This is a genomic window from Streptomyces sp. NPDC058457, assembly GCF_042720695.1.
GTDB lineage: Bacteria > Actinomycetota > Actinomycetes > Streptomycetales > Streptomycetaceae > Streptomyces.
This window is the reverse complement of record NZ_JBHXLU010000005.1, coordinates 1-112,961: the sequence shown is the minus strand read 5'-3', so window position 1 is coordinate 112,961 and position 112,961 is coordinate 1. Positions and strand designations below refer to the sequence as shown.

Sequence of the window (112,961 nt, the reverse complement as noted above, 5' to 3'; positions counted from 1 at the left end):
ATAGGCGGCGAGCGGCTGGCCCGCGGCGGCATACAGGTGCGCGGTGCCACCGGCCTGCCGAAGAAGATCACCGCCCGCGCCTGGCTGCTCGCCGACTGTGACAGTGGCGAGGTGCTCGCCTCGTACCACGCGCACCGGCGGCTGGCGCCCGCCTCCACCCTGAAGATGCTGTTCGCCGACACCGTGCTGAAGAAGTTCGAGCGGACCGGGCGCTACAAGGTGAAGGACTCCGACATCTCCGACGTCCCGGCCGGCTCCAGCCTGGTCGGCATCAAGCCCGGCCTCACCTACACCGTCGAGCAGCTGTGGCAGGGCGTCTTCCTGCGCTCCGGCAACGACGCCGTGCACGTGCTCTCCCACATGAACGGCGGGATCGCGAAGACCGTCGCCGAGATGCAGGCCAAGGCGGCCGACCTGCAGGCCCTCGACACCCATGTGGTCAGCCCCGACGGCTTCGACCACCCGGGCCAGCTCTCGTCGGCCTACGACCTCACCCTCTTCGCCCGGCACGGGCTGAAGGACGACGACTTCCGCGGCTACTGCGGCACGCGGACCGCGAACTTCCCGGCCGGCGGCAAGAAGACCTTCCAGATCCAGAACACCGACCGCCTGCTCACGGGAGCCTGGGGACTCGATGTCTACAAGGGCCTGTTCGGTGTGAAGAACGGCTACACCAGTCACGCCGGCAACACCTTCACGGGCGGTGCCACCCGGGGCGGCCGCACCCTGCTGGTCACCGTGATGCACCCGGACCCCGGTACCAACGCCGTGTACGAGCAGACCGCCGCGCTGCTCGACTGGGGCTTCGGGAAGGGGGGTTCGGCGCAGTCGGTGGGCACGCTGGTCGATCCGCTCAGCGAGGGCGGGGCGAGCGCGAGTGCGTCGCCGTCGAAGGGCAAGGGGGCCGCGGGGGCGGCCGGGACCGGGGCGGCCGCCGGTTCTGGGTCTTCGGGACCGTCGCCGTGGCGGATCGCGGAGGGCGGGGCGACGACGCTCGCGCTGCTGGGCGCGGGCGCGGGGGCGTGGGCGCTGCGCCGACGGCGGCGGGCGGCCGGTGCCGCGGCTGCCCCCGACTCGGGTGACACCCCGGCGGGTTGACGTCACGCGGCAGCCGCTCCACCCACCGGTGCGTACCCGCGGTCCCGCGCGGGTCCACCCCCACCCCGGTCCGGTGGAACGGCTGCCGCCTCCCCCCTCGGTGTGGTCGACGGTCTGCGGAATGCCAGAGCCCCAACTGTGAAGTTCTGGTGGAGGAAAGTCGAGCATAGGCCCGTTACCGGCCGCAATACTGCGGACGTCTGAATTCCGCTTGTGCAGGTTGTGGATTGTCCGACTGAACGGCGGGTCAGCCCCGGCCCACGTACGGCATCGCCGTCGCCAGCACCGTCGCGAACTGCACGTTCGCCGCCAACGGCAGCCCGGCCATGTGCCGCACGGTCCGCGCCACGTCGGCCACGTCCATCACGGGTTCCGGGGCGATCTCCCCGTTCGCCTGCAGCGCGCCGGTCTGCATTCCGGCCGTCATGTCCGTCGCCGCGTTGCCGATGTCGATCTGCCCGACCGCGATGCCGTACGGCCGCCCGTCGAGGGACAGGGACTTGGTCAGTCCCGTGAGCGCGTGTTTGGTCGCGGTGTAGGCGACGGAGCGCGGGCGGGGCGTGTGCGCCGAGATGGACCCGTTGTTGATGATCCGCCCGCCCTGCGGCTCCTGCGCCTTCATCTGCCGGAACGCCGCCTGCGCGCACAGGAACGCCCCGTTGAGGTTGGTGTCCACGACGTGCCGCCACGCCTCGTACGGCAGGTCCTCCACGGCCACCCCGCCGGGCCCGAACGTCCCCGCGTTGTTGAACAGCAGGTCCACCCGCCCGAACCGGTCCACGGCCGCCGCGAACAGCCCGTCCACGTCCTCGGGCCGCGCCACGTCCGTGCGTACGGCGATCGAGGCGCCCTCGGGCACCAGCGCCGCCGTCTCCTCCAGCCTCGCCGGGCGCCGGCCGGCCAGCGCCACCGACCAGCCGGCCCGCAGCAGTTCCGTGGCCACGGCCCGCCCGATGCCGGAACCGGCGCCGGTGACCACGGCGATCTTTGGTTGCTTGGTGTTCATGGGGTCGCAGCGTAGGCGCTCCGCTGGGAGGGCCGCGTTGCGTCGTCGGTCGGGTGCGGCGCCGTGGGGGCTGGTCGCGCCCACGCGGCGGAGCCGCATATCAGATACAGCCCCGCGCCCCTGACGGGGCGCTTTCACTTCGGGGCGCTGGAAGAGTTCGGGGTGCTTTTACTTGGGGGGCGCTCTTACAGCTCGCCCGGGTAACGCACGCCGATCTGTTCGCGGAGGGTGTCCAGGGTGTGCATTACCGCGAGGGTGCCGTTCAGCGGTACGAGGGGGGATTCGGTCTCGCCGGCCCGCAGTGCGCGCATGACCTCCCGGGCCTCGTGGCGCAGGGTGTTGCGCGGTCCGTCGGCCGGGGCCAGGGCGAACTCCTCCGGGTCGCGGCCGTCGCGGTGCAGCACGAAGCGTTCGGGGTTGAAGAAGCCGTCCGGGACGTCGATGCGGCCGCGCGAACCGGTGACCGAGGCGGTGGTGCCGGTGCCGCCGACGATGGAGCAGTGCACCGACGCGAGAGCGCCGCTCTCCCAGGAGAGCAGTGCACCCGTCTGGAGATCGACGCCCTCGTCCGAGAGCACCGCTCGCGCCGACATCCCGTCCGGCTCGCCGAGCAGCAGGTGCGCGAACGACACCGGGTACACCCCCAGGTCGAGCAGTGCGCCCCCGGCCAGCGCCGGGTCCCGCAGCCGGTGCGCCGGCGGGAACGGGCCCTCCAGGCCGAAGTCCGCCTGCACCGTCCGGACCTCGCCGATCGCCCCGTCCGAGAGCAGCGACTTCAGCCGCCGCACCAGCGGGTTGCAGTACATCCACATCGCCTCCATCAGGAAGCGGTCGTGCTCCTTCGCCAGCGCGACGAGTTCCCCGGCCTCACGGCCGTTGACCGTGAACGCCTTCTCGCACAGCACGTTGCGCCCGGCCTCCAGGCACAGCCCGGCGGCCGCCCGGTGCGCCGAGTGCGGAGTGGCGACGTACACGATGTCGACGTCCTCGTCCCGGGCCAGCGACTCCCAGTCGCCGTACGCCCGCCCGATCCCGAACCGCTCGGCGAAGCCCGCCGCCGACTCCGGGGTCCGCGAGGCCACCGCCACGATCTCCGCATCGGGCAGATCGACCAGGTCCGCCGCGAACGCGGCCGCGATCCCGCCCGTCGCCAGGATCCCCCACCGCACGCTCTGCTCACCCATCCCGGCCGCCCACCCTCACTCGTGTGTTTCCCGGCAGTCTGTACGAGCTGAGAGCATATGCGGGGGCCGTCGGGATCCATCAAGAGCGGACCCGGCCGCGGGACCGACGAAGCGCCCGACGCGGACCGACGAAGGCCGACGAAGCGGCCGACGAAAACCGCGGGACCGACGAGAACCGCGAGGCCCGCGAAGTCCGCGAAGTCCGCGAGACGAAGAGACCTTACGAAGACGGGGGACACATGCCCGAGCAGCCGGCGCCGCCGACACCGGACGCCCAGGACACCGCCGTACCCGCCGCACCGCACCGCCCCGCCGCCTCGGCCGCCTACGCCGTCCCCGCCGCCCGCCGTACCGGCTTCCTGCTGGTCCTGCTCCTCGGCGGGCTCACCGCGACGCCCCCGCTGGCCATGGACATGTACCTCCCCTCCCTGCCGGAGGTCACCCGCTCCCTCGGCGCCCCCGCCGCGACCGTCCAGCTCACCCTCACCGCCTGCCTCGCCGGCATGGCCCTCGGCCAGCTCGTCGTCGGCCCGATGAGCGACCGCTGGGGCCGCCGCCGCCCGCTGCTGACCGGTCTCGCCGTCTACGTCGTCGCCACCGCCCTGTGCGCCGTCGCGCCGGACGTCGAGACCCTGGTCGCCTTCCGCCTCGCCCAGGGACTCGCGGGCGCGGCCGGCATCGTCATCGCGCGAGCCGTCGTACGCGACCTCTACGACGGGGTCGCCATGGCCCGCTTCTTCTCCACCCTGATGCTGGTCTCCGGGGTCGCCCCGGTCGTCGCCCCGCTGATCGGCGGGCAGATCCTGCGGGTGACGGACTGGCGGGGCGTCTTCGTCGTCCTCACGGTCGTCGGAGCGCTGCTCGCCGCGCTGGTCTGGGTGCGGCTCCCGGAGACCCTGCCGCCGGCCGGCCGGCACGCCGGGGGAGCGGCCACCGCCGTCCGCGCCATGCGCACCCTCCTCGCCGACCTCCCCTTCACCGGCTACATGCTCGCCGGCGGCTTCGCCTTCGCCGCGCTGTTCGCGTACATCAGCGCCTCGCCGTTCGTGATCCAGGAGATCTACGGCGCGTCCCCGCAGACCTTCTCCCTCCTCTTCGGCCTCAACTCGGTCGGCCTGGTGATCGTCGGGCAGGTCAACGGGAAGGTGCTGGTCGGCCGGGTCAGCCTGGACAAGGTGCTGGGCGCGGGCCTGGTCGTGACCGTGCTCGCCGCGACCGCCCTGCTCCTGATGTCGGCCGGGGTCTTCGGCCCGGTCGGGCTCGCCCCGGTCGCCGCCGCCCTCTTCGTGCTGATGTCCGCGATGGGCCTCACCCTCCCCAACGCCCAGTCGCTCGCCCTGCTGCGCACCCGGCACGCCGCCGGGTCCGCGTCCGCGCTGCTCGGGACCTCCTCGTTCCTCGTCGGCGCGGTCGCCTCGCCGCTGGTCGGGATCGCCGGGGAGAGAACCGCCGTGCCCATGGCGATCGTCCAACTGGCGGGGGCACTGGTGGCGCTGGCCTGCTTCGTGGGAATGTGCCGTCCCTGGGCAGCACGTGGGAACACCCGTGCGAGGGCGGAGGGAGCGGAGAGCTGAGCGTACCGAGACTGCGCGTCGACACACCGGAACGGGCCGGTCTCGACCCCGCGGAACTCAGACACCTCGTCCGCGAGGTGCGCGGCCTCACCATCGGCGAGCGGCCCTGGGCGGCCGGGGCCGTCGTGGTCGCCGGACGCGGACCCGTGATCGCCGTACAGGAGGCGGTCGGCTGGGCCGTGCGCTGTTCCGCGTACGACCCCGCGACCGACGCCGGTGTCGAACTCCTGCCCGCCGCCCGGGTCCCGGCGACCGTCGGCACCCCCTTCGACCTCGCCTCCCTCACCAAGCTGTTCACCGCGGTCGCCGCCGTACAGCAGCTGGAGCGCGGCACCCTCGGCATCGACGCCCGCGTCGGCGCCTACCTCCCCGACTTCCACGGGGCCGCCGCGCACGGCATCACCGTCCGCCAGCTCCTCACCCACACCTCGGGCCTGCGCCCCGAACTCCCGCTGTACGACTGCCCCGACGACGCGGCCCGTCTCGACCTGCTGCGCGCGGAGGGCCCGAGCAGCGCACCCGGCGCCTACCGCTACTCGGACCTCAACCTGCTCCTCCTCCAGCACGTCCTGGAACGGATCACCGGCCGCCCCCTCGACGTCCTGGTCCGCGACGGCATCACCCGTCCGCTGGGCATGACCGCCACCGACTTCGGCCCCTGCCCCGGGGCGGCGGCCACCGAGGACCAGCGGCGGCCGTGGGCCAAGGCCGACCGGGGGATGCTGCGGGGCGTCGTGCACGACGAGAACGCCTGGGCGCTGGGCGGGGTGGCCGGGCACGCCGGCCTCTTCTCCACCGCCCGGGACCTGGCGATCTTCTGCCGCGCGCTGCTCTCGGGCGGCGCGTACGGCCCCGCACGTATCCTCGGCCCCGACTTCGTGGACCTGCTGCTGGCCCCGCCCGGCCTGGGCTTCCTGGTGGACCAGCCGTGGTTCATGGGCGAACTGGCGGGACACGGCGCGGCGGGCCACACCGGCTTCACCGGGACGAGCCTGGTGCTGGACCGGGCGACGGACACGTTCCTGGTGCTGCTGGCCAACACGGTGCATCCGCGCCGCCGCCCCGGCGACAGCGCGCCCCGGGCCGCCGTGGCGACCCGCCTTGCCCGGGCTGTCCATACAATCGCCGGGTGAGTCACCCCACCCACCCCACCCCGCCGGCCGACCGGCTCCGCGCCGCCCTCTCCGACCTCCTCGACGGTCTGCCCCCGAAGCAGGCCGCCGGAGCCGTCGAGCGGCTGATCGCCAACTACCGCGGGGCCACCCCGACCGACGCGCCGATCCTGCGGGACCGGGCGGACGTGGTGGCGTACGCGGCGTACCGGATGCCGGCGACCTTCGAGGCGGTACGGTCCGCGCTGGCGGCGTTCGCCGACGCGGTGCCGGAGGGATGGGCGCCGGGGAGCCATGTGGACGTCGGCGGCGGGACGGGCGCGGCGACCTGGGCGGTGGCCGACACCTGGGCGGGCGCGCGGCCGGTGACGGTCCTCGACTGGGCCGAGCCGGCGCTGGCCCTCGGCCGGGAGATCGCCGCGGCGAACCCGGCCCTGCGGGAGGCGTCATGGCAGCGCTCTCGGATCGGAGCGGCGCTCACCATCGAGAGCACTGATCTCGTCACGGTGTCGTACGTCCTCAACGAGCTCGACGAGACCGGCCGTGCCGCCCTCGTCGCGGCCGCCGCGGCCGCCGCGCAGGCCGTCGTCCTCGTCGAGGCCGGCACGCCCGCCGGCTACGCCCGGATCATCGAGGCCCGGGACCGCCTGATCGCCGCCGGCTTCCACATCGCCGCGCCCTGCCCGCACAGCGCCGCCTGTCCGATCGTCCCCGGCACGGACTGGTGCCACTTCTCGGCCCGGGTCAGCCGCTCCTCCCTGCACCGCCAGGTCAAGGGCGGATCACTGCCCTACGAGGACGAGAAGTTCAGCTATGTGGCCGCCACCCGCTTCCCGCCCGCCCCGGCACCGGCACGGGTGGTCCGCCGCCCCCAGATCCGCAAGGGCCAGGTCCTGCTCGACCTGTGCGAGACCGACGAACAACTCCGCCGCACGACGGTCACCAAACGCCACGGCGACCTGTACAAGGCGGCCCGGGACGCGGACTGGGGAGATGCCTGGCCGCCGTTCGGCACCCAGGAGTGAACCCCTCTAACGCTCGCAACCTCCTATCGCTTTCGGGGCACATCTAACCTTCGTAATGCCCTCTCACCCTTGTGAGACACTCTCGCCCCTCGTACCCCCCTTCGCCCCCAGTTGGCCCCATAAGGCATCCTGGCCGGACCACAGCGAGGCGAGGCGATAGATGAGCGCGACCTTCGGCGGCCCGAGCGGCCGGCAGAGCAGACTCTCCCGGTGGCTCCGCGGGCGCCGCCCGAAGGAGGCGGCCGCCGCCGGCGACGCAGGCCGTGCGGACCTGTTGCTCGCCGCCGCCGCGAGGGGCCTCCCGCTGGCCCCCGCCGCGCATCCCGCGCCCGGCTACGGCTGCTCCTGCGACCGCGTCGGCTGCCCCACCCCGGCCCGGCACCCGGTGTCGTTCGCGTGGCAGACGCAGTCCACCACCGACCGCGCCCAGATCGAGCGCTGGGCCAGGCACCAGCCGCAGGCCAACTTCATCACCGCGACCGGCATGACCCACGACGTCCTGGACGTGCCCCTGGAGGCCGGCCGGCAGGCACTGGAACGACTGCTCGCGAACGGCGTCGAGGTCGGTCCCGTCGCCGAGAGCGACGACGGCCGCCTGCTCTTCTTCACCCTCACCCGCGGCACCCCCGAGGACGAGGACGAGTGGTGGCCCTGCGAGCTGGACTGCCACCCCGAGACCATGGACGAGCACCCGGGCCTGCGCTGGCACTGCCGGGGCTCCTATGTCCTGGTACCGCCCGCCCGGCTGCCCGGCGACGACGACCGCCGGGTGCACTGGGTACGCGGCCCCGAGCACGCGCTCCCCGACCCGCTGAGCCTGCTGGAGATCCTCACCGACGCGTGCGCCCGGTACGCGGGCGAAGAGGCCGACCAGGTGGGCGCCGCCTGGCCGCTCCGGCGCTGAGCGCTCCGCTGGAAGCGCCGGGTCGGGTTGTGCCGGGTCGTCGGATGTCTGCGGCGGCGTGGGGGCTGGTCGCGCCCACGCGGCGGTAGCCGCATGTCGGATACGGCCCCGCGCCCCTTCGGGGCGCTGTTCAGGAGGGCGCTGTTCAGGAACCCTGTGCCGAGGTCAGGCCCTGGATGCGTCCGAGGATCGAGACCTTCCCGGTGCCCGCCGGGTCCAGCGCGACCTGGTTGGAGACGAACTGCATCGTCAGCGACTGCTTGATCTCACCCTTGGTGAGCGCCGTGACGTCCTGGTTCGGTGTCGGCACGGAGGCGCCGGCGGCCGCGGTCTGCTTGGCGTAGTAGCGGGTGGTGAAGAACACCATCGCCCCGCCGTCGGCGGTCCGCAGCGCGAGCGGCGCGAAGTCGCCGTTGGTCAGCGGCTCGTCGATGTACTGGGTGGCGAGGCCCGGCTTGGTGGACTTCTCGCGGTCCGTGCGCCAGCCGCTGGTGTGCGCGCCGTCCGCGAAGACGGTGCCGCCGCTCTTCAGGTACGTGGCGTAGTCCTGGCTCAGGTCGCCCGGGGAGACGGCGAGTTGGGCGCTGTTCGCCGGGACGGCCTCGGCCCAGCCGTCCTTGTCGGTGGTGAACTTCGGTACGGCGTCCGGCGCGACCAGCGTCAGATACGCCACCTGGAACGGCTCGGAGAGGCTGTTGCGGGTGAAGACCAGCAGCCAGCGTTCGTCGCCGCCCTTGTTGCCGTGCGCGTCCGCGACGAACCAGCGCGGCCAGCCGGCCTTCTTCGGGATGGTGTACGTGACGTCGTCGAACTCCAGTGGCGAGTGGCCGGAGTTGCCGCCCGGGCTGTTGACGTGCCCGGCCTTCAGGCGCGCGGAGTCGATGTCGGCGAGGGCGCCGGTCGTGTAGTCCGCGTCCAGGGAACCGTCGTAGGCCTTGTCGGCCTTGTTGTAGGCGTTCGTGAACTGCTTGAGCGCCTTGGCGGCCTCGGCGCGGGTGGTGGCGGGGAGCACCTCGCGCTCCCCGTGCACCACCACGCAGCCGCTCGCCGTCAGCGACAGGGCGGTCAGTGAGACCGCCATGAGCGCGTTCCGATCACGCCTGCGGAGCCTGCGGCGCCGTAGCGGACCGCGATCCCTGGTCGTCAGGTGCGTCATCAGGTGCCTTCACCTTCCCCTTCCCGGAGCCGAACCCTATCGGGGCGAAGAAGAGGGCGAGCGTCGGGACCAGGTACAGCAGCCACACCGTGACCTGGAGCACGGTCGGGTCCGGCTGGAAGTTGAAGACGCCCTTCAGCAGGGTCCCGTACCAGCTGTCCGGCGGGATGGTGCCGCTGATGTCGAAGGCCTGGTTGGTCAGGCCCGGGATCCAGTCGGCCTCCTGGAGGTCGTGGAAGCCGTAGGCCAGCACGCCCGCCGCGACCACGACCAGCATGCCGCCGGTCCAGGTGAAGAACTTCGCGAGGTTGATCCGCAGGGCACCCCGGTAGAACAGCCAGCCGAGGAACACGGCGCTGGCCAGGCCGAGCGCCACGCCGACCAGGGGGCGCGGGGTGCCGTCGCTGGCCGCGTGCACGGAAGCCCACACGAACAGCGCGGTCTCAAGGCCCTCCCTGCCCACGGCCAGGAAGGCCGTGGCGACCAGCGCGCCCGTGCCCATCGCGAGGGCCGCGTCCAGCTTGCCGTGCAGCTCCGCCTTCAGATGCCGGGCGGTGCGCCGCATCCAGAACACCATCCACGTCACCAGGCCCACCGCGACGATCGACAGCGACCCGCCGAGCGCCTCCTGCGCCTGGAACGTCAGTTCCTGCGAACCGAATTCGAGCGCGCACCCGAAGCCCATGGCGATCAGCACCGCCACCGCGATGCCGATCCAGATCGGCTTCAGGGCGTCCGTGCGCCCGGTCTTGACCAGATAGGCGATGAGGATGCAGACGACGAGCGATGCCTCAAGGCCTTCCCGCAGCCCGATCAGGTAGTTGGAGAACACGGATCACGCCCCCTTGGAGGACTCGGACGACTCGGACGACTCGGAGAACAGCGTCCGGCCCCACCAGTCGTCCTTGTCCCGGACGCCGGGCGGGACCGCGAAGACCGCCGAACCCACGTGCTGGATGTACTCGTTGAGCGCGTCGGACGCCGACAGCCTGCGCTGGAGCGGGATGAACCCCTTGCGGACGTCACGCATGTAGGCCAGGAAGAACAGCCCGGCGTCGAGCCGCCCGAGCCCGTCCGTCCCGTCGGTGAACGAATACCCCCGGCGCAGGATGGTGATCCCGCCGTTGGAGTCCGGGTGCGCGAGCCGCACATGGGCATCGGGCTTCATGGCCTTCAGGAACGGCGCGTCGTGCTCCTTGGCCTTGCCGACCGGGGCGCCCTCGCCCTTGTCCCGCCCGAAGACGTCCTCCTGCTCCTGGAGCGAAGTCCGGTCCCAGGTCTCGATGTTCATCCGGATCCGCCGCGCGACGAGGTACGACCCGCCGCTCATCCACCCCGGCCCGTCCCCGTCCCCGGCCCAGACGAACTTCTTCAGGCGGTCGGTCTCGGTCCCCGCGATGTTGCGGGTGCCGTCCTTGAACCCCATGAGATTGCGGGGCGTCTGCGCGTCCGGGGTCGTCGACGAGGTCTTCCCGAAGCCGAGCTGGGACCACCGGATGGCGACCTTGCCGAAGCCGATCCGGGCGAGGTTGCGGATGGCGTGCACGGCGACCTGCGGATCGTCGGCGCAGGCCTGGATGCAGAGGTCACCGCCGGTGCGGGCCGGGTCGAGGTTGTCGCCGGGGAACCCGGGCAGATCGACGAGCGCGGCCGGCCGCTGCCCGCCGAGCCCGAACTTCTCGAAGAGGGCCGGCCCGAAGCCGATCGTCAGCGTCAGCCGGGACGGCTTGAGCCCGAGGGCCTCACCGGTGTCGTCCGGCGGTGCCTCGGCGAGCCCGCCGTACGCGCCCTCGCCGACGGCCTTGCCCGCGGTCATCCGCCGGGCCGCGGCCGTCCAGTCCTTCAGCAGCTGCACGAGCTCGGCCCGGTCGTCGGTCTTCACGTCGAACGCGGCGAAGTGCAGCCGGTCCTGGACGGGCGTGGCGATCCCGGCCTGGTGGGCGCCGTGGAACGGGACGGCGGCTCCGGTGTCGGCGGCGACCGGGGCGACGTCGTCGCCGGCCTCGGCCATCGCCGCCGCGCCCCCGGCCACGGCGGCCCCGAGCGCGAGCCCGGCCCCGCCCCAGCCGATCAGTGCCCGACGCGAGGGATTGGTGTTCTCACCCATGTCCCGCCCCCTACTTGACCACGGCCGCGGCGAGCTTGGACAGCGGCTCCGCGAGGGCGTTGACCGCGTCCGACAGCTCCTTGCGCTGCGCCTCGGTGACCGTGTCGTACGAGACGAAGCCGTCGGAGGTCTTGTCCGTGCGGTACTTGTCGAGGAGCGCGTCCAGCGCGGCGAACTGCTTGTCGAGTTCGGTGGTGAGGGCCGCGTCGTTCTTCTGGGCGACCGGCTTGAGCAGCTCGTAGGCCTTCTGCGCGCCGTCGACGTTGGCCTTGAAGTCGCTCAGGTCGGTGTGCGAGTAGCGGTCCTCCTCGCCGGTGACCTTGCCGGTGGCGACCTCGTCGAGGAGTTCCTTGGCGCCGTTGGCCATGGAGGTCGGGGTGATCTCGGCCTTGCCGACCCGCTTCTGCCAGTCCTTCAGATCGGTGAGCAGCTCATCGGCGAGGGCCTGCTGCTCGGCACCGGCCTTCTTGTCCACCCACAGCGCCTTCTCCAGCGCGTGCCAGCCGGTCCACTTCTGGCCCTTCTCCAGGTCGTTGACGCGGGTGTCGGTCTTGGGGTCGATGTCCCCGAACGACTCGGCGATCGGCTCGGTGGTCTCCCAGCCGACCCGGGAGGGGGCGTAGGCGTCCTTGGCGGCGTCGATGTCGCCGGCCTTGACGGCGTTGACGAACGTCTCCACCTTCGGGATCGTCGCGTCGGCCTGCTCCTGCGCGTACTCGCGGTAGGCGGCGACGGCCGCGTCCAGCTTCGGGTCGCGCTTGGCGACCGTACCGCCGGTGACGGTCAGCTTCTGCCGTACGCCGTGCCCCTTCATCCCGGGCCGGCAGGCTATTTCGTACGATCCCGCCTTCACCTCGGCGGTCAGCGTGTACTTCGTCCCCGGGCCGATGTTCTCCTTCTCCGACACGATCCGGTCGTCCGGGAAGAGGATCTCGACCTCGGTGGCCTTGGAGCCCGTGTTCTCGATGGCGAGCGTGACGTGCCCCGCCGGAACGGACTTGGTGGACGTCTCGCACTTCGAGTCGGCGGCGGTGACCTGGATCGCGTCGTCGCCCTTGGCGTCGCTCTTCGCCGTGCAGGCCGAGAGGGCGGTCAAGGCGGCCACGGTGGCGGCGGCGGTGACGGTGAGTCGGACGGCACGCATGCAGGCTCCAAGCGGGGATGGTGTGGTGAGGCTGGCCTAACTTACCTGAGGCTTACCTCACTCATACCCGTCCGGGTGGTGATTCACCAGGCACAGAAAGATCACAGACACGGCTTGATATCAACGGCTCAAAACGAACACCAAGGTATGGTAAATGACCGGTCAAGGGATACGCCTCGGCGTGACGACGGCAACTCCCGTCCGCCGGCGCGGGTGTCGTACCGAGGCGTGATTCCCCGCCGGGCGCGGACGGGCGCCCCACCTGGGACGACCCGCCCGCCGCCGTGAATGCTTGAATGCCGGAGTGACTGATTACGACGTGCTGCGTGTCTTCTGCGCGGCGAACGGCGGATACGGCAACGAGCTCGGGGTCGTCCGGGACGGCTCCGTGCTGCCCGCGCGGGAGGACCGGCAGGCGCTGGCGGCGAAGCTCGGGTTCAGCGAGACCGTGTTCGTGGACGACCCCGAGCGCGGGGCCATCGACATCTACACCCCCACCCTGCGGCTGCCGTTCGCCGGCCACCCCTGCGTCGGCACGGCCTGGCTGCTGGACGTGCCCGAACTGGTCACCCCGGCCGGTGTGGTGGGCGCCCGCCTTGACGGGGAGTTCAGCTGGATCGAGGCGCTCCCGGAGTGGGCCCCGCCGCGCACCCTGCGCCGGTACGCCAGGGCCGCCGAGGTCGACGCGCTGCCGGTGCCGCCGCCGGGGGAGTGGGTCTACGCCTGGGCGTGGGAGGACGAGTCGGCCGGGCGGGTCCGCGCCCGCGCCTTCCCCGGCCGGGACGACGGCATCGACGAGGACGAGGCGACCGGCGCGGCTGCGCTGCTGCTCACCGCGGAGCTGGGCCGGGCCCTGAACATCACCCAGGGCAGGGGCTCGCAGATCCTGACCGCACCCCAGCCCTACGGCTGGGTGGAGATCGGCGGACGGGTCCTCCTGGAGGGCGAGGAGAAGCAGCCGCGGGCCGACCGCTGGTGATCAGCCGGTGATCAGCCGGTGACCGACTTCTCCTGCCGGCCGCGCCGCAGGTAGTACCAGGTCATGTTGGACGACAGCCCGGTCAGCAGCACCCAGACGACGCCGATCGCCCAGCTGCCCTGGACGAAGGAGACGACGGCGGCGACGACGGCGAGGACGCAGACGATCAGGGCGTAGAGGGCGAGGCGGGGCATGAGGTCGCTTTCCTGACGAGTGCGGGGACACTGCTGGCGCCCACCAGTGTCCCCCATCCGCTCAGACGTCCGTGACGCGGAGCCCGGCGTGTGCCTTGTAGCGGCGGTTGACCGAGATCAGGTTCGCGACCAGGGACTCCACCTGGTGGGCGTTGCGCAGCCGCCCCGCGAAGACGCCGCGCATCCCGGGGATGCGCCCGGCCAGCGCCTGCACGGGCTCCACGTCGGCCCGCACCTCGCCGAGCACCATCACATCGGTGTCGATCTCCTCGATCTCCGGGTCCTGGAGAAGCACGGCGGAGAGGTGGTGGAAGGCGGCCGTGACCCGGGAGTCCGGCAGCAGCACCGCGGCCTGCTCCGCCGCACTGCCCTCCTCCGGCTTGAGCGCGTAGGCGCCCTTCTTGTCGAAGCCGAGCGGGTTGACACAGTCCACGACCAGCTTGCCGGCCAGTTCCTCGCGCAGTGACTCCAGCGTCTTGCCGTGCCCGTCCCACGGTACGGCGACGATCACGAGGTCGCTGCGGCGCGCGCACTCGGCGTTGTCGGCGCCCTCGACACCGTGACCGAGCTCGTCGGCGGCGGCCTGTGCGCGCTCGGCGGCCCGGGAGCCGATGATCACCTTCTGGCCGGCCCGGGCCAGCCGGTAGGCGAGGCCCTTGCCCTGCGGGCCGGTGCCGCCGAGCACCCCCACGACCAGACCGGAGACGTCGGGCAGGTCCCAGGGATCCTTGGCGGGGGCCTTCTCGGCCGTCGGCTGCTGTGCACTGTCGGTAGAGGTCATGGGCCGACTCTACGTCCGGGCCGGCGGCCGTACCCGGTCAGGTTCGGTCAGGTGAGCCGGTTCACGGGCACCCGGCGGAAGGTGATCGTCGAGTACGCGCTGAAGTCCCCGGTCTCGTACAGGAGACCGACGGTGGCCGCGTCGATCCGGGTCAGGTCGGAGTAGGCGGCGGGCAGTCCGTCCACGGTGTACACGGACCGCCAGGTGGTACCGCCGTCGACGGAGGCGCGGATCGTCATCAGGGCACGGCTCGCCGGATCGCCCGGCCCGGAGTACAGCAGCACGTCCGGGTCGCGGAGTTGGAGGACGCTGGCCTCGCAGACGGGGGCGGTGAGCCCGGCCTGCGGCCGGAAGGGCTTCACGAGCGTGCGCCCGCCGTCCGCCGAGTGGGCGTCGGCCCGGTTGCCGGGGGCCGGCGAGTCGTTGCGCGTGTTGAAGTAGACGCGCCCGTCGGGCAGTTCGGCGGCGGTGGTCTCGTTGGCGTTGATGTACCCGTTGGTGTTCTCGTCGAGGTAGCCGAGGTACCAGGTCTCCCCGTGGTCGTCGCTGAGCAGGCAGTGCCCGCTGTTGTACTTGCCCTCGGTGCCGTTGTCCGTGCCGGTGGGCGGCAGGGTGTGGTTGGCGGCCACGACGACGCGTCCCGAGCGCAGCTGGATGGCGTGCCCGGGCGTGGTGGCGTACCACCGCCACCCGGCCTTCTTCACCGACTTGGTGATCTCCTTCGGCGCGGACCAGGTCACCCCGTCGTCGTCACTGTGCTGCACCCACACCCGGCGCCCGTCGGCGTCCGACACCTGCCCGCGCAGGATGGCGTCCTCGGTGGCGGTGGCTGCGCTGCGGACGTGCACGAGCAGGATGCGGCCGGTGTCGAGGACGACGGGCGCGGGGTTACCGGCGAGATCGGCCCCATTACTGGCGGCGACCTGGAGCGCCCCCCAGGTGCGCCCGCCGTCCCCGGACCTCTTCAGCACCACGTCGATGTGCCCGTAGTCGGCGCCGGAGTTGACTCTCCCCTCGCAGAAGGCGAGCACGGTACCCGCCCGGGAGACCACCACCGCCGGGATCCGGAAACTGGCGTAGCCCTCGTTGCCCGCGCGAAAGGGAATGCTTGCTTCTACGTCGCTCATGGGCCGCCTTCTCCCCGGTTCGGGCGAATTCGGGGTGAACTCCGCGTCACGAGTGTCCGATTGCGGCAGTATGCGGGGGCATGGACGCCGTACGGGTCGCGTTGTTGCGCGAAGTGCTCGCCGGAACCGAGTGGTTGAGCGCCACGCGGAGATTCGCGGGGGCCCTTCGGGGTTCGGTGGTGACCCACGGCGGCGGACTGCTCCTCCTCGGCACCCCGGACTACGAGCCGTGGCATCTCGCCGCGCACCTGGTGGACGAGGCGGCGTGGTCCGGTACGCCGGAACTGGCGCCGACCCTCGTACGGCACGACGCCCGCCCCAGCGACCCGGCACACCTCGCGGTCGGCCCCGGCCGCATCGAGACGGCCCGCCGCGGCGAGACGCTGCTGGTGGTGGCGCCGGGGGACGCGGAAGCGGTGCTGGAGCGGGTCCATACGGCCCGCCGGGCCGGGGTGACGGTCCTGACCCTGTCCACCACCGCCGACGACGCACTCACCGCGATGGCCCACGAGACCCTCACCGTCCCCGAGGCCGCGGAACTGGACCTGGACACGGTCCAGCACCTGGTCAGCGCCGCGGCAGGAGAGAACGGCCCTTCGCCGAAGGGGCGCCGACGCTTCCGCGACCGCCTCGCCGACCTGGCGGAGACGGTGATGGCCCCGCCGCCGACCTCCTGGTGATTTCCCGCCCACCCACCCGACTCGCTCAGTCAACTGCCTTCGGCAGCACCGCGGAATGGCGGGGGCCTCGGCCACGGATGTCGGCTGCGGGCGCGTGGGGGTTGCTCGCGCAGTTCCCCGCGCCCCTGAAGGGGCGCTGCACCGACGCGTCCTGAAGGGGCGCGGGGCTGTATTCGATATGCGGCTCCGCCGCGTGGGCGCGACCAGCCCCCACTGAGCCGCACCCCACTGAGCCGCACCCCACTGAGCGGTACCCCATCGAGCGGCACCCCATTGAGCCGCACCCCACCGAGCCTCCTCCCACCCGGCCCCGCCCCCTTGCCCTTGACTGATCGGTTCGGCCCGCCCCACTGCTCACCTCGCCTCTCCACCAACCGAGTCGGGTGGGTGGGCCGAAAAGCGGTTGAGGCAGCGGGGCCGGCCGTTCAGCATGGGTCGGCGTGAGCCGCCTCCTCCCCGACCTCGCCCCCTGGCACGCCTCCGCCGACTTCCGGCGCCTGTGGGTCTCCGGGCTGGTCAGCAACTTCGGGAGTTTCCTGACGTTCGTCGCGCTCCCGGTGCAGATCAAGGACCTCACCGGTTCCGCGGCCGCCGTGGGAGCCGTCGGTGCCGTCGAGCTGCTCCCGCTCGTTCTGTTCGGCCTCTACGGCGGCGCCCTCGCCGACGCCCTCGACAAGCGCGCGCTGATCGTCCGGACCGAGGCCGGTCAGGGCCTGCTCAGCGCGGGGCTGCTGGTCAACGCCCTGCTGCCGCACCCGGCCGTATGGCCGCTGTACGCCGTCGCCGCGCTCTCCTCCGCACTGGTGTCGGTGCAGCGCCCCGCCCTCGACTCCCTCTGGCCGCGGATCGTCGCCCATGACGACCTCCCGGCCGCGGCGGCCCTCAACTCCTTCCGCTGGACGGCCGGCGGCGTCGCGGGCCCCGCCGTCGCCGGCCTGGTCGTGGCGTACGCGGGCCTCGGCTGGGCGTACGGCGCCGACCTCGTCACCTTCGTCGTCTCCGTCGTGCTCATCCTCCCCATCGCCCCGTCGCCCGCGTCCCACGAGGCTGCCGGGCCCTCCCTCCGCGCCATCGCCGAGGGCGCCCGCTACGCCTGGAGCCGCAAGGAACTCCTCGGCACCTACGCCGTCGACCTCGCGGCGATGTTCCTGGCGATGCCGCTCGCCGTGCTCCCGTTCCTGGCCGACGAGTTGGACGCGGAGTGGTCGCTCGGGCTGATGTACGCCGCCATCCCGGCCGGGTCGCTCCTCGTGAGCCTGGTCAGCGGCTGGAGCGTGCGGGTGCGCCGGCACGGGCGGATGGTGGTGCTGGCGGCCGCGCTGTGGGGCCTGGCGATCGCCGCCGCCGGTGCCGTGGCGAACGTGTGGCTGGTGCTGTTCTTCCTCGCGGTCGCCGGTGGCTGCGACATGGTCAGCGGGATCTTCCGGTCCGCGATGTGGAACCAGACGATCCCCGACGAGCTGCGCGGCCGCCTCGCCGGGATCGAACTGCTGTCGTACTCCGTGGGCCCGACCCTCGGCCAGGTCCGGGCCGGCGGCATGGCCGGCTGGCTGGGCGTACGGGCGTCCGTCGGCGCGGGCGGCCTGCTCTGCACCGGCGCGGTGGGCCTGCTGGCCCTGTGCCTGCCCGCCCTGATGTCGTACGACGCGCAGACCGACGAACACGCTGTACGGCTGCGCGCCCAGCGCACCGCCGCCGCGGGAGCCGCCGCCATCCGGCCCTGATCAGTCCTCGTCCGTGGCGTCCCCGGCCGGCGCGTCGTGCCACTTCGGGTCGTTCTCCCACTGGAGGTTGCGCTCCCGCGCGATCTCCATCGCGTGCTCGGCCTCCTCACGGGTGGCGTAAGGGCCGAACCGGTCCTTGGCGGGGCACTCCGGGCCCTCCTCGACCTTCTGGTGCTGCAGGCAGTAGTACCACTCGCCCGCCTTCGCGACGGTCCGCTTCTTGAACAGGGCCATGACCGGCTCCTTTCGCCATCCACCCTGTCTTTCGCGCAGGGTGCCCGGTCCTTCAGGGCCGGGGTGGATACCCGCTCCCGCGGAGCGGAATAAGGATAAAGGAGTCCTCGCCAGGGCGATTCCTCGTTTCCGGTGTACGGGCCTGGGGGCGGTCTCGAATGGTTGGTGGTCAGTCGATTCTCTGGGGCGGGTTTGTGGGTCACCCTCACGGGTGATGTTGGTCGATTGTGTGCGCGGGTGGGGAACGTGGTGGCTAGCTTCGTGTCATGTCGCGTTTCCGGATGTGGCCGACGCCTGCGCAAGCGGAGCAGATGCTGCTGCACTGTGCACACGCTCGGTACGTGTGGAATCTGGCGGTGGAGCAGCACGCCCACTGGAAGCCGGGCCGTAGGTCCGCGCCGGGTTTTGCGGAGCAGTGCCGCCAGCTCACTGAGGCCCGGCGGGAGAACGAGTGGTTGGCTGCCGGGAACGCGGATGTGCAGCAGCAGGCCCTGAAGGACTTCGCCACGGCCAGGAACGCCCGCTTCACCTCGGGATTCGGCGAGCCGACCTGGCGCAGGAAGCACGTGCATGAAGGCTTCCGTGTCATCGGCACCGAACGGGTGCCCGAGTATGGGCCGGATGGCCACCCGAACCTGAACCCGAAAACCGGTAAGCAGGTCTTGGGCCGCTCCGCGGTCGTGCAGAAGCTGAACCGACGGTGGGCCCAGGTGAAGGTGCCCGGCTGTGGGTGGGTCCGTTTCCGCCTCAGTGCCAAGGGCAAGGGCGGGCGGCTTCCCGCTGCTAAGACGTTCCGGGTGACCTTCCGTAACGGGCAATGGCATGTGGCGTTCGCTGTCATTCCCGAGCGGGTCGATGCGTCGGCGGCGACCGGGGTCATTGGCATCGACCGCGGCGTGAAGATCACTGCTGCCCTCTCGGACGGCCGGAAACTGAACTGTCCGCAACTCACGGTGAAGGAGCGGGCACAGATCCGCAAACACGAACGCCGTGCAGCTCGGGCTCCGAAGGACAGCGCTCTCAAGGCTGCTGCATACGCGAAGGTCACCGAGCTCAAGGCGCGTGAGGTGAACCGGCGCAAGGACTGGTGCGAGAAGACCAGCACCATGCTCGCCCGGACCTACGAGGTGATCCGGTTCGAGAAACTGAACATCAAGAACATGACCCGCTCGGCGAAGGGAACTGTCGAGCAGCCGGGCAGGAATGTCCGACAGAAGGCGGGGCTGAACCGGGGGATCCTCGCTCAGGGGTGGGGCCTGCTGAGACGGCGCACGGAACAGAAGGCTCCGGGCCGGGTCGAGGATGTTCCCGCGCCGTACACATCTCTGCGGTGCAGTGCCTGCGGGTGGATCGAGAAGAAGTCGCGCAAGAGCCAAGCCGACTTCGTCTGCGTGTCCTGCGGGTTCACCTGCAACGCGGATGAGAACGCGAGTATCAACGTCGCGGCAGGACAGGGCGGGTTTCCCCGTCCCCGGCGAACAGCCGGTGCCGGAGGGGTGACAGCGGCCAGCAGCCGTGCGAGCGCTCGTGAACCTCAACCCGCCTGGGTTGGAATCCCCCTCTTTTGAGGGGGAGGATGTCAAATGTTCCCCCATGCCCGCTGGTTAGACTCGCTGGCATGTCTGGCCAGTCGCTGCTCGTACCAGGGGAGCTCTCTCCCACCCGTTCGGTACCCGGAAACATCCGCCGCCCCGAGTACGTCGGCAAACCCGCGCCGACCCCGTACACCGGGCCGGAGGTGCAGACCCCGGAGACCATCGAGGCGATGCGCACCGCCGGCCGTATCGCCGCACAGGCGATGGAGGAGGCCGCGAAGATCATCGCGCCGGGTGTGACGACGGACGAACTCGACAAGGTGGCGCACGCGTACATGTGCGACCACGGGGCCTACCCGTCCACCCTCGGCTACCGAGGCTTCCCCAAGTCCCTGTGCACCAGCGTCAACGAGGTGATCTGCCACGGCATTCCGGACTCGACGGTGCTCCGGGACGGCGACATCGTCAACCTGGACGTGACCGCGTACATCGGCGGGGTGCACGGCGACAACAACGCGACCTACCTGGTCGGGGACGTCGACGAGGAGAGCCGGCTGCTTGTCGAGCGGACCCGGGAGTCCCTCGACCGTGCGATCAGGGCGGTCCGGCCGGGCCGGCAGATCAACATCATCGGCCGGGTCATCGAGTCGTACGCCAAGCGCTTCGGCTACGGGGTGGTCCGTGACTTCACCGGCCACGGCATCAACTCGTCCTTCCACTCCGGGCTGATCATCCCGCACTACGACAGCCCGCAGGCGACGACCGTGATGCACCCGGGGATGACCTTCACGATCGAGCCGATGCTCACGCTCGGGACGTACGAGTACGACATGTGGGACGACGGCTGGACCGTCCTCACCAAGGACCGCAGGCGGACCGCGCAGTTCGAGCACACGCTGGTGGTGACCGACACCGGCGCGGAGATCCTGACCCTGCCGTAGCCCCCTGTGCCGCCCGGCCCGTCCTCCCCTCGGAGGGCGGGCCTTTTTTCCGGTACCCTTTTGCCGACAGAGTGTCGGTAACTTTACCGACGAAGCGTCGGCAAGAGCATTGACTTAGGTAAGCCTTACCTTAGAGGATATTGCCCATGGACTCCTTCTCGACACTCATCCGCACCGCGTCCCACGAGCAGCACGTGGCGGCGGAGACCTCGACGTTCATGAGCGACCTGCTGGGCGGCCGGCTCGGTGTGGAGGCGTACGCCCGCTACACCGAGCAGCTGTGGTTCGTGTACGAGGCGCTGGAGGGCGCGGCCGGGCGGCTGGCGTCGGACCCGGTGGCCGGGCCGTTCGTGCGACCCGAGCTGTTCCGGCTGGCGGCGCTGGAGCGGGACCTGGCGCACCTGCACGGAGCCGGGTGGCGGACGGGGCGCACGGCGCTGCCGGCGACCGAGGAGTACACGGCGCGGGTCCGGGAGTGCGCCGAGCGCTGGCCCGCGGGCTACGTCGCCCACCACTACACCCGCTACCTCGGCGACCTCTCCGGCGGCCAGATCATCCGCGACCGGGCGGAGCGGACCTGGGGTTTCGAGCGCAAGGGCGACGGCGTCCGCTTCTACGTCTTCGAGGGCATCGCCAACCCGGCCGCCTTCAAGCGGGGTTACCGCGAACTGCTGGACGCGGTGAACGCCGACGACCTGGAGAAGCAGCGCATCGTGACCGAGTGCAAGCGGGCGTTCGCCCTCAACACGGCGCTGTTCCGGGAACTGGGCGAGGAGTTCCCGCTGTCGGCCTGATCCCCGTCGCTACTGGCTGATCGAGCAGAACTCGTTCGACCCCTGCCAGAAGCGGTAAGCCTGCTGCCCGCAGTACTGGTCGAGGTCCCCGACGCCCAGGTGGCGCAGCAGCGCGTCGATCACGTCGAAGAACGCGCTGTTGATCGACGGCACCCACAGCAGCGCGAACACGAAGAGCAGACCGAACGGCGCGAACGGCTCCACCTGGCGCTTGATGTTGTACGACAGCCAGGGCTCGATCACGCCGTAGCCGTCCAGGCCCGGCACCGGCAGGAAGTTCAGGATCGCGGCCGTGACCTGGAGCAGGGCGAGGAAGGCGAGCGCGAAACGGAAGTCGCGGGGGACGCCGTCCAGGGCGTCGAGCCAGAAGGGGGCGGTGCACACGGCGGCGAACAGGACGTTCGTCAGCGGACCGGCGGCGGAGATGAGGCTGTGCCGCCAGCGGCCCCGGATCCGGCTGCGCTCGATGAAGACCGCGCCGCCCGGCAGGCCGATCCCGCCCATGATCACGAACAGCACCGGGAGCACGATGCTCAGCAGCGCGTGCGTGTACTTCAGCGGGTTCAGGGTCAGGTAGCCCTTGGCGCCCACCGTGATGTCCCCGCCGTGCAGGGCGGTGCGCGCGTGCGCGTACTCGTGCAGGCACAGGGAGACGATCCAGGCCGCCGTCACGAACAGGAACACGGCGACCCCGGGCTGCTCGGCGAACCCGGACCAGGTGGCCCACCCGGTGACCGCGGTGACGGCGAGGATCCCGACGAACACAGGACTGATCCGCCGGTCACTGGGGCGGGTGGTGGTGGCGGTCATGGCGCGGGACTCCTGGGGCGCGTCGGTGGAGGTGGCGTGCGGGGTAGACCGTACAGGTGACAGGTGAAGAACGTCCTGCGGGCGGCCGGAGGTTCCTGTTAGTCGTTACGCTGATAGCGAGTCGAACGAGGAGGTGCTCATGACGATCGCAGAGGGATGGGTCGAACTGGTCCAGGACCGGATCGAGGTCCCGCGCAGCGCGCGCCTCCGGCTGACGGAGAACGGTCTGACATTGGTACCGGTGACCCAGGCGCACACGACGACGGCACGGCGCATCCAGAACCAGATCGAGGCCGGGCTGCCCGGCTGGGCGGCGGTCGGCGAGTTCTCGCTGGTCCCGCCCCGAGAGGGATACAAGCCCGAGCCCGATGCCGCAGCGCTGCCGCTGGACCAGGTTCACCCCGGTGAGAGCGAGATCAACGAGGCGTTGCTGCCCTTCGTCGTCGAAGTCGTCTCCCCGGAGAGCAAGAACCGGGACTACAACACCGAGCCGAGCCACTACGCACTGCGCGGCATTCCGGTGTACCTCATCGTCGACGTGCTCTCCGCGACCTGGACGCTCCTGACCCAGCCGGAAGACGGCGCCTACCAGTGCACGCAGTCCGGCCCCTTCGGCAAGGAGATCGCCATCCCCGTGGCCGACCAGACCCTCACCCTCGACTCCTCCCAGTTCATGCGCATCTGAAACCCTGAGGCGGTGTCCGGGCGTCCCCAGGGACAATGGACCCCGTGCGCTACGCGATCCTCGGCACCACCCAGGTACTCCGCCCCGACGGCACGGCCGTCCCCGTGGGCGGTTCTCGGCTGCGTGCCCTGCTGACCGTGCTCGCGCTGCGGGCCGGACGCGGGGTACCCGCCGGGCTGCTCGTCGACGAGGTGTGGGGCGGCGAACCGCCCGCCGACGCGACCGGCGCCCTCCAGGCCCTGGTCGGCCGACTGCGCAGGGCGCTCGGCGCGGACACGATCGGGTCCACCGACGGCGGCTACCGGCTCGCCGCCGCCCCCGACGACGTCGACCTGCACCGCTTCGAGCGGCTCACCGGCGAGGGCCTGCGCGCCCTCGCCGACGGCGACCCCGCCAAGGCGGCCACCGTCCTCGACGACGCCCTCGCCCTGTGGCACGGCCCGGCCCTGGCCGACCTGCCCGACCGCACCGCCGAGGCGGCCCGCGTCGACGTCCGCCGCCTGGACGCCCTGCGCGCCCGGCACACCGCCGCCCTCGCCCTCGGCCAGGCCGAGCAGTCCCTGCCCGAGCTCACCGCCCTGTGCGACACCCACCCCCTCGACGAACCCCTGCAGGCCCTGCGCCTGCGTGCCCTGCATCGCACCGGCCGCACCGCCGAGGCGCTGGCCGCCTACGACGGCGTACGGCACCTCCTCGCCGACCGCCTCGGCTCCGACCCCGGGCCCGAACTGCGTGCCCTGCACGGCGAGCTCCTCGCCCCGGCAGCCACGCCGGACGAACCGTCCCGGCCCGGCAACCTGCGCGCCCGCCTCACCTCCTTCGTCGGGCGCGAGGCCGACATCGAGGCCATCCGGGGCGACCTCGGCGCCGCCCGGCTGGTCACCCTGCTCGGGCCCGGCGGGGCCGGCAAGACCCGGCTGTCGCAGGAGGCCGCCGAGACCGTGCGGTACGCCGCCCGGGACGGCGTCTGGCTGGCCGAGCTGGCCCCCGTCGACGACCCGGCCGACGTCCCCGAGGCCGTGCTCAGCGCGCTCGGCGCCCGCCAGGCCGTGCTGTACGGCGGCGGCGCCGAGACCATGCGGGCCGCCGCCGACCGGCACGACGACCCGGTGGAGCGGCTCGTCGAGCACTGCGCCCGGCGCCGGATGGTGCTCGTCCTCGACAACTGCGAGCACGTCGTCGACGCGGCTGCCGACCTGGCGGCCCGGCTCCTGGAGCGCTGCCCGGACCTGACGATCCTGGCCACCAGCCGCGAACCCCTGGGCGTACCGGGGGAGTTGCTGCGCCCGGTGGAGCCGCTGCCCGAGCCGGTGGCGCTCCGGCTGCTCGCCGACCGGGGTGCCGCGGCCCGTCCCGGCTTCACGGTCGGCGCCGACGACGAGACCGCGGCCGCGTGCGCCGAGATCTGCCGCCGCCTGGACGGCCTGCCCCTCGCCATCGAACTGGCCGCCGCCCGGCTGCGGATGCTGACCCCGCGCCAGATAGCCGACCGGCTCGACGACCGCTTCCGCCTCCTCACCTCCGGCAGCCGCACCGTGCTGCCCCGCCAGCAGACCCTGCGCGCGGTCGTCGACTGGTCCTGGGACCTGCTCGACGCCGGCGAACGCGACGTCCTCGGCCGCCTCTCCCTCTTCGCGGGCGGCTGCGACCTGGCCGCCGCCGAGGCCGTCTGCGGCCCCGCCGCCCTCGACGCGCTCGGCTCCCTGGTCGACAAGTCGCTGGTCGTGGCGGCCCCTTCGGGTGAGGAGGGGATGCGCTACCGGCTCCTGGAGACCGTCGCCGAGTACGCCCGCGAGCGCCTCGACGAGGGCGGCGAGCGCACCGCCGCCGAGCGCGCCCATCTGACGTACTACCGCGAACTCGCCCGCACCAACGAACCCTTGCTCCGCGGCCCCGGCCAGCGGGCCGCCATCGCACGGCTCCAGCTGGAGTACGAGAACCTGCGCACCGCGCTGCGGCACGCCATCGCCGTACGGGACGAGCACGAGGCGCTCTGCCTGCTGCACTCCCTGTTCTGGTACTGGCAGATGCACGACCAGCGCATCGAGACCCGCACCTGGTGCGCCGACGTGATAGCCCTCGGCCCCGACCCGTTCGTCCCGCCGCTGCGCCGGGCCGAACCGGTGTGGCAGCGCTGCACCGACACCCCGCCGCCGTACACCGGAGAGCTCCTCGCCGAAGCCCGGCGAGGCCTGCACCTGGCCCATCTGGCCTGCATGGACACCGAGCTGGACGTCTGGCAGACGCCTCAGGCGCAGGCCAAGCTGCGTGCCGTCACCGAGGTCTACGAGCCCGGCATGCCGCAGACCTGCCGGGCGCCGGGCATGTTCTGGTTCTTCGCCGTGATGCTGACCGGCGGCATGGACCGGCTGCGCGAGATCCTCGACGCCTGCGTCCGCACCTGCCGCGAGACGCCCGGCTACGAGTGGGAGCTGGCCGGCAGCCTCGCCATGCGCGCCAACCTGCTCGCCAACCGCGCCGCCTGGGCGGGCGACGCCACCCGGGACGCCGACGAGGCACTGGAGATCTTCCGGCGCCTGGGGGACGACTGGGGCACCGCCGAGGCCTTCTCCGGGCGCGCCGAGTCCCGCGAGCGCAAGGGCGACTACCTGGCGGCGGCCGTCGACTACGAGGCCGCCATCGAACGGGTCGGCCGGCTCGGCGCCCGCGCCCAGACCGCCGTGCTCAACGCCCGCCTGGGCAGCGTGCTGATCGAGTCGGGCGACACCGAGCGCGGGGAACGGCTGCTGCGCCAGGTCATCTCCGAGAACGAGAGCCTGAGCAACGAGGCGATGCCCGCCGCCCGGCTCTTCCTCACCACCTGGCTCCTGATCAGCGGCCGCATCGCGGAGGCACGCGAGCAGGTCCGGCTGCTGCGCAGCGAGTTCAAGATCTCCCACTTCGTCGTCTTCGACGCCCTGATCCTCACCCAGGAGGCCTGGGTGGACGCCCTCGACGGCCTCCACGCGGAGGCCCTGGACAAGCTGCGGAACGCGCTGCGGCTCGCCGCCGACCCGCTGAGCGAGGCCATCACCCCGCATCTGCCGTCCGTCTGCCTGACCGTCGCCGGGGTCGCCCTGGCCGGCCTCGACGGGGGTGTGCGCGCCGCGGACGCCGCCCGGTGCCTGGGCGCCGCCGACGCCCTGCTGCCGCCCGGCCATCTCCAGGTCGGCCTGGAGCGCAGGGCACGCGACCGGTCGGAGGCCAGGGTCCGGGCCGCTCTCGCCGACGACACGGCCTACGAATCGGCGTACGCCGAGGGCGGTGGCCTCTCCCTCGCGGAGGCCACCGCCCTGCTCTGACGTGTCCGGGTGGACGTCAGCTCTTGGTACGGAACCTGTGGATCGCGTACGGTGCCGCGATCGCCGTGATCCCCACCGACCAGGCCAGCGTCACCCACAGGTCGTGGGCCACCGGGCCGCCGACCATCAGACCGCGCGCGGCGTCGGCGAGCGTGGACAGCGGGTTGTAGTCGGTGAAGGCCTGCAGCCAGCCCGGCATCGAGTTCGTCGGCGCGAAGATCGACGAGCCGAACTGCAGCGGGAACAGCACCAGGAACCCCATGGCCTGCACGGACTGGGCGTTCTTCAGGATCACGCCCAGGGTGAGGAACACCCACATGATCGAGGAGGCGAACACCGCGGACAGGCCCACGGCGGCGACCAGCCCGCCCCAGTGGTTGATGTGGAACCCGACCAGCACGGCGACGATCATCAGCACGGCGGTCGCGAACAGCATCCGCACCAGTTCCACCGAGATCTTCGCGAACAGCACCGAGCCGCGCCCGATCGGCAGCGACCGGAACCGGTCCATCACACCGGAGTTGAAGTCCTGGCTGAACCCGGTGCCGACGCCCTGCGAGAGCGTCATGCTCATCATCGCGATCATGCCCGGGATGACGTACTGGACGTATCCGTCCTGACCGCCGCCGAGCGCCTGCCCGATCGAGCCGCCGAAGACGTACACGAACAGCAGCGTGAAGACGATCGGCATCAGCAGCGCGTCGAACATCGACTCCGGGTCCTGCCGGATCCACAGCAGGTTGCGGCGGACCAGGGCTCCGGTGTGCCGCAGATGCGCACGCAGCGGGATCCGGGCGTCCGCGGCCGGGATGGTGGTGGCGGCGCTCATACGGCGACCTCCTGACGGTCGTCGGCGGTCTTGGCGTCCTGCGGGGCACTGGCGCGATGGCCGGTGAGGGACAGGAACACCTCGTCCAGGCTGGGCAGTTCGGTGGTGATGGAGCTGATGGTGATACCGCGGGCGGTGACGGCGCCGACCACGGCGGTCAGCTGCTCGTCGCTGAGGATCGGCACCAGGAGCGTGCCGTTCTCGCTGTCCACGGTGGTCCCGGCGAGTCCGGTGATCCCGAGTTCGTCGATCATGGCGGCGAGCGGCCGGACCTGCAGCGGATCGACGGGCCGCACCCGCAGCGTCCGTCCGCCGACCTTGGCCTTCAGCTCCTCCACCCTGCCGTTCGCGATGACCTTCCCGCGGTCCACGACGGTCAGCTCGGAGGCGAGATACTCGGCCTCCTCCATGTACTGGGTGGTCAGCAGCACGGTCACCCCGTCGCCGACCATGGCCTTGACCTCGTGCCACACCTCGTTGCGGGTGCGCGGGTCGAGACCGGTGGTCGGCTCGTCCAGGAACAGCACCTGGGGGTGCCCGATCATCGAGGCGGCGAGGTCGAGCCGGCGCCGCATGCCACCGGAGTACGTGCTCGCCGGCCGCTTCGCGGCCTCGGTGAGCGAGAACCGCTCCAGCAGCTCGTCGGCCCGGGCCCGGGCGTCCGTGCGGGACAGGTCGAGCAGCCGCCCGATCATGTACAGGTTCTCCCAGCCCGGGAGCTTCTCGTCCACGGAGGCGTACTGCCCGGTCAGGCCGATCACCCGGCGCAGCTGGCGGGGCTGGCGCAGCACGTCGTACCCGGCGACGGTCGCCTCTCCCGTATCGGGCTTCAGCAGCGTGGACAGGATCCGTACCAGGGTGGTCTTGCCGGCCCCGTTCGGACCGAGCACGCCCATCACGGTGCCCTGGCGGACGTCCAGATCAACTCCGTCGAGTGCCTTGGTGTCGCCGTAGTGCTTCACCAGCCCCCGTACGGACACGGCGTTGTTGTCGATTCGCGTCATGGGAAGAACCGTGCCAGGCCCCACCGACAAACCACCGACAGCCCACCGACACCGGCCTACAGCCCGCCTACATTCCGCCGACGGCCGGCCCAGCCCACCGACTGTTCGGCGGCACGAGGGGCGTACCGTGCCGGGCGTGACCCCACTCGCGGCCCAGGCCATCGGCACCGGGCGGCTCGATCTGCTGCCGCTGCGCGTCGAGCACGCCGAGGAGATGGCCGTGGTGCTGTCCGACCCGGCCCTGCACACCTTCACCGGCGGCGCACCGGACACCGTCGAGTCCCTGCGCTCGCGCTACCGGCGCATCACCGCGGGCTCCGGCGACCCGGCCGTCGCCTGGCTGAACTGGGTGGTCCGGCTCCGCGCGGAGTCCTGCCTGACGGGTTACGTCCAGGCGACGGTCCGCGGCCCGGTCGCCGAGATCGCCTGGGTGGTGGGCACGCCCTGGCAGGGCAGAGGGATCGCCACCGAGGCGGCCTGCGGTCTGGTCGCCTGGCTCACCACCCGGCTGCCGGCGGTCACCGTCATCGCCCGCATCCACCCGGACCACCACGCCTCCGCCGCGGTCGCCAGGGCCGCCGGTCTGGTCCCCACCGACGTACGGCACGACGGCGAGACCCGCTGGCACCGTCCGGCAGTCCCTTCCGCGGGCGCAGCAGGCGCAGGCCGAGGAGGCTCTGGAGGGTGAGCGCGGCCGCGGCCGCGGCGGCGACCCCGAAGCCGCCGTGCGGCCCGAGCGCGTCGATCGCCCGGCCGGAGACCGCGGCCGCCGCGGCCGAGCCCGCCGCGCTCGCGGAGCCCAGCCAGGAGAACGCCTGGGTCAGGACGGACCGGTGCACGGCCGCCTGGGCGAGCACGGAGAAGAGCACCAGCAGGACCGGGACCGTGGCACCGGTCAGTACCACGACCAGTCCGCACGAGCCTGGCCACTTGTGGCGCCGCGAGCGCTTCGGCCAGCGCGAAGCACCCGCCGACCAGGCCGGCCGCGGTGAAGGTGCCGGTGCGGCCGTGTACGAGCCAGACGATGCCGATGCCGGTCATCGCGACGCCGACGCGTCCGAGCGACGCCGGCAGGAAGAAGGCCGCGGCTCCCGGGGTACGCAGCAGGGCACGGTAGTTCGCCGACGGCACGGCGAGTCCTGTTCGCCGCCCGGCGGGACGGCCCCCTGGGTCGTCGGTGCCCGGATGTACCGACCCGTGGTCTCCGTCTGGAACCGTCCAGTGCTGGCGCGGGGAGGGGACACGCGCCCCGCGCCGACTCCGTCACCGGGCAGAAGTCTTGACGTGTTGTGGGCGGCCAGTCTCGTCGCCGGGACCGGCGGTGTCCAGAAAGGGGACAGCCCGCCGACGGGGGAAGATCGGCGGGCTGTCCTTGGTGTTGCCGCAGTGGCTCTGGTGGGTGCCCTCGTGCTGGGCGCGTTGTGCCTAGTGGACGGAGTGCTCCTCCAGCGGGAACGTTCCGCCGACGACGTCCTCGGCGTAGGCCCGGGCCGCGTTGCCCATGACCTCGCGCAGATCCGCGTACTTCTTCACGAACTTCGGGACCCGGCCCGAGGTCAGGCCGAGCATGTCCGTCCAGACCAGGACCTGCGCGTCGGTCTCGGGACCGGCGCCGATGCCGACCGTCGGGATGTGCAGCACCCGGGTCACCTCGGCCGCGAGCTCCGCCGGGACCAGTTCGAGTACGACCGCGAACGCGCCCGCGTCCTGGACCGACTTGGCGTCCCGCAGCAGCTGCTGGGCCGCCTCCTCGCCGCGGCCCTGCACGCGGTAGCCCATCGCGTTGACGGACTGCGGGGTCAGGCCGATGTGCGCCATCACCGGGATGCCGGACTCGACGAGGAGCCGGATCTGCTCGTACGACCGCTCGCCGCCCTCCAGCTTGACCGCGCCGACGCCCGCCTCCTTCACCAGCCGGGTCGCCGAGCGCAGCGCCTGCACCGGGCCCTCCTGGTAGGAGCCGAAGGGGAGGTCGCCGACGATGAGGGCGCGCTGGGTGCCGCGGACCACGGCCGCCGACAGCATCGTCATCTCGTCCAGGGTGACGGGCACCGTCGACTCGTAGCCGAGGTGACAGTTGCCGGCCGAGTCGCCGACCAGGAGCACGGGGATGCCGGCCTCGTCGAAGACGGAGGCGGTCATCGCGTCGTAGGCGGTGAGCATGGGCCACTTCTCGCCGCGTTCCTTGGCGAGGGCGATGTCCCGGACCGTGATGCGTCGAGTGCCCTTCCCCCCGTACAGCGCCTTGCTGCCGTCGGAGGGGCTGTTCTGCACAGTCCGGGCAGCCGAAAGCTGCGTCATGACACGGCTCCTTCAAGTCATCTCGAGGCACCCTGACGGTGTCCCCGGATCCCTTCCATGGTGGCACTTCGTGCCGCCCTCGGCCAGAGCACCCCCATGTGATCCATCGGTCACCACCCACCCCGCCCCGCCCTGTCGCGTTGTATAAAGCCCGGGTAAAGGTATTCAGATACGAGACGGTGCCGTATTGAAATGCCCTTAGGCTCGTAGGCATGACAACTCCTGCCGACCACGCTCCACCCGGCCCCCGCATACCCGAGGCGGTGCACCGGCGCCGCTGGGCGATCCTCGGCGTGCTCATGCTCAGCCTGCTGATCGTGGTGCTCGACAACTCGATCCTGAACGTCGCCGTCAAGACCATCTCCACCCCGGCTCCGGTCGGCCTCGGCGCCACCCAGAGCCAGCTGGAGTGGGCGATCAACGCCTACACCCTGGTCTTCGCCGGCCTGCTCTTCACCTCCGGTCTCGTCGGTGACCGCCTCGGCCGCAAGAAGGTGCTGATCGGCGGCCTGGTGGTGTTCGGCATCGGCTCGGCCCTCGCCGCCGAGTCCGGCTCCGCGGACCAGCTGATCGCCTTCCGTGCCCTGATGGCCCTCGGCGCCGCCTTCGTGATGCCCGCCACCCTCGCCGTCCTGATGAACGTCTTCGAGCGTCAGGAGCAGCCGAAGGCGATCGGCATCTGGGCCGGCGGCGTCGGCCTCGCCATCGCCATCGGCCCGATCACCGGCGGTGTGCTGCTCGACCACTTCTGGTGGGGCTCGGTCTTCCTCATCAACGTACCGATCGTGATCATCGCGCTCGCCCTGATGGTCTGGCTGGTGCCCGACTCCCGCGACCCGCGACCCGGCCGCCTCGACCCGGTCGGCGTGGTCCTGTCCGTCGTGGGCCTGGTCCTCCTTGTCTACGGCATCATCAAGGGCGGCGAACTCGCCGACTTCACCGACGCCAAGGTGCTCGTCACCATCGCCGCGGGCGTCGCCGTGCTCGCCGGCTTCGTGATCTTCGAGGCGCGCAGCGACCACCCGTCCCTGGACGTCACCTACTTCAAGAACAAGGTCTTCTCGGCCGCCATGGCCGCCATCGCGCTGGTCTTCTTCGCGCTGATGGGCGTGACCTTCTTCTCCGTCTTCTACACCCAGAGCGTGCGCGGCTACTCGCCCCTGCAGTCCGGTCTGCTGCTGCTTCCGCTGGCCGCCGCGCAGATGATCTTCGCACCGCGGGCCCGGCTGGTCGTGGACCGGATCGGCAACAAGGCCACCACCGCGGGCGGCCTGGTACTGATCGCCGTCACCCTGGGCGCCTTCGCCACCTTCGAGGCCGACACGCCGATCTGGATCCTCGAAGTCGTCTTCTTCCTGATGGGCACCGGCATGGCGCACATCATGACGCCGACCTCGGTCGTCATCATGCAGGCCCTGCCCCGCGAGAAGGCCGGTTCCGCGTCCGCGCTCAGCAACACCTTCCGGCAGGTCGGCGGCGCCCTCGGCATCGCGGTGCTCGGTTCGGTGCTGTCGACGTCGTACCGCAACGGCATCGAGGGCAAGCTCGGCGCGCTGCCGCCCGGCCTGCGCGACACCGCGGGCGAGTCCATCGAGGCCACGCTCGGCGTCGCCGCCAAGCTCGGCGCCCAGGGCAAGGCCCTGGTCACCCCCGCCAACGACGCCTTCCTGCACGCCATGCACACCACCGCCCTGTGCGGCGCGGGCGTCGCGCTGATCGGCGCCGTGGTCGTGACCCTCTTCCTGCCGGGCAGGCCGCCGGCCGGTCAGCAGGGCGACCGGGAGCAGGAGTTGGTCGTAGCGGCGGAGTGAACGACTGAACGGACCGGCACCATGGGCAGGAGTCACGGGGGAAAGCGCGTGGGTGACCACGGGGGGAGGCTTCGGCTGCGGGAGAATTCCCGCAGCCAGTGAGAGGACGGTATGACGTGACGCTTGCCGACAGCGGACCGCGGTCCATCGCCCCGGCCCGGGGCCGCCCGCGCAGCGAGGCGGTGGAGAACGCCATCCTGGAGGGCGTGATGAAGCTCCTGGAGGACGGCGTTCCGCTCGCCGAGCTGTCCATCGAGCGGATCGCCCGGACCGCCGGCGTCGGCAAGGCCACCATCTACCGCCGCTGGAACGGCAAGGAGGAGCTCTTCGTCGACGTCATGCGCGCCGCCGAGCCCCCCGACCCCGAACTCCCCGGCACCTCCATGCGCGACGACCTCGTCGTGCTGCTGGAGTCGCTGCGGCAGCGCGGCCTGATGAACCGTTCGTCGGCCATCCTGCACAACGTCTACGCCCAGATGAAGAGCAGTCCCCGCATCTGGAACGCGTACCACGCCAACGTCGTCAACCCGCGGCGCGAACTCGGCAAGGAAGTGCTGCGCCGGGGCCAGCAGAACGGCGAACTCCGCGCGGACATCGACATCGAGCTGGCCAACGACATGTTCACCGGCCCGATGCTGCTCAGGGCCATACTGCGCCCGGAAGCGGAACTCCCCGAGGGACTGGCCGAGCAGATCGTCGACGAGGTACTGGCGGGGCTGGGACCGGCCGGCACGCCGGAGCCTCGACCGGAGCCGTGACCGCAGCCGTGACCCGGGTCGCGCGGCCGCCGCGGACATGTCCCGAGTGTTCGCGTTTCGTCACAGTCCCGGCGGACCCGGCGGTAACCGGAACTCCTTTCACCGGCTTGTTCGTCCTCGTCTTCCGTACGGCCGTCATGTGACGGCGGGAGAGGACCCGATCATCCCCTAGGGTCGTATCCGGGGGACGACGGTGTGCACGGCAGGTTGTGAGGCAGACGGTATGGCGCAGCAGGCGTACATGACGGAGACGGACAACGGCGGCTCGGGACCCGAGCGTCGGGGAGACCGGTTCCGGCGCCTGGTGAACCGCTTGCTGTCCGGCTGGCGCGGCGATCCGCGGATCTGGCGCCGGGGCATCGTCACCGCCGTGGTGGCGCTGCTGCTCGCCGGTGTGATGCTGCTGCACTCCCGCATCCCCAACGCCGTCGGCAACCTCGGCAGTCTCACCGAGACCTTCCTGCCCTGGCTGGGCCTGCTGATCCCGGTCCTGCTGCTGGTCGGCTTCCTGCGCAGGTCGGCGACGGCGCTGATCGCCGTACTGCTCCCGGCGATCGTCTGGCTGAACCTGTTCGGCGGGCTGCTCACCGACAAGCAGGGCACCGGCGGCGACTTCATGGTGGCCACCCACAACGTCAACGCCGACAACCCCGACCCGACCGGCACGGCCACTCGGCTCGCCTCCTCCGGCGCCGATGTGCTGGCCCTGGAGGAGCTGACGGCGACGGCCGTTCCGACGTACGAGAAGGCGCTGGCGTCGACGTACAAGTACCACGCGGTCGAGGGCACCGTCGGGCTGTGGAGCAAGTACCGCCTCACCGGCGTGAAGGCGGTCGACATCAAACTCGGCTGGACACGCGCGATGCGGGCCACGGTCGCCACCCCGCACGGCCCTCTCGCCGTCTACGTCGCCCATCTCCCCTCCGTACGCGTCAAGATGAACGCCGGGTTCACCGCCCGGCAGCGCGACAAGAGCGCGGACGCGCTGGGCGAGGCCATCGCCGACGAGACGCTGCCGCGGGTGATCCTCCTCGGCGACCTCAACGGCACGATGAACGACCGCTCCCTGAACGGCGTCACCTCGCAGATGCGCTCCACGCAGGGCGCGGCGGGCAGCGGGTTCGGGTTCAGCTGGCCGGCCGCGTTCCCGATGGCCCGTATCGACCAGATCATGGTCAAGGGTGTGGAGCCGGAGAGCTCCTGGACCCTGCCGAGGACCGGAAGCGACCACCTCCCGATCGCCGCGCGTGTGAACCTGACCACATCGGGTTCGTAAAAAGCGCTGGTCAGCGCAGCAATGTTGCCATTGTCAGGACATTCGGACACTGCGCCGTAACCTGGTGGAATACTTGGCCTGGGAGACTTTGTTCCGTAGCTGAACTTAGAACGCACGGAACCCTGCTCCCCGAAAGGCAAAGCCCTTCATGCCTCTGGCCCTGCTCGCCCTGGCCGTCGGCGCTTTTGGTCTCGGCACCACCGAATTCGTCATGATGGGCCTGCTGCCCGACGTCGCCGGCGACCTGCACATCTCGATCCCCGCCGCCGGCCACCTGGTCTCGGCGTACGCGCTGGGCGTCGTCATCGGCGCCCCGCTCCTGGCCGCGCTCACCGCGCGCCTGCCCCGCCGCACGGTCCTCGTCTCCCTGATGGCCCTGTTCGTCGCGGGCAACGCGCTCTCGGCGCTGGCCCCCGGCTACGACTCCCTCCTGGCCGCCCGCTTCCTCAGCGGCCTCCCGCACGGCGCTTTCTTCGGCGTCGGCGCGGTCGTCGCCACCAACCTGGTGGCACCGGAGCGCAAGGCCCGCTCCGTCTCCCTGATGTTCATGGGCCTGACCGTCGCCAACATCGCGGGCGTCCCGGTCGCCACCCTCATGGGCCAGCACCTCGGCTGGCGGGCGACCTTCCTGGGCGTGAGCCTCATCGGCGTCGCCGCGATGGCCGCCGTGTTCCTCCTCATCCACCCCACCCACGCCCCGGCCCCGGCCACCGGCCTGCGCGGCGAACTCTCCGCCCTGCGCGCCCTCCCCGTCTGGCTGGCCCTCGCCACGACCGTCGTCGGCTTCGGTGCCCTCTTCTCCGCGTACAGCTACATCACGCCGATGCTGACGGACGCCGCCGGTTACGCCGATTCCGACGTCACCCTGCTCCTCGCCCTGTTCGGCGTCGGTGCCACGATCGGCAACCTGGTCGGCGGCCGCCTCGCCGACCACGCGATGCGCGGCACGCTGTTCGGCGGCCTGGTCTCGATGGTCGCCGTCCTTCTCCTCTTCCCGGTCCTGATGCGCACGGAGTGGAGCGCGGCCCTGGCCGTCGTCCTGCTGGGCATCGCGGCGTTCATCACCGGCTCGCCCCTCCAGCTCATGGTCATGGAGAGGGCGTCCGCGGGCCCCTCCCTCGCCTCCTCCGCCAACCAGGCGGCCTTCAACCTCGCCAACGCCGGCGGCGCCTGGATCGGCGGCGTGGCCCTGGCTGCGGGCTTCGGCGTCACCTCCCCGGCACTGGCGGGCGCGGCCCTGGCCGTCCTGGGCCTGGGCGTGGCGAGCATGGCGTACGCGGTGGACCGGCGCCGGGCGGTTCCGACGACCGTCCACGAGCGGGTCGTCGCCTCACACGTCCCGGAGACGGCGGAGCCGGTCCGCTCCTGACCGCACTGTGGCAGCTCAGAGAGCGATCCCTTTCCGGAAGCACACCCGGTCCTGCCCGGGACCGTCGTAGTCGGTGTGGACGGACACCCCGTCGACCTCCCTGTCCCCGCTCTCCACGGAGAACCCCATGGCACGGTGGAACGCGATGGACCCCGCGTTCCCCGGCGAGGTGATCGCACGGACCACCGTGCGGCCCTCCTCGGCGGCGCGTCGGGAGAACGCCGTGTAGAGGCGCCGGGCCACGCCCTGTCCACGCAACTCCGGGTCCACGCCCACGAAGTGGATGTACGCCTCGGTGTCGTTGTCGGCGGCGTGGAAGCCGATGAGGAAGGCACGGATCTCCGTGCCTTCCTCCAGGACCAGGCTGGTGCCGGCGAAGAACTGCAGGAACAGCCTGGGCAGCAGCAGGGACAGTTCGCGGGCCTGCTCGGGGGTGCGTGAGTCCCCCCACCACCGCTGTACACACCCGACGAGCGGGCGATGGTCGGAAACACTGGCCTGACGCAGTGCGGGCATTGCGGTCCTCCGGGTCGCCGTCCGCTACGAGGAGCGGATGTGCGTGCGGGCCTGCTCGATCCACCCCGACACGGCCTTGGCACCGCAGCTCTCGGCGACCGACCGGGCCTCGTCGAGGTGGCGGAACGCCGTCGACGGATCGCCGGTCTCGGCCGCGAGGTAGGCCAGCGCCACCAGGCCGGCCGCTTCTCCGGGCCGGAAACCGATCTCGCGGCGCAGCGCCACCGACTCGGCCAGCTGCCTGCGAGCCTGCTCGAAGTGGCCCGCGTCCTTGTCGGCGAAGCCCAGGTGGCGGATCGCATAGGACATCGTCATCCGGTCGTCGACGGATTTCGCCAGCGCGTACGACCGCTCGAAGTACGGCCTGCCGGTGGCGCCGTCGCCCTTGACCACCTGATGCCAGCAGCCGACCCAGAACAACGCGTCCGCCTCACCCGACGCGTCCCCCAGACGCGCGTACAACTCGGCCGCGCGCTCGAACAGCACCAGTTCCCGGCCGTTCTCCTCGCGGTCGTTCAGGAAGCGGACGTGCAGTACCTTGCCCCGCGCCATGGAGAGCGGCGCCTCGACCGCGTCCAGCACGTCGTCGGACCGGTCCAGCGCGGACACGTCCCCGCCGAACATCGCCGCTTCGAACAGCTCACCCGAACGTTCGATCCAGTCCTGCCCTGGCATACGTCAGCCCCTCCCCGTCGGACGATTGCAGCGCCGAGGCTATCTCCGCGCCGCCCGCGGAAGACGGGGATTTCCCAAGGGCGCGATGCCAAGGGCGGGAGAGTGGCTGATCTCGCACCAGACCGTCTTGCGGTCGGAATCCCGGTCCACGCCCCACCGGTCGCTCAGCGCGTCGAGGACGGCCAGGCCACGGCCCGACTCCTCCGTCTCCGAGGCGGGCAGCGGGGTGGGCAGTGTCCGCGGATCGGAGTCGGTCACCTCGATGCGGGTACGGCCGTGATCCCGCGTACCCATGACCCGGACGGTCACCGGTGTTCCCTCGCCCACGTGCTCGATGACGTTCGTCAGCAACTCCGTTGCGCACAGCCGGACATCGAAGGTGTGGTCGCGGAGCCGGCGGCGCAGCTCCGGTGCGGCCTTCGGGGCGGCCGTCAGATGGACTTCCAGGTACGTCATCGCTCCGCCGTCGCCGTCTTCCTGAGCGCGGTGGCGAGCGCTCGTGCCGTGGCCGTGTTGCAGTTCCCGAGCGTGACGAGTCCTGCGGGCGGGGCGTATGTGCCCGCGAAGCTCGGCAGGTCGACACGGAGGGACGGGAGCGTGATGCCGTGTTCGGCGAGGGCGGTGCGGAGGTCCTCGACGCAGAGGGTGACCTCGTAGGCCGTGGGGGAGGGATCGGGCATGGGGGAGTGCCGCCTTCTGTGCGATGTGTGACGAACCGATCACAGAATGTCTTCCTGCTCGCTACCGTGGAAGAGACTTCGCGTACGCGACGCGAACTGCGGAAACGGCCCCGAGAGTTACGGCGGTGAGCGCGTGGCCCGACGCAAGGACATCGACGGATCTTCGAGCGTCCCCGGCTTCTACGGCAAGGAGTTGCGGTGGAAGCGGGAGGCGGCCGGGCTGTCCCTGGAGAAGCTGGTCGAGGGCAGCTTCTACGGCAAGTCGCACCTCAGTGACATCGAGCGCGGTGAGCGCCGGATGCCCTTGGAACTGGCCCGGCACGTGGATCGGGTGCTGGGGACGGACGGGTACTTCGAGCGGCATTGCGAGGATGTGCGGAGGGCGAGGCGGGGCCCGCATGCCGCGTACTTCGAGAAGGTCCTGGAGGCGGAGAGGCACGCCGAGTCCATTGAGGAGTGGTGCCCCAGCACCTTCCCGGGGCTGCTCCAAACCGCGCCGTACGCGCGGGCGCTGGTCTGGTCGGCTCATCCGGCCGCCGTCGATGAGTGGGTGGAGGAGAAGGTGCGGGCCCGTCTCGCCCGCGCCCGGCTGTTCGACGAGGACCACTCCGTCCCGGAGTACTGGGCGATCCTGCATGAGTCGTTGCTAGTCGATGCGATCCTGCCTCCGCAGGAGATGGCCGAACAACTTGACCGGGTGGCGGAGTTGGCCGGGCGCCGCCGGATCGTTCCGCAGATCGTGTTGCGGAAGACCGGGGCGTATCCCCTGATGGCTGCATCCATCAAGGTCATGACGTTCCCCGAGGCGCCGCCACTGGTCTACACGGAGGCTTCCTACAGCGGGGACACCATCGACGATCCGGCCCTCGTGAAGCAGTACCGCAAGGCATACGATCGGCTCAGGGCCGTCGCACTGTCACCGGAGACGTCCCTGGCCATGATCGAGGCAGCGGCAGGGGAATACCGGAATGGCAAGCAGCCGGATCGACTTGAGTGACGCGCTCTGGTTCAAGAGCAGCTACAGCAACGGTGACGGCGGGGACTGCGTCGAGGTCGCCCACGGAGTGCCCCGCCTCGTCCCCGTCCGCGATTCCAAAACAGTCCCCCACGGTCCCACCCTCCTCCTCCCCGCCACCGCCTGGGCCCCCTTCGTGGCCTCCCTCAAGCAGGCGCAGCCCTAAGGGAGGCCGGGTCCGTTCCGTCAGGCCTGTTCCACGGCCACCCGGGACGGGCGGAAGGCCGTCCGGCCGTGCTGCACGGACTGCCAGGCGACGAGCAGGACGATCGCCGCTCCGGAGAGCAGCGCGGTGTTCGCGTTGCCCCAGCCGAGCCCCCGGTACTGGGCCCAGTCGGCGAAGGACGCGCCCACCGGGCGGGTGAAGACGTAGGCGAACCAGAACGTGCCGATCGCGACCGCCGGTGTGCGGAACATCCGGAAGACCGCTCCGGAGAGCAGGATGACGCCCGCGAAGGCGAAGCCGGCCTGCAGGTTGTCCATGCCGAGGGAGTCGGTGGCCCAGTCGCCGGCGGCGGTGCCGAGGGCGAAGGTGCAGACGACGGCGAGCCAGTAGAAGGCCTCGCGGCGACGGGTGGTGACGCTGTGGATGGACAGGGTCCGCTCGGTGCCGAACCAGGCCGCGAAGATGACGAGGAGCACCGCCGTGAACAGCCCCGTCGTCAGTGCCGTCGACCAGCCGGTGGCCTGGTGCAGGACATCCGCGCCGACGGTGCCGAAGACGCTGACCGCCACGACGTTGAGCCAGTAGGCCCACGGGAGGTACCGGCGGACGGAGAACTGGATGACGAGGGTGACCGCGAGGATTGCGGCGGACACCCCGAGCGGGACCAGTTGGTCGGTGGAGACACCCGCCTGACCCGGGCCGTGGCCGGGCCCGTGCGGGCCGCCCGCGCTGCGGAAGACGCCGGAGAACCAGTCGCCGCCCGCCTCACCGAAGCCGGTGGTGAGCAGCTTGGTCACCCAGAACAGCGCGGTGGCTTCCGGTACCTTGGCGAGCCCCCGCAGGGCTGTGGGCTGTGGATGCGAATTCATGCCGGTCACGTTTTCGGGACGCCGTCTGAGACCCCTCTGACCTGCATGTGATCCGCATGAGATCAAGGTAAGAGGGTGACTCATGCGGTGGGTGCGGCCGTGACCGCCTGATCGCAGCGCAAAGGGGCGTGAGGTCTGTGAAGACCCCACGCCCCTAGGCCGAGCCGCGCAGCGGATCAGTGCTTCCGGTGCGCCTTCGGCTGGTACGACTCCACGTAGCCGGCCGCCGGGGTGCCGACGCCGGTGACGTCGTCGTAGCCCTTGACCGCGGCCAGCGAGCTGTCCTTGCCGAGGCTGCGGACCGAGGTCAGCAGGCCGTTCGTGTCGTCGTAGCCGTTGGCGAAGTCGACGCGGGCGACCGCGAGGTCCTTGCCGGTCGGCTTGTCCGTGACGTCGTGGTAGACCTTCGTCCCGTACCTGGAGTAGATCAGCGGGTTGGCGAAACCGATCGCCTGGCCGCCGCGCGCCTCCTGGGCGAGGGCCTGGACCGCCGCGATGACCGGCGCGGCCAGCGAGGTGCCGCCGATGCGGTACTCGCTGTACGCCTCGGTGCCGTCCGACTGGGTCTGCGTCTGGCCGACCTTGAAACCGGTGTTGGGGTCGGCGATCGCGGAGATGTCCGGGACCACGCGGTTGCCGGTGGCGCTGTTGGCCTTCGCGAGGGAGTCCGGGACGACACCCTTCTGGTAGTACGGCTCGCCGACCGTCTTGCTGGTGCCGCCGCCCGCGCCCGAGGTGAACGCGCCGGGGAAGTTGGTCCAGCTCTTGCCGTCGGCCGACAGCGTGGCCTTCTCGGTGCCCCAGCCGGTCTCCCACAGGTACTTGTCGCCCTTGCCGACGGCGAGGGAGGTACCGCCGACCGCGGTCACCCAGGCGGAGTTGGCCGGGGTGTCGACCTGCTTCACCTTGGTGTTGGCGACCTCGTCGCCGTTGTCACCGGAGGAGAAGTAGAAGCCGATGCCCTGCACCGCGCCCAGCTGGAAGACCTGGTCGTAGGCGGCCTGGACGTCCGGGGTCTCGTTGCCCTCGATGTCGCCCCACGAGTTGGAGACGATGTCGGCGAGGTGGTTGTCGACGATCTTGCTGAGCGCGTCCAGCAGGTCGCTGTCCTGGCAGGACGCGGCGCCCACGTAGGTGACGTCGGCGTCCGGCGCGACCGCGTGCACGGCCTCGACGTCGAGGGTCTCCTCGCCGTACCAGCCGGAGGCGTCGCACTCGTCCTCGGCGGTGTTCGTGTAGTTCGAGGGCAGCACCTGGTGCAGCTGGCTCGTCTTCCACGAGGCGTCGCCGTGCGCCTTGGCGTAGGTGCCGGCGTCGTAGGCGATGGTCGGCGAGGCGAACGCGTCGGTGATCGCGACGCGCACGTGCTTGCCGGTGTACTGGCCGGCGCCGTAGGCGGCCCGCAGCTGCTTGCCGGTGTAGCCCTGGACGGCGTACGGGATCTTGGTGCCGTACGCGTCCGGCAGCGTGGTCGCGGTGTTCGAGCCGTAGTACGACGAGAACGGACCGGAGTTCTTGAACACGCCGGCCGGGGGCGGCAGCGTGTCGTCGTGGGTCGCCTTGTGCGGCGCGTTGTCCAGGCCGGTGACGGTCAGGACGGCGTCGCTGACGGCGGTCGGCACGCTCGCCGTCGTCGCCGGGGCGCGGTAGGTCTTCGAGCCCTTGGCGTAGTTGTGCAGCTGCGTACCGAACGCCTTCTCGGCGGCGGACACGTCGCCGGTGACGGCGACGTAGTGCTGCGTGACCTCGGTGACCGTCAGGCCGGCCGCGGTCAGCCAGGACTTGACGGCCTTCACCTGGGCCTTGGTGGCGCCGTAGCGGGCCTGCACCTGCTTGGCGCTGAGGTACTTGCCGTAGAGCGGCGAGCTGGGGTCGGACACCGCCTTCGCGTAGGCCGCGAGGCCCTTGGCGTCCTGGCCGGCCAGGTAGACCCGGGCCTTGACCGTGGCGCTGTTCGAAGTGGCGCCCTTGTCCGCCTTGGCCGTGGCCCAGGTGGGCTTGGTGCCCTTCAGGCTGTCACGGGCCGGGCTGTCCGCGGCGTGCGCCGCGGGTATGCCGAGCGCGAGCGCGCCGGCGATCATCGGCAGTGTCGCTGCCAAACTCACGCTGGCCCGCACCTTGGCACGGTTGGATCTCATACTGCCCCCTGCTATGCGGTTCGTCGCATGGAGTGGTCGGTCGTCCGTGATCACCAGGAGGCCAGCGGCGGAACGGCCCGTGAATGGATCACGCGATGGGGGTCACTCTTTCGGTGAACTGTTCATGCCAGGGGAATGGGAAACCCAAGGAAGTACCAAGTGGGCGTTGATTAGGGGCTTTTGGTCCACTTTCGACAGCGCGCAGAACATTACAGATCGGTTGCGATTGTTGTTGAAAGCTTGCGGTGCCGTTAAGTCGACAAGTCACCCGTCTTGTACGGCAGTTCGGCCGTGGCGGTTCAGCCGCGGCCGGTCGGTCGCGGCCGGTCAGTCGCGCGGCTTGGCGCCCCGCTCCTTCAGCATCTGCTTCATCGCCGTCAGCTCCGACTGCTGCGCGTCCACCATGCCCTGGGCGAGGCTCTTCTCCACCGCGACGGTGCACTTGGCCACGCACCCCTCGGCCATGTGGATGCCGCCCTTGTGGTGGTCCGTCATCAGCTGGAGGTAGAAGATCTCCGCCTGCCTGCCGTTCAGGGTCCCCAGCTTCTTCAGCTCGGTGTCGGTCGCCATGCCAGGCATCAGCGAACCGTCCCCGCGCTCGGGCATGTCGCCCATGCCCATCCAGGACATCGGCGGCTTCGCCGACACCTTCGGCAGGTCCCACAGGTCCAGCCAGCCCAGCAGCATGCCCCGCTGGTTGGCCTGCGTCTGCGCGATGTCGTAGGCGAGCCGCCGCACTTCCGTGTTCTTCGTGTGGTCGCGGACGATGTACGACATCTCCACGGCCTGCTGGTGGTGGACCGCCATGTCCCGCGCGAACCCCGCGTCCGCCCCGTCCGCGCTCGGAACGCTCAGCCCGCCGCCACCGCCGTCGCCGTCCTCGGCGACCGCGTAGGTGATCGCGCCGGCGGCGACGAGCGCCGCCGCCGCGGTCCCGGCGATCCAGCCGATGTGCCTCTTCACGTCACATCGTCCCGCCGGTGCAGGAGGCACCCGGCTCCGGGGTCTGCTTGCCCTGTACGTACGTCTCGAAGAACTTGCCGACCTTCGGGTCGTCCGCGCTCGTCACGCTCAGCTGGTGCCCCCAGGCCGACAGCTCGATCGGCGAGGTCTGGTTCGTGTACGGGCTCATCAGCGAGTACGGCGTCTGCTTCACCTTCGCCGCCAGCGTGTCCACGTCGGACTTCTTCGCCTTGCCGGTGTACGTCACCCAGACCGCGCCGTGCTCCAGGGCGTGCACGGCGTTCTCGTCCTTCACGGCCTTGGTGTAGACGTTGCCGTTGCAGTTGAGCCACACCGGGTTGTGGTTGCCGCCGACCGGCGGGTGCATCGGGTAGTCCACGGTCCCCGTCACGTGGGTGCGGGAGAGCTTGCCCGTCCAGGTCCGCACACCGTCACTGCCGGTCACGAAGTGCCCCGAGTCCCCGGAGCTGCCCTTCTTCCCGTCGCTCGCGGTGTCGCTCTTGCCCGACTGCGAGTTGACGAGCACCACTCCGCCGACCACCAGACCGGCGACGACCACGACGCTCGCGCCGATCACCAGGATCCGGTTGCGCCGATCGCGCGCCTGCTCGGCACGCCGCATCTCCTCTATGCGTGCCTTGCGCGCTGCGTTGTTGCTCTTCTTGGCGGTAGCCATGGGCCGTGTCCTTCTTGGGGGAAAGGGACGTGGAGGGTGGGGCTCGCTGATCGTAATGGGGGAGATGTGGCCGGTCGTAGGGAGGGCACAGGAAAGACCTGGAAAGACCCTCGATCCGACAGGAAACCGATAATTTGAATGACGGATGCGTATTACCTACGCTGGCCGGTATGCGGCTGCTGCGCTCCACCGATCTGGCTCTACGCCTCCTGATGCGGCTCGCGGTCGCGGGCGGGTCCAGCCCCACGACCCGTGAGGTCGCGGCGGACATGGACGTGCCGTACACGCACGCCGCGAAGGTGGTCGCCGAACTGCAGCACCTGGGGCTGGTCGACGCCCGGCGCGGCCGCGGCGGTGGACTCACGCTGACCGAGAAGGGCCGCACCTCCTCGGTGGGCGCACTGGTGCGCACCTTCGAGGGCGACGGCGACGTGGTGGACTGCGAGGGCGCGACGCCCTGCCCGCTGAACTCCGGCTGCCGCCTGCGGGGCGCCCTGCGCCGGGCCCAGGAGGCTTTCTTCGCGGCCCTGGACCCGGTGACGGTGGCGGACATCGTGGCGGAGCCGACGGGGGCCCTGCTGCTCGGTATTTCCAAGGGGCCGGGGTCGGTTCAGCGCCTGTAGCGCCCACGCGGCGGCTTGCCGACAACCAAGCGCGGGCCATGACTTGCCCTCCGTAAGTCCCGCTGTGTTCAAACATTCAACAAAGGGATCTCCGCGACCGACAAAGGGCTCTACCCGCATAGATGATCCCGGTGCTGTCATGCTCACGACCGCCCGGAATTCCTGCCGGGCACCGCTCCGGGAGATCCCCCATGCCCCGAATATCCCGCTCCCTGGTCACCGCCCTCTCCTCCCTCGCCCTCGCCGCCGCCGGCCTCACGGTCGCCGCCGGCACCGCACACGCGCAGAGCTGCAGCCAGGACTACCTCCCCCTCCCCGACCCCAGCTGCCAGCCCGGCGACTTCAACCCGGACGTCACCCAGTCCACCATCGACTCCACCATCTGCGTCTCCGGCTGGACCGCGACCGTCCGGCCCTCCAGTTCCTACACGACCGCGCTGAAGAAGAAGCAGATCGTCGAGTACGGCTACACGGACACCAGCACCTCGGACTACGAGGAGGACCACTTCGTCCCCCTCGAACTCGGCGGCGCCCCCAAGAGTGAGCTCAACCTCTGGCCCGAGCCGGAGTACGGCACCAAGACCGCCGCCAACAAGGACACCGTCGAGAACAAGCTCAAGAAGGCCGTCTGCGCGGGCACCGTCACCCTCGGCGACGCCCAGGACGCGATCGTCACGGACTGGACGACCGCGCTGTCGGACCTCGGCCTGAGCTGATCCCGTCCGCCCGGCGCGGGGGCCGGTCTCTCCCTCCGGGAGCGGCCGGCCCTCCCGGCAGCGGCCCGAGAAGCTCAAGCCGCCGCCAGCCACAGGTCGGGCCCGAAGACCTCGTAGTGGATGTCGGCCGGTGAGACACCCTTGGCGAGCAGCTGGGTGCGTACCGCGCGCATGAAGGGGAGCGGGCCGCACAGGTACGCGCGCGTGCCCGGCGCGGCTTCGATGCCGGCGAGATCCACCAGGCCGGTGTGGCTGCCCGGGCCGGCGTCCCGCTCGTAGAAGAAGCGCACGGCGCAGTCCGGCAGCTTCGCCGCGTACGCCTCCTGGTCGGCGCGCAGGGCGTGCTCGGCGGGGGAGCGGTCGCCGTGTACGACGGTCACCGGGGCGCGGTGGCCGTCGGCCGCGAGCGCGGCCAGCATCGCGACCATCGGGGTCACGCCGATACCGGCGGAGGCGAGCAGGAGGGGGCGGCCGGCGGTGTCGCCCAGGACGAGGTCGCCGTACGGTTCCGACAGTTCGAGGACGTCACCCTCGCGCACGCGCGCGTGCAGGTGGTTCGAGACCTCGCCGTCGGGCGTCGCGTCGTCGCCGTGCACGCGCTTGACGCTGAACTGGCGGACCGACTCGCCCGGCGCGCCGGAGAGGCTGTACTGGCGTATCTGGCGGGCGCCGTCGGGGAGCGTGACGCCCACGGAGACGTACTGCCCGGCCCGGAAACCGCGCACCGTCGCCCCGCCGTCCGCCGGCCGCACCCGGAAGGTCACCACGTCGGCGGTCTCCACGACCCGCTCGACGACCTCCCACGGCCGCAGCCCCCGCAGGCCCCCGCTCTCCTCGTACAGCCGCTTCTCGATCGCGACGAGCGCGTTCGCCATCAGCCAGTAGACCTCGTCCCAGGCGGCCGCGACCTCGGGGGTGACGGCCCCGCCGAGCACCTCGGCGATGGCGGCGAAGAGGTGCTCGTGGACGACCTCGTACTGCTCGGGCGTGACGCCCAGGGAGGCGTGCTTGTGGGCGATGCGGCTCAGCAGGGCGTCGGGTCGCTGGTCCGGGTGGTCCAGCAGGTGGGTGGCGAACGCGGCGACGGAGCCGGCCAGGGCCTGGCGCTGGGTGCCGGCGGCCTGGTTGCCGCGGTTGAAGAGGTCGCGCAGGAGGCCGGGGTGGGCGGCGAAGAGGCGGGCGTAGAAGCGCTCGGTGATCTCGCCGAGCGCCGCGCCGACGGCGGGCAGGGTGGCGCGGACGGTGGCGGCGGACGGCTCGGACAGCATCGGGGCTCCTGGTGGCTCTGCGTGGCCCGGCCTGGCTCGGCCGAACGGCTCGTTGTCCCGCACGCTATTAAAACTTGCATCTGAGATTCAAATTTAAGGCCCGTGGTGTCCGTCACCATGGGGTCCGTCGCCTGACCGGCGCCCGGGAAACCGAACCGGCCATTACGGATGTCGGCGCGAACAGGCAAGATGGGCGACAGGGCAGGACATCTGCCGTACGAGAGCCGTTCAGGCCGAGGTCGCCCGGGCGATCAAGGTGCGCAACGCGCATGAAATGCTGTTGTGGTGTGATGCTCAGGTGCCCGACCGCCTCCTGCGGGACAGGGAGACAGGCGGCCTGACCAGCAAGGATGGGGAAGCGGAAGATGGACAAGCAGCAGGAGTTCGTGCTCCGGACCTTGGAGGAGCGCGACATCCGGTTCGTACGCCTGTGGTTCACGGACGTGCTGGGCTTCCTCAAGTCCGTCGCCGTGGCCCCGGCCGAGCTTGAGCAGGCCTTCGACGAGGGCATCGGCTTCGACGGCTCCGCCATCGAGGGCTTCGCCCGGGTATACGAGTCCGACATGATCGCCAAGCCGGACCCGTCCACCTTCCAGGTCCTCCCGTGGCGCGCGGAGACCCCCGGCACGGCCCGCATGTTCTGCGACATCCTCATGCCGGACGGCTCCCCGTCCTTCGCGGACCCCCGGTACGTGCTGAAGCGCGCCCTGGCCCGCACCTCCGACCTGGGCTTCACCTTCTACACCCACCCGGAGATCGAGTTCTTCCTCCTGAAGGACCGCCCGCTGGACGGCTCTCGTCCCACCCCCGCCGACAACTCGGGCTACTTCGACCACACCCCGACCAACGTCGGCATGGACTTCCGCCGCCAGGCGATCACCATGCTGGAGTCGATGGGCATCTCGGTCGAGTTCTCCCACCACGAGGGCGCCCCCGGCCAGCAGGAGATCGACCTGCGCTACGCCGACGCGCTCTCCACGGCCGACAACATCATGACGTTCCGGCTGGTCATGAAGCAGGTGGCGCTGGAGCAGGGGGTGCAGGCGACCTTCATGCCGAAGCCCTTCTCCGAGCACCCCGGCTCCGGCATGCACACCCACCTCTCCCTCTTCGAGGGCGACCGCAACGCGTTCTACGAGTCGGGCGCCGAGTTCCAGCTCTCCAAGGTCGGCCGCTCCTTCATCGCGGGCCTGCTGAAGCACGCCGCCGAGATCGCGGCGGTCACCAACCAGTGGGTGAACTCCTACAAGCGCATCTGGGGCGGCTCCGAGCGCACGGCGGGCGCCGGCGGCGAGGCCCCGTCGTACATCTGCTGGGGCCACAACAACCGCAGCGCCCTGGTCCGCGTCCCGATGTACAAGCCCGGCAAGACGGGCTCGGCCCGCGTCGAGGTCCGCTCCATCGACTCCGGCGCCAACCCGTACCTGGCCTACGCCGTCCTCCTGGCCGCCGGCCTCAAGGGCATCGAGGAGGGCTACGAGCTCCCGCCGGGCGCCGAGGACGACGTCTGGGCCCTCTCCAACGCCGAGCGCCGCGCCATGGGCATCGAACCCCTCCCGCAGAACCTCGGCGAGGCCCTGACCCTCATGGAGAACAGCGACCTGGTCGCCGACACCCTCGGCGAACACGTCTTCGACTTCTTCCTGCGCAACAAGCGCCAGGAGTGGGAGGAGTACCGCTCCGAGGTCACCGCCTTCGAGCTGCGGAAGAACCTGCCGGTGCTGTAGGTCTGCCTGCTTGTCCCGCGGACGGGGTCGGTGCTCCTGGAGCGCCGACCCCGTCCGGCGTCGTGGGTGCCGCCGTCCTGATGATCCTGTCGGACATAGTGTGTGAAATTGTGAAAGCTCGCACATTTATTCACCTGGCTGTTGTCCCCCAACAGAAGGTGGTCCCCCATGCCCGACCAGCACGTGCGCCTCGCCGGTAGCGAGCGGCCCCATCCCGCGAAGTCCGTGAGCATCGCGGAACCCGTCGATCCGAACGAGGAGATCGCGGTCACCGTCTCCCTGCGCGACGCGGGAAAGAACGACGACCCGGAGCAGCGCCGCGCGGACGCGGAGAAGGTGAAGGAGTCTCTCGGCCGGTACGGCCTCAGGGTGACGGACGAGCGTCTTGAGGTCGGCAGCATCGAGATGACGGGGAAGGCGAAGGATCTAAACCGCGCCTTCCGGACCGAGCTGAAGCTCTACCACGGCGAGCGGCAGGGCGTGTTCCGAGGGCGGGAGGGCGAGATCGAGATCCCCGCCGACCTCGACGGCATCGTCGCTGGTGTCTTCGGCCTGGACAAGCGGCGGGTGGCCCGGCGCAGGGTGTTTCCCGGACACGGTGACCACGGCTCGCTCACGCCGCAGGACCTGGAGGAGCAGTACCAGTTCCCCGAAGGCACCGGCCGGCACCAGAAGGTCATCATCCTCGAGTTCAACGGATGCTACTTCGACGCGGACACCGAGCTCTTCTGCCGGAACCACGGTCTGACTCCGCCGACCGTGAACATCGTGCCCGTCGGGTACACCCCGCCGCGCACCCTGGACGAGCTCAGGCAGCTCCCCAGGCAGGAGCGGGAGATGGCGTTCGAGGTGGCCGGCGAGGTCATGATGGACGTGCAGATCGTCGTCGGCCTGGCCCCCGAGGCGGACATCTCGGTCCTCTTCGCCGACTGGGACCAGAAGGGCTGGATCGACCTCCTCGACCAGGTCATCCTCGCCAACCCCGATGCGGTCTCGATCAGTTACGGTCTGGCCGAGGACGACCCCGACTGGTCACTGCTGGGCATTCACGAGATCAACAAGCGCCTCGCCGCGGCCGCGCACAAGGGCATCACCATCTGTGTCTCCTCGGGCGACGACGGTTCGGGCGACCAGGTGGGCGACGACCAGTGCCATGTGGACTTCCCGGCGTCCAGTCCGTATGTGCTCGGCGTGGGCGGCACCAAGATCGTCCGCGGTGACGTGGAGCAGTCCTGGTGGGTCTCGCCCGGCGACCGCAACGGGGGCGGCGGGGCGACCGGCGGCGGCGTCAGCGTCGTATGGGACCGGCCGGACTGGCAGACCGTCCGGGTCGACTCCCTCAACCCGGATGCCATCGACGGCCGGGTGGTCCCGGACGTCGCGGCGCTGGCGGGGCCGCCCTTCTACGACCTGGTCTTCGTGGGCCACCCCGCCCCCAACGGCGGCACCAGCGCCTCGGCACCGCTGTGGGCCGCTCTCATCGCCCGTGTCTACGAACTGCTGCCCCCCGCCAAGCAGCACCGGTTCCTCACCCCGCTGCTGTACGGCACCGGTACCAACGGCAAGCCGCTCGGCGTGCACGCCTGCCGGGACATCGACAAGGGCCACGACAACGCCTCGTTCCCCTTCCCTGGCCGGGGCTACAAGGTCCGGCCCGGGTACGACGCGGACACCGGCTTCGGCGTGCCCGTCGGAAACGAACTGCTCAAGGCGCTGAAGACGGTCTGAGACCGTCCGGATCAGCGGACATAGGCCGGGGAGACCGCCGAGACGCTGATGCGTCGCGGTTTCCCCGTGCCGTCCGCCGGGACCGAGTACAGGTCCGCGCCGTAGTCCCCCGGCAGCGCGTACACGATCGTGCGGGCGTCCTTCCAGACCGCCTGGTCGTCCACGCTCCGGGTCTCGGCCAGCGGCGTCTCGCGCATCGTCCTCAGGTCCAGGACGTACAGGCGCCAGGGGGCGTCCTTGGGGAGGCCCTTCACCCGTTTCTTGTACGCGATGCGGGTGCCGTCGGGGGAGAGGGAGGGGCATTCGACGTTGCTGTGGAGGGTGGTGACCGTGTGGGTGTGCAGGTCGCCCCGGACCAGGTACGTCGAGCCCTTCGTCGCCAGCGTCGCGTAGAACGTGCGGTCGTCCGGGGCGAACGTCACGCCCCAGAAGTTGACGTCCGCGGCCTGGTAGGGACGGCCGTCCCTGATGATCCGGAACGTCTCCAGGGACGGGATCAGGGTGCCAGTGCGGGTGTCGGCTATCGCCGTGCGGGTCGAGAAGTTCGTGCCCGCGTACGAGTCGCCGCCCACGAACGCCGTCCAGGCCGCGTAGTGGCCGGTGGGGGAGACCCGCGCCCGGGACGGGATGCCCGGGACGTCGTAGTGGGCCCTCGTGTGCAGGTTCGCGTCCAGGATCAGGGCACGGTAGGTGTCCGAGACCGGCCCGTGGACGGCCTGGAGGCAGACGCCGGTGCCCGCGGCGGCGTAGAAGCGGAGGCATTTCACGCCGGAGGCGGTGCGGGGGCCGGAGGGGGAGGAGGCGGGGACCGTGCTCAGTTCGTCCCGGTGCGGGCCCCACGCCATGTTGCGGAAGACCATGCGACCGGGGGTGGTCAGTGTGACCGTCCCCGCGCTGACCTTCGGGCCGCCCGCCCGGGTGTGGTCGCGGCGCTCCGCCCGGGCCGAGGCGTGCAGGACGGAGGCCAGGGCGACGGCCGCCAGGACCGCGAGCGCCGAGAGAAGGATCAGGAGGCGGGAGCGGACGGTCATGCGGTGGCCTTCCGGAAGGGGCGCAGGGTGAGGGCGTACACCGCGCACACCGCCAGGGCCACCGCCGACACGCTCAGCGCCGTACGGTCGCCCCACAGCGTCCACGCCGCCCCGAACCCCAGTGAGCAGGCGAAACGCGCCGCCGCCTGGCCCGTCTGGACCAGCGCCAGACCCGACGAGCGCAGCGTCTCGGGGACGCTGTCCGACGCGGCCGCCATCAGGACACCGTCGGTCGCCGCGTAGAACGTGCCGTGCAGGGCCAGCACCGCGTAGGGGAGGGCGGTGCCGTGCCAGGACGTCAGCAGCAGCGCGTATGCGAGCAACAGGGCTCCGTGGCCGGTCAGGAAGACCCGCCAGCGGCCCCAGCGGTCCGCGAGGCGGCCCAGGGGGACGGCGAGGAGCAGGAACGCGGCCGCCGTGCCGAGGGGGAGGAGGGCGAACCAGCGGTCCGGGACACCGAGCCGGCGTTGCAGCAGCAGGTAGACGAAGGAGTCGCTCACCGTCGCGAGGCCCAGGAGGAGGGCGCAGACGGTGAGGCGGCGCAGGTCGCGGTCGGCCAGGAGGGCGAGTGCCGCGCGCAGGGTGGGGCGCGCGATGGGAGAGGTGGTGGAAGCGGTGGTGGAAGCGGCTGTCCCGGCACGGCCGCCGCCCGGTACGAACAGGACCAGGACCAGCACGCCCAGCACCGCCACGCAGAAGCTCACCGTGAACACCGCGTCGTAGCCGTCCACCGTCGCCCGGAGGATGAGGAACGCGGCAAGGGGGCCGAGCAGGGCGCCCGCCGTGTCCATGGCGCGGTGCACACCGAAGGCGCGGCCCCGGGTCTCCGGGGTGCTGGAGAGCGAGATCAGGGCGTCCCGGGGAGCCGTGCGCAGGCCCTTGCCGGTGCGGTCCGCCGCCAGGATCAGGCCGATGGGCGTCAACGAATGCGCCACCAGCAGCAGGGGTTTGCAGAGTGCCGAGAGGGCGTAGCCCGCGCCGGCCACCCACTTGTGGCGGCCGCCGCCGCGGTCGGCCAGGTGGCCGCCGGCCAGGCGTACGACCGCCGAGAAGCCGTTGTAGACGCCGTCGAGGAGGCCGAAGCCCAGCGGGGACAGGCCCAGGCCCGCCACCAGGTACAGCGGGAGGACCGCCGTCACCATCTCGGAGGACACGTCCGTGACCAGGCTGACCGTGCCGAGGGCGAGGACGGTGGGCGCGATCGTGGAGCGGTACCGCCCGGCCGTCGCGGGCCGGGCGGTACCTTCCACGGACGCCGTCGCCGGAGTGCTCGCGCGGCTGTCCGCTACGTACACGTCAGGACGTCCAGATCCCGGTGATGTCGGACGCGGACGCCGCGTTGCCCGCGTGCGCGCTCAGGCCCTGGCCGTCCTCCAGGGTGCGCAGCAGGTCGTAGTGGTCGTACGTGGTGGCCGAGGTGGAGCCCGCGGTGACCGGCTGGCCGTAGAGGACCGTCGGGATGCGGTTGCCGGCCAGGCGGTTGTCCTCGTCCATGGTGACGACGAGCAGGCTGTTGTGGGTCTTCGCCCAGGTCGCGTACGCGCCCAGGTTGTTCTTCAGCCAGGTGTCACCGGTGGACACCGAGCAGTCGTGCATGTCGCTGCACAGGTTGGGGGTCACGAAGGACAGCTGGGGGAGGGTGGAGTAGTCGGTGGGGAACTGGGCGAACGTTTTTGCGGTCGACGTCGGCACGTTGCTGAAGCCGAACCACGGGTTGTGCTTGCGCGCGTAGTTTCCGCTGCTGCACGTGGTCGAGCCCTGGCTGGGCAGGGTCTCGTTGTAGCTGGCCCAGGTGCGTCCGGCGGCGAGCTGCTCGGAGGCCAGGTTCGCCGCCGAGGAGAAGCCCGCGGTGTAGCAGCTGTCGTCGGTGATGCCCTGCGTGGAGCCGGAGAACAGGGCGAAGTAGTTGGGCTGGCTCGGGTGGGTCTCGGCGTACATCTGGGTCAGGTTGGCGCCGCCGGACGCCAGCGAGTTGATGTACGGGGCGCTGGAGGAGCCGATGACCTGGCTGTAGGCGTGGTTCTCGAAGACCACGACGATCACGTGGTCCGGGGTCGGTACGGCACTCGCGGCGTGCGCGGACGTGCCGCCGAGCCCGGTCCACAGGCCGACTGCGGCCGCGGTGAAGGCGGTGGCGGACGCCACCGCCGTACGGGTGCGGCGCAGCATCGCAGAAGGTGCGGAACTGCCGGACACATCAACCTCCGGTGGTGGGGGAAGGGAGGGATCGGTGGCGGTGCGGACTGAGCATGCACACGCCAATAATCCCCGCTCCCACCGCGCTCGGCCAGACAGGTGAAGACCGGATGAACTACTGGACCCGGTGAACGGCCTCGTGGTGCCGGTATTGACCAGGATCCCGCCGCGCACTCGTCGGCGCTCGTGCCGGGGTCTGCGGTTAGGCTCGGGCGGAGACGACCTTGATCCGGAGGGAGGCCGCGGATGACGCCGGGGCGCAGGAGCAGCACCTTCACGCGACTGCTGCGGCACGGCTTCACCGACGCCTCCGCGGCCGAGCGGCTGCTGGACAGCGCCGAGCTGGCCGCCGTACGCGATGATCCGGTACTCCTCGAGGCGCTCGGCGCCACCGCCGACCCCGACCTCGCCCTGCACGGCCTGGTACGGCTCCTGGAGGCCCAGCCCGGCCCCACCGCCCGCCGGGAGCTGCTCGACACCCTGATAGCGGCCAAACCGCTGCGGGACCGCCTGCTGGGCGTCCTCGGCGCCTCCGCCGCCCTCGCCGACCACCTCGCCCGGCACCCGCGCGACTGGGAGGCCCTGGTCACCTACGAGCCCCGCGACCTGCATCCCGGCGTCGCGGAGTTCGAACGCGGGCTCGCCGGGGCCGCCGACCCGGTCTCCCTCCGTGTCGCCTACCGGCGCTGCCTGCTGTCCATCGCGGCCCGTGACGTGTGCGGGACGACGGACGTCGCCCAGACCGCCGCCGAACTCGCCGACCTGGCCACCGCCACCCTGCGCGCCGCCCTCGCCCTCGCCGAGGCCGCCGCGCCCGAGGACGCCGCCGCCTGCCGGCTCGCGGTCATCGCCATGGGCAAGTGCGGCGGCCACGAGCTGAACTATGTCTCCGACGTCGACGTGATCTTCGTCGGCGAGGCCGCCGACGGAGCTGACGAGGGCAAGGCGCTGCGGTCCGCCACCAAGCTCGCCTCGCACATGATGCGGATCTGCTCCGAGACGACGGTGGAGGGGTCGATCTGGCCCGTCGACGCCAACCTCCGTCCCGAGGGCCGCAACGGCCCCCTCGTCCGCACCCTCAGCAGCCACCTCGCCTACTACCAGCGCTGGGCCAAGACCTGGGAGTTCCAGGCCCTGCTCAAGGCCCGCCCGGTCGCCGGCGACCTCGACCTCGGGCAGGAGTACGTCGCCGCGCTCGAACCCCTGGTGTGGAAGGCCGCCGAGCGCGAGAACTTCGTCGCCGACGTGCAGAAGATGCGCCGGCGCGTGGTGGAGAACATCCCGGTCGCCGAGATCGACCGCGAGCTGAAGCTCGGCCCCGGGGGCCTCAGGGACGTCGAGTTCGCCGTGCAGCTCCTCCAGCTGGTGCACGGCCGCGCCGACCTCACCCTGCGCTCCGGCACCACCCTGGACGCGCTCCAGGCGCTCGCCGCCGGCGGCTACGTGGGCCGCGCCGACGCCGTCCAGCTCGACGACGCCTACCGCTTCCTGCGCTCCATGGAGCACCGCATCCAGCTCTACCGGCTGCGCCGCACCCACCTGGTCCCCGAGGACGAGGCCGACCTGCGCCGCCTCGGCCGCTCGCTGGGCCTGCGCGCCGACCCGGTGACCGAGCTGATCCGCGAGTGGAAGCAGCACACCGGCGTCGTACGGCGCCTGCACGAGAAGCTCTTCTACCGCCCGCTGCTCGACGCCGTCGCCCAACTCGCCCCCGGCGAAGCCCGGCTGAGCGCCGAGGCGGCCCGGGAACGCCTGGTGGCCCTCGGCTACGCCGACCCCGCCGCCGCCCTGCGCCACCTGGAGGCCCTCGCCTCCGGCGTCACCCGCAAGGCCGCCATCCAGCGCACCCTGCTGCCCGTCCTGCTGGGCTGGTTCGCCGACTCCGCCGACCCGGACGCGGGCCTGCTGAACTTCCGCAAGGTCTCCGACGCGCTGGGCAAGACCCCCTGGTACCTGAGGCTGTTGCGCGACGAGGGCGCCGCCGCCGAGAACCTCGCCCGCGTGCTGTCCGCCGGCCGCCTCGCCCCCGACCTGCTGATGCGCGCCCCGGAGGCCGTTGCCCTGCTCGGCGACGGCGACGGGGGCGGCCTGGAGCCGCGCGGCCGGGCCCAGCTGGAGCCGGAGATCCTCGCCGCCGTCGGCCGTGCCGACAACGCCGAGGACGGGGTACGGGCGGCACGCGGCGTGCGCCGCCGCGAGCTGTTCCGCACGGCCGCCGCAGACATCGTGGACTCCTACGGCACCGAGACCAAGCCCGTCGAGGCCGACCAGGGCGCCCTGGTCGACCGGGTCGGCGGCGCGGTCTCCGACCTGACGGCGGCGACGCTGGCGGGGACCCTGCGGGCGGTGGTCCGGGACGGCTGGGGGGACACCCTGCCCACCCGGTTCACCGTGATCGGCATGGGCCGGTTCGGGGGACACGAGCTGGGCTACGGCTCCGACGCCGACGTCCTGTTCGTGCACGAGCCGCGGGAGGGCGTGGCCGAACGGGAGGCCGCCGACGCGGCCAACAAGGTCGTCGCCGAGATGCGCCGGCTGCTCCAGATCCCCAGCGCCGACCCGCCGTTGCTCATCGACGCGGACCTGCGCCCCGAGGGCAAGTCCGGGCCGCTGGTACGCACGCTCAAGTCCTACGAGGCGTACTACCGCCGGTGGTCGCTGGTGTGGGAGTCGCAGGCCCTGCTGCGTGCCGAACCGGTCGCCGGGGACGAGGAGCTGGGACGCCGGTTCATCGAGCTGGTCGATCCGCTGCGGTATCCGGCGGAGGGGCTGGGCGAGGACGCGGTGCGCGAGATCCGGCGGCTGAAGGCCCGGATGGAGTCCGAGCGGCTGCCGCGCGGCGCCGACCCGAAGCTGCACACCAAGCTGGGGCCGGGCGGGCTGTCCGACGTCGAGTGGACCGTGCAGCTGCTGCAACTGCGGCACGGCTGGGCCGAGCCGGGACTGCGCACCACCCGGACCCGGGAGGCGCTGGCCGCGGCACAGGCGGCCGGGCTGCTGGGGACCGAGGAGGCCGCGATACTGGACGAGGCATGGGTGCTGGCCACGCGGGTGCGCAACGCCGTGATGCTGGTGCGCGGCCGGGCCGGCGACACGTTCCCCTCGGAGAGCCGGGAGCTGGCCGCGGTCGGGCGGTACCTGGGGTACGGGGACGGGCATGCCGGGGACATGCTCGACGCGTACCGGCGGACGGCGCGGCGGGCCCGGGCGGTCGTGGAGGAGCTCTTCTACGGGGCCTGACGGGGCTTGGCGGCTGCTCCGCAGGGGGCGGGAAGCCGAACGGTGACGAGGAGACCGCCGCCGGTGCGGGGCGCGAGATCGAGGGTGCCGTCGTGCGCCCGGACGACGCTGTGCACGATGGCCAGCCCGAGGCCGACGCCGGCGTGCTCGTCGGTGCGGACGCGTTCCGTTCCGCGCTGGAAGGGTTCGGTGAGGGCCGGCACCAGTTCCGGCGGGAGCGGACGGCCCGTGTTCTCGACCCGCAGCACGCTCGTGTCGTGCAGCCGTTCGGTGTGGACCGTCACGGTGCCGCCGGCGGGGAGGTTGTGGACGACGGCGTTCTGGACGAGGTTCGTCACCATCCGCAGGATCAGCGTCGTAGAGCCGACGGCATGGGCTGTCCCGCCGGTGACGTCGAGCGTGATCCGGCGCTTCTCGGCGACGGGAAGCAGCGTCTCGGCGGCTTCCTCGGCGACGAGGGAGAGGTCGACGGGCTCGCGGGTGAAGCTCCTGCCGTCGGCCCGGCTGAGCAGCAGAAGGGCCTCGGTCAGGTCGATCGCCCGCGTGTTGACGGTGCGCAGGCGTTCGATGAGTTCGCCCTGGTCCCGCGTGGGGTCGTTGCGGGCGGCGTCGAGGAGTGTCCGGGAGACGGCCAGCGGGGTGCGCAGCTCGTGGGAGGCGTTCGCGGCGAACCGTTGCTGTTCGGCGACGTGGGATTCGAGCCGTTCGAGCATGGTGTCGAACACGTCGGCGAGTTCACGGAACTCGTCTCTGGGGCCTCTCATGCGGATCCGGTGGGAGAGCGATCCGTTCGAGGCCATCCGGGCCGCGGACGCGATCCGGGTGAGGGGTGCGAGCATCCGGCCGGCGAGGATCCAGCCGCCCAGCAGGCCGAAGACGAGGAGGAAGGCCAGTGCCGTGGCCGCGGCGGGGGCGAAGCCGTTCAGCAGGTCGGAGCGCTTGGGCCCGATGATGATCACGGCGCCGAACCTCCTCTGGATGGATCTGGCGTCGTCGTTCGGCAGCCAGCGCAGCACGAACACCCACATCACGGCCAGCAGGAGAACGCCTGCGACGAGGAGGAATGCGGCGTAGCTGAGGGTGAGCTTCAGCCGGGCGCTGAGGTTCGGGCGTCTGTTCACGGTGTCCCCAGCGTAGGCAGCACACGATAGGGCCGGCATGTGACTCAGCCCGTCGACGGGAGCGCGCGGCGCGGCCGGTCCGACGGGGCCTGTGCCGTCGTACGCCACCAGGGGCGCGACGCCAGCCCGGCCAGCAGGGCGCCGGTGGCGTTGACCAGGACGTCGTCCACCGAGGACACCCGGTCGAGGCGCAGGACGTACTGTGCGGTCTCCACCAGGACCGAGCAGCTTGTCCCGAGTGCCAGGATCCGCGGCGTGGACGCCAGCGCCGCGAACCGCATCGGGGCGAAGAACCCCAGCGACGCGAAGACCAGCAGGTTGCCGACGATCCCGAGCGCCCCCATCGTGACCAGGTCCCGCAGCGGCACGAGGCTCACCCGGGCGGGGGCGGAGCCGGCTGCCCCGCCCGGCATCATGGTCAGCCACACGAACGGCACCGTCCCGTGCACCATGCCCACCTCGGCCAGCGACGTCCGCCACGCCGACGTGACACCGGCGGCACGCCGACGGTGCGCCAGCGCCCATGCCACCAGCGCGGCCAGGGGCAGCGTCACCAGCGTCATGAGCACCACGCCGTTGAACGTGTCGAAGCAGCCGTGCCACTGCCCGGCCATGCACCTCGGGGCGGACATCATGAGCGGCCGCCGTACGACGAACAGGGCGCCCGCCGTGCCGAGGAGCGCCAGGCCGGGGAGCACGATCCGGCGCGCGCGGCGGGGAGGTGCTGTCAGGGTTGCGTCGTGGTTCACGCCCTCCATGGGACGCGGAGGGCCGTTGCGGCGGTGTACGCGTTTTTCGATACGCCCGCGATACACGGAGTCTGCCGGAGCAGGGGGTCAGTGCTGGAGCAGGGTCCGGGCGTGGTTCATGAGGCCCGCCAGGCCCACCTCGAACGCGCGGTCCGCCCTGCCGTCCCCCACCGCCGCCAGGGCCTCGGCCAGGTGCGGGGTCGGGGTCCGGTCCGTCAGTTCCCACATCGTCTCCGGGGCCGCCAGGTCCAGCGCCGAGCCGAGCACCAGGTTCTCCAGGGCGATCAGCAGGGGCATCACGTCCGCCGGGGCGAAGCCCGCCGTCAGCAGCACCGTGACCGCGCGCTCGTACTGCTCCAGGACCCGGGGCGCCCGCACCGGTGAGGTCATCAGGAGCGGGATCGCCCTCGGGTGGGCGGCGAACGCGGCCCGGTAGGAGCGGGCCCAGGACTCCACGGCGGTGTCCCAGGGGGCCAGGCCCAGGGTCGCGGGGTCGATCGCGGCCGCGACCCGTTCGCGCAGCAGCTCGATGATGCCGTCCCGGCCGTCCACATGGTGATACAGCGAACCGGCCTGGGTGCCGAGCCGCTTCGCGATCTGCGGGACGCTGAAGTCGCCCTGCTCGTCCACGAGTTGCAGCGCGGTCGTGGTGATCCGCTCCCGGTCGAGGAGCGGGGTGCGCGGCCGTCCCATGCGTGTGTTCTCCCCCGGAGGTGTGAAACGGGTCTTCCCGGATGTCCAGGAGGAGGCTACATTGCCAAAACCGAAAGGCTTTAGATTTACGGGTCCGGGGCAGCTCCTGCCCTGGTAGCGCCGGTCATCCCGCACGCCCGGAACCCTCCCGTCCGTCGCGCTCGAAGGGCTCCCTCCCCATGTCCGTCACCGCTCGCGAGGAGAGCACGCCACCCGCCGTGGCCACGCTCCGCTCCGGCTCGCTCGGCACCGCCGACATCGCCTTCTTCGTCATCTCCGCCGCCGCCCCGCTCACCGTGATGGCCGGCGTCGCCCCCCTTGCAGTCCTGCTCGGCGGCATCGGCGCCCCCGCCGGTTACCTCATCGCCGGCATCACCCTCGCCGTCTTCGCCGTCGGCTTCACCACCATGAGCCGGCACGTCCGGAGCGGCGGCGCCTTCTACGCGTACATCACCCGCGGCCTCGGCCGTCCCGTCGGCATCGGCGCGGCGCTGCTCGCCCTCATCGGCTACAACGGCATGGAGATCGGCGTCTACGGCCTGCTCGGCAGCGCCGGCCGGGACACCGCCAAGGCCCTCTTCGGCGCCGACGTCCCCTGGCTGCCGATCGCCCTCGCCGGTCTCGTCCTCATCGGCTACGGCGGCTACCGCTCCATCGAGTTCGGCGCCAAGCTGCTCGGCGTGCTGCTGGTCGCCGAGACCGGCATCCTCGTGCTGCTCGCCGGCGGAGTGCTGGTGAAGGGCGGCGCGCACGGCCTTTCCGGCGCGTCCTTCGCCCCGCACCACGTGTTCGTCTCCGGTACGGCCGTCGTCCTGGCCTTCGCCTTCGCCGCCTTCACCGGCTTCGAGTCGACCGTCATCTACCGCCGCGAGGCCCGCGACCCCGACCGCACGGTCCCGCGCGCCACCTACGTGGCCGTCGCGTTCCTCGGCCTCTTCTACGCCTTCATGGTGTGGATCATCATCCAGGCCTTCGGCAACCAGGACGTCATCGCGGCCGCCGCCAAGGACCCCGGCGGGCTCTTCTTCACCGCCATCACCACCTACGTGGGCGGCTGGGCGGCCGACCTGATGCACATCTTCATCGTGACCAGCATCATCGCCTCGCTCCTCGCCTTCCACAACGCGATCAACCGCTACGCCCTCGCCCTCGCCGAGGAGGGTGTGCTGCCCAGGTCCCTTGGCACGATCCACCCGCGCCACCGCTCCCCGTACCTGGCCGGTCTCGCGCAGACCGTCCTCGGCCTGGCGGTCGTGCTCGCCTTCTGGGCCGCGGGCGCGGACCCGTACAACCAGCTGCTGCTGTGGGTCAACACCCCGGGAATGATCGGCCTGTTCGCGCTCCAGCTGCTCGCCGCGATCGCGGTGCCCTGCTACTTCCGGCGGGTACGGCACGAGGAGGGAACCCTGCGCACCGTGGTCGCCCCGACCGTCGCCGCCGTCCTGCTCGCCACCGCGATAGGGCTCGTCATCACCCACATCGACCTGTTCACCGGGGCGTCCAGCACGGTGAACACCCTGCTGATCGTCATCGCCCCGGCCGTCTTCGTCGCGGGCCTGGGCCTTGCGTGGTGGCTGCGCCGCGAACGGCCCGCGGTGTACGCGGACTTCGCGTCCGAGCCAGCCGAATAGCCATACCGAACAAGGGAGTTCACCGCATCATGACCGCCAGCACCGACCTGATCCTGACCGGCGCCGAGGTCCGCACCCTCGACCCCGCCCGGCCGTACGCCACCGCCGTCGCCGTGCGCGACGGGGTGATCGCCGCCGTCGGCGACGAGCGGGACGTACGCGACTGGCGGGGGCCCGGCACCGAGGTCGTGGCGCTGGACGGCGCGCACCTGGTGCCCGGCCTGGTGGACGCGCACAGCCACCCGGTGTGGGGCCTGGACATGGCGACCGGGACCGACCTGTCGGGCGTCCGCGACCTGGCGGGCCTGCGGGCCGCGCTGACCGGGGCCGACCGGACCGAGGGCTGGGTGATCGGGTTCGGCCTCGACCACAACGCGTTCGAGGGCCGGCCCGTCGACCGCGCGCTCGTCGAGGACGTACTCGGCGGCGCGCCCGCCTTCCTCCGGCTCTACGACGGCCACTCCGCCCTCGCCGACGGCGCGGCGCTGGCCGCGGCCGGAGTCACCGGGCCACGGGAGTTCTCCCAGCGGGCGCAGGTCGTCTGCGATGCCGAGGGCCGCCCCACCGGGCACCTCGTGGAGCACGCGGCGATGCAACTGGTCGAGCGGGCGATGCCACGCCCCTCGTACGCGGCCCGCCGGGCCCGGCTGGTCGAACTGCTCGCCGCGATGGCGGCCACCGGGCTTACCGGGGCGCACGTCATGGACGCGGGGGACGCGGAGCTGGTCGGGGCGGTGGCCGAGGAGACCGTGCTGCCGCTGCGGCTGCGCTTCGCGCCCTGGTGCATGCCGGGCGTGACCGAGGCCGGTCTGCGGGAGCTGGTCGCGGCGCAGGGGCGGGGCGGGCGGCACTGGGTGGTCGACGGGGTCAAGTTCTTCATGGACGGGACCGTGGAGGGCGGCACCGCCTGGCTGGAGCACGCGGACTGCCACGGGCAGGGCACGGAGGCGTTCTGGCCGGACCCCGAGGCGTACACGGTCGCCGTACGGCAGCTGCACGCGGCCGGGGTGCGCACGGCCACGCACGCGATCGGGGACGCCGCGGTACGGCACGTCCTGGACGTGGTGGCGGGGCTGGGGCCCGGCGCGGCCGGCCGGCACCGCGTCGAGCACATCGAGACGGCACCGGACGCGCTGCTGCCTCGGTTCGCGGAGCTGGGGGTGGCCGCGTCGATGCAGCCGCCGCACACGGGGTACACGCGGGCCGACGGCACGGACGAGTGGTCGCGCCGCCTGGGCGCCGACCGCGCCGGACACGCCTGGCGGCTGCGGGACCTGCGCGACGCGGGGGCGACGGTAGCCCTCGGCTCGGACTGGCCGATCGCCCACTACGACGTACGGTCCGTCCTCGCGACGGCCCGCGCACCGCGCGGCGCCGCGTCGACGGGCCCGGGCCTGACCGCCCTGGAGGCCCTGGAGGGCTGCACGAGCCATGCGGCGCGGGCGGCGGGCGAGGCGGCCGTCGCAGGCCGCATCGCGGTGGGCTACCGCGCCGATCTGACGGCGTTCGCCCTGGACCCCGTCGAGTCCCCGGCGGACGAACTGGCAGAGGCACCGGTACGGCTGACGGTGACCGGGGGGTACGTGGTGCACCGGGGAAAGTGAGGCGTCGGCGGGCCGAGGCCGGTTCGGCACCGCCGGGTCCCACCGCCGTGGCTGAGCGCCGTGGCGGCGGTTGAAGGGGGCCGGCAGTTGAAGGGGGCCGGCAGATGATCTGGGCCGGCAGATGATCTGGGCCGACAGACGATCTCGGCGGACAGACGATCTCGGCCGACAGATGTGGTGAGCCCCGTCGTTCTTGAACCGGCGGTTCAGACCAGCCGTCGGCCCTCCTTCCCCCGCCGCGACGGCGCTCAGCCACCGCGGCGGTGGTCGGCGGTGCCGAACCGGCCGTCGTTCCGGACCGAAGCCCGCCCCAGCCGGCCGCAGGCTCCGCCTCAGTCGGTCGCAGGCCCCCGCCTCAGCCGGTCGCAGGGCTCCGCAGCAGAGTCGCCCCCGTCGGCTGCCGGGGCAGGGCGTACGGCAGGGCCCCGTACCACAGGCGGGCCACCGCGAAGCCGAAGGCCAGGCACAGGGCTCCGCCCACCGCGTCCAGCCAGAAGTGGTTGGCCGTGGCGACGATGACGAGGAGGGTGGCCGTGGGGTAGAGGAGGCCGAGGAGCCGGACCCAGGGCACCGAGGCCAGGGCGAAGACCGTCAGGCCGCACCACAGGGACCAGCCGATGTGCATGGAGGGCATCGCGGCGTACTGGTTGGACATGTGTTTGAGGTCGCCGGAGGCCATCGAGCCCCAGGTGTGGTGGACCGTCACCGTGTCGACGAAGTCGCCGCCGTTCATCAGGCGGGGCGGGGCGAGCGGGAACAGGTAGTAGCCGACAAGGGCCACCCCCGTGGTCGCGAAGAGGGCGAGGCGGGCCGCGGCGTAGCGGCCGGGATGGCTGCGGTAGAGCCACACCAGCACCCCCAGCGTCACCACGAAGTGCAGCGTCGCGTAGTAGTAGTTCATGCCGACGATCAGCCAAGCCACCGAGTTCACGGCGTGGTTGACCGACTCCTCGACGGCGATCCCCAGATGGTGCTCGGCCCGCCAGATCCAGTCGGCGTTGCGCAGCGCCTGCGTCTTCTGCTCCGGGACCGCGTTGCGGATCAGCGAGTAGGTCCAGTAACTCACCGCGATCAGCAGGATCTCGAACCAGAGCCGGGGCCGGCGCGGCGTGCGCAGCCGGTGCAGGAACCGCTGGTCGCCCTCGCCCGTGACGGTCCGCGGAAGGGTCTGTTGTGCGCGACCTTCCGGCTCTGTCACGGTCGAGTCACTCATAGGCACAGAGTCTGCCAGAAAAGACGTCTACGGCAGATCATCCCAAGGTCGGGTTCACCGTGCATGTTCTACGGCGGGGCGACTACTTCCCAGGTACTGCCGCCGTGGAACCGCGTACCACCAACTCCGGCATGAAAACGAACTCGCTGTGCGGGGCCGGGGTGCCGCCGATCTCCTCCAGCAGGGTGCGCACCGCGGCCTGGCCCATCGCCGGGACCGGCTTGCGGATGGTGGTGAGCGGCGGGTCGGTGAAGGCGATGAGCGGGGAGTCGTCGAAGCCGACCACCGAGACGTCCCGGGGAACGTCCAGGCCACGCTGGCGTACGGCCCGTATGGCGCCGAGGGCCATCATGTCGCTGGCGCACACGATCGCCGTGCAGCCGCGGTCGATCAGCGCCGTGGTGGCCGCCTGGCCGCCCTCCAGGGTGTAGAGGGAGTGCTGCACGAGCTGCGTCTCGATCGTCTCCGCGCCGAGGCCCAACTGGTCCTGCATCGCCCGCACGAACCCCTCGATCTTGCGCTGCACGGGGACGAAGCGCTTCGGGCCGAGGGCGAGCCCGATCCGGGTGTGGCCCAGGGAGACGAGGTGGGTGACGGCCAGCGTCATCGCGGCCCGGTCGTCGGGGGAGATGAACGGCGCCTGCACCTTCGGCGAGAAGCCGTCCACGAGGACGTACGGCACGCCCTGCGCCCGCAGCCGCTCGTAGCGCTGCATGTCGGCCGTGGTGTCCGCGTGCAGCCCGGAGACGTAGATGATCCCGGCGACCCCGCGGTCCACCAGCATCTCGGTCAGCTCGTCCTCCGTGGACCCGCCGGGGGTCTGGGTGGCGAGCACCGGGGTGTAGCCCTGCCGGGTCAGCGCCTGCCCGATGACCTGCGCCAGGGCCGGGAATATCGGGTTCTCCAGCTCGGGCGTGATCAGGCCCACCAGGCCCTCGCTGCGCTGCCGCAGCCGTACCGGACGCTCGTAGCCGAGGACGTCCAGGGCGGCGAGCACGGACTGGCGGGTGGTGGCGGCGACGCCCGGCTTCCCGTTCAGAACCCGGCTCACCGTCGCCTCGCTCACCCCCGCCTGCGCTGCGATGTCGGCAAGCCGTGTGGTCACGGCACTGGACTGTACCGGCCGTATCGTCATCGCGGTCCCTCTGTTCTGATCGGCGCTCCTGGTCCCGCAAGAGGATGATTCCCGTGCCGGAGACGGATGGCAAGAGCTTGCAGAGTCTTGCACAACCGGGACATGCCCCGCTCAGCCCTGTGCAACAAGGGTCTCGGGGCGATCGACGGGGAGTCACGGCAGCATAACGTCCGCAGTCTCTTGCACTTTTTTTCTGCAAGGTCTTTCGCGTCGCTTACATCGCTGTTACGTTCCCTGACGCCCGGCCACGGCAACGGCGCGTCGGCAGCACCAAACGGGCTTTCACCCTCAAGGAGAACTCATGCGGCGTGGCATAGCGGCCTCCGCACTGGTGGCGTCCCTCGCCCTCACGGCGACGGCGTGCGGCGGGAGCGGCAGCGACAGCAAGTCGGACGGCCCGGTCACCATCACCTGGTGGGACACCTCCAACGCCACCAATGAGGCACCGACGTACAAGGCCCTGGTCAAGGAGTTCGAGGCCGCGAACAAGGGCATCAAGGTCAACTACGTCGACGTCCAGTTCGACCAGGCGCAGAACAAGTTCGACACGGCCGCCCAGTCCGGCAAGGGCGCCCCCGACGTGCTGCGCTCGGAGGTCGGCTGGACCCCCGCCTTCGCCAAGGCCGGCTACTTCGTGCCGCTGGACGGCACCGCCGCCCTCGCCGACAAGGACAAGTTCCAGTCCAGCCTGATCACCCAGGCCCAGTACGAGGGCAAGACCTACGGCGTCCCGCTGGTCACCGACACCCTCGCCCTCGTATACAACAAGGCGCTCTTCAAGAAGGCCGGCATCACCGCGGCTCCCACCAGCTGGGACGAGGTGAAGGCCGACGCCGCCAAGATCCAGGACAAGGCCAGGACCACCGGCTACTGGGGCCCCGAGGCCGCGTACTACACCCAGCCCTTCCTCTACGGCGAGGGCACCGACATGGTCGACGCCTCCGCCAAGAAGATCACCATCACCTCGGCGGCGGCCAAGAAGGGCTACCAGACCTGGCTGGACCTCTACTCCGGCAAGGGCCTGCACAAGGCGGACGTCACCGCCGACGCCTACGCCCACCGCCAGGACGCCTTCGTCAACGGCAAGGTCGCCATGACCATCGAGGGCCCCTGGGAGATCACCAACTTCTACAAGGGCTCCGCGTTCAGCGACAAGTCCAACCTCGGCATCGCCACCGTCCCGGCCGGCTCCACCGGCAAGGCGGGCGCCCCGACCGGCGGCCACAACCTCTCCGTCTACGCGGGCTCGGACAAGGCCCACCAGGCCGCGGCCGAGAAGTTCGTCGCCTTCATGACCTCCGCGAAGACCCAGACGGAGATCGCCCTGAAGAACTCCACCCTGCCGACCCGCTCCGACGCCTACACCGCCGAGGTCAAGGCCGACCCGGGCATCGCCGGCTACCAGGCCGTCCTCTCCTCCGCCCAGCCGCGCCCGGCGCTCGCCGAGTACTCCTCCCTGTGGGGTCCGGTCGGCACCGAGCTGACCAAGATCGCCGGCGGCAAGGAGTCCCTGGACAAGGGCCTGAGCACCGCCGAACTCGGGATCGAGAAGCTCGTCCCCGACTTCAGCAAGTAAGCCGCCGACGGCCGTCGGATCTCCCCCCTTGGGACACGGGGGAGGGGTCCGGCGGCCACCGGCCTGTGCCCAGCCCGATCCCGGAAGACCAGAAGGTGTCGAACCATGACAGTCGCCATCGACCGCGCGACCGGCAAACGCCACGGTGACCGCGCGCCCCGCCCCGGGCTGGGCCAGCGGCTGAAGAACGGCTACCAGAAGTACTGGTACGCCTACGCGATGGTCGCCCCCGTGGCGGTCGTCCTCGGGGCGCTCGTCGTCTACCCGTTGGTGTACGGCTTCTACCTGACGCTGACGGACGCCAACAGCCTCAACACCGCCCGCACCATCGGCGTCAACCACATCGACGCCACCTACAAGTTCATCGGCCTGGACAACTACAAGGACATCCTGTTCGGACCGACGTCCTACGACCGCTTCTGGTCCCACTTCCTCTGGACGATCGTCTGGACCGCGCTCTGCGTCACCCTGCACTACACGATCGGCCTCGGCCTCGCCCTTCTCCTCAACGAGAAGTTCCGCGGCCGCACCTTCTACCGCATGGTCCTCGTCCTGCCCTGGGCCGTGCCCACCTTCGTCACTGTCTTCGGCTGGCGGTTCATGCTCGCCGACGGCGGCATCATCAACAGCACCCTGCACTTCCTCCATCTGCCGCAACCCGCCTGGCTGGAGGACACCTTCTGGCAGCGGGCCGCGGCCATCCTCGTCAACACCTGGTGCGGTGTGCCGTTCATGATGCTCTCGCTTCTCGGCGGCCTCCAGGCCATCGACGGCACGCTGTACGAGGCCGCCGAGATGGACGGCGCGAGCGCCTGGCAGCGCTTCCGGTACGTCACCCTGCCGGGGCTCAGGTCCGTCAGCTCCACCGTCGTACTCCTCGGCATCATCTGGACGTTCAACCAGTTCGCCGTCATCTTCCTGCTCTTCGGCGACACCGCCCCCGACGCGCAGATCCTGGTCACCTGGGCCTACTACCTCGGCTTCGGACAGCAGCCGCGTGACTTCGCCCAGTCCGCCGCCTACGGCATGCTGCTGCTGGCCATCCTGATCGTCTTCACCTCCTTCTACCGCCGCTGGCTCAACCGCAACGACCAGCAGCTCGCGATCTGAGACAGGAGTTCCCATGAGTACGACCACTGTCCGGACCTCCGCCCAGGTCGCCGAGGAGGCCCCCATGACGACCACCCGCCGTGTCCGCCGCAGGGACGAGCGCGGCCCGCTGGGCAGCGCCGTCATCCACGGCGTCCTCGCCGTGGCGAGCCTGATCGCGTTCTTCCCGGTCGGCTGGCTGATCTTCCTGTCCCTCGGCCCGGACAAGGACGACTACCTGCACCCGAGCGGCATCTGGCACAAGATGTCGCTGGACAACTACTCGTTCGTCCTCCAGCACACCGGCTTCTGGGACTGGTTCAGGACGACGATGATCGTCGTCGGCGGCACCACGGTCATCGGCCTGATCCTCGCCTCCACCACCGGCTACGCGGTCTCCCGGATGCGCTTCCCCGGCTACCGGAAGTTCATGTGGCTGCTGCTGCTCACCCAGATGTTCCCGATCGCCGTGCTGATCGTGCCGATGTACCAGATCCTGTCGCGGCTCGGCCTCATCGACAGCTACCTCGGGCTGATCCTCGTCTACTGCACCACCGTCGTGCCGTACACGGCGTGGCTGCTCAAGGGCTACTTCGACACCATCCCCTTCGAGATCGACGAGGCCGGCCGTGTCGACGGGCTCTCGCCCTTCGGCACGTTCGGTCGGCTGATCCTGCCGCTGGCCAAGCCCGGCCTCGCGGTCGCCGCGTTCTACAACTTCCTCACGGCTTTCGGTGAGGTCGCCTTCGCCTCCACGTTCATGCTCAGCGACGACAAGTACACGTTCGCCGTCGGTCTGCAGAGCTTCATCAGTGAGCACGATGCGCAGCGCAACCTGATGACCGCGACGGCGGTGCTGATCGCGATACCGGTGGCCGTGTTCTTCTACCTCGTGCAGAAGAATCTGGTGACCGGCCTCACCGCGGGCGGTACGAAGGGCTGACCGTTGGTCGAGCTACGAGGGCCGTCGTTCGGCTGCGGCGCCGTCGTGGCTGGTCGCGCAGTTCCCCGCGCCCCTTTGGGGCGCCATGACTCCCGCGCGCCCGAACGCGCGGGTTGGCGGCCGCGGTCTCCATCCGACCCCGCTGTGACCGCGGCCGCCTTGTCACCACCCCACCGCCGTATTCACCTCTGACCCTATGACCCTGTTACGACGCCTCAAGGACGCCATGAGCCAGCAGCAATCCGCCGCACCGGCCCCCGCCACCGTCACCGTCGCCCGTCGCCGCGACTGGTGGCGGGACGCGGTGATCTACCAGGTCTATCCGCGCAGCTTCGCCGACAGCAACGGCGACGGGATGGGTGATCTGGAGGGCGTGCGTGCCAGACTCCCGTACCTGCGCGACCTCGGTGTCGACGCCGTGTGGCTCAGCCCGTTCTACGCCTCCCCGCAGGCCGACGCCGGCTACGACGTCGCCGACTACCGGGCCGTGGACCCCATGTTCGGCAACCTGCTGGACGCCGACGCGCTGATCCGGGACGCGCACGGGCTGGGGCTGCGGATCATCGTCGACCTCGTGCCCAACCACTCCTCCGACCAGCACGAGTGGTTCAAGCGGGCGCTGGCCGAGGGGCCGGGCTCGCCGTCGCGCGACCGCTACCACTTCCGCCCGGGCAAGGGCGAGAACGGCGAACTCCCGCCCAACGACTGGGAGTCCATCTTCGGCGGGCCCGCGTGGACCCGGGTGGCCGACGGCGAGTGGTACCTCCACCTCTTCGCCCCGGAGCAGCCCGACTTCAACTGGGAACACCCCGCCGTCGGCGACGAGTTCCGCTCCATCCTGCGGTTCTGGCTGGACATGGGCGTGGACGGTTTCCGTATCGACGTCGCCCACGGCCTGGTGAAGGCGGAGGGGCTGCCGGACCTCGGCGGCGCCGACCAGCTGAAGCTGCTGGGCAACGATGTCATGCCGTTCTTCGACCAGGACGGCGTCCACGAGGTCTACCGGCAGTGGCGGCACGTCCTTGACGAGTACGCCGGTGAGCGGATCTTCGTCGCCGAGGCCTGGACCCCGACCGTCGAGCGCACCGCGAACTACGTCCGCCCGGACGAGCTCCACCAGGCGTTCAACTTCCAGTACCTGAGCACGGAGTGGGACGCCGCCGAGCTCCGCAAGGTCATCGACCGCACCCTGGAGGCCATGCGCCCGGTCGGCGCCCCCGCCACCTGGGTGCTCTCCAACCACGACGTCACCCGGCACGCCACCCGCTTCGCCAACCCGCCGGGACTGGGGACGCAGATCCGCACGGCGGGAGACCGGGAGCTGGGCCTGCGCAGGGCGCGGGCGGCCACGCTCCTCATGCTCGCGCTGCCCGGCTCGGCGTACGTCTACCAGGGCGAGGAACTGGGCCTCCCGGACGTCGTCGACCTGCCCGACGAGGTCCGCCAGGACCCCGCGTACTTCCGCGGCGCCGGCCAGGACGGCTTCCGCGACGGCTGCCGGGTGCCGATCCCGTGGACGCGGGAGGGCTCGTCGTACGGCTTCGGGGCCGGGGGCAGCTGGCTGCCGCAGCCCGCGAGCTGGGGCGAGCTGAGTGTGGAGGCGCAGACCGGGGTGGCCGGTTCCACCCTGGAGCTGTACCGCTCCGCGCTGAGCGTGCGCCGTGCGCAGGCCGACCTCGGCGCGGGCGACGCGGTGGAGTGGCTGCGCGCCCCGGAGGGCGTCCTCGCCTTCCGGCGCGGGGAGTTCGTGTGCGTCGCGAACACCAGCGGCGAGTCCGTCACCACTCCCGCGTACGGCAGGGTGCTGCTCGCCAGCGGTGAACTGACCGAGGCGGACGGCGAGGCGAAGCTGCCGGCCGACAGCACCGTGTGGTGGACCACCGCCTGATCACCGCTTGACGGCACCTGACGGGGCGTCACCCGGTAACTTCTTGCAGCAACTTCACAGGGCCCGCTACCCAACTGGGTGGCGGGCCCTTAACATCTGCGCAACCGCAAGATTTCAGCAACATTTCTGCAAGAGCCTTCAATGGCGAAGGAACCCCACATGGCACGTAAGACCCTCTCCGCCGCACTGGCGCTGGCCGCCTGTAGCGTTGTCATGACCCCGTCCGTCGCGTCGGCCTCCCCGCCCGGCACCAAGGACGTCACCGCCGTCCTCTTCGAGTGGAACTACGGCTCGGTCGCCAAGGAGTGCACCAACACCCTTGGCCCGGCGGGCTACGGGTACGTCCAGGTCTCCCCGCCCGCCGAGCACATACAGGGCTCGCAGTGGTGGACGTCGTACCAGCCGGTGTCGTACAAGATCGCGGGCAGACTCGGTGACCGCACCTCCTTCCAGAACATGGTGAACACCTGCCACACGGCCGGTGTGAAGGTGGTCGTCGACACCGTCGTCAACCACATGTCGGCGGGCAGCGGCACCGGCACCGGCGGCTCGTCGTACACGAAGTACAACTACCCCGGCCTGTACTCCTCGTACGACTTCGACGACTGCACCTCGCTCGTCTCCAACTACGCCGACCGCTGGAACGTCCAGCACTGCGAACTCGTCGGCCTGGCCGACCTGGACACGGGGGAGGAGTACGTCCGGTCGGCGATCGCCGGTTACATGAACGACCTGCTCAGCCTCGGTGTCGACGGCTTCCGCATCGACGCGGCCAAACACATCCCGGCCGAGGACCTCGCCAACATCAAGACCCGGCTGACCAACCCGTCCGTGTACTGGAAGCAGGAGGTCATCTACGGCGCCGGCGAGGCCGTCCAGCCGACCGAGTACACCGGCAACGGGGACGTCCAGGAGTTCCGGTACGCCTACGACCTCAAGCGCGTCTTCAACGACGAGAACCTCGCCTACCTGAAGAACTACGGCGAGGGCTGGGGGTACATGAGCAGCTCGGTCGCCGGGGTCTTCGTCGACAACCACGACACCGAGCGCAACGGCAGCACGCTCAACTACAAGGACGGCGCCAACTACACCCTGGCCAACGTCTTCATGCTCGCCTACCCCTACGGCGCCCCGGACATCAACTCCGGCTACGAATGGTCGGACGCCGACGCCGGGCCGCCCAACAACGGTGTCGTCAACGCCTGTTGGCAGGACGGCTGGAAGTGCCAGCACGCCTGGCCGGAGATCATCCGCATGGTCGCCTTCCGCAACGCGGTGCGCGGCGAGTCGATGACGAACTGGTGGGACGACGGCGCCGACGCGATCGCCTTCGGGCGCGGCGCGAAGGGCTATGTCGCCATCAACCACGAGTCCGGCTCCCTGACCCGGACCTACCAGACGTCACTGCCGGCCGGGACGTACTGCAACGTGCAGGCGAACACGTCGGTGACGGTCAACTCGAGCGGCCAGTTCACCGCCACCCTGGCCTCGAACACCGCCCTCGCGATCTACGCCGGGAAGTCGACCTGCTGAGGGGCCATCCGCTGGGTGCCGATCACCGACAGCAGTCGCAGCGCCTCCTCGGACCGTGAGCCCGGGGTCGCGGTGTAGATCACGACCTGCTGGTCCCGGTCGGTGATGTCGAGGGCGTCGCAGTTGACGGTGACCGGACCCACCACCGGATGCCGGAAGGTCTTGACCAGGGTGGGCTCGGCGGACACGTCGTGCGACTCCCAGATCCGCCTGAACTCCTCGCTCCCGGCGAGGAGTTCGGCCACCAGGCCGGTCACCTCGGGTGAGTCGGGGTGACGGCCCGCCGTGGCCCGCAGGCGCTGCGCCGAGAGCCGGGCGAAGGCGTCCACGTCCGACACCCCGTACAGCCTGCTGCCCGCCGGGCGCGGGGTGAGGAAGGCGCGGCGCATCAGGTTGCGATCGCGCGGGGGCAGCGCGGAGAAGTCCTCCATGAGGGCGGCCGCCAGATCGTTCCAGGCCAGCACCTCGAAGGTCGCGGAGGTCACGAAGGCGGCGGCCTGCGGAAGCCGGTGCAGCAGGTCGAGCAGGCTCTGCCGTACCTCGCGGGAGGGCCCGGGCGGCGGGCCCGGCGGCGCTCCGGCGAGATGGTGGAGATGCCCGCGCTCGGCGTCGGACAGCCGCAGCGCCCGCGCCAGCCCGCCCAGCACCTCACGCGACGGCCGCGGCCCCCGGGCCTGCTCCAGCCTCGTGTAGTACTCCGTCGAGATGAACGCCAGCTGCGCCACCTCCTCGCGCCGCAGCCCCGGCGTCCGGCGGCGCGGACCGTGCGGCAGCCCGACCTCGGCGGGGGAGATCCGCTCACGTCGGCTGCGCAGGAAAGCCGCGAGTTCTTGCCTGTCCACCCCTCCAGTGTGCGCCGGGCGCCCGACCCCATCCAGGTACCGCCGGTGCCTGGATGGACCCCGCGCCCGGCCGCAGGCTCGAAGCCATGGACAACACAGTGAACACAGGCCTTCTGGCCGGCAAGGTGGCCTTCATCAGCGGAGCCGGGCGCGGGATCGGCGCGGCGGCTGCCCGGCTCTTCGCCCGCGAGGGCGCCCGGGTCCTGCTGGCGGCCCGCACGGAGGACCAGCTCAAGACGGTGACCGAGGAGGTCCGCGCGGCCGGTGGCACCGCGGACTACACGGTCTGCGACCTGGCCGACGCGGCGAGCGTCCGCGCGGCCGTGGACCGCACGGTGGAGGTCTACGGCCGCCTGGACATCGCCTTCAACAACGGTGCCACGATCCAGCACCCCGGCCCCATGGACGAACTCCCCGAGGCCGACTTCGACCACATCACCGACGTCAACCTCAAGAGCGTCTGGCTCGCCATGACCGCAGAGGTCCACGCCATCCGGGCCACCGCCGGCACCGGTGCCGTCGTCAACAACTCGTCCGTCGGCAGCCTGGGCGCCAACCCCGTCCTGCCGGTCTACGGCGCCCTGAAACGCGCGGTCAACAGCCTCACCGAGTCGGCCGCCGTCACCTACGGCCCCGAGGGCATCCGCGTCAACGCCATCGCCCCCGGCGGCACGCTCACCGAGATGGTCCGCGCCTGGGAGGAGGCCACTCCCGGCGTCATCGACCGCATGAGGTCCACGACCCCGCTGGGCCGCACGGCCGACCCCGAGGAGATCGCCGAGGCCGCCGCCTGGCTGCTCAGCGACCGTGCTTCCTATGTGACGGGCACGGTACTGCGCGTGGACGGCGGGGCGCGGGCTTGAGCGGAGCGCCCCGAAGGGGCGCGGGGAACTGCGCGACCAGCCACGACGGCGCCGCAGTCGGCAGACTGCCCGGCCCCGGCGTCTCAGTCGCTGACGTTGATGTGCCTGGCCAGCGCGGTGACGGAGAGGTCGGCGTGGTCGACCCACTGGTGGAACGCCAGCGTCTTGTGCTTGGTCGAGGCGGGCGGCGTGATCTCCAGGTAGGAGGCGTGCACCGCACCCGAGGTGCCGGTGTTGGCGTGAGTCCAGGCGACGACGGCCTCGGCGCTCTGGCCGTCCTTGAGGACGATGGTCTTCTTGCCCGGGTCCTTGGCGTACCAGGTGTTGCCCCAGTGCGTGTGGGTCTTGATCGCCTTGTGCGCGGAGTTCTCCAGGCCCAGGCCGGGGTAGCCGCGCAGCGCACAGGTCTTTCCGCTGAGGTTGCGCAGCGTGATGACGACACCCTCGTGGTTCATGCCACCGGCGAGCTGCCGGCCGAAGGTGGCCTTGAGCGCGGCGGCGGAGCAGGTCGGCGTCGCCCTGGCGGCGCTCGGCGTCGCGGCATTGGCGGTGCCCGCCCAGACCAGGCCCAGACCGGCCAGGGCGGCCGCGGCCCCGGCGACCTTGGCGCGGCTGAACCCACGACGTGCGCGGTGCCTGCCCGCGGACTCGGCGGCACCCAGGTCGGAGGTGCCGGAGGTGTCGGTGCTGTAGGTGTTCAGGTCTTCGTTCACGGCGACGGCGCTCCACTCGTGTCCTGCGGCACGGGGCGCGGTGTGCGCCCCGTGCCGTCCTCTGGTGCTGTACACGAGGTTCGATGCACGACACCGCGGATTTGTTCGCGCCGGGCCGCGGAATCTTTCCGGGCCTACTTCCAGGTGTCGCTCGTCGTGTAGCCGGAGGAGGTCCCCGTCGTGTAGGAGCGGTTGGTGCCCGACTCCCACGTCACGGTCCCTGAGCTGTCCTTCTTTATGTACTTGTAGGTGAAGGCGGTGCTCTTCGGGACGATCGCCAGCCTGCTCCACGTCGGGTACGACTCCGACGACAGCGGGATCGCGTCGCCGGTGTTCCAGGAGCCGAGGGAGGCGATGGAGCCGACGACGTAGACGTTGGTGCCCCAGTCGGTCGTGGCGTACTCGTTGAAGGTCACGTCGGTGGCGTCGGCGTTCGCCACGTTCCAGGAGTTGTTGAGGGAGACCGCCGAAGTTGCGCTCGTGGCCGACCTGTTGGCGTTGGACTCCCAGGTCACGTTGCCCGAACTGTCCTTCTTTATGTATTTGTACGTGAAGGACGTGTTGATCGGCACGTTCACCGCGCCCGACCAGACCGGGTATCCGGTGGACGAGAGCTGGATCGCCTTCGAGGTGTCCCAGGAGCCCAGGGCGTCGACGGAGCCGACGACGTAGACGTTGGTGCCGGTCGTGGTGGACGCGTACTCGTTGAAGGTCGCGGTCACCGTGGAGGTGGAGCCACCGCCGCTGCCGCCGTCGTCGCAGCCGACCGTGCAGGTGTAGGAGGAGTTGTAGAAGGCGACGGCGTCCTTCGCGGGGATCGTGATGCTCGCGTTGCCGCCGGAGACGGTGACCGTGGTGGCGCCGCCGTCGATGACGTCGGAGTACGTGCCGTCGGCCATGCCCGTCGCGAAGGTGTAGGTGGCCGACGACGAGCCGTTGTTGACGGCGAAGAAGCCGGCGCCGCTGCGGCCGAAGCCGATGACGGAGGACGACTTGGTCGACCAGTCGGAGACGGCGGCGCTGCCGGTCGCGTTGTGCCAGGCGACCATGCCGACGACGGCGGTGTCGCGGTCGAGGCAGTTCCAGCCGCTGGAGCAGTTGGTGTCGGTGACGAAGCCCGCGGAGTTCGGCGGCGCCTGGTCGCTCTGGGTCCACTGCCAGCTGGAGTAGATCGTCGGCGTCGACCACTTGTAGGCGAGCTCGAAGAGGTTGGCGAGCTTGTAGCTGTCGCCGTCCTTGTAGCTCATGTGCAGGCCGTTGCGCTCGGTGTCGTGGTTGGTCACGAAGGACACGGAGTTGGCGGCGGGCAGGATGCCGGACGAGGACAGCGACGCCAGGTCCGAGACATTGCCCTGGAACGCCGACTTCATCTTGCTCGCGTAGGTGAAGTCCAGGACGTCACCGGAGCCGTAGTAGTCGCTGGGCTGCGGGGTGGAGCCCGGGTAGACCTCGTCGAAGACGTACGGCGCCGCGCCGGACGTCGTGGTGTTCAGCTTGGCGACGATGGCCGCCATGTCGGTGGCCGGGATGTGCTTGGCCGAGTCCACCCGGAAGCCGTCGACGCCGAGCGCGATCTGCTTGTTGAGGAAGGCCGCGAGGCCCGAACGGACGTTGTCGGCGCCGGTCTTGAGGTCGGGCAGGCCCAGCAGCTCGCAGTTCTGGACCTGGGTGAGATTCGAGTAGTCCTGGATGGTCAGGTCGGAGGTGGGGCAGTCGGCGGAGGTGTGGTAGTCGCTCGGATCCCAGTCCGGGGTGTCGTACTTGTTGGTGAGGGTGGTGCCGTCGTAGCCCGTGCCGGTCTGTGCGGCCGTGTGGTTGATGACCGCGTCCGTGTAGACCTTCACTCCTGCCGCGTGGCAGGCGGAGATCATCGACGCGAACTGTGTCGCCGTCCCGAAGCGGCTGTTCAGGGTGTACGAGTACGGCTGGTAGACGTCCCACCAGTAGTAGCTGGACTGCTTGAGGGACTCGGAGGGCGGGGCGACCTGCACCGCGCCGTAACCGGCCGGGCCGAGGATGTCGGTGCACTCGGACGCGACCGAGTTCCAGTTCCATTCCCAGAGATTGGCGATCACATCGCCCTTGGCGGTGGTGTCGGCCTGCGCGGAGGTGGCCGGCAGGGCGATCACACCCGCGAGCGCCAGGGCGCCCGCGGCGACTGCGCCGGCCGTGCGCCGGAAGGCACCCGGGGGTCGGTGTCTGGTCATGTGCGGCTCCGAAGCGAGAGGGGCAGGTTTCAACAACCCGTGAGCGTGCGGCAGTTGAGACATCGCGTCAATACGCCTCGTGAAAGTTCTTGCTGTGAGTTTCAAGCCTCTTGCTGTAAAGCTTTCGTGAGCGGTACGGTCGCGCGGGGTCGGACCCAAGAGAGCCGCTATCGCTAGGAGTTCACACCGGTGATACATGTCAGACGGGTCGCGGCCGTCGCCGTCGCCGCCCTCGCCGCCGCGCTCGTGCAGCCCCTCGCCGCACATGCCGCCGCCCCGCCCGCCCCGCCCTCCGACGCGAAGCTCGCCGCCGCGCCCGCCCGGCACGACGACACCCGGGAGCAGTTCTACTTCGTCATGCCGGACCGTTTCGCCAACGGCGACACGAGCAACGACAAGGGCGGCCTGACCGGATCCCGGCTCAGCACCGGTTACGACCCCACCGACAAGGGCTTCTACCAGGGCGGCGACCTCAAGGGGCTGACCAACCGGCTCGACTACATCAAGGGGCTCGGCACCACCGCCATCTGGATGGCGCCGATCTTCAAGAACAAGCCCGTACAGGGGACGGGGAGCAACGCCTCGGCCGGCTACCACGGTTACTGGATCACCGACTTCACCCAGGTCGACCCGCACTTCGGGACCAACAAGGACCTGGCGACCCTCATCTCCAAGGCGCACGCCAAGGGGATGAAGGTCTTCTTCGACGTCATCACGAACCACACCGCCGACGTCGTCGACTATGAGGAGAAGTCGTACGACTACCTCTCCAAAGGTGCCTTCCCCTACCTGACCAAGGACGGGCAGCCCTTCGACGACGCGGACTACGCGGCAGGCGGCAGGAAGTTCCCCTCGGTGGACACCGCCTCCTTCCCGCGCACGCCGACGGTGACGAGCGACAGCAAGGTGCCGTCGTGGCTCAACGACCCGACGATGTACCACAACCGGGGCGACTCGACGTTCGCCGGCGAGTCCGCGACCTACGGCGACTTCTCCGGCCTGGACGACCTGTGGACCGAGCGGCCCGAGGTCGTCAGCGGCATGGAGAAGATCTACGAGCGGTGGGTGAAGGACTTCGCCATCGACGGCTTCCGGATCGACACCGTCAAGAACGTGAACATGGAGTTCTGGACCCAGTGGGCGACCGCGCTGGACAAGTACGCGGCCCGGCACGGCCGTAAGAACTTCTTCATGTTCGGCGAGACGTACTCCGCCGACACGTCCGTCACCTCCCCGTACGTCACCCAGGGTCGCCTCGACGCGACCCTCGACTTCCCCTTCCAGGACGCGGCCCGCTCCTACGCCTCCCAGGGCGGCAGCGCACAGAAGCTGTCGAGCGTCTTCGGCGACGACTACAAGTACACGACCGACAAGGCGAACGCCTACGAGCAGGTCACCTTCCTCGGCAACCACGACATGGGCCGGATCGGGTACTTCCTGGAGCAGGACAACCCGAAGGCGACGGACGCCGAACTGCTGGCCAAGGACAGGCTCGCCAACGAGGTGATGTTCCTCAGCCGGGGCAACCCGGTCGTCTACTACGGCGACGAGCAGGGCTTCACCGGGTCCGGCGGGGACAAGGACGCCCGGCAGACGATGTTCGCGTCGAAGGTCGCCGACTACCTGGACGACGACGAGATCGGCACCGACCGCACCGCCGCCGACGACTCCTACGACACCAGTGCGCCGCTCTACAAGCAGATCAGTGCTCTCTCCAAGCTGCGCGCAGCCGACCCCGCCCTCGCCGACGGCGTCCAGACCGAGCGCTACGCGGCCGACGGCGCCGGCATCTACGCGTTCACCCGGACGGACGCCCGGACCGGCCAGGAGTACGTGGTCGCCTTCAACAACGCCGGCACGGCACAGACCGCGAACTTCGCCACCGGCTCCGCCGGCATGGGCTACCGCGCGCTCTACGGCACGGACGGCACCGTCACGTCCGACGGCTCCTCGCGGCTCACCGTCACCGTCCCGGCCGGATCCGCCGTCGTGTACAAGGCCACCGGCCCCCTCGCCAAGCCCACGACCGCACCCGTCCTGACCCTCACCGCCCCGGCCACCGGCGCCACCGGCACCGTCGACCTCACCGCGAACGTCACCGGCGGGCAGCTGAACCGCGTCGTCTTCGCCGCCCAGGTCGGCAACGGCAGGTGGACCACCCTCGGCTCCGCCGACCACGCCCCCTACAAGGTCACCCAGACCCTCGCCAAGGACGTCCCGGCCGGTACCGCCCTGCGCTACAAGGCCGTCGTCGTCGACTCCGCCGGGCGCACCTCCGGTGCCCTGGCCGCGAGCACCAGCGGCACCCCGCCCGCCGCCGAGGTCCCCACCGCCTCCTCCCGTGACTACGCGGTCGTCCACTACAAGCGCACCGACGGCGACTACGACAACTGGGGCCTGTACGCCTGGGGCGACCTCGCCGACGGCGAGGCGACCACCTGGCCCGCCGGCCACCCCTTCACCGGCCGTGACGCGTACGGCGCCTTCGCCTACGTCAAGCTGAAGCCCGGCGCCACGAACATCGGCTTCCTCGTCGTCGACAAGGACGGCGACAAGGACGTCTCCGCCGACCGCTCCATCGACGTCACCAAGACGGGCGAGGTCTGGGTCGAGCAGGGCAAGACGGACGTACTCACCGAGAGACCGACCGCCGACTATCCCGCCCAGGACACCACCAAGGCGGTCATCCACTACCACCGCGCTGGGGGCACCTCCCAGGCCGAAGGCTCTGGGGGAGGGAACTACGACGGCTGGGGACTGCACGTCTGGACGGGCGCCGCGAACCCCACCGACTGGTCGAACCCCCTGAAGCCGGTGAAGACCGACGCCTATGGCGCGGTCTTCGAGGTACCGCTCACCGACGGTGCCACCAGCCTCAGCTACATCATCCACAACGGCGACGAGAAGGACCTCACCGCCGACCAGTCCCTCGACCTCAAGTCCGACGGCTACGAGGTGTGGCTGCTGAACGGCCAGGAGAAGCACCTGCTCCCGCAGCCCGCAGGCAGCGCGGCCGCGCTCGACCTGTCCACCTCCAAGGCGGTCTGGATCGACCGGAACACGGTCGCCTGGGACGGCGCCGACGGCGCGGTCTCCACTCAGCTGGTCTACTCCCACGACGGTTCGATCGCCGTCAAGGACGGGACGCTGACGAGCGACGACGAGCGGTGGCTGCGGCTGACGAAGACCACCCTCACCGACGCCCAGAAGGCCGAGTTCCCGTACCTGAAGGACTACACGGCCTGGTCGGTCGACCCGCGCGACCGGGACCGGGTGCGCGAGGCGCTCGGCGGACAGCTCGTCGCCTCCCAGCGGGCCGCTGGGGGCACCTCCCAGGCTTTCGGCTCTGGGGGAGGGGCGGTGCTGGCCGCGACCGGCGTGCAGATCGCGGGCGTGCTCGACGACGTGTACGCCAAGGCCAGGACGGCGGACCTCGGCCCGGTCTTCCACCACGGAAAGCCGACCCTCGCCGTCTGGGCCCCGACCGCGCAGTCCGTCGCCCTCGAACTCGACGGTTCCACCGTGGCCATGCACCGCGCCCCCGCCACCGGCGTCTGGTCCGTCACCGGCCCCGAGTCCTGGAAGAACAAGCCCTACCGGTACGTCGTGAAGGTCTGGGCGCCCAGCGTCCGGAAGGTCGTCACCAACAAGGTCACCGACCCCTACTCGGTCGCCCTCACCGCCGACTCCGAGCGCAGCCTCGTCGTCGACCTGGACGACAAGTCCCTTGCCCCGGGCGGCTGGTCGACCTACACCAAGCCCAAGGCCGTACCGATGAAGGACGCCCAGATCCAGGAGCTGCACGTCCGCGACTTCTCGGTGGCCGACTCCACGGTCCCGGCCGCGGACCGGGGCACCTACCTCGCCTTCACCGACAAGAACAGCGACGGCTCCAAGCACCTCAAGTCCCTCGCGAAGTCCGGTACCTCGTACGTCCACCTGCTCCCGGCCTTCGACTTCGCCACCGTGCCCGAGAAGAAGGCCGACCAGGCGAGCACCGGCTGCGACCTGGCCTCCTACGCGGCCGACTCGGAGAAGCAGCAGGAGTGCGTCTCGGCGGTCGCCGCGAAGGACGCCTACAACTGGGGTTACGACCCGTACCACTTCACGGTCCCCGAGGGGTCGTACGCCACCGACCCGGACGGCACCGCGCGTACCGTCCAGTTCCGGAAGATGGTCAAGTCGCTCAACGGCGACGGGCTGCGGGTCGTCATGGACGTCGTCTACAACCACACGGCGGCCGGCGGCCAGGCGGACACCAGCGTCCTCGACCGGATCGTCCCCGGCTACTACCAGCGGCTGCTCGCCGACGGCAGCGTCGCCAACAGCACCTGCTGCGCCAACACCGCGCCCGAGAACGCCATGATGGGCAAGCTGGTGGTGGACTCGATCGTCACCTGGGCGAAGGAGTACAAGGTCGACGGGTTCCGCTTCGACCTGATGGGCCACCACCCGAAGGCCAACATCCTGGCGGTCCGCAAGGCCCTGGACGCGCTGACCCCGAAGAAGGACGGCGTCGACGGCAAGAAGATCATCCTGTACGGGGAGGGCTGGAACTTCGGAGAGGTCGCCGACGACGCCCGCTTCGTCCAGGCCACCCAGGCCAACATGGCCGGCACCGGCATCGCCACCTTCTCCGACCGCGCCCGGGACGCCGTACGCGGCGGCAGCCCCTTCGACGACGACCCCGGCATCCAGGGCTTCGCGTCCGGCCTCTACACCGACCCCAACTCCTCCACCGCCAACGGCACTCCGGCCGAGCAGAAGGCCCGGCTGCTGCACTACCAGGACCTGATCAAGGTCGGGCTGACCGGCAACCTCGCCAAGTACCGGTTCACCGACACCGACGGCAAGGAGGTCTCCGGAGCAGAGATCGACTACAACGGCTCGCCCGCCGGATACGCCGACGCGCCCGGCGACGCCCTCGCCTATGTCGACGCGCACGACAACGAGTCGCTGTTCGACGCGCTGACGTACAAACTGCCGTCCGGCACCTCCGCGTCCGACCGGGCCAGGATGCAGGTCCTCGCGATGGCCACGGCCGCCCTCTCCCAGGGGCCGTCGCTCTCCCAGGCCGGCACCGACCTGCTGCGCTCCAAGTCCCTGGACCGCAACTCCTTCGACAGCGGTGACTGGTTCAACGCCATCCACTGGAACTGCGCCGACGGCAACGGCTTCGGCCGCGGGCTGCCGACGGCCGCCGACAACCAGTCCAAGTGGTCGTACGCCAAGCCGCTGCTGACCTCGGTGAAGGTCGGGTGCCCGCAGATCGACGGGGCCTCGGCCGCCTACCAGGACCTGCTGCGGATCCGGACGACCGACAAGACGTTCTCGCTGGGCACGGCCGCGCAGGTGCAGTCGAAGCTCTCCTTCCCGCTCTCCGGCAAGGACGAGACGCCCGGGGTGATCACCATGGAACTGGGTGACCTGGTCGTCGTGTTCAACGCGAGCCCGGAGTCGCAGGAGCAGCGGGTGGGCACCCTGGCCGGAACCGGCTACCGGCTGCACCCGGTGCAGGCGTCGGGCGCGGACTCCGTCGTCAAGTCCGCTTCGTACGAGCGGGAAACGGGTACGTTCACCGTTCCGGGGCGCACGGTGGCGGTGTTCTCCCGGACCAGGTGAGAGTGGCCTTACCGTGGTGGGGCAGGCCGCCCGGCATCGGGCCTGCCCCACCGGTGCAGTCCAGGGGCTGGGAGCATGGACGTCAACGGCAAGCTGACAGACACGACCGTGCTGGTCGTGGACGACGAGCCCGCGAGCCGGTACGCGATGGGTACCGTGCTGCGCCGGGCCGGTCACCAGGTCGTCGCGGTCGCCGACGGCCGGCAGGCGCTCGGCGAACTCGACGTGCGGCTGCGCAAGGGCACCCTGCCCGACGTGGCCCTCGTCGACGTGCACCTGCCGGACATGAGCGGCTTCGAGCTGTGCCGCCGGCTCAGGCAGCGGCCGCACATGGCCGGCCTGCCCGTGGTGCACTTCTCGGCCCTGCGCGTCGCCCCGGCGGACCGCTGTCCGGGCCTTGACACGGGGGCCGAGGCGTATCTGACGGTGCCCGCCGAGCCGGAGGAGATCGAGGCGGCGGTCCGGGCCGCGGTGCGCGCCGCCCGGCTGCGCGCCGACGACCAGGCACTGGTACGACGGCTGAAACTGCTGTCGGAGACGATCGTCACCATCCAGGCGGCACGCTCCCTGCACGAACTGGCCGACGCCGCCGCGGACGGCGCCGCACGCCTCCTCGGCTGCCCCGCCGCCGTCTTCGTCCTCGACCGGGACGACGAGCTGTACCGCGGCCTGTGCCGGGAGCGCACCTCGCTCGCCCTGCCGGACGAGGGCGCCCACCGGGACGTGGCCGGTCTGCTCCGGCGGCTCACCCGGGGGCAGTCCGGGGTCCGGATCACCACCGTGCCGGCGCCGCTGTGGCCCACCGGGTTCTTCCGGCCCGGAGTGCAGCACGACGCCCGGCTGACGCTGGTCCTCACCCAGGACGGCAAGGTGCCGGTGTGCCTGGCCACCCCCACCCGCGGGCAGCGCAGGGTCGATCCCGAGAACGAGGCGCTGCTGGCCCAGCTGGCCCAGGCCACCGCGCTCGCCGCCGAGCCCCTGCTCATGTACCAGGTGGAGCGGCATGTCGCGCTCACCCTCCAGCACAGCTTCCTGCCCCGTCCGCACCAGCTGCCGGAGCTGCCGGGCGTCGACATAGCGGTGCGCTACGAACCCGCCTCCCAGGAGACCGAGATCGGCGGCGACTTCTATGCCGCGCTGCGGGTCGGCGACGAGGTGCTCACCGCGGTGGGGGACGTCGTGGGGCACTCGCTGGACGCGGCCACCGTCATGGTCGAACTCCGGCACGCGCTGCGCGCCTACTGCCTCACCGAGAGCGACCCGGCCGCCCTCGCCGACCGTCTCGACCGGCTGCTCCAGCACTACCACGCCGACGTCACGGCCACCGTCTGCCTGGCCCTGATCGACCCGGCGACCGGGCGCACCCGCGTCGCCAACGCGGGCCACATCCCACCGCTGATACTCGGTGACGACGGCAGCGCGGAGTACGTCAAGGCGTCCGGTCCGCTGCTCGGGGTGGGCCTGCCGCACCCGCCGCCCACCGAGCTGGTCCTCGAACCCACCGACCGGCTCCTCATGGTCACCGACGGCCTGATCGAGACCCGCGGCACCGACCTCGCGGTCTCGATGGAACACCTCCGGGCCGCCGCCGGCGGCGCCCTGCCCGGCCTGGAGGCCCTGTGCGACACCCTCCTCGCCTGCTTCGGCCGGGACCGCGAGGACGACGTCGCCCTGCTGGCGCTGAGCCTGGCGAACTAGGCTGGACCCCAGTCGCCGTAGAACAGGAGTGCTCATGCCGCAGATCACCGTCGACTACACCGCCACGGCGGGCCCCGCCTTCGACCGGGAGGGTTTCGCCAAGGCCCTGCACAGCGCCGTCGTCGAGATCGCGGCGGCCAAGCCCGAGGCCTGCAAGACACTCTTCCGCGCCGCGGACTACTCGGCCTTCGGCTACGACGAGGACGGCTGGCATGTCATCGTGCACGTCACCTTCGGCCTGCTGGCCGGCCGCACCGACGAGACCAAGACGAAACTGACCGAGACGACCCTGGAGCTGCTGCGCGAGCACCTGGAGCCGGACGGCTTCGTCCTGCACGCCTCCGCCGAAGTACGGGACCTGGACCCGTCGTACCGGAAGTACGAGGGCTAGGTCTGCTTCTGCCGGTTGTTCGGCTGCGGCGCCGTCGTGGCTGGTCGCGCAGTTCCCCGCGCCCCTTTGGGGCACGGTTCGGCAGCGCCCCGTAAGGGGCGGCCGCAGCCGCCCGACGGCCGGTAAGCGGGGGCTAGCCCGCCAGGGCGATCAGCCGAGCGGCCAGGTCGGCGAACGGGCCGTCGGTCGGCTCGTCCTGGACCATCCGCTTCACCAGCGCCGTCATCTCCTCGTCGTACGCCGCACTCACCGCCGTCAGCGCCGCGAAGTCGTGGACGAGCTGCACCTCCAGCTCGCCGCGCGGAATGCGCCGCCCGTCCAGCCAGATCAGTGCCGTCGACTCGGCGAGCGAGATCCAGGAGCGGATGACCAGTTCGAGGCGGGCCGGTGCCTCGGTGATGTCGAGGTGCGCGAGGATCTGCTCGTAGGCGACCTGCCGTACGGAGTCGATGAGCGCGTTGGTCGCCGAGGAGCCGACCGCCGGGCCGCCGCGCATCAACGCGGCGAAGCCGGGCCCGTGTTCGTCGACGAAGTCGAAGAAGCGGCGCATCACACGCAGCAGCCGGGCCCCGAGCGGGCCCTCGTGCGGTTCGGTGAAGCGGGCCGCGAGGTCCTCCGAGGCACGCTTCAACGCGGCCTCGTACAGGCTGAGTTTGCCGGGGAAGTAGTGGTAGACAAGCGGTCGCGAGATGCCTGCGGCCGAGGCTATCTCGTCGATGGAGACCTCGTCGGGCGAGCGACGGCTGAACAGTTCGAGGGCGACGCCGATCAACTGCTGCCGCCGCTCCTCGACTCCCATCCTGCGACGTACCCCGATTGTCATGCGAACACCTTACCGATCGGATCCGGCCTCCCACGGACCCGACCCTTCAGGGGCGTTCACAGATCCAGCACAAGTCTCCCGCTTCGCGCCCGTGATACACAGATGAGCATCGAGTCGGCACGCTCCGTGTCGGTGAGCAGCTCGTCCCGGTGTTCCACTTCCCCTTCCAGCACCCGCTGTTGACAGGTCCCGCAGAATCCCTGGGCACAGGAGTACGGGGTGTCGGGCAGCTCCGCCCTTACCGCGGCCAGCACCGTCGAGTCGGCCGGGACCGTCAGCGTCCGTCCGCTGCGCCGGAGTTCCAGCTCGAAGGCGTGGTTGCCGCCGATCTCGGTGCGCGGCGCGAAACGTTCGAGCCGGACCGCCGGGAACCGCTCCTCCACCGCCGCCATCAGCCCCTCCGGACCGCAGCAGTACACCGCCGCGCCCTCCGGGACGGTCAGCGCGTCGAGGTCGGGACGCCCGTCCTCGTCCTCCGCGACGACCGTGACCCGGTCGTCCCCGGCGAACTCCTCCAGGAACGGCATGGACCCGCGGGTCCGCCCGCAGTACAGCAGCTGCCATGCCACCCCGTCCGGCACCGCCCGCACCATCGACAGGACCGGCGTGATCCCGATGCCCCCGGCCACGAACACGTAGGACCCGGCCTCGACCAGCGGGAAACGGTTGCGCGGCCCGCGCACCTCCAGTTCCATGCCCGCCACGATCTGCTCGTGGACCTCCCGCGAACCGCCCCGCCCGTCCGCGACCAGCCGGGTGGCGATCGTGTACGACGAGGTGTCGGCCGGGTCCCCGCAGAGCGAGTACTGCCGGACCAGTCCGGACGGCAGGACCACGTCGAGATGGGCACCCGGTTCCCAGCCGGGCAACCGCTCACCCTCCAGGCGCAGCTGTACGACCCCGTCGGCGATCGTCCGGTGCGAGGCGACAAGGAGCCGCAGTGCCCGGGAGCGCGGCCGCCCGGAGGTCGGCGGATCCAGGGCCGGCAGCGGCCACAGCGGGGAGGCCTCGATACGGCGGCGCAGGGCCCGCTTCACGAGCAGCGCGGCACCCGCGACCGCGACGACGGTCCGCAGTCTCGGCATCACGCACCCTCCTTCTCGGCGGCCAGCGCGGCGGGGGAGGAGGTCAGATAGGCGACCGCCTGGGCGGTGGAGCCCTCCTGGGAGGGGTGGTAGCCGCGGCTCAGGTACGTCGGGATCGACCTCAGCAGGTCGCCGGTGGCGGGGAGCGTGCCGCGCCGGCCGGCGAGATGGAAGTCCCGGAGCCGGGCCCGGCCCTCGACGAGCGTCGGGTCGTTCGCCATGAAGAAGCGGGCGCCGCGCTGCCACAGGAACACGATCGCCGTGAACGCCGTCGCCCAGGTCCGCACCCGGCGCCGGTAGCTGCCGTCGAGGTGCAGGAACAGGTCGAAGGCGACCGACCGGTGCTCGACCTCCTCGGCGCCGTGCCAGCGCAGCAGGTCCAGCATCATCGGATCGGCGCCGCGCCGGTCCAGCTCCTCGGCGTTGAGCACCCAGTCGCCGAGGAACGCGGTGTAGTGCTCGATGGCCGCGATCAGCGCGACCCGTTCAAGGAGCCACCAGCGCCTGGCTCTCCCGGGCGGCAGGGTCCGGTCGCCGAGCAGCTTCTCGAAGAACCAGTCGACCTGAGCGGTGTACGGCGTCGGGTCCAGACCCTGTTCCCTGAGGTGGGGCAGCACCTCGTCATGGGCCTGGGAGTGCATCGCCTCCTGCCCGATGAATCCGATGACGTCCGCGCGCAGCCGCTCGTCGCGGATGAGGGGCAGCACCTGCTTGTAGACGTGCACGAACCACCGCTCGCCGGCGGGCAGCAGCATGTGCAGCACGTTGATGGTGTGCGTGGCGAAGGGATCGCCGGGCACCCAGTGCAGGGGGGTGTCCTCCCAGGCGAAGGACACGTTGCGGGCCTTGAGCGCGATGTGCTCGGACTGCACCGGCTGCGGCTGCTTGTTGGACATGGCGTCAATGTACTGACGGGTAGGTGACCTGAGAAGACCTCCGGCGGACCTTGTTTACGTGAACGTCAGCAAGAGTGGGGTGAGCAGGACTGGGGTGCCGTACTCACCGCAATCCGCTGACCTCGCTGCCGTCCTCCAGCGTCCCCTCCAGCTCGGCCTGCGCCCCCTGCTTCGCCCTGGCCACCAGCTGCGTCCCCTGCGCCGACGCCGTGACCCCGCCGGTCGCCCGGATCGACGCGGTGTCGCGGCTGCCCGCGGCCAGCAGGTACCACTGGCCGCCCCCGGACTTCCACAACACCCCGGCCAGCACCTGCGGATCGCGCGGACCACAGGCCGTCACATCGGCCCCCTTGGCCGCGACCGCCCCGTACTGGCTGCCCGGCGTCCGGAACTGGGCCAGCGACACGGTCCCGTCGCCCCGCCAGGTCTCGGCACGCGTGCACACCCACGACCCGGTGCCGGCGGCCTCCGGCAGCTGCTGCTCGGCGAACGCCCACGCGTTGACACTGCGCACCCCGGCCGACCGCTCCGCGGCCAGCGAGCAGGCGAACGGCGCCCAGTCGCGCAGCGCCGCCGCACCCGAGGCCTCGCCGGTGTCGCCGGGCCGCCCGGCGGTGAGCCTGGCCGGCACCAGTTCGCCCAGGTCGGTCGCGAGGTGCACCCCCTGCGCGTCGGTCAGCTGGAGCACGTTCCAGGACGTGCACGCCCCCTGCTGCAGCGCGGAGCTGGCCAGCGGTCCGGTCACCCCGTCGGCCAGCCCGAGGTCCATCGCCCCCGCGGTCGGCTTCATCAGGTCCCGCTCGGCCGCCTTGGTCACCCAGGGGGCGGTCAGATAGCGGACGTTGCCGTCGGCGCGGCCAAGGACCAGGGCGCTGGCCTCCGCGCCGGTCGCGCCGTCGACCCGGGCGAAGTCCAGGGCGGCGCCCTCGGTGCCGTCCTTCGGTTCGGCGTAGCGGGCGATGCGCAGACCGTCGTAGAAGACCACCACCCGGGCGCTGTCGACCAGGCCCGCGTACAGCAGCTGGGGCGGTCCTGACGGGCCGCCGGTCTGGGTGCCGGGGGTCGCCGAGACGCGGACGGTGTCGCCGGGGCGGGCCCAGACGGCGAGGGCGCGGCGCAGCAGCGCGGTGTCGCCGGTGAGGGCACCGCGGGCCGGCCAGACCGAGAAGTCGGTACGCGCGGCGGTCTGCCAGGCGGTGGCCGGGACCTTCGTCAGCTGGGCCGGGTCCAGGGCGGCCTGGGCGGCCGGGTTCTGCGCGTACACCGGGGCGGCCGCGCCGTCGGCGCCCCAGCCGCCGCCCGGCAGCGCGACCAGCGCCCCGCACACCGCGAGGGCGGCAGCGGCGGCGAGTGCGGCCTTGGTGTGCTGGCGGCGGCGCATCAGGTCGGTGGGCCGGGCCTGCAGGGAACAGGGGTCGAACTCGGGGGAGTCGAGCAGCGGGTACTCGGCCGGGACGCCGTTCGCCTCGGCGAGCGCGCCCTCGGGGTGCTCGACGCCGACCGCCCGCAGGATCTTGCGGACGTCGCCGTCGGGGAGCTGTTCGAGGCCGCGCAGCGCGTAGGCGGCGCGGGCCGGGCCGGAGAGTCCGGCGAGCCGCTGGTCCAGGGCGAGTTCGTCGGCGCCGCCGGAACGCGGGAAGAGCCTGAGGCCCCACACCTGGGGGAGCAGCGGCGGCAACTGGGCGCGCTTGGGCCACGCGGTGAGCCGGAGCGGCCGGCCCGCCTCCAGTGCCGTACGCACCACTTCGAGCCGGACCAGCGAGTACCCGGGGTCGGTCTGCCGCCCGTTCGCCTGGGCCGGGATCACCGGGACCTGCCTGCGGCCCCGGGGCAGGGCCCGCTGGACCAGGGAGTGCGCGGTCAGGACGCGGCGGCCGCGCGCGAGCCCCGGCGGCAGCACCAGGTAGGCGAGCCGGACCAGCCGGGGGTAGTGCTCGACGAGCGCGGCCTCGGCCTGCTCGACATCGACGGCCGGATGCGGGGCTCCGGCGGAGGCGGCTGCGTGACGCTGGGCTACATCCTGTGACTGCACGTCCTGAAGAACGAGCGACCCGTTGGTTGGTCACCGCCACACGGGTGACACTGCGTTGTCCGCACGATGTGAGCCGATGTGAGTGCTTCGCGGCCCGCAGCCGTATCGAAGGGGACGGGCCCCTGAAGGCACCGGGGGCCGGCAACGCGACCGGAGGAACAGATGAGGTTGACCCGACCGATGCTCGCCGCGGCGGGCGCCGTGGCCGCCCTGGCGCTGGCGGGCTGTGGATCCGGAGACGGCAAGGCGGAAGCGAGTATCCCGGTCACCGCGACCGGCAGTCTGGAGAGCCTGGCCGCCAAGGTGAAGTGCACCCCCGACATGCAGATCGACTCCGACGAGGTCCGCCAGGCGATCTGCAAGGTCTCCGCCGGCAAGTTCGTCTTCGCCACCTTCGCCACCGACCGCGGCCAGCGCGAGTGGATCAACGACGCCAAGGACTACGGCGGTTTCTACCTCGTCGGCCGCAAGTGGGTCGCCGTCGGCACCGACAAGCTGGTCAAGTCGCTCCAGACCACGCTGGGCGGCGAGGAGGAGATCGGCACCGACCACAGCAAGCACACCAGCTGAGGTCCGCCCGGCTGAGGTTCACGGCACATACGAAAGCGGGCGGTGGGAGATTCCCACCGCCCGCTTCGTGTTACCGGCTAGCTACTGCTCACTGGCACTTGCGGCCGGTGTTGATGCAGTTGGCGATCGTCGCCGCCAGGTTGTTCTTGGTGATGCTGATGAAGTCGTCGTGGTCGGTCGACGGCTTGTGCAGCTGCTCCGGGAAGCCGTCCACCGCGTAGGCGTTCTTCACCGTGCCGTCCGCCTGGAGGGTGGGGGGCGTGATCTTGTAGACCAGGCGCATCGTCAGCTGCGGGATCGCCTTGAAGCCGTTCCCGCAGACACCGCTCGCCGGGTCCGCGAAGGCCACGTGCGTACGGTGGTTGGCGCTGTCGATGTTGACGCCGTCCCAGCAGCTCTGGAAGGCGAACGTCCGGACCACGTTGCTGCCCTGCGGGCAGATCGGGTACTGCGTCGTCAGCTGGACCTTGTTCTCGAAGCCGGTGCAGCTCCAGTGCGCGTTGGCGTTGGCCAGACCGTTGGTGGTGGTCTTGGCGTCACCGGTGATGATGCGCAGGAACTGCGGCATCGCGACGACCTTGCTGGCCGGGCTGCCGACGTACTTGATCTGCGCCTGGACCGGCGTCAGGATCTTGCCGACGTTGCCTTCCTTGCCACCGCCGTCCGCGTTCTGGTCGAAGTCCTGCGAGCCGTCCTGGACACGCACGACCGGCCAGTAGTACGACGACAGGTCGCTCTGGTTCTGGCAGGAGCTCGGCGCCGCCAGCATCGAGTCGTTGGTGGCGAACGCGTTGACCTTCTGGTTGCCGACGTAGTCGTGCAGGTGGTGCGCGCCGTTGGTCACGCCCGGTGCCACGATGACGTTGTCGGTGTTGTGGTTCTTGTTCTGGTTCGTGCCACAACGGGTGGTGAAGGTACCGGTCGAGGCCTGGCCGCTCTTCTGCGGCTTGGCCAGGACGTTCGCCGCGACCTTGGTGATGTCCACGAAGTCGGCCGCTACCGGGCCGTTGCCGGCCTGCCCGCCGATGTTGGCCGGGGCGCTGGCGCTGGCGCTCGGGGCGGCGCTGGCCTGGCCGCCGTTGTTGTTGTTCTGGCCGCCGTTGTTGTTCTGACCACCGTTGTTGTTGCCCTGCCCGGCGGTGGTCTGGTTGGCGGACTGCGTGGTGCAGGCGGCAAGCTGCGACAGCGAGTTGTCGAAGGTGCCACCGACCCGCGTGATGTCGAGCCTGATCCGGTTGATCGTGGCCGCCCGCTTCTCCTTCAGGGGGCCGACGATCGCGTTCTGCACGAAGTTGGCGTCGTTCGCCTGCGCCTGGCGGGTGGAGGCGAGCCTGGCGTAGGCCTCGGTGATCTGCTTGTCGAGGTTCGCCAGTTCCGTCGCCACCCCCTGCTTGGCGTTGGCGGGCACGTTCGTCAGCTTCTGGCCGACGTCCGGGCAGGAGATCGTCGCGACCGCGGAGGCGGCGGCGGCTTTGGTGTAGTTCTGCGCCGAGTTGTTCGACTCGTGAGCCGAAGCGTTCATCTGCGCATAGAGCAGCCCGCCCCCGCCGAGTGCTACGGCCGCCGATGCGGCTATGACCTTGACGGTCAGCGGCGAACGGCGTTTGCGTATGTTGCGTCCCATGGAACTCCTCAGACCTTCCTTGCGGGGCGGCATCGAGGCGCCCGACAGGAGTGAAGCGGCGTCCTTTCATACGCAGGTCGCCTCAGAGGTGTTCAGCCGCCTCACAAATTCATCAGAGATTTGTTACGCACTTGGGGCACAACTGCCGTTTGAGCAGGGCAATTTCCGGAAAATTAGCGGTCGCGGTCAAGGTATGCGAGCACCGCAAGGACGCGCCGATTGTCATCGTCCGACACCTCAAGTCCCAGTTTGGTGAAGATGTTGGAGGTGTGCTTGGCGATGGCCCGTTCCGTGACGACGAGCTGCCCGGCGATCGCCGCGTTCGACCGGCCCTGCGCCATCAGCTCCAGGACCTCCGCCTCCCGCGGTGTCAAGCCCCCCAGCGGCCGGTCGTCGGCCCGCCGGGACAGCAGCTGCTGGATCACCTGAGGGTCCATGGCCGTACCGCCCGCCGCGACCCGCCGTACGGCGTCCACGAACTGCTCCGCGTCGAACACCCGGTCCTTCAGGAGATAGCCCACCCCGCCGCTGCCGTCGGCCAGCAGCTCCCGCGCGTACAGCTGCTCCACGTGCTGGGAGAGCACCAGCACCGGCAGCCCAGGCCGGTCCCGCCGCGCCGTGAGCGCGCACTGCAGCCCCTCGTCGGTGTGCGTGGGCGGCAGCCGTACGTCGACCACGGCCACGTCCGGCTCCAACTCGGCCAGCGCACGGGCGAGTTCGGGGCCGGACTCGACCGCGGCCGCGATCTCGAAGTCATGGGCCTCCAGCAGCCGGACCAGTCCGTCGCGCAGCAGGAACAGGTCTTCGGCTAGGACAACGCGCACGGAATCTCCATGGTGACCATGGTGGGACCGCCCGCGGGACTGCTGACGGCCAGGACGCCGTCGAATGTACCCAGCCGCCGCTCCACCCCGGCGAGCCCCGACCCGGCGCCGACCACCGCACCGCCCCTGCCGTGGTCGGTGACCGAGATCCGCAGCATCCCGTCGGCGTGGTGCAGGTCCACCCAGATCCGGTCGGCACCCGAGTGCTTGACCGCGTTGGTCAGCACCTCGCTCACCGCGAAGTACGCAGCCGACTCCACCGGCGCGTCCGCCCGCCCCGGCAGCTCCACCGCCACCTCCGTCGGCACCGGCAGCCGCAGCGCCAGCGCCCGCACGGCGTCCCCGAGCCCGCGTTCGGCCAGCACCGGCGGATGGATGCCCCGGACCAGGTCCCGCAGCTCGCCCAGCGCCTCCACGGACGCCTGCCGGGTCTGCGCGAGCAGCTGCCTGGCCTTCGCCGGATCCTTGTCCAGAAGCGTCTCGATCGTTCCGAGGTCCATCCCCATGGCCACCAGCCGGGCCTGCGCCCCGTCGTGCAGGTCCCGCTCGATCCGGCGCAGCTCGGCGGCCGAGGTGTCCACCGCGTCCTTCCGGGTCTCCGTCAACACCCGTACCCGCTCGACGAGTTCACCCTTCCCGGGGTCGAGGACGGCGCGGGTGAGCCGGAAGTGGGCGGTCAGCAGCCGCGGGCACAGGTACCAGGCGCCGACCAGCAGCACGGCGGCGGTGGCCGCGGCGCCGAACGCGGTGGCCTGGTTGGTGACCGGCACGAAGCCGTACCAGTAGGTGCCGTCGACGGTCAGCACCCGCCACAGCCCGGCGGCCACCGCGAACCCCTCGACGGGGTAGAACAGCAGCACCGCCGGCAGCAGCGCGGTCACGAACCCGGCCGTCATGTCGACGAACAGCCACAGCACGTCCCGCCCGACCTGCGGGTCGCCCAGCATCCCGAAGGTCCTGGCCCACGGGTTGGCGTCCGCCGGGACCGCCCGGTACGCCGACCGGATCCGCACCCCGCACCACTCGTACGCGAGCCGCCGCCGCACGTCCGCCACGTCCCGCACACCGCCGAGGAGCCACGGGGTGGTGACGATCCCGACCCCGATCGGGATCAGCGCCACCGAGACCGCGACCAGCGTGAAGCAGAGCACCGAGACCGGCAGAATCACCAACGCCAGCACCAGCCCCCGCACGGCGGCGAGCAGGGTCTCCCGGGCCCGGTCGCGGAAGCCCCCGCTGTCTGTGTTCGTCGTCATGCGACCAGTCTCCCGAACCTCCCATGACCGGGTCACTGGCCCGAAGCCCCATGTCAGGGGGTGGTGCTGGATACACCCTGCGATATGCCGTGTGTCGACTGCGGCGCCGTCGTGGCTGGTCGCGCCCACGCGGCGGTAGCCGCATATCGGATACGGCCCCGCGCCCCTTACGGGGCGCTTCAGACGAGGCCGCTGGACAGCGCCCCAAAGGGGCGCGGGGAACTGCGCGACCAGCCCCCACCGGCCCGCAGACTGGTCACGGTCCCCCCAGCGAAGCGCCGAGCACCCGCGCCTCGACATCGGGGTCGACCCCAATGCCCGCCCGCACCGGCACCGCACCGCCGAGGCTCTTCAGCCACCCCCACGTGTCGGCCACCGTCTCCTCCACCGCCCGGCACCGCAGCCCCGTCGCCACCGCCCGCGACACGTCCAGGCCATGGACACCGTCGTGCAACTCGCTCTCCGGCGGCACCCACACCGGCAACTGCACCCAGGGCTCGATCCCGGCGCCGAGGACCACCTCCGGATCGGTCCACCGCAGCTCCGCGTCCGAGCCGGTGCTCCGCCGGCACGCTTCGAGCAGTGCGCCCATCGTGGTGTGCCCCGGTGGGCTCACCAGGTTGTACGGCCCGGACAGCCCCCGCTCGACCGCCCCGAGGGTCCACTCGGCGAGGTCGCGGGCGTCCACGAACTGCACGGGCAGGTCGTACGGGCCCGGCGCCAGCACCGGCCCGCCGCGCGCGATCCGGTTCAGCCACCAGGGCAGCCGGCCGACGTTCTCGTACGGCCCGAGGATCAGCCCGGCCCGCACCAGCACCGAACCGTCCGCCCCGAAGGACTCCTGGGCGGCCAGCTCACCGCCCAGCTTGTCCTGCGCGTACTCGGTTGCCTCCGCGTCGGCCGAGGCTCCCGTCACCAGCGGCGCCTCCTCGGTGTACCCGGCCGGGCGCGGCCACTCGTACACCGAGCAGCTCGACACGTACGTATACCGTCCGGCACGGCCCCGCAGCAGCCGTGCCGTCTCCTGTACCGCCCGGGGCGCGGCCGACCAGGTGTCGACGACCGCGTCCCACTCGGTGCCGTCCGCCAGTGCGCCGAGACCGCCGGGTGCGGTGCGGTCGCCGTGCAGCGACCGCACCCCGGACGGGGACCGGTGGCGCCCCCGGTGGAAGACGGTCACCTCCCAGCCGCGCCCGAGCGCCGCCTCGACGACGGCCCGCCCCACGAACTCCGTACCGCCCAGCACCAGAAGCCTCATGCCGCTGATCCTGCCCGCGGAGGACGGCGGACGGAACCGGGTTCAGCCGAGGGCGGAGCGGCCCGCAGGCGGCCCCTCAGAGGTCCTTCAACGGCCCGTCGGCGGGGTGTACTTGTATCCCACCCGGCGGACCGTCTGGATCGCCCGGCGGTGCTCCGCGCCGAGCTTGCGGCGCAGCCGGGCGACATGGACGTCGACCGTGCGGCCGTCGCCGACATGGCCGTAGCCCCAGACCGTGGTGACCAGCTGGTCGCGGGTGTGCACCCGGCCCGGATGCGCCACCAGATGGGCGAGCAGCTCGAACTCCAGGTAGGTGAGGTCGAGTTCACGCCCGTCGACCTGCGCGGTGCGCTCCGCGGTGTCGACGGTGACGAGCGGCCGGGCACCGGTCGCGGCCGGTTCCACGGCCGGCTCCTGCGGGTCCGGCACCGCGACCGGCAGGAAGGGCGGCTGCTGGTCCGCCGGGACCAGCACCAGGTAGCCGATCATCGGCGGCTGGCCCGGCAGGGTGGGCAGGGCGTGCTGCGGGGCGGGCAGCCAGGTGGCGCCCGGCGGCAGCAGGTCCGCCATGTCCACGACCTCGTCCCGGTCGACGGCACGCAGCCGGTGGCGGCCGGGTGAGGAGGCGGCGAGGGCGGAGGCGGGGGAGAGAGAACGAGTGGTCGCCATGAGACGTCAGCTCTTTCGCGCGAGGAGTCAGTCGGTCGGGACGACGGCCGCGATTCGTGGTCGGGCGCGCCGGGGACGTACTGCGTTCCGCGCTGGCCGAAGGCCGGGGTGTACGGCTTTAGAGGGCCTGCGCGTTCATCGCGCGGCAACACACCCGGTCGAAGTCGTGGTGCTGACGGGAAGGCCAGAACGGCTCAAGGTCCTGGCGACCTGTCGCGCTGTACTTCTGGAAGCTGGCCATGCGCCCATTGAAGCAGACACAGCCGGGAAACAGGACCCTCCTCTCACCGCTTGGACGCTTCCTTGGCATGACGTTGACGTTGCGCGCCTCATCCCACCAGGCGTTTGTGCCAGGTCAGCGGAGTCAGCTCGATCGCCTTGTCCGGATTGCCGTCCCACACCGCGGACAGCCCCGCGGCGGCGAGCGCGGCGGCCACCTCGCGGCCGACGGCCGTGGTGGTGCCGGCTGAGGCGTCGAAGCCGCCGTAGTAGAGGCTGAGGCCGTGGCCCTCGGCGGCGCCGCGGGTGCCCTGGTGGTGGAAGAAGACGAACCCCCGCGCCCCGCCCGCGTCCTCGGCCTCGGCGCCTATCTCGGTCATTCCGCAGGAGCGGCAGCAGGTGAAGTCCTCGCGCGCGACGATGCCCGCACGCTCCAGGGCCGCGAACGCCCGCGTCAGCCGGTCCGGGTCGGTGAGCCCGGTCCACGCCCGCTGCTCCGCCACCCGCTCCGTCCAGAGCCGCTCCACGATCTCCCGCGCCTGGGCGGCGGAGACCGGCGGCGGGCCGTCCTTGCCGCCGTCCTCCATCAGCTGCACGGTCTCCTCGACCAGCCGGTCGATGCCCAGGTATCCGTCGCGGAGCAGCGTGTGCACCTGTTCCTCGGCGCGGGCCGCCACCTCGGGCGCGAGCACGGGCACGTCCCTGTGCGGCGGCAGGGCGACCGGCTCCCAGTCGACCCCCGTGTCCCAGCCGTCGTCCTCCCGCGCCCAGCCGAGGAGCAGGTCCGCCACCCGCTCCGGGTCCGAGACGGCCGTACCGTAGAACTCGTCCGCGCCGCGCCGGTGTTCGAGGCGGTGGTCGCCGCCCTCCTCGTGCCATGTCTGCGCGAACACGCTGGGCAGGTCCGGGATGCGCCGCGCGACCAGGAAGCGGTTCCCGGCGGCGCCGAGCCCGCGCACGGCCTCCCGCAGTTCCTCCGGCGAACTCCCCACGTACGTCTGCCCGCTCTCCGTCCAGGCGTTGACGGCGAGCACTTCGTCGATCTCCATGTGCCCACCATGGCAGGCGCCACTGACAACGCCGAAGGGGCGCCCACCTCGACGGTGGACGCCCCTTGGGAAGGAACCTTCCGCGGATCAGACCTGGTCGGCCTTCTCCAGCGCGGAGCAGCAGGTGTCGACGATCAGCCGCGTCACCACGTACGGGTCGACGTTGGCGTTCGGGCGGCGGTCCTCGATGTAGCCCTTGCCGTCCTTCTCGACCTGCCACGGGATACGGACCGAGGCACCGCGGTTGGAGACGCCGTAGGAGTACTCGTTCCACGGGGCGGTCTCGTGCAGACCGGTCAGGCGGTCGTCGATGCCGGCGCCGTAGTTCTTGACGTGGTCGAGCGGCTTGGAGCCCTCACCGAGGGACTCGCAGGCGGTGATGATCGCGTCGTAGCCCTCGCGCATCGCCTTGGTGGAGAAGTTGGTGTGCGCGCCGGCGCCGTTCCAGTCGCCCTTGACCGGCTTGGGGTCGAGGGTGGCGGAGACGCCGAAGTCCTCGGCGGTGCGGTAGAGCAGCCAGCGGGCCACCCACAGGTGGTCGGAGACCTCCAGCGGGGAGACCGGGCCGACCTGGAACTCCCACTGGCCGGGCATGACCTCGGCGTTGATGCCGGAGATGGCCAGACCCGCCTTCAGGCAGTTCTCCAGGTGGGCCTCGACGATCTCGCGGCCGAAGATCTCGTCGGCGCCGACACCGCAGTAGTAGCCGCCCTGGGGGGCCGGAAAGCCGCCCTCGGGGAAGCCCAGCGGACGGGAGCCGTCGAAGAAGGTGTACTCCTGCTCGATGCCGAAGATCGGCTCCTGCGCGGCGAACTTCTCCGCGACCTCTGTCAGCGCGGCGCGCGTGTTGGAGGAGTGCGGGGTCATGTCGATTTCCAGGACCTCGCACAGGACGAGGACGTCGTCGCCGCCGCGGATCGGGTCCGGGCAGGTGAAGACCGGCTTCAGCACACGGTCCGAGGAGTGCCCCTCGGCCTGGTTCGTGGAGGACCCGTCGAAGCCCCAGATCGGCAGCGCGTCCAGACCGGCGGGCGCGCCCGCTATGATCTTCGTCTTCGAACGCAGCTTGGCCGTCGGCTCGGTGCCGTCGATCCAGATGTACTCAGCCTTGAAGGTCACGGGCCACATCCTTCGGGGTGGGTCGGGCGCACTTGCGGGTGCAGTGGCGCTACGGCACTGGGGCGCCTCGGTGTTGCCCGGCAGCCTGTCAACAGGCGATTTCCCGATCATTGCTCGAATGTGAACCCGGTGTTACCTGGTGGTTCTGTGGCGCGACTCACGTTGTGGGAGCCGGGCGGGCGGGGTACGCAGCCCAATTCGGGCACCGTGCCCGTCCCTTCGCGGCGGCCGCCGGCCTTCCCTCCGTGAAAGCCGGCGGCCGAGCCTCGATCCGTGGTGCCGGTCAGCCGACCTTCTCGATCAGCGCACGGCGGATCAGGAACTTGCCGGGCTCCCGGACCTGTTCGAAGGCCGCGTTGTTGAGCAGCACGCAACTGCCCGAGACCGACGTGACCTTCACCGTCGTGGACTTGTTGTTGTCCAGGTTGGTGACCTTCAGCGTGGTTCCCGCCGGGAACTGGTTGCTGGAGGCGGCCGGCGTGCCGGCCTCGCCGGAGAGCGTGACGGTCGAGCCCTTGCAGACCTGCTGCCCGGAGGCGGCGGTGCCCCCGGTGTTGCCCGCGTTGCCGGCGGCCGCGCTCTTCGAGGGCGCTGCCGTGGCGGTCTGGCCGGTCTGGCCCGTCTGCGTACCGCTCGCCGCCTGGGAGCCCTGAGCCGACTCCCCAACGACGCAGCCGGACGCCTTCTGCTGGACCTTGATCTGCGCGATGACCGCCTCGCGGTTGGCGATCCGGGCCGACGACTGGGCGTCCGGGTTCGCCTTCTGGTCGGCGATGAACTTCTGGTTGTTGCCGAGGGCCGTGGCCAGCCCCGAGCAGACGGTCGAGTCCGCGGCCGACGACAGCGTCTTGGCGTTCTGCGGGCTCTGCGCGGCGTTCGAGGTGGACGCCAGGACGAAGGCCCCGCCGCCGGCCACGGCTGCGCCGCCGACCAGCAGTGCGATCGTCTTCTTGGCGCCGAGAGTTCTCCTACGCGACATGCGCGCCTCCTCAGAGGGGTGGGGGAACGTACGCCGGTAGGTACGAGATACCGAACGCTGTTACTCAGCGGTTACAGGAGTCACTGAAGTAACCTGCGTCACACTGGAGTTGGACGCTGTTCAGCTCTTGCTCCTGGCCAGCGCTTCCTGTACGGCCTCGTCGGTACGGGCGACGACCGCCGTGCCGTCGTCGGCGGTGATGATCGGCCGCTGGATGAGCCTGGGGTGCTCGGCGAGGGCCGTGATCCACCGGTCGCGCGCGCTCGCGTCCCGCGCCCACTCCTTCAGCCCCAGCTCCTTGGCGACCGCCTCCTGGGTGCGGGTGACGTCCCAGGGTTCGAGCCCGAGCCGTTCGAGTACGGCCCTGATCTCGTCCTCGGTCGGTACGTCCTCCAGGTAGCGGCGGACGGTGTAGTCGGCGCCCCCGGCGTCGAGCAGACCGATCGCGGTGCGGCACTTCGAGCAGGCGGGATTGATCCAGATCTCCATGCGCAGAACGGTACGCGGACCGCCGCCGAGGAGTGTTCTGTTCGAATTCAGGGGAGTGTCGTGGGAACCCCTCACGCACATCGCGCCCCACCTGAAAAACCCTTCTCCACCTGGCTGTTCGGCGCCCTTGCGGGCTGTCTCGTTGTCAGTCCCGGCCGGTACACTGGAAGCAGTGTTCGAGAGAGTCGCCGGGGAGTCCGGAGGCGCTCCGACCGCGACAGGAGGATGCCCGTGCCCGCTGCCGCACTGAAGCCGAAGCCGAAGTCCCTGCCGACCCAGTCCACCGCGAAGCGTGCGGTCCTGCTCGACTCGCCGTACGCGCCGGCGGAGAAGCGCCCGCTGCCGGCCGGGCGGCCACGAGAGTGGTATGTCACACACAACCGACGCCTGAAGGCCATGCGCCTCGCCATCGCCCTGCTCGACTCCGGCGTCTACCTGCCCAACCAGGCGCGCAACGAGACGATACGAAGCACGGCGGAGAGCGTCGGTATCCACCCGCCGTCGGACACGACGTGCCACATGGTGCGGGCGCTGATGCGTTACTCGCGGTGAGCCGGTGGTGCCGGGTGCCGTGTGTTTGCGGCGGCGCCCGGCGCCTGCCCGACTTGGGGCTGCCGCCCCCAGGCCCCCGTATCAGGGGTGCGGTCCCCGTGGTCCGGCTGCGGGCCGGTGGGGGCCGATCGCGCCCACGCGGCGGAGCCGCAGATCGGCACAGCCCCGCGCCCCTTACGGGGCGCTGCCCAGCCGTGTCCTGCATAGCTGCGGGCAGGCGTGCCGCAGGGCGGCACGGGTGGGCGCAGCGGCATCCTGCAAGCGCGGGTAAGCGTCCCCACCCCCGGCTCTCACCCGCTCAGCTCCCGTTCCACCGGCGTCCGGAACCGTGGCGTGACCTTGGCTGTGCCCACCCAGCCGCGCAGCCGCTCCGCCTCCCGCGCGATCGCCTGCTCGGCCTCTCTGCGGATGCCCGGATCGAGGATCCGCCAGACGATCTCACCGTCCCGGCGCTGCGCCCAGCCGCCCACCACCAGCCCGTTCCACCACACCGTCGGCCCCACGTTGCCGCTTCTGTCGAAGAGCAGCGGCCGGAGCTCCGGCGGCAGGTACCAGTCCCGCTGCTGCCATGCCATGGCCGTCGGGTCGAGAGCGGGGAGGAGGGCCGCCCAGGGACGGGACGGTCCGGTGACCGGCGGCAGATCCTCGGCCGTCACGTACCCCGTTACACCCTCGTCCAGGGCCACCGGCTGGGCTCCGATCGCGGCCAGCGCGCGGCGGACCTCCGTCACCCGCCACCCCGTCCACCACTTGAGGTCCGCTTCCGTGGCCGGGCCGCAGGCGTGCAGCCAGCGGTTCAGCAGGACGGCCTGGGCCGCTGCCGGGTCCAGCTCCGGATGGTCCGGCGCCGGTGCCCAGCGGAACTGGCTGGACGTCCAGGAGCCCAGCGGGCGGCCCCGCACCACCTTGCCCTCCACGCCCAGGACCCTCAGCAGGCGCGTGGAGACGGTGTGGACGCCCTCGTAGCTCTTGCCCGCGGCGTACGGGAACTGCTCGCGCAGGCGTGGCTCGGCGGCCGCCAGCTCCGTCGCCGTCGCCTGGCCGAGCCGGGCCAGCGCGGCCAGCGTCGCGGACTCGACCTCCGCGAGCCAGGCCGCGTCCGGGGCACCGGCCCGCGCCATGTCCTTCAGCAGGCCCGCGCGTTCGCGGGCCGCTACCGTCAGGCCCGTCGAGGCGTGCACGACCGCCGTGAGCTCCGCCGGGAAGGCGAACACCGTGTGCCGCATGCCATGCATCCGCACCAGGGTGCGGTCCTCGTACAGGGCCCGCTCCGTCTCCGGCACGGTCTTCGCCGCCTCGGCCAGCCGTGCCCCCACCGCCAGGTACACCGCCGCCGGATCCGAGCCGTGCAGCGCCACCAGCGCCTCGGCGACCTCCTCCGGCGTCGCCGCCCGCGCCTGGCCCGCCAGCCGGTGGCGCAGCGCCAGCCGGGCGCGCCGCTCCGCCACCCCGATGTGCCGCCGTCCGTCGCTCATGCCGACCTCCCCATGGACTCCTGACCGCATCCTGCCCGACGCCACTGACAATCACCTGTTCGCCGGGCTCGGCATGCGCCGGCCCCGGTATCTCCCTTTCACCTGGTGTCTTGTGAGGAGGCCCCGACGTTCACGCCGGGGAGGAATCGCAGCCTGTGACAGCGACGCGGAGCGTCGCCGTATCCGGCCAGTGGGTGCGGAGCGCCACCGCGCTCGCCCGGCGGAGCCGGGTGAAGGCGAACGGGTGTGCCTGCGTTCGCTGATGGGGGTGATCGTGGCGGGAGTTGGGTGTGGGTGTGCGAATCTCGCTCGTATGGTCGTGTGGGGGCAGGGCGGGTGACGGGAACGAGAGCGGGGGTGTCGGCGTGGCGGAAGCGGCGGGGACTGATGGCGTGGGCCATGCCCGGTTCACCTACCGGCTGCGCGCGTCGTCTGCCGTCCGCAGTGCCCTGCCGGCGGAGTGGGACCGGTGCCGGTGGACCTGGAACGAATGCGTCGCCAAGTCCAGGGCCGTACACCTGCACAACAAGGCCACCGGGCGGAAGGCCACGTGCGGCCCGGCGCAGCTCGACAGGATGCTGACCGAAGCCCGCGCTCGCACGCCGTGGCTGAGTGAGGGCTCGTCGGTTCCCCAGCAGCAGATCATCCGCGACTTCGGCCTGCCCTCCGTCGACCGCCCCGTCGCCGTCGCTGTACGGCCGTTCCGGGTGTTCCGGCCGTATTGGTTCAGCCGTGGTCCTTCAGCAGCATCGTCACGAACTCCCGCCGGTCGTCCGGGTGCTCGCTGAACCAGAGGCCCAGCCGGTGCTGTGCGTCCGGGAGTTCGAGGCGGGTGTACCGGGACCGGGTGCGCAGGGCGTCCTGGACGGCCGCCGTGACCTGTGGCGGGATCACCGCGTCCGTGCCCGGCACCGCGAGCACCGCACGGCCCGCGTACGAGCGCAGCGCCTCCAGGGCGGGTGAGGCACGCCAGGCGTCCGGGGTGCGGATGAGCTCGGTGAAGCGGCCGGTGCCGTCGCCGAAGGGGAGGTCCCAGGCCTTGGGGGTGTAGACCGCGGGGGAGCACAGGCCGATCGCCGAGGCGCGGTCGCCGTGGTGCCGTACGAGATCCGCGACCGTCTGGCCGCTCATGCTGAACCCCACCAGGATCAGCGGGCGGTCCGGCTCCACCTGGGCGTCGATCACCGCCGCAGCCTGTTCGAAGCGGCGGCGCAGGCTCAACTCCGCGCGGGCACCGGTGCTTTCGCCGTGGCCCGAGAAGTCGAAGGCCAGGGCGGGGCAGCCGTGGGCGGCGAACTCCGCCAGCAGCGGGCGCAGTCGCCGCTCGCTGCCGCTGCCGGCGCCGTGCAGCAGGACGGCGACCGGTCCGCCCGTACCGTCCGGACCGCCCGCGGCCCGGGTACGGACCCCGCTGAGCCGCTCGCCGTCGTACTCGTGGGTGAAGTCGGTGAGTTGAAGCATGCCGCACATTCACCCACGGGTCCGTCCCCGCGTGCACGCACGAAAACGGGATGCACGCCGAGTGACCGGCTCCCTACGCTGGAGAAGCGTTGCGGAGTGGTCCACCACCGCTTTCCGAAGGGCCGGCCGCGCCCCCGGGACTCGGGGCTACACTGCCGCGCACCGACGGACGGCCGCCCGTCCCCCGCGTGCCGTCGGATCCGTCGACCGCTCACACACCCACGCCACGGAGGCCCGTCATGGGCACCATCGTCCTATCCGGAACCGTCGTCCTGGTCATCCTCGGATTCGGCAACCACAACTGGTGGCTCGCCGCCGTCGCCCTGCTCTTCCTGTACGTCCAGTACGGGCGGGGTTCGTCGTCGGCCTCCTCGTCGGGCGGTTCGTCCGGCGGGGGAGGGGGCACGGCCAACGACTACAAGACGTACCGCGACCGCCGTGACCAGCAGGCCAAGTGGGAGCGCCGCTACCGCCGCGAGCGCCCCCTGGAGTCCCGGCGCCAGCAGAACGAGAAGGGGAAGTAGGGGGAGCAGGGGGAGCCGGCAGCAGGTGCCTCCGGCCGGTCAGAGGCCGGGGGCACCCCAGACCGGGAACCAGCGGCTGAGGTCCTGCTCGATCCGCAGGTCGTTCGCGAGCACCGCCTTCACCTGCAACTCCAGTGCGCTGTCCCGTCGTTCACCGGGTCCGGGCAGTGGGGCGAAAGGGTAGAACGTCCCCCGCTTGTAGAGATAGACGAGCGCGAGCCTGCGCCCGCGTTCGTCCTCGAACGCGGCCAGGGAACAGAGCAGCTGCGGGCCGAAGCCGTTGACCTCCATCGAGCTGTTCACCGCGTGCAGGTCGTTGACCAGCTGCGGAAGCTGGTCGGAGGGCCGCTGCGAGACCAGCCAGGAGTAGCCGTAGCCGTCCTGGTGGAGCTCCACCGGATCCCCGCCGCGGTCCGTGTCCGCGTCGAGGAGTGCCTGGACCTCCCGGTGGGTCTGCTCGAAGGCCGCGCCCTCCACGGTGGCGAAGCACACCGCGCCCCCGCCGGTGGGCGTGAACCCGGCCGCCGCCTCCAGCGTCACCGCCGCCGACGGCAGCGCGAACAACTGGTCGAGATCGGGCGCGACCGGCTTCGTACGGCCCAGCAGGATGTCCAGGAACCCCATGCTCACCCGGCCTTTCCGGGCGTCGCCGCCTCACCCAGCTCCGCCGAGATCCGCCCCAGCTGCTCAAGCCGCTGCTCCAGGGTCGGGTGGGTGGAGAAGATGCGCTCGATGCCGGGCTCCTTGCCGGTCGCCGGGGTGAAGTAGAACGCGTTGAAGGCCTGGGCGGTGCGCAGGTCCTTGGTCGGGATGCGGGCGATCTCACCGGAGACCTTGGTGAGCGCCGACGCCAGCGCGGAGGGCCGGCCGGTGAGGTGGGCGGCGGCCCGGTCGGCGGCCAGCTCCCGGTACCGGGACAGCGCCCTGATCAGCAGGAAACTGATCGCGTACACGGCCGCGGAGACCCCGATGACGGCGGCGAACACGGCGGCGGTGTTCTGGTCCCGTCGGCCGCCCCCGAAGATCTGGGAGTAGAACGCGAACCGCACGATCAGTCCCGCGATCACGCCCAGGAAGGACGCGACCGTGATCACGGCGACGTCCTTGTGCGCCACGTGCGACAGCTCGTGCGCGAGCACGCCCTCCAGCTCGGCGGGCTCCAGCCGCCGCAGCAGCCCCGTCGTCACGCACACCACCGCATGATCAGGATTCCGGCCGGTGGCGAACGCGTTCGGCATGTCCATCTGGGAGACGGCGACGACCGGCTTCGGCATGTCCGCGATGGCACACAGCCGGTCCACCACGGCATGCAGCTCGGGATACTCCTCGCGCTCCACGACCCGCCCGCGCATGGCGAACATCGCGATCCGGTCGGAGAACCAGAACTGCGCCACGAACATCGCGCCCACCAGGACGACGACCAGCAGCCACGACTTCAGCAACACGATCAGCGCGGCAACGAAGCCGACGTACAACAACCCGAGCAGGAACAGCGTGACCGTCATCCGCACGGTCAGCCGCCGGTCGCTCCGGAAGCGGCTCTGCATCTTGCACCACCCCGCAGTCAGGCACTCGTCCCGCTGTCCAGTGTGCACCTACGCAGTCCCATGGGGAGGTTCCGAACGGCCCTAGTAGCGGCAAAGGCTCAGCCCGGTACGCCGGCCTCCCGCTTGCGCCTGGTCAGGACCCACTCGCTGAACAGATGCCGTCCCCGGTCCAGCAGCGCCGCCACCTCCTCGGAGCCGAGCGGCACGTCCGGCGTCGGGTGCCACTGCTGGACGGACCGCTCGGCCCAGCCCCGCAGTTTCACGTCCGGGTCGTCGAGCAGGGCGACCGCGGCCCGCAACCGCACGACTCCGCCGCGCGCGTCCAGCAGCCGGAACGCGGAGACCCGCACATGCCGCGCCCGGCCGGCCGCCAGCCGGTCCATGAGCCACCCGGCGTCCAGCGCCCCGGCGGACGGCAGCAGGTTCACGGTCGCCTCCCGGACGACGCGCGGAGCCGGGTCGTCGAGCAGCTCCCGAAACCGTGGAACGTCCGTGACGTCGAGGATCCGCAACCCGGCCACCGCGGCCGCCCGCACGCCGGGGGAGGGGTGGGCGAGCAGCGGCGCCAGCAGTTCGGCGTCCGCCCGCTCGCCGCACTCGGCCAGCCCCATGACCGCGCCGGGCGGCAACGCCGGGTCGCAGGCGTCGGCGGCCCGGCGCCGGTACAAGGGCAGCGGATCGGTTCCGTACTGCCGTACCACGTACCGCGCGCAGGCGCGTACGACGCCGGACCGGTCGGCGAGGAAGTCCGCCGCCCGCTCCGGTCGCCCGGCCCGCCGCAGCGCCGTCACCCCGATCGACCGGACGCGTGGCCCGCGTGCGGCCAGCAGCGGTCCGAGCACGTCGTCGGCGGCTGCGCCCTCCGGTACGAGGGCCACCGCGGCCTCGGCGCAGAGGGTCTGGACGGCGGGGTCGGAGTCCCGGGCGGCGGCCCGTGCCAGCTCGGCGGCGGACAGCTTCCCTTCCGCCACGGCCAGGCGGTGGGCGAAGCGCCGGACGGTACGGTCGCCGTCGGCGCGCAGCCGCCCGAGCTGCTCGTGGGACGCTCCCCGCAGGACGTCGCCGAGCACCTCGACGCCGAAGGCGCCGCGCCCGCGCCGGCCGACGAGCAGGATCAGGGGCGCGAGCGAGACGGCGGCGTCCACCTCAAGGGCCTCGCGCAGCACTTGCCGGGCCCGCTCCCGCACCGGCGCGACCCAGTCCGCACAGCGGATGACGACCAGCGGCAGCAGCGCGGGAAACCGCGCCGCCGTCTCCAGCGCCGCCTCCCTGATCCGGCCGTCGCCATGACAGAGGGCCAGCGCGGCCCGCGACTCGGTGAGCGCGTTCCGGTGCCCGCCGTCGATCTCGGCACGGCTCGGCAGCGCGTCACGCAGCAGCCAGGACCGTGCACCGGCGTCCAGGGCGAGCCAGCCGCCCGGATCGGTGCTGTCGATCACGTCGCCAGGCGCGGCCCCCTCGGCCAGTCGCAGCGCCACGGCTTCGCCGTCCTCGAACTCCTCGCGCATCCCCGTACTCCGTTCCGCCTGCCGTTCGGGCGATGGTAGGCGGAACGGCGGACGCGGGTCGCGTCGATTACCCGAGGCCGACGCGTCGGATTCCTAGTAGGGCGACCGCGTCTGTATGTACCCCAGCAGCAGGATCACCGCCGCCACGCAGCCCAGCACCAGAGCCGTCGACAGCCAGGACGACCGCCGCGGTCCCACCGGTCCGGGGTCCGCCCGGAACGGTGTCGGGGCCGGTGGGTTCTCCTTCCAGCGGGCGGCGAGCATCCGTGCCCGCGCGGACGGCTCCTTGTGTTCCGCCTCGGCGGCCCACCTGAGGTCGAACTCGTGCTTCTCGTCGTCCTGTTGGGACATCCCGGCTCCCCCGTTTCGAACGCCAGTACCCAGGCACGATACGACGGCGCCCCCGCCCTGAGAAACAGGAACGGGGGCGACGACAGGCGGGGAGGCGTCTGTCACACGTCGAAGTACAGCTCGAACTCGTGCGGGTGCGGGCGCAGCTGCAGCGGGGCGATCTCGTTGGCGCGCTTGAAGTCGATCCACGTCTCGATCAGGTCGGGCGTGAAGACGTCACCGGCGAGCAGGAACTCGTGGTCGCGCTCCAGGGAGTCGAGGACGGCCGGGAGGGAGGTCGGGACCTGGGCGACGTTCGCGTGCTCCTCGGGAGCCAGCTCGTAGAGGTCCTTGTCGATCGGCTCGGCCGGCTCGATCTTGTTCTTGATGCCGTCCAGACCCGCGAGGAGCAGGGCCGAGAAGGCCAGGTACGGGTTGCCGGAGGAGTCGGGCGCGCGGAACTCGACGCGCTTGGCCTTCGGGTTCGAACCCGTGATCGGGATACGCATCGCGGCGGAGCGGTTGCGCTGCGAGTACACCAGGTTGATCGGCGCCTCGAAGCCCGGGACCAGGCGGTGGTACGAGTTCACCGTCGGGTTGGTGAAGGCGAGGAGGGAGGGGGCGTGCTTGAGGATGCCGCCGATGTAGTAGCGGGCGGTGTCCGACAGGCCCGCGTAACCGGCCTCGTCGTAGAAGAGCGGGGAGCCGCCCGCCCACAGGGACTGGTGGACGTGCATGCCCGAGCCGTTGTCGCCGAAGATCGGCTTCGGCATGAAGGTCGCGGTCTTGCCGTTGCGCCAGGCCACGTTCTTCACGATGTACTTGAAGAGCTGGAGGTCGTCGGCGGCGGCGAGCAGCGTGTTGAACTTGTAGTTGATCTCCGCCTGGCCGGCGGTGCCCACCTCGTGGTGCTGGCGCTCGACCTGGAGGCCGGACTTGGCCAGCTCCAGGGAGATCTCGGCGCGCAGGTCGGCGAAGTGGTCGACCGGCGGGACCGGGAAGTAGCCGCCCTTGTAGCGGACCTTGTAACCGCGGTTGTCCTCCAGAGCACCGGTGTTCCAGGCGCCGGCCTCGGAGTCGATGTGGTAGAAGGACTCGTTCGCGGAGGTCGCGAAACGGACGCTGTCGAAGACGTAGAACTCGGCCTCGGGGCCGAAGTACGCGGTGTCGGCGATACCGGTCGACGCCAGGTACGCCTCCGCCTTCTTCGCCACGTTGCGCGGGTCACGGGAGTACTGCTCGCCCGTGATCGGGTCGTGGATGAAGAAGTTGATGTTGAGCGTCTTGTCCCGGCGGAACGAGTCCACCCGGGCGGTCGACAGGTCCGCACGCAGCGCCATGTCGGACTCGTGGATCGCCTGGAAACCACGGATCGACGATCCGTCGAAGGCGAGCTCCTCGTCCGGGTCGAACGCCTCGACGGGCAGCGTGAAGTGCTGCATGACGCCCGGCAGGTCGCAGAAACGGACGTCGATGAACTTGACGTCCTCGTCCGCGATGAACTTCTTGGCCTCGTCGGCGTTCTGGAACATCCAGCTCCTCCTACTCCCGGCCGTTCCCGTGCCGGGGTGGTAGTTCGTTCGTGCGGCCAGTGCGGTGGCACACGTTGTCCACGACCCTAGGGACGGGTGATTTCTCGGGCGTGACCCATTTGTTTCGCTGAAGTTAACCGACCTCGGCTCCACGGTAGCCCCGGGACACCCCGCCGGACCCCGGGCGGATACCGGGGCAGTACCGTTGACGGGTGGACAACAGGCAAGCAATCGGATCGTGGCTCTCCGGGCCCCGTGCGGCCATGGAAGACGCCGGTGCGGAGTTCGGCTACCGGGGCGAGCAACTGGGTCTGCCGGAGGACGGGCCGGGCTCCATCGCCCGCCCGGGGCGGCGGCTCGGTGCGCTGGTCGTGGACTGGGCGCTGTGCGAGTTGATCGCATACGGCCTGATCACCAACGGCTACAACCCGGCGACGACCGGTAACTGGGCCCTGCTCGTCTTCTTCGTCCTGGGAGTCCTCACTGTGGGCACGCTCGGGTTCACGCCGGGTAAGCGGCTGTTCCGGCTGCGGGTGGTGGGCGTCGACACGGGCCGCGTGCAGCCGCTGCGCGCACTGGCCCGCACGGTGCTGCTGTGCCTCGCGATCCCGGCACTGGTGTGGGACCGGGACGGCAGGGGGCTGCACGACCGGCTGGCGAAGACCGTAGAGGTCCGTATGTAGGTGGGGGCTGGAAGACATAGCTGCGGGCAGGCGTGCCCCAGGGCGGCACGGGTGGGCGCTGGGGGTCCCCCTCCGGGGGAGGCACCCTGCCGACGCCGGTAAGCGTCCCCACCCCCGCCCAGCCCCCACCCCGGCTCACCTCCTCCGCAGCACCCGCGCCAGCAGTTCCCGCAGCTCTCCCTCCGGGTCGGGTACGGCGCCCTCCGAGCGCCAGGCCACGAACCCGTCCGGCCGGACCAGTACCGCCCCGTCCGCCGTCGTACCGTGCGCCGCCGCCCAGTCGGCGCCCTCCGCGTCGTACACGAGGTCGGCCGCTGATCCCGCCGCCCCGATCCGGTACGTGTCCAGCCGCAGCCGCTCCGTGTCCGCGATCCGCCGGGCGGCCGCGTGCCACGCCGCACCCCCGGCCGACTCCGCGTCGCTCAGCAGGACCAGGGACCGCTCGTACAGGTCGAGCGTCGAGATCCGTTCGCCCGCGCGGCGCAGCCACAGGTGCGGGGCCCGGCTGCCCGGCTGCCCGGTCAGGTTCATCCCGTCGGGTACGACCGGCCGGCCGGGGTCGGCCCCGAGGACCGCGCCCTTCGGGTACCGGTAGCCGAGGACGATGTTGAGGATGCCGCCGCGCTTGCCGGCGCCGATACCGGGGGCCGGCGCGAAGCCCGGGTGGCTGTGCTCGACGGAGCGGGCGGAGGCGCGGGCGCTGGTGGCGAGGGCGACCGGGCGGCGCTCGGCGTCGTAGGAGTCGAGGAGCCCGGGGCCGGCCCAGCCGTCGAGGACCGCCGCCAGCTTCCAGGCCAGGTTGTGGGCGTCCTGGATGCCGGTGTTGGAGCCGAAGGCCCCGGTCGGGGACATCTCGTGCGCGGAGTCGCCGGCCAGGAAGACCCGCCCGGACGAGTACCGTTCGGCCACCCGTTCGGCCGCCCGCCAGGAGGCCCGGCCGGTGATCTCCACGTCGAGGCCGGGGACGCCGACGGCCCGGCGGATGTGCCGGGTGAGCCGCTCCTCGGTGAACTCGTCGAGGGTTTCGCCGCGTTCGGGGTGCCACGGAGCGTGGAAGACCCAGCGCTCCTTGTTGTCGACGGGGAGGAGCGCGCCGTCGGCCTCCGGGTCGGTGAGGTAGCAGCAGATGAAGCGGCGGTCCCCGACGGTGCTCGCGAGCAGCTTGGAACGGAAGGTGATGCTGACGTTCGCGAACAGGTCGCCGGGGCCCGTCTGGCCGATGCCGAGCCGGCCGCGGACCGGGGAGCGCGGGCCGTCGGCCGCGACCAGGTAGTCCGCGCGGACGGTGTACATCCGGTCGGAGTCACGGTCGTGGACGTACGCCGTCACTCCTTCGGGGTCCTGTTCGAAGGACTCCATCTCGTGGAAGTAGCGCAGCTCCCCGGTGAGGGATTCGGCCGCCTGGCGGAGCACGGGTTCGAGGTCGTTCTGGCTGCACAGGCACCAACCCGTGGGGCTGAACCTCGCGAGTCCGCCGCCGGGGTCGATCTCCTTGAACAGCCATTCGCCGGCGTCGCCGACCAGCGTCGGGGTCTGCAGGATGCCGTGGTTGTCGGCGAGCAGGGAGGCCGCGGCCTTGATGTCCGGCTCGATGCCCGCTCTCCGGAACAGCTCCATCGTCCGCACGTTGTTGCCCCGGCCGCGTGGGTGGATCGAGGTCCCGGAGTGTCTCTCGACGAGCATGTGGCGTACGCCCAGTCGGCCCAGGAAGAGGGACATGGACAGCCCCACGAGGGAGCCGCCCACCACGAGGACGGGGACCTGGTGATCGGTTTTCCGGTGCATCGGGCACTCCAGAGGCGGGTGTTGGTGCGTCAGGTGCGGTTGGAACTTCCATGCCCTTCCGGGCCCCTTCGGGAGGGGTTCCGCGGGCTCAATCACCCACCTGGTTCACGCGAGTCGCGCGCTTCGGAGGACCGGCACAGGATCAAGAAGCGCTGACGCCGCGTCATCGGCGAAGGCGCAGGCCGCTGCCCCCGCGAAGGAGATGTGCGAAGCATGACGACGATCTCGGAAAAGGTTTCGGAAAAGCCGACCCGAAAGACCCGCCCGGTGTCGACACGGGTCTCCCAGTCCGTCTTCGACGGTTCCCGGCTCCGGGTCGTCCTGCTGGTGGACGTCTACGACGGCGCGCAGCAGCAGTTCCTGGAGGCCTACGAGCAGCTGTGCAGCCAGGTCGCCCAGGTGCCCGGCCACGTCAGCGACCAGCTCTGCCAGTCGATCGAGAACCCCTCGCAGTGGCTGATCACCAGCGAGTGGGAGAGCGCCCCGCCGTTCCTCGCCTGGGTGAACAGCGAGGAGCACGTGGAGATGGTGAAGCCGCTGCACAACTGCGTCCGCGACACCCGTTCGCTCCGCTTCCACGTCGTACGGGAGACCGGCGGACCGTCGGCCGACGCCGTACGCGTCCTGCAGGCCAACCCGCGGATGGGCGACGGCGTGATCCGCCACGCGCTCACCTTCACGGTCCGGCCGGGCAGCGAGGCCAAGGTCGCGAAGATCCTCGCGGACTACGCCTCGCCCCAGGCGAAGGTCGACGACTCCACCCGGCTCTGCCGCACCTCCCTGTTCATGCACGGCAACCGGGTGGTGCGGGCCATCGAGGTGCGCGGCGAGCTGATGGCCGCCCTGCGCCACGTCGCCCGGCAGCCCGAGGTGCGGGCCGTCGAGGAGGCCATCAACCCCTACCTGGAGCAGGAGCGCGACCTCGACGACCAGGAGTCCGCACGGGTGTTCTTCACCCGGGCGGCACTGCCGGCCGTGCACCACGTCGGCACCGAGGAGTCGGCCGAGGGCGAGCGGTACGCGCTGTACTACCCGGCCCGCCCGGGCTGCGGGATGCGGCTCGCGGAGCTGCTCGCCCAGCAGGACGAGGCCGCGGCCGAGGACCCCGCGAGCCCGGTGCTGCACAGCACGGTCTTCCAGCGCGACGACGTCGTCGTCCGCCTGGTCGAGCAGCGGCCCGGCACACCCCTGGACGTCACCCCGGCCCACGCGCTGACCGCCCTGCTGGACGGCGACGCGGTGCGGATGCAGCTCATCACCGACCGCCGCTCGCCGGACGCCTGACCCCTCACCGCCGCAACACCCCCACGGAGGAACGCAGAATGCAGCCCATTCCGAAGATCGTCGACCTCAGCGAGATCGAGCCCAACACCAGGCGCGGCGGCGATCTGCGCGCCATGCTCACCCCGGCCACGGTGGGTTCCACCAGCGGTTTCCTGGGTGTGGCCATCGTGCAGCCGGGCGACCGCATCGCCGAGCACTACCACCCGTACTCCGAGGAGTTCGTGTACGTCGTCTGCGGCGACATCGAGGTCGACCTGGACGGCGAACCGCACCCGCTGCGGCCCGAGCAGGGACTGATGATCCCCATCAACATGAAGCACCGGTTCCGCAACGTGGGCAACGTCGAGGCCCGGATCGTCTTCCACCTCGGCCCGCTGGCGCCGCGCCCGAGCCTGGGCCACGTCGACACCGAGGAGACGGAAGCCTTCGCCATGGGGCAGGTCCGGTCGTGACCCGGCGCGTGGCGGTTACGGGCATAGGCATCGTGGCTCCGGGGGGTGTGGGCGTACCGGCGTTCTGGGATCTGCTCGCCTCGGGCCGGACCGCGACGCGCGGCATCACCTTCTTCGACCCCTCGGGCCTCAGGTCGCGGATCGCCGCCGAGTGCGACTTCGACCCGGCGGCGCACGGCCTGGACGCCGAGGAGATCGAACGGGCCGACCGTTACATACAGTTCGCCCTGGTCGCCGGTGACGAGGCGGTCCGGGACTCCGGGATCGATCTCGGCCGGGAGGACCCCTGGCGGATCGGGGTCTCCCTGGGGACGGCCGTGGGTGGCACCACCCGTCTGGAGCACGACTACGTCCTGGTGAGCGGCGCGGGTCAGCGCTGGGACGTGGACCACCGGCAGGCGCAGCCCCAGCTGCACCGGGCGTTCTCCCCGAGCACCCTGGCCTCCGCGGTGGCGGAACGATTCGGCGCCCAGGGTCCGGTCCAGACCGTCTCCACCGGCTGCACCTCGGGCCTGGACGCCGTCGGCTACGCCTTCCACACCGTCCAGGAGGGCCGCGCCGACATCTGCATCGCCGGCGCCTCGGACTCCCCGATCTCACCGATCACCATGGCCTGCTTCGACGCCATCAAGGCCACCTCCCCGAACAACGACGACCCCGAGCACGCCTCCCGGCCCTTCGACAACCGCCGCGACGGGTTCGTCATGGGCGAGGGCGGCGCGGTACTCGTCCTGGAGGAGCTGGAGCACGCCAAAGCCCGCGGCGCGCACATCTACTGCCAGCTCGACGGCTACGCCACCTTCGGCAACGCCTACCACATGACCGGTCTGACCAGCGAGGGCCTGGAGATGGCCCGCGCCATCGAGACCGCTCTGGACCACGCCCGCCTCGACCCCACCGCCATCGACTACGTCAACGCGCACGGCTCCGGCACCCGGCAGAACGACCGCCACGAGACCGCCGCCGTGAAGAAGGCGCTCGGGCAGCACGCGTACGGCACGCCCATGAGCTCCATCAAGTCCATGGTGGGCCACTCGCTCGGCGCCATCGGCGCGATCGAGGTCGTCGCCTGTGTGCTCGCCCTGGCCCACCAGGTCGTCCCGCCCACCGCGAACTACGAGACCCCCGACCCCGAGTGCGACCTCGACTACGTGCCGAAGGTCGCCCGCGAACGGCGCCTCGGCGGCGTCCTGTCCGTGGGCAGCGGGTTCGGCGGCTTCCAGTCCGCGGTGATCCTGACCCGGCAGAGAGGACGGACACCATGAGCGAACCCCCTGCCCGGCGGGCGGCCGTCACCGGCATCGGTGTCGTCGCGCCCAACGGAACCAGCACCGAGACCTTCTGGAAATCCGTCCAGGAGGGACGCAACGTCCTCGACAAGGTGACCCGCGAGGGCTGCGAGCACCTGCCCATGAAGGTGGCCGGAGAAGTCCGCGACTTCGACCCGGCGGCCGCCGTCGAGGAACGCCTCATCGTCCAGACCGACCGCTTCACGCACTTCGCGATGGCCGCGGCCGACCTGGCACTCGAGGACGCCCGGCTCGGCCGCGCCGACACCGACGAATCGCCGTTCGACATCGGCGTGGTCACCGCGGCCGGCTCCGGCGGTGGCGAGTTCGGCCAGCGCGAGCTCCAGCAACTCTGGGGCAAGGGCAGCCGGTTCGTCGGCCCCTACCAGTCCATCGCCTGGTTCTACGCGGCCAGCACCGGCCAGATCTCCATCCGGCGCGGCTTCAAGGGACCCTGCTCGGTGG

99 protein-coding genes and 1 pseudogene (1 of these 100 running past the window's edge) are annotated in these 112,961 nt (G+C 71.1%); 45 read left to right on the top strand and 55 right to left on the bottom strand.

Going from position 1 to position 112,961, the window contains the following annotated elements; genetic code table 11:
- Positions 1 to 1,098, top strand: partial view of a D-alanyl-D-alanine carboxypeptidase family protein gene (locus tag ACFWPS_RS06480; RefSeq protein ID WP_383701696.1) — the 3' portion only. It extends 114 nt beyond the left edge of the window; 1,098 of the gene's 1,212 nt are visible here — the last part of the coding sequence; the start codon falls outside the window, past its left edge; it ends in the stop codon at positions 1,096 to 1,098.
- Between the two features lie 247 nt (positions 1,099 to 1,345).
- On the opposite strand, the gene ACFWPS_RS06475 is transcribed toward ACFWPS_RS06480, so the two are convergent.
- Both ACFWPS_RS06475 and ACFWPS_RS06470 read right to left on the bottom strand, forming a co-directional pair.
- Entirely contained in the window at positions 1,346 to 2,104 is a 759-nt protein-coding gene (locus tag ACFWPS_RS06475; protein WP_383701694.1) for an SDR family oxidoreductase, read from the bottom strand.
- A 185-nt stretch (positions 2,105 to 2,289) separates the two neighbouring features.
- Complete coding sequence (locus ACFWPS_RS06470) at positions 2,290 to 3,288, bottom strand: Gfo/Idh/MocA family protein (RefSeq protein WP_383701692.1); 999 nt, start codon at positions 3,286 to 3,288, stop codon at positions 2,290 to 2,292.
- 239 nt (positions 3,289 to 3,527) lie between these two features.
- Between ACFWPS_RS06470 and ACFWPS_RS06465 the strand changes: the two genes are divergently transcribed.
- The 4 genes from ACFWPS_RS06465 (at position 3,528) to ACFWPS_RS06450 (ending at position 7,903) form a co-directional block, all read left to right on the top strand.
- On the top strand, positions 3,528 to 4,862 hold the full coding sequence (locus tag ACFWPS_RS06465; protein WP_383701690.1) for a multidrug effflux MFS transporter: 1,335 nt from the start codon (positions 3,528 to 3,530) through the stop codon (positions 4,860 to 4,862).
- Positions 4,802 to 5,995 carry a serine hydrolase domain-containing protein gene (locus ACFWPS_RS06460; RefSeq protein WP_383701688.1) on the top strand — a complete coding sequence of 398 codons (1,194 nt, stop codon included), beginning with the start codon at positions 4,802 to 4,804 and terminating at the stop codon, positions 5,993 to 5,995. Before ACFWPS_RS06465 ends, ACFWPS_RS06460 begins: the two co-directional genes overlap by 61 nt.
- Positions 5,992 to 6,999 carry a small ribosomal subunit Rsm22 family protein gene (locus ACFWPS_RS06455; protein WP_383701686.1) on the top strand — a complete coding sequence of 336 codons (1,008 nt, stop codon included), beginning with the start codon at positions 5,992 to 5,994 and terminating at the stop codon, positions 6,997 to 6,999. The genes ACFWPS_RS06460 and ACFWPS_RS06455 overlap by 4 nt, the downstream gene beginning before the upstream one ends.
- A gap of 160 nt (positions 7,000 to 7,159) precedes the next feature.
- Entirely contained in the window at positions 7,160 to 7,903 is a 744-nt protein-coding gene (locus ACFWPS_RS06450; RefSeq protein WP_383701684.1) for a bifunctional DNA primase/polymerase, read from the top strand.
- Positions 7,904 to 8,048: 145 nt separating this feature from the next.
- Here ACFWPS_RS06450 and ACFWPS_RS06445 read toward each other — a convergent pair whose 3' ends face one another.
- Genes ACFWPS_RS06445 through efeO form a run of 4 tightly spaced genes read right to left on the bottom strand, consistent with a single transcriptional unit; the run spans position 8,049 to position 12,310 of the window.
- On the bottom strand, positions 8,049 to 8,984 hold the full coding sequence (locus tag ACFWPS_RS06445) for a hypothetical protein (RefSeq protein ID WP_383701682.1): 936 nt from the start codon (positions 8,982 to 8,984) through the stop codon (positions 8,049 to 8,051).
- Positions 8,985 to 8,997: 13 nt separating this feature from the next.
- The gene (gene efeU, locus ACFWPS_RS06440) at positions 8,998 to 9,891 is read right to left on the bottom strand and encodes an iron uptake transporter permease EfeU (RefSeq protein ID WP_383701680.1); all 894 of its coding nucleotides are present in this window, start codon (positions 9,889 to 9,891) and stop codon (positions 8,998 to 9,000) included.
- Between the two features lie 3 nt (positions 9,892 to 9,894).
- Complete coding sequence (efeB, locus tag ACFWPS_RS06435; protein WP_383701678.1) at positions 9,895 to 11,166, bottom strand: iron uptake transporter deferrochelatase/peroxidase subunit; 1,272 nt, start codon at positions 11,164 to 11,166, stop codon at positions 9,895 to 9,897.
- A 10-nt stretch (positions 11,167 to 11,176) separates the two neighbouring features.
- Positions 11,177 to 12,310: an iron uptake system protein EfeO gene (efeO, locus tag ACFWPS_RS06430; protein WP_383701676.1), complete on the bottom strand. Its 1,134-nt coding sequence runs from the start codon at positions 12,308 to 12,310 to the stop codon at positions 11,177 to 11,179.
- Between the two features lie 304 nt (positions 12,311 to 12,614).
- On the opposite strand from efeO, the gene ACFWPS_RS06425 reads away from it, so the two are divergent.
- Complete coding sequence (locus ACFWPS_RS06425; protein ID WP_383701674.1) at positions 12,615 to 13,289, top strand: PhzF family phenazine biosynthesis protein; 675 nt, start codon at positions 12,615 to 12,617, stop codon at positions 13,287 to 13,289.
- Positions 13,290 to 13,300: 11 nt separating this feature from the next.
- Here ACFWPS_RS06425 and ACFWPS_RS06420 read toward each other — a convergent pair whose 3' ends face one another.
- The 3 genes from ACFWPS_RS06420 to ACFWPS_RS06410 are packed head-to-tail and all read right to left on the bottom strand — an operon-like array spanning position 13,301 to position 15,391.
- Positions 13,301 to 13,540, bottom strand: a complete 240-nt coding sequence (locus ACFWPS_RS06420; RefSeq protein ID WP_383701672.1) for a hypothetical protein — start codon at positions 13,538 to 13,540, stop codon at positions 13,301 to 13,303.
- 4 nt (positions 13,541 to 13,544) lie between these two features.
- A complete protein-coding gene (gene npdG, locus ACFWPS_RS06415) occupies positions 13,545 to 14,264 on the bottom strand; it encodes an NADPH-dependent F420 reductase (protein ID WP_383701670.1) in 720 nt (239 codons plus the stop codon).
- Between the two features lie 47 nt (positions 14,265 to 14,311).
- On the bottom strand, positions 14,312 to 15,391 hold the full coding sequence (locus ACFWPS_RS06410) for an exo-alpha-sialidase (protein ID WP_383701668.1): 1,080 nt from the start codon (positions 15,389 to 15,391) through the stop codon (positions 14,312 to 14,314).
- A gap of 80 nt (positions 15,392 to 15,471) precedes the next feature.
- Here ACFWPS_RS06410 and ACFWPS_RS06405 point away from each other — a divergent pair, with 80 nt between their 5' ends.
- Both ACFWPS_RS06405 and ACFWPS_RS06400 read left to right on the top strand, forming a co-directional pair.
- Positions 15,472 to 16,071, top strand: a complete 600-nt coding sequence (locus ACFWPS_RS06405; RefSeq protein ID WP_383701666.1) for a hypothetical protein — start codon at positions 15,472 to 15,474, stop codon at positions 16,069 to 16,071.
- 440 nt (positions 16,072 to 16,511) lie between these two features.
- On the top strand, positions 16,512 to 17,795 hold the full coding sequence (locus tag ACFWPS_RS06400; RefSeq protein ID WP_383701664.1) for an MFS transporter: 1,284 nt from the start codon (positions 16,512 to 16,514) through the stop codon (positions 17,793 to 17,795).
- On the opposite strand, the gene ACFWPS_RS06395 is transcribed toward ACFWPS_RS06400, so the two are convergent.
- Positions 17,796 to 18,029 (bottom strand): hypothetical protein, encoded by a 234-nt coding sequence (locus ACFWPS_RS06395; RefSeq protein ID WP_383701663.1) that lies wholly within the window; start codon positions 18,027 to 18,029, stop codon positions 17,796 to 17,798. It abuts the gene before it with no gap.
- A gap of 266 nt (positions 18,030 to 18,295) precedes the next feature.
- On the opposite strand from ACFWPS_RS06395, the gene ACFWPS_RS06390 reads away from it, so the two are divergent.
- The 3 genes from ACFWPS_RS06390 (at position 18,296) to ACFWPS_RS06380 (ending at position 21,299) form a co-directional block, all read left to right on the top strand.
- A complete protein-coding gene (locus ACFWPS_RS06390; RefSeq protein ID WP_383701660.1) occupies positions 18,296 to 19,597 on the top strand; it encodes an RNA-guided endonuclease InsQ/TnpB family protein in 1,302 nt (433 codons plus the stop codon).
- 50 nt (positions 19,598 to 19,647) lie between these two features.
- The gene (map, locus tag ACFWPS_RS06385; protein WP_383701658.1) at positions 19,648 to 20,505 is read left to right on the top strand and encodes a type I methionyl aminopeptidase; all 858 of its coding nucleotides are present in this window, start codon (positions 19,648 to 19,650) and stop codon (positions 20,503 to 20,505) included.
- A gap of 146 nt (positions 20,506 to 20,651) precedes the next feature.
- Positions 20,652 to 21,299, top strand: coding sequence for a heme oxygenase (biliverdin-producing) (locus ACFWPS_RS06380; RefSeq protein WP_383701656.1), 648 nt, complete (start codon positions 20,652 to 20,654; stop codon positions 21,297 to 21,299).
- A gap of 9 nt (positions 21,300 to 21,308) precedes the next feature.
- Here the strand turns inward: ACFWPS_RS06380 and ACFWPS_RS06375 are convergent, their stop codons facing one another.
- Positions 21,309 to 22,109, bottom strand: a complete 801-nt coding sequence (locus ACFWPS_RS06375; RefSeq protein WP_383701654.1) for a site-2 protease family protein — start codon at positions 22,107 to 22,109, stop codon at positions 21,309 to 21,311.
- 139 nt (positions 22,110 to 22,248) lie between these two features.
- On the opposite strand from ACFWPS_RS06375, the gene ACFWPS_RS06370 reads away from it, so the two are divergent.
- Positions 22,249 to 22,794 (top strand): Uma2 family endonuclease, encoded by a 546-nt coding sequence (locus ACFWPS_RS06370; RefSeq protein WP_383701652.1) that lies wholly within the window; start codon positions 22,249 to 22,251, stop codon positions 22,792 to 22,794.
- Positions 22,795 to 22,829: 35 nt separating this feature from the next.
- On the top strand, positions 22,830 to 26,096 hold the full coding sequence (locus tag ACFWPS_RS06365) for a BTAD domain-containing putative transcriptional regulator (protein ID WP_383701649.1): 3,267 nt from the start codon (positions 22,830 to 22,832) through the stop codon (positions 26,094 to 26,096).
- A 16-nt stretch (positions 26,097 to 26,112) separates the two neighbouring features.
- On the opposite strand, the gene ACFWPS_RS06360 is transcribed toward ACFWPS_RS06365, so the two are convergent.
- Together ACFWPS_RS06360 and ACFWPS_RS06355 are read right to left on the bottom strand one after the other, a co-directional pair.
- Entirely contained in the window at positions 26,113 to 26,925 is an 813-nt protein-coding gene (locus ACFWPS_RS06360; RefSeq protein ID WP_383701647.1) for an ABC transporter permease, read from the bottom strand.
- On the bottom strand, positions 26,922 to 27,929 hold the full coding sequence (locus ACFWPS_RS06355) for an ATP-binding cassette domain-containing protein (RefSeq protein ID WP_383701645.1): 1,008 nt from the start codon (positions 27,927 to 27,929) through the stop codon (positions 26,922 to 26,924). The genes ACFWPS_RS06360 and ACFWPS_RS06355 overlap by 4 nt, the downstream gene beginning before the upstream one ends.
- A gap of 136 nt (positions 27,930 to 28,065) precedes the next feature.
- Here ACFWPS_RS06355 and ACFWPS_RS06350 point away from each other — a divergent pair, with 136 nt between their 5' ends.
- The gene (locus tag ACFWPS_RS06350; protein ID WP_383701643.1) at positions 28,066 to 28,617 is read left to right on the top strand and encodes a GNAT family N-acetyltransferase; all 552 of its coding nucleotides are present in this window, start codon (positions 28,066 to 28,068) and stop codon (positions 28,615 to 28,617) included.
- 737 nt (positions 28,618 to 29,354) lie between these two features.
- Here ACFWPS_RS06350 and panB read toward each other — a convergent pair.
- Positions 29,355 to 30,230, bottom strand: coding sequence for a 3-methyl-2-oxobutanoate hydroxymethyltransferase (gene panB / locus ACFWPS_RS06345; RefSeq protein WP_383701641.1), 876 nt, complete (start codon positions 30,228 to 30,230; stop codon positions 29,355 to 29,357).
- A gap of 212 nt (positions 30,231 to 30,442) precedes the next feature.
- On the opposite strand from panB, the gene ACFWPS_RS06340 reads away from it, so the two are divergent.
- From ACFWPS_RS06340 to ACFWPS_RS06325, 4 genes are all read left to right on the top strand, one after another.
- The gene (locus tag ACFWPS_RS06340; protein ID WP_383701639.1) at positions 30,443 to 32,041 is read left to right on the top strand and encodes an MFS transporter; all 1,599 of its coding nucleotides are present in this window, start codon (positions 30,443 to 30,445) and stop codon (positions 32,039 to 32,041) included.
- Positions 32,042 to 32,157: 116 nt separating this feature from the next.
- Positions 32,158 to 32,799, top strand: a complete 642-nt coding sequence (locus tag ACFWPS_RS06335; protein ID WP_383701637.1) for a TetR/AcrR family transcriptional regulator — start codon at positions 32,158 to 32,160, stop codon at positions 32,797 to 32,799.
- 223 nt (positions 32,800 to 33,022) lie between these two features.
- The gene (locus ACFWPS_RS06330; protein WP_383701635.1) at positions 33,023 to 34,075 is read left to right on the top strand and encodes an endonuclease/exonuclease/phosphatase family protein; all 1,053 of its coding nucleotides are present in this window, start codon (positions 33,023 to 33,025) and stop codon (positions 34,073 to 34,075) included.
- 148 nt (positions 34,076 to 34,223) lie between these two features.
- Entirely contained in the window at positions 34,224 to 35,444 is a 1,221-nt protein-coding gene (locus ACFWPS_RS06325; RefSeq protein WP_383701633.1) for an MFS transporter, read from the top strand.
- Positions 35,445 to 35,459: 15 nt separating this feature from the next.
- On the opposite strand, the gene ACFWPS_RS06320 is transcribed toward ACFWPS_RS06325, so the two are convergent.
- From ACFWPS_RS06320 to ACFWPS_RS06305, 4 genes are read right to left on the bottom strand one after another with little or no spacing between them, the layout of a single operon-like run.
- On the bottom strand, positions 35,460 to 35,960 hold the full coding sequence (locus tag ACFWPS_RS06320) for a GNAT family N-acetyltransferase (RefSeq protein ID WP_383701631.1): 501 nt from the start codon (positions 35,958 to 35,960) through the stop codon (positions 35,460 to 35,462).
- A gap of 24 nt (positions 35,961 to 35,984) precedes the next feature.
- Positions 35,985 to 36,635 carry a tetratricopeptide repeat protein gene (locus ACFWPS_RS06315; RefSeq protein WP_383701629.1) on the bottom strand — a complete coding sequence of 217 codons (651 nt, stop codon included), beginning with the start codon at positions 36,633 to 36,635 and terminating at the stop codon, positions 35,985 to 35,987.
- A 39-nt stretch (positions 36,636 to 36,674) separates the two neighbouring features.
- Positions 36,675 to 37,091 (bottom strand): ATP-binding protein, encoded by a 417-nt coding sequence (locus ACFWPS_RS06310; RefSeq protein ID WP_383701627.1) that lies wholly within the window; start codon positions 37,089 to 37,091, stop codon positions 36,675 to 36,677.
- Positions 37,088 to 37,315, bottom strand: coding sequence for a hypothetical protein (locus ACFWPS_RS06305; protein ID WP_383701625.1), 228 nt, complete (start codon positions 37,313 to 37,315; stop codon positions 37,088 to 37,090). Before ACFWPS_RS06305 ends, ACFWPS_RS06310 begins: the two co-directional genes overlap by 4 nt.
- Before the next feature lie 133 nt (positions 37,316 to 37,448).
- Between ACFWPS_RS06305 and ACFWPS_RS06300 the strand changes: the two genes are divergently transcribed.
- Together ACFWPS_RS06300 and ACFWPS_RS06295 are read left to right on the top strand one after the other, a co-directional pair.
- Positions 37,449 to 38,312, top strand: coding sequence for a helix-turn-helix domain-containing protein (locus tag ACFWPS_RS06300; protein ID WP_383701623.1), 864 nt, complete (start codon positions 37,449 to 37,451; stop codon positions 38,310 to 38,312).
- Positions 38,284 to 38,496, top strand: coding sequence for a DUF397 domain-containing protein (locus tag ACFWPS_RS06295; protein ID WP_383701621.1), 213 nt, complete (start codon positions 38,284 to 38,286; stop codon positions 38,494 to 38,496). The genes ACFWPS_RS06300 and ACFWPS_RS06295 overlap by 29 nt, the downstream gene beginning before the upstream one ends.
- A 20-nt stretch (positions 38,497 to 38,516) precedes the next feature.
- Here the strand turns inward: ACFWPS_RS06295 and ACFWPS_RS06290 are convergent, their stop codons facing one another.
- The 4 genes from ACFWPS_RS06290 to ACFWPS_RS06275 form a co-directional block, all read right to left on the bottom strand.
- On the bottom strand, positions 38,517 to 39,365 hold the full coding sequence (locus ACFWPS_RS06290) for a hypothetical protein (RefSeq protein WP_383701619.1): 849 nt from the start codon (positions 39,363 to 39,365) through the stop codon (positions 38,517 to 38,519).
- Positions 39,366 to 39,541: 176 nt separating this feature from the next.
- Positions 39,542 to 41,503 carry a protease pro-enzyme activation domain-containing protein gene (locus ACFWPS_RS06285; protein ID WP_383701617.1) on the bottom strand — a complete coding sequence of 654 codons (1,962 nt, stop codon included), beginning with the start codon at positions 41,501 to 41,503 and terminating at the stop codon, positions 39,542 to 39,544.
- 327 nt (positions 41,504 to 41,830) lie between these two features.
- Positions 41,831 to 42,466 (bottom strand): DUF305 domain-containing protein, encoded by a 636-nt coding sequence (locus ACFWPS_RS06280; protein WP_383701615.1) that lies wholly within the window; start codon positions 42,464 to 42,466, stop codon positions 41,831 to 41,833.
- A 1-nt stretch (position 42,467) separates the two neighbouring features.
- Positions 42,468 to 43,142, bottom strand: coding sequence for a DUF3105 domain-containing protein (locus tag ACFWPS_RS06275; RefSeq protein ID WP_383701613.1), 675 nt, complete (start codon positions 43,140 to 43,142; stop codon positions 42,468 to 42,470).
- A gap of 170 nt (positions 43,143 to 43,312) precedes the next feature.
- Between ACFWPS_RS06275 and ACFWPS_RS06270 the strand changes: the two genes are divergently transcribed.
- Positions 43,313 to 43,765, top strand: coding sequence for an Rrf2 family transcriptional regulator (locus tag ACFWPS_RS06270; protein WP_383701611.1), 453 nt, complete (start codon positions 43,313 to 43,315; stop codon positions 43,763 to 43,765).
- Positions 43,766 to 43,956: 191 nt separating this feature from the next.
- Positions 43,957 to 44,481: a hypothetical protein gene (locus ACFWPS_RS06265; protein ID WP_383701609.1), complete on the top strand. Its 525-nt coding sequence runs from the start codon at positions 43,957 to 43,959 to the stop codon at positions 44,479 to 44,481.
- 74 nt (positions 44,482 to 44,555) lie between these two features.
- Here the strand turns inward: ACFWPS_RS06265 and ACFWPS_RS06260 are convergent, their stop codons facing one another.
- Positions 44,556 to 45,749 (bottom strand): globin domain-containing protein, encoded by a 1,194-nt coding sequence (locus ACFWPS_RS06260; RefSeq protein WP_383701607.1) that lies wholly within the window; start codon positions 45,747 to 45,749, stop codon positions 44,556 to 44,558.
- Positions 45,750 to 46,114: 365 nt separating this feature from the next.
- Between ACFWPS_RS06260 and glnA (ACFWPS_RS06255) the strand changes: the two genes are divergently transcribed.
- The gene (gene glnA, locus ACFWPS_RS06255; protein ID WP_089101251.1) at positions 46,115 to 47,476 is read left to right on the top strand and encodes a type I glutamate--ammonia ligase; all 1,362 of its coding nucleotides are present in this window, start codon (positions 46,115 to 46,117) and stop codon (positions 47,474 to 47,476) included.
- 168 nt (positions 47,477 to 47,644) lie between these two features.
- The gene (locus ACFWPS_RS06250) at positions 47,645 to 49,204 is read left to right on the top strand and encodes a protease pro-enzyme activation domain-containing protein (protein WP_383701605.1); all 1,560 of its coding nucleotides are present in this window, start codon (positions 47,645 to 47,647) and stop codon (positions 49,202 to 49,204) included.
- Positions 49,205 to 49,215: 11 nt separating this feature from the next.
- Here ACFWPS_RS06250 and ACFWPS_RS06245 read toward each other — a convergent pair whose 3' ends face one another.
- From ACFWPS_RS06245 to ACFWPS_RS06235, 3 genes are read right to left on the bottom strand one after another with little or no spacing between them, the layout of a single operon-like run.
- Positions 49,216 to 50,235 carry a TolB family protein gene (locus tag ACFWPS_RS06245; protein WP_383701603.1) on the bottom strand — a complete coding sequence of 340 codons (1,020 nt, stop codon included), beginning with the start codon at positions 50,233 to 50,235 and terminating at the stop codon, positions 49,216 to 49,218.
- The gene (locus tag ACFWPS_RS06240; RefSeq protein WP_383701601.1) at positions 50,232 to 51,530 is read right to left on the bottom strand and encodes an MFS transporter; all 1,299 of its coding nucleotides are present in this window, start codon (positions 51,528 to 51,530) and stop codon (positions 50,232 to 50,234) included. Before ACFWPS_RS06240 ends, ACFWPS_RS06245 begins: the two co-directional genes overlap by 4 nt.
- A gap of 1 nt (position 51,531) precedes the next feature.
- Complete coding sequence (locus tag ACFWPS_RS06235; protein ID WP_383701599.1) at positions 51,532 to 52,404, bottom strand: alkaline phosphatase family protein; 873 nt, start codon at positions 52,402 to 52,404, stop codon at positions 51,532 to 51,534.
- Positions 52,405 to 52,677: 273 nt separating this feature from the next.
- On the opposite strand from ACFWPS_RS06235, the gene ACFWPS_RS06230 reads away from it, so the two are divergent.
- Positions 52,678 to 55,671: a bifunctional [glutamine synthetase] adenylyltransferase/[glutamine synthetase]-adenylyl-L-tyrosine phosphorylase gene (locus tag ACFWPS_RS06230; RefSeq protein ID WP_383701597.1), complete on the top strand. Its 2,994-nt coding sequence runs from the start codon at positions 52,678 to 52,680 to the stop codon at positions 55,669 to 55,671.
- Here the strand turns inward: ACFWPS_RS06230 and ACFWPS_RS06225 are convergent.
- The 3 genes from ACFWPS_RS06225 to ACFWPS_RS06215 form a co-directional block, all read right to left on the bottom strand.
- Positions 55,659 to 56,792 carry a sensor histidine kinase gene (locus ACFWPS_RS06225; protein WP_383701595.1) on the bottom strand — a complete coding sequence of 378 codons (1,134 nt, stop codon included), beginning with the start codon at positions 56,790 to 56,792 and terminating at the stop codon, positions 55,659 to 55,661. The genes ACFWPS_RS06230 and ACFWPS_RS06225 overlap by 13 nt on opposite strands.
- A 44-nt stretch (positions 56,793 to 56,836) precedes the next feature.
- Complete coding sequence (locus tag ACFWPS_RS06220; protein WP_383701593.1) at positions 56,837 to 57,541, bottom strand: VanZ family protein; 705 nt, start codon at positions 57,539 to 57,541, stop codon at positions 56,837 to 56,839.
- An 87-nt stretch (positions 57,542 to 57,628) separates the two neighbouring features.
- Positions 57,629 to 58,234 (bottom strand): TetR/AcrR family transcriptional regulator, encoded by a 606-nt coding sequence (locus ACFWPS_RS06215; protein WP_383701591.1) that lies wholly within the window; start codon positions 58,232 to 58,234, stop codon positions 57,629 to 57,631.
- 179 nt (positions 58,235 to 58,413) lie between these two features.
- On the opposite strand from ACFWPS_RS06215, the gene ACFWPS_RS06210 reads away from it, so the two are divergent.
- Positions 58,414 to 59,865, top strand: a complete 1,452-nt coding sequence (locus tag ACFWPS_RS06210; protein WP_383701589.1) for an APC family permease — start codon at positions 58,414 to 58,416, stop codon at positions 59,863 to 59,865.
- A gap of 29 nt (positions 59,866 to 59,894) precedes the next feature.
- A complete protein-coding gene (locus ACFWPS_RS06205; protein ID WP_383701587.1) occupies positions 59,895 to 61,469 on the top strand; it encodes an amidohydrolase in 1,575 nt (524 codons plus the stop codon).
- A gap of 355 nt (positions 61,470 to 61,824) precedes the next feature.
- Here ACFWPS_RS06205 and ACFWPS_RS06200 read toward each other — a convergent pair whose 3' ends face one another.
- Together ACFWPS_RS06200 and ACFWPS_RS06195 are read right to left on the bottom strand one after the other, a co-directional pair.
- Positions 61,825 to 62,682, bottom strand: coding sequence for a phosphatase PAP2 family protein (locus ACFWPS_RS06200; RefSeq protein ID WP_383701585.1), 858 nt, complete (start codon positions 62,680 to 62,682; stop codon positions 61,825 to 61,827).
- An 82-nt stretch (positions 62,683 to 62,764) separates the two neighbouring features.
- Entirely contained in the window at positions 62,765 to 63,787 is a 1,023-nt protein-coding gene (locus ACFWPS_RS06195) for a LacI family DNA-binding transcriptional regulator (RefSeq protein WP_383701583.1), read from the bottom strand.
- Positions 63,788 to 64,118: 331 nt separating this feature from the next.
- Here ACFWPS_RS06195 and ACFWPS_RS06190 point away from each other — a divergent pair, with 331 nt between their 5' ends.
- The 5 genes from ACFWPS_RS06190 (at position 64,119) to ACFWPS_RS06170 (ending at position 70,846) form a co-directional block, all read left to right on the top strand.
- Positions 64,119 to 65,393, top strand: a complete 1,275-nt coding sequence (locus ACFWPS_RS06190; protein ID WP_383701581.1) for an extracellular solute-binding protein — start codon at positions 64,119 to 64,121, stop codon at positions 65,391 to 65,393.
- A 105-nt stretch (positions 65,394 to 65,498) separates the two neighbouring features.
- A complete protein-coding gene (locus ACFWPS_RS06185) occupies positions 65,499 to 66,503 on the top strand; it encodes a carbohydrate ABC transporter permease (RefSeq protein WP_383701579.1) in 1,005 nt (334 codons plus the stop codon).
- 13 nt (positions 66,504 to 66,516) lie between these two features.
- On the top strand, positions 66,517 to 67,425 hold the full coding sequence (locus ACFWPS_RS06180; RefSeq protein WP_383701577.1) for a sugar ABC transporter permease: 909 nt from the start codon (positions 66,517 to 66,519) through the stop codon (positions 67,423 to 67,425).
- Between the two features lie 226 nt (positions 67,426 to 67,651).
- Positions 67,652 to 69,313 (top strand): glycoside hydrolase family 13 protein, encoded by a 1,662-nt coding sequence (locus tag ACFWPS_RS06175; RefSeq protein WP_383701575.1) that lies wholly within the window; start codon positions 67,652 to 67,654, stop codon positions 69,311 to 69,313.
- A gap of 159 nt (positions 69,314 to 69,472) precedes the next feature.
- Positions 69,473 to 70,846, top strand: a complete 1,374-nt coding sequence (locus ACFWPS_RS06170; RefSeq protein WP_383701573.1) for an alpha-amylase family protein — start codon at positions 69,473 to 69,475, stop codon at positions 70,844 to 70,846.
- Here ACFWPS_RS06170 and ACFWPS_RS06165 read toward each other — a convergent pair.
- Entirely contained in the window at positions 70,822 to 71,688 is an 867-nt protein-coding gene (locus ACFWPS_RS06165) for a helix-turn-helix transcriptional regulator (RefSeq protein WP_383701571.1), read from the bottom strand. The genes ACFWPS_RS06170 and ACFWPS_RS06165 overlap by 25 nt on opposite strands.
- Positions 71,689 to 71,774: 86 nt before the next feature.
- On the opposite strand from ACFWPS_RS06165, the gene ACFWPS_RS06160 reads away from it, so the two are divergent.
- Positions 71,775 to 72,551, top strand: coding sequence for an SDR family NAD(P)-dependent oxidoreductase (locus ACFWPS_RS06160; protein ID WP_383701568.1), 777 nt, complete (start codon positions 71,775 to 71,777; stop codon positions 72,549 to 72,551).
- A gap of 83 nt (positions 72,552 to 72,634) precedes the next feature.
- On the opposite strand, the gene ACFWPS_RS06155 is transcribed toward ACFWPS_RS06160, so the two are convergent.
- Positions 72,635 to 73,264, bottom strand: coding sequence for a DUF4232 domain-containing protein (locus ACFWPS_RS06155; protein WP_383701566.1), 630 nt, complete (start codon positions 73,262 to 73,264; stop codon positions 72,635 to 72,637).
- Positions 73,265 to 73,398: 134 nt separating this feature from the next.
- Positions 73,399 to 75,471: a carbohydrate-binding module family 20 domain-containing protein gene (locus ACFWPS_RS06150; RefSeq protein ID WP_383701564.1), complete on the bottom strand. Its 2,073-nt coding sequence runs from the start codon at positions 75,469 to 75,471 to the stop codon at positions 73,399 to 73,401.
- 189 nt (positions 75,472 to 75,660) lie between these two features.
- Here ACFWPS_RS06150 and pulA point away from each other — a divergent pair, with 189 nt between their 5' ends.
- From pulA to ACFWPS_RS06135, 3 genes are all read left to right on the top strand, one after another.
- Entirely contained in the window at positions 75,661 to 81,093 is a 5,433-nt protein-coding gene (pulA, locus tag ACFWPS_RS06145) for a pullulanase-type alpha-1,6-glucosidase (protein ID WP_383701562.1), read from the top strand.
- 75 nt (positions 81,094 to 81,168) lie between these two features.
- Positions 81,169 to 82,791, top strand: a complete 1,623-nt coding sequence (locus ACFWPS_RS06140; RefSeq protein WP_383701560.1) for a SpoIIE family protein phosphatase — start codon at positions 81,169 to 81,171, stop codon at positions 82,789 to 82,791.
- A 34-nt stretch (positions 82,792 to 82,825) separates the two neighbouring features.
- A complete protein-coding gene (locus ACFWPS_RS06135; protein ID WP_383701558.1) occupies positions 82,826 to 83,182 on the top strand; it encodes an isomerase in 357 nt (118 codons plus the stop codon).
- A 133-nt stretch (positions 83,183 to 83,315) separates the two neighbouring features.
- On the opposite strand, the gene ACFWPS_RS06130 is transcribed toward ACFWPS_RS06135, so the two are convergent.
- The 4 genes from ACFWPS_RS06130 to ACFWPS_RS06115 form a co-directional block, all read right to left on the bottom strand.
- Positions 83,316 to 84,005 (bottom strand): TetR/AcrR family transcriptional regulator, encoded by a 690-nt coding sequence (locus ACFWPS_RS06130; RefSeq protein ID WP_383701556.1) that lies wholly within the window; start codon positions 84,003 to 84,005, stop codon positions 83,316 to 83,318.
- A 56-nt stretch (positions 84,006 to 84,061) separates the two neighbouring features.
- Positions 84,062 to 85,090 carry a PDR/VanB family oxidoreductase gene (locus ACFWPS_RS06125; protein WP_383701554.1) on the bottom strand — a complete coding sequence of 343 codons (1,029 nt, stop codon included), beginning with the start codon at positions 85,088 to 85,090 and terminating at the stop codon, positions 84,062 to 84,064.
- On the bottom strand, positions 85,090 to 85,986 hold the full coding sequence (locus tag ACFWPS_RS06120) for a metal-dependent hydrolase (protein ID WP_383701551.1): 897 nt from the start codon (positions 85,984 to 85,986) through the stop codon (positions 85,090 to 85,092). The genes ACFWPS_RS06125 and ACFWPS_RS06120 overlap by 1 nt, the downstream gene beginning before the upstream one ends.
- 103 nt (positions 85,987 to 86,089) lie before the next feature.
- Entirely contained in the window at positions 86,090 to 88,018 is a 1,929-nt protein-coding gene (locus ACFWPS_RS06115) for a hypothetical protein (protein ID WP_383701549.1), read from the bottom strand.
- Between the two features lie 162 nt (positions 88,019 to 88,180).
- Here ACFWPS_RS06115 and ACFWPS_RS06110 point away from each other — a divergent pair, with 162 nt between their 5' ends.
- On the top strand, positions 88,181 to 88,588 hold the full coding sequence (locus tag ACFWPS_RS06110; RefSeq protein WP_383701547.1) for a hypothetical protein: 408 nt from the start codon (positions 88,181 to 88,183) through the stop codon (positions 88,586 to 88,588).
- Positions 88,589 to 88,676: 88 nt separating this feature from the next.
- On the opposite strand, the gene ACFWPS_RS06105 is transcribed toward ACFWPS_RS06110, so the two are convergent.
- From ACFWPS_RS06105 to ACFWPS_RS06065, 9 genes are all read right to left on the bottom strand, one after another.
- On the bottom strand, positions 88,677 to 90,212 hold the full coding sequence (locus ACFWPS_RS06105; protein WP_383701545.1) for a DUF1996 domain-containing protein: 1,536 nt from the start codon (positions 90,210 to 90,212) through the stop codon (positions 88,677 to 88,679).
- A gap of 173 nt (positions 90,213 to 90,385) precedes the next feature.
- Entirely contained in the window at positions 90,386 to 91,036 is a 651-nt protein-coding gene (locus ACFWPS_RS06100) for a LuxR C-terminal-related transcriptional regulator (RefSeq protein WP_383701543.1), read from the bottom strand.
- The gene (locus ACFWPS_RS06095; RefSeq protein ID WP_383701541.1) at positions 91,021 to 92,292 is read right to left on the bottom strand and encodes a sensor histidine kinase; all 1,272 of its coding nucleotides are present in this window, start codon (positions 92,290 to 92,292) and stop codon (positions 91,021 to 91,023) included. The genes ACFWPS_RS06100 and ACFWPS_RS06095 overlap by 16 nt, the downstream gene beginning before the upstream one ends.
- 256 nt (positions 92,293 to 92,548) lie before the next feature.
- Positions 92,549 to 93,550, bottom strand: coding sequence for an SDR family oxidoreductase (locus ACFWPS_RS06090; RefSeq protein WP_383701539.1), 1,002 nt, complete (start codon positions 93,548 to 93,550; stop codon positions 92,549 to 92,551).
- Positions 93,551 to 93,637: 87 nt separating this feature from the next.
- Entirely contained in the window at positions 93,638 to 94,219 is a 582-nt protein-coding gene (locus ACFWPS_RS06085; protein ID WP_383701537.1) for a winged helix-turn-helix domain-containing protein, read from the bottom strand.
- A 329-nt stretch (positions 94,220 to 94,548) separates the two neighbouring features.
- The gene (locus ACFWPS_RS06080) at positions 94,549 to 95,487 is read right to left on the bottom strand and encodes a DUF6891 domain-containing protein (RefSeq protein WP_383701535.1); all 939 of its coding nucleotides are present in this window, start codon (positions 95,485 to 95,487) and stop codon (positions 94,549 to 94,551) included.
- 87 nt (positions 95,488 to 95,574) lie between these two features.
- Positions 95,575 to 96,606 carry a glutamine synthetase gene (gene glnII, locus ACFWPS_RS06075; RefSeq protein WP_383701533.1) on the bottom strand — a complete coding sequence of 344 codons (1,032 nt, stop codon included), beginning with the start codon at positions 96,604 to 96,606 and terminating at the stop codon, positions 95,575 to 95,577.
- 283 nt (positions 96,607 to 96,889) lie between these two features.
- Entirely contained in the window at positions 96,890 to 97,585 is a 696-nt protein-coding gene (locus ACFWPS_RS06070) for a hypothetical protein (protein WP_383701531.1), read from the bottom strand.
- 120 nt (positions 97,586 to 97,705) lie between these two features.
- Positions 97,706 to 98,074, bottom strand: coding sequence for an arsenate reductase family protein (locus ACFWPS_RS06065; protein ID WP_383701529.1), 369 nt, complete (start codon positions 98,072 to 98,074; stop codon positions 97,706 to 97,708).
- Between the two features lie 231 nt (positions 98,075 to 98,305).
- Here ACFWPS_RS06065 and ACFWPS_RS06060 point away from each other — a divergent pair, with 231 nt between their 5' ends.
- The gene (locus ACFWPS_RS06060; protein WP_383701527.1) at positions 98,306 to 98,626 is read left to right on the top strand and encodes a hypothetical protein; all 321 of its coding nucleotides are present in this window, start codon (positions 98,306 to 98,308) and stop codon (positions 98,624 to 98,626) included.
- A gap of 290 nt (positions 98,627 to 98,916) precedes the next feature.
- Here ACFWPS_RS06060 and ACFWPS_RS06055 read toward each other — a convergent pair whose 3' ends face one another.
- On the bottom strand, positions 98,917 to 100,101 hold the full coding sequence (locus ACFWPS_RS06055; RefSeq protein ID WP_383701525.1) for a winged helix DNA-binding domain-containing protein: 1,185 nt from the start codon (positions 100,099 to 100,101) through the stop codon (positions 98,917 to 98,919).
- 365 nt (positions 100,102 to 100,466) lie between these two features.
- On the opposite strand from ACFWPS_RS06055, the pseudogene ACFWPS_RS06050 reads away from it, so the two are divergent.
- A pseudogene (locus ACFWPS_RS06050) lies at positions 100,467 to 100,760 on the top strand (RNA-guided endonuclease TnpB family protein); the annotation flags it as partial.
- A 67-nt stretch (positions 100,761 to 100,827) separates the two neighbouring features.
- Here the strand turns inward: ACFWPS_RS06050 and ACFWPS_RS06045 are convergent.
- On the bottom strand, positions 100,828 to 101,562 hold the full coding sequence (locus ACFWPS_RS06045) for an alpha/beta hydrolase (RefSeq protein WP_383701523.1): 735 nt from the start codon (positions 101,560 to 101,562) through the stop codon (positions 100,828 to 100,830).
- Positions 101,563 to 101,801: 239 nt separating this feature from the next.
- Between ACFWPS_RS06045 and ACFWPS_RS06040 the strand changes: the two genes are divergently transcribed.
- Positions 101,802 to 102,086 (top strand): hypothetical protein, encoded by a 285-nt coding sequence (locus tag ACFWPS_RS06040; RefSeq protein ID WP_383701521.1) that lies wholly within the window; start codon positions 101,802 to 101,804, stop codon positions 102,084 to 102,086.
- 39 nt (positions 102,087 to 102,125) lie between these two features.
- Here the strand turns inward: ACFWPS_RS06040 and ACFWPS_RS06035 are convergent, their stop codons facing one another.
- The 5 genes from ACFWPS_RS06035 to glnA (ACFWPS_RS06015) form a co-directional block, all read right to left on the bottom strand.
- The gene (locus ACFWPS_RS06035) at positions 102,126 to 102,710 is read right to left on the bottom strand and encodes a hypothetical protein (protein WP_383701870.1); all 585 of its coding nucleotides are present in this window, start codon (positions 102,708 to 102,710) and stop codon (positions 102,126 to 102,128) included.
- Between the two features lie 2 nt (positions 102,711 to 102,712).
- Complete coding sequence (htpX, locus tag ACFWPS_RS06030) at positions 102,713 to 103,633, bottom strand: zinc metalloprotease HtpX (protein WP_383701519.1); 921 nt, start codon at positions 103,631 to 103,633, stop codon at positions 102,713 to 102,715.
- Between the two features lie 98 nt (positions 103,634 to 103,731).
- Positions 103,732 to 105,141, bottom strand: a complete 1,410-nt coding sequence (locus ACFWPS_RS06025) for a HEAT repeat domain-containing protein (RefSeq protein WP_383701517.1) — start codon at positions 105,139 to 105,141, stop codon at positions 103,732 to 103,734.
- 93 nt (positions 105,142 to 105,234) lie between these two features.
- A complete protein-coding gene (locus ACFWPS_RS06020) occupies positions 105,235 to 105,492 on the bottom strand; it encodes a hypothetical protein (protein ID WP_383701514.1) in 258 nt (85 codons plus the stop codon).
- Between the two features lie 101 nt (positions 105,493 to 105,593).
- On the bottom strand, positions 105,594 to 107,003 hold the full coding sequence (gene glnA / locus ACFWPS_RS06015) for a type I glutamate--ammonia ligase (protein WP_383701512.1): 1,410 nt from the start codon (positions 107,001 to 107,003) through the stop codon (positions 105,594 to 105,596).
- 212 nt (positions 107,004 to 107,215) lie between these two features.
- Between glnA (ACFWPS_RS06015) and ACFWPS_RS06010 the strand changes: the two genes are divergently transcribed.
- Positions 107,216 to 107,686: an RDD family protein gene (locus ACFWPS_RS06010; protein ID WP_383701510.1), complete on the top strand. Its 471-nt coding sequence runs from the start codon at positions 107,216 to 107,218 to the stop codon at positions 107,684 to 107,686.
- A gap of 135 nt (positions 107,687 to 107,821) precedes the next feature.
- Here ACFWPS_RS06010 and ACFWPS_RS06005 read toward each other — a convergent pair whose 3' ends face one another.
- A complete protein-coding gene (locus tag ACFWPS_RS06005; protein ID WP_383701508.1) occupies positions 107,822 to 109,471 on the bottom strand; it encodes an FAD-dependent monooxygenase in 1,650 nt (549 codons plus the stop codon).
- A 213-nt stretch (positions 109,472 to 109,684) separates the two neighbouring features.
- Here ACFWPS_RS06005 and ACFWPS_RS06000 point away from each other — a divergent pair, with 213 nt between their 5' ends.
- The 4 genes from ACFWPS_RS06000 to ACFWPS_RS05985 form a co-directional block, all read left to right on the top strand.
- Positions 109,685 to 110,755, top strand: coding sequence for a SchA/CurD-like domain-containing protein (locus ACFWPS_RS06000; RefSeq protein WP_383701506.1), 1,071 nt, complete (start codon positions 109,685 to 109,687; stop codon positions 110,753 to 110,755).
- Positions 110,756 to 110,793: 38 nt separating this feature from the next.
- Complete coding sequence (locus ACFWPS_RS05995) at positions 110,794 to 111,207, top strand: cupin domain-containing protein (RefSeq protein WP_383701504.1); 414 nt, start codon at positions 110,794 to 110,796, stop codon at positions 111,205 to 111,207.
- Positions 111,204 to 112,472 (top strand): beta-ketoacyl-[acyl-carrier-protein] synthase family protein, encoded by a 1,269-nt coding sequence (locus ACFWPS_RS05990; RefSeq protein WP_383701502.1) that lies wholly within the window; start codon positions 111,204 to 111,206, stop codon positions 112,470 to 112,472. Before ACFWPS_RS05995 ends, ACFWPS_RS05990 begins: the two co-directional genes overlap by 4 nt.
- The coding region (locus ACFWPS_RS05985) for a beta-ketoacyl synthase N-terminal-like domain-containing protein (protein WP_383701500.1) at positions 112,469 to 112,961 on the top strand (493 nt) is incomplete at its 3' end. The genes ACFWPS_RS05990 and ACFWPS_RS05985, both read left to right, overlap by 4 nt.

Bases quoted from the DNA above. Each gene is read 5' to 3' on its own strand.
- ACFWPS_RS06290 (WP_383701619.1), bottom strand. From the start codon at position 39,365: ATGAATTCGCATCCACAGCCCACAGCCCTGCGGGGGCTCGCCAAGGTA.
- panB (WP_383701641.1), bottom strand. From the start codon at position 30,230: ATGACGCAGCTTTCGGCTGCCCGGACTGTGCAGAACAGCCCCTCCGAC.
- ACFWPS_RS06470 (WP_383701692.1), bottom strand. From the start codon at position 3,288: ATGGGTGAGCAGAGCGTGCGGTGGGGGATCCTGGCGACGGGCGGGATC.
- ACFWPS_RS06055 (WP_383701525.1), bottom strand. From the start codon at position 100,101: ATGAGCGACGGACGGCGGCACATCGGGGTGGCGGAGCGGCGCGCCCGG.
- ACFWPS_RS06040 (WP_383701521.1), top strand. From the start codon at position 101,802: ATGGGCACCATCGTCCTATCCGGAACCGTCGTCCTGGTCATCCTCGGA.
- ACFWPS_RS06020 (WP_383701514.1), bottom strand. From the start codon at position 105,492: ATGTCCCAACAGGACGACGAGAAGCACGAGTTCGACCTCAGGTGGGCC.
- ACFWPS_RS06270 (WP_383701611.1), top strand. From the start codon at position 43,313: ATGCGGCTGCTGCGCTCCACCGATCTGGCTCTACGCCTCCTGATGCGG.
- ACFWPS_RS06160 (WP_383701568.1), top strand. From the start codon at position 71,775: ATGGACAACACAGTGAACACAGGCCTTCTGGCCGGCAAGGTGGCCTTC.
- ACFWPS_RS06135 (WP_383701558.1), top strand. From the start codon at position 82,826: ATGCCGCAGATCACCGTCGACTACACCGCCACGGCGGGCCCCGCCTTC.
- htpX (WP_383701519.1), bottom strand. From the start codon at position 103,633: ATGCAGAGCCGCTTCCGGAGCGACCGGCGGCTGACCGTGCGGATGACG.
- ACFWPS_RS06095 (WP_383701541.1), bottom strand. From the start codon at position 92,292: ATGACGACGAACACAGACAGCGGGGGCTTCCGCGACCGGGCCCGGGAG.
- ACFWPS_RS06450 (WP_383701684.1), top strand. From the start codon at position 7,160: ATGAGCGCGACCTTCGGCGGCCCGAGCGGCCGGCAGAGCAGACTCTCC.
- ACFWPS_RS06465 (WP_383701690.1), top strand. From the start codon at position 3,528: ATGCCCGAGCAGCCGGCGCCGCCGACACCGGACGCCCAGGACACCGCC.
- ACFWPS_RS06105 (WP_383701545.1), bottom strand. From the start codon at position 90,212: ATGGGACGCAACATACGCAAACGCCGTTCGCCGCTGACCGTCAAGGTC.
- ACFWPS_RS06180 (WP_383701577.1), top strand. From the start codon at position 66,517: ATGAGTACGACCACTGTCCGGACCTCCGCCCAGGTCGCCGAGGAGGCC.
- ACFWPS_RS06260 (WP_383701607.1), bottom strand. From the start codon at position 45,749: ATGCTGTCCGAGCCGTCCGCCGCCACCGTCCGCGCCACCCTGCCCGCC.
- ACFWPS_RS06375 (WP_383701654.1), bottom strand. From the start codon at position 22,109: ATGACCGCCACCACCACCCGCCCCAGTGACCGGCGGATCAGTCCTGTG.
- ACFWPS_RS06305 (WP_383701625.1), bottom strand. From the start codon at position 37,315: ATGCCCGATCCCTCCCCCACGGCCTACGAGGTCACCCTCTGCGTCGAG.
- efeB (WP_383701678.1), bottom strand. From the start codon at position 11,166: ATGGGTGAGAACACCAATCCCTCGCGTCGGGCACTGATCGGCTGGGGC.
- ACFWPS_RS06245 (WP_383701603.1), bottom strand. From the start codon at position 50,235: ATGACCGTCCGCTCCCGCCTCCTGATCCTTCTCTCGGCGCTCGCGGTC.
- ACFWPS_RS06295 (WP_383701621.1), top strand. From the start codon at position 38,284: ATGGCAAGCAGCCGGATCGACTTGAGTGACGCGCTCTGGTTCAAGAGC.
- glnA (WP_383701512.1), bottom strand. From the start codon at position 107,003: ATGTTCCAGAACGCCGACGAGGCCAAGAAGTTCATCGCGGACGAGGAC.
- ACFWPS_RS06065 (WP_383701529.1), bottom strand. From the start codon at position 98,074: ATGGAGATCTGGATCAATCCCGCCTGCTCGAAGTGCCGCACCGCGATC.
- ACFWPS_RS06370 (WP_383701652.1), top strand. From the start codon at position 22,249: ATGACGATCGCAGAGGGATGGGTCGAACTGGTCCAGGACCGGATCGAG.
- ACFWPS_RS06250 (WP_383701605.1), top strand. From the start codon at position 47,645: ATGCCCGACCAGCACGTGCGCCTCGCCGGTAGCGAGCGGCCCCATCCC.
- ACFWPS_RS06205 (WP_383701587.1), top strand. From the start codon at position 59,895: ATGACCGCCAGCACCGACCTGATCCTGACCGGCGCCGAGGTCCGCACC.
- ACFWPS_RS06130 (WP_383701556.1), bottom strand. From the start codon at position 84,005: ATGACAATCGGGGTACGTCGCAGGATGGGAGTCGAGGAGCGGCGGCAG.
- ACFWPS_RS06320 (WP_383701631.1), bottom strand. From the start codon at position 35,960: ATGCCCGCACTGCGTCAGGCCAGTGTTTCCGACCATCGCCCGCTCGTC.
- ACFWPS_RS06175 (WP_383701575.1), top strand. From the start codon at position 67,652: ATGAGCCAGCAGCAATCCGCCGCACCGGCCCCCGCCACCGTCACCGTC.
- ACFWPS_RS06340 (WP_383701639.1), top strand. From the start codon at position 30,443: ATGACAACTCCTGCCGACCACGCTCCACCCGGCCCCCGCATACCCGAG.
- ACFWPS_RS06110 (WP_383701547.1), top strand. From the start codon at position 88,181: ATGAGGTTGACCCGACCGATGCTCGCCGCGGCGGGCGCCGTGGCCGCC.
- ACFWPS_RS06405 (WP_383701666.1), top strand. From the start codon at position 15,472: ATGGACGCCGTACGGGTCGCGTTGTTGCGCGAAGTGCTCGCCGGAACC.
- ACFWPS_RS06235 (WP_383701599.1), bottom strand. From the start codon at position 52,404: ATGCTGCGCCGCACCCGTACGGCGGTGGCGTCCGCCACCGCCTTCACC.
- ACFWPS_RS06025 (WP_383701517.1), bottom strand. From the start codon at position 105,141: ATGCGCGAGGAGTTCGAGGACGGCGAAGCCGTGGCGCTGCGACTGGCC.
- ACFWPS_RS06000 (WP_383701506.1), top strand. From the start codon at position 109,685: ATGACGACGATCTCGGAAAAGGTTTCGGAAAAGCCGACCCGAAAGACC.
- efeO (WP_383701676.1), bottom strand. From the start codon at position 12,310: ATGCGTGCCGTCCGACTCACCGTCACCGCCGCCGCCACCGTGGCCGCC.
- ACFWPS_RS06325 (WP_383701633.1), top strand. From the start codon at position 34,224: ATGCCTCTGGCCCTGCTCGCCCTGGCCGTCGGCGCTTTTGGTCTCGGC.
- ACFWPS_RS06125 (WP_383701554.1), bottom strand. From the start codon at position 85,090: ATGCCGAGACTGCGGACCGTCGTCGCGGTCGCGGGTGCCGCGCTGCTC.
- ACFWPS_RS06355 (WP_383701645.1), bottom strand. From the start codon at position 27,929: ATGACGCGAATCGACAACAACGCCGTGTCCGTACGGGGGCTGGTGAAG.
- ACFWPS_RS06085 (WP_383701537.1), bottom strand. From the start codon at position 94,219: ATGGCGACCACTCGTTCTCTCTCCCCCGCCTCCGCCCTCGCCGCCTCC.
- ACFWPS_RS06170 (WP_383701573.1), top strand. From the start codon at position 69,473: ATGGCACGTAAGACCCTCTCCGCCGCACTGGCGCTGGCCGCCTGTAGC.
- ACFWPS_RS05995 (WP_383701504.1), top strand. From the start codon at position 110,794: ATGCAGCCCATTCCGAAGATCGTCGACCTCAGCGAGATCGAGCCCAAC.
- ACFWPS_RS06200 (WP_383701585.1), bottom strand. From the start codon at position 62,682: ATGAGTGACTCGACCGTGACAGAGCCGGAAGGTCGCGCACAACAGACC.
- ACFWPS_RS06390 (WP_383701660.1), top strand. From the start codon at position 18,296: ATGTCGCGTTTCCGGATGTGGCCGACGCCTGCGCAAGCGGAGCAGATG.
- ACFWPS_RS06265 (WP_383701609.1), top strand. From the start codon at position 43,957: ATGCCCCGAATATCCCGCTCCCTGGTCACCGCCCTCTCCTCCCTCGCC.
- ACFWPS_RS06395 (WP_383701663.1), bottom strand. From the start codon at position 18,029: ATGGCCCTGTTCAAGAAGCGGACCGTCGCGAAGGCGGGCGAGTGGTAC.
- ACFWPS_RS06230 (WP_383701597.1), top strand. From the start codon at position 52,678: ATGACGCCGGGGCGCAGGAGCAGCACCTTCACGCGACTGCTGCGGCAC.
- ACFWPS_RS06445 (WP_383701682.1), bottom strand. From the start codon at position 8,984: ATGGCGGTCTCACTGACCGCCCTGTCGCTGACGGCGAGCGGCTGCGTG.
- ACFWPS_RS06140 (WP_383701560.1), top strand. From the start codon at position 81,169: ATGGACGTCAACGGCAAGCTGACAGACACGACCGTGCTGGTCGTGGAC.
- ACFWPS_RS06150 (WP_383701564.1), bottom strand. From the start codon at position 75,471: ATGACCAGACACCGACCCCCGGGTGCCTTCCGGCGCACGGCCGGCGCA.
- ACFWPS_RS06090 (WP_383701539.1), bottom strand. From the start codon at position 93,550: ATGAGGCTTCTGGTGCTGGGCGGTACGGAGTTCGTGGGGCGGGCCGTC.
- ACFWPS_RS06275 (WP_383701613.1), bottom strand. From the start codon at position 43,142: ATGGCTACCGCCAAGAAGAGCAACAACGCAGCGCGCAAGGCACGCATA.
- ACFWPS_RS06410 (WP_383701668.1), bottom strand. From the start codon at position 15,391: ATGAGCGACGTAGAAGCAAGCATTCCCTTTCGCGCGGGCAACGAGGGC.
- ACFWPS_RS06380 (WP_383701656.1), top strand. From the start codon at position 20,652: ATGGACTCCTTCTCGACACTCATCCGCACCGCGTCCCACGAGCAGCAC.
- ACFWPS_RS06360 (WP_383701647.1), bottom strand. From the start codon at position 26,925: ATGAGCGCCGCCACCACCATCCCGGCCGCGGACGCCCGGATCCCGCTG.
- ACFWPS_RS06330 (WP_383701635.1), top strand. From the start codon at position 33,023: ATGGCGCAGCAGGCGTACATGACGGAGACGGACAACGGCGGCTCGGGA.
- ACFWPS_RS06080 (WP_383701535.1), bottom strand. From the start codon at position 95,487: ATGGAGATCGACGAAGTGCTCGCCGTCAACGCCTGGACGGAGAGCGGG.
- ACFWPS_RS06185 (WP_383701579.1), top strand. From the start codon at position 65,499: ATGACAGTCGCCATCGACCGCGCGACCGGCAAACGCCACGGTGACCGC.
- glnA (WP_089101251.1), top strand. From the start codon at position 46,115: ATGGACAAGCAGCAGGAGTTCGTGCTCCGGACCTTGGAGGAGCGCGAC.
- ACFWPS_RS06475 (WP_383701694.1), bottom strand. From the start codon at position 2,104: ATGAACACCAAGCAACCAAAGATCGCCGTGGTCACCGGCGCCGGTTCC.
- ACFWPS_RS06420 (WP_383701672.1), bottom strand. From the start codon at position 13,540: ATGGGGGACACTGGTGGGCGCCAGCAGTGTCCCCGCACTCGTCAGGAA.
- ACFWPS_RS06365 (WP_383701649.1), top strand. From the start codon at position 22,830: ATGGACCCCGTGCGCTACGCGATCCTCGGCACCACCCAGGTACTCCGC.
- ACFWPS_RS06215 (WP_383701591.1), bottom strand. From the start codon at position 58,234: ATGGGACGGCCGCGCACCCCGCTCCTCGACCGGGAGCGGATCACCACG.
- ACFWPS_RS06210 (WP_383701589.1), top strand. From the start codon at position 58,414: ATGTCCGTCACCGCTCGCGAGGAGAGCACGCCACCCGCCGTGGCCACG.
- ACFWPS_RS06035 (WP_383701870.1), bottom strand. From the start codon at position 102,710: ATGGGGTTCCTGGACATCCTGCTGGGCCGTACGAAGCCGGTCGCGCCC.
- ACFWPS_RS06190 (WP_383701581.1), top strand. From the start codon at position 64,119: ATGCGGCGTGGCATAGCGGCCTCCGCACTGGTGGCGTCCCTCGCCCTC.
- ACFWPS_RS06315 (WP_383701629.1), bottom strand. From the start codon at position 36,635: ATGCCAGGGCAGGACTGGATCGAACGTTCGGGTGAGCTGTTCGAAGCG.
- ACFWPS_RS06120 (WP_383701551.1), bottom strand. From the start codon at position 85,986: ATGTCCAACAAGCAGCCGCAGCCGGTGCAGTCCGAGCACATCGCGCTC.
- ACFWPS_RS06070 (WP_383701531.1), bottom strand. From the start codon at position 97,585: ATGTCGCGTAGGAGAACTCTCGGCGCCAAGAAGACGATCGCACTGCTG.
- ACFWPS_RS06285 (WP_383701617.1), bottom strand. From the start codon at position 41,503: ATGAGATCCAACCGTGCCAAGGTGCGGGCCAGCGTGAGTTTGGCAGCG.
- map (WP_383701658.1), top strand. From the start codon at position 19,648: ATGTCTGGCCAGTCGCTGCTCGTACCAGGGGAGCTCTCTCCCACCCGT.
- npdG (WP_383701670.1), bottom strand. From the start codon at position 14,264: ATGACCTCTACCGACAGTGCACAGCAGCCGACGGCCGAGAAGGCCCCC.
- ACFWPS_RS06005 (WP_383701508.1), bottom strand. From the start codon at position 109,471: ATGCACCGGAAAACCGATCACCAGGTCCCCGTCCTCGTGGTGGGCGGC.
- ACFWPS_RS06045 (WP_383701523.1), bottom strand. From the start codon at position 101,562: ATGCTTCAACTCACCGACTTCACCCACGAGTACGACGGCGAGCGGCTC.
- ACFWPS_RS06310 (WP_383701627.1), bottom strand. From the start codon at position 37,091: ATGACGTACCTGGAAGTCCATCTGACGGCCGCCCCGAAGGCCGCACCG.